94 protein-coding genes, 1 other RNA gene, 2 pseudogenes and 1 other annotated feature (1 of these 98 cut by a window edge) are annotated in these 96,256 nt (G+C 55.4%); of the genes and pseudogenes, 25 read left to right on the top strand and 72 right to left on the bottom strand.

Features of this window, described 5'->3' with window-relative positions:
- Positions 1 to 830: 830 nt before the first annotated feature.
- The 5 genes from nspC to speD all read right to left on the bottom strand — a co-directional run bounded on the left by nspC (position 831) and on the right by speD (position 7,495).
- Complete coding sequence (gene nspC / locus DWZ82_RS01800; RefSeq protein WP_118478312.1) at positions 831 to 1,961, bottom strand: carboxynorspermidine decarboxylase; 1,131 nt, start codon at positions 1,959 to 1,961, stop codon at positions 831 to 833.
- 1 nt (position 1,962) lies between these two features.
- Entirely contained in the window at positions 1,963 to 3,222 is a 1,260-nt protein-coding gene (locus DWZ82_RS01795) for a saccharopine dehydrogenase family protein (protein ID WP_118361766.1), read from the bottom strand.
- A gap of 950 nt (positions 3,223 to 4,172) precedes the next feature.
- The gene (gene speE / locus DWZ82_RS01790; RefSeq protein WP_118478310.1) at positions 4,173 to 5,030 is read right to left on the bottom strand and encodes a polyamine aminopropyltransferase; all 858 of its coding nucleotides are present in this window, start codon (positions 5,028 to 5,030) and stop codon (positions 4,173 to 4,175) included.
- Positions 5,031 to 5,046: 16 nt separating this feature from the next.
- Entirely contained in the window at positions 5,047 to 6,504 is a 1,458-nt protein-coding gene (locus tag DWZ82_RS01785; protein WP_117491390.1) for an aminotransferase class I/II-fold pyridoxal phosphate-dependent enzyme, read from the bottom strand.
- 226 nt (positions 6,505 to 6,730) lie between these two features.
- On the bottom strand, positions 6,731 to 7,495 hold the full coding sequence (speD, locus tag DWZ82_RS01780) for an adenosylmethionine decarboxylase (protein ID WP_110435194.1): 765 nt from the start codon (positions 7,493 to 7,495) through the stop codon (positions 6,731 to 6,733).
- Positions 7,496 to 8,126: 631 nt separating this feature from the next.
- Between speD and DWZ82_RS01775 the strand changes: the two genes are divergently transcribed.
- Complete coding sequence (locus tag DWZ82_RS01775; protein ID WP_118478308.1) at positions 8,127 to 8,810, top strand: peptidoglycan recognition protein family protein; 684 nt, start codon at positions 8,127 to 8,129, stop codon at positions 8,808 to 8,810.
- A 192-nt stretch (positions 8,811 to 9,002) separates the two neighbouring features.
- Positions 9,003 to 10,019: a 3-deoxy-7-phosphoheptulonate synthase gene (aroF, locus tag DWZ82_RS01770; RefSeq protein ID WP_118478306.1), complete on the top strand. Its 1,017-nt coding sequence runs from the start codon at positions 9,003 to 9,005 to the stop codon at positions 10,017 to 10,019.
- A 238-nt stretch (positions 10,020 to 10,257) separates the two neighbouring features.
- Here the strand turns inward: aroF and DWZ82_RS01765 are convergent, their stop codons facing one another.
- The gene (locus DWZ82_RS01765; RefSeq protein WP_118478304.1) at positions 10,258 to 11,085 is read right to left on the bottom strand and encodes a polysaccharide deacetylase family protein; all 828 of its coding nucleotides are present in this window, start codon (positions 11,083 to 11,085) and stop codon (positions 10,258 to 10,260) included.
- 145 nt (positions 11,086 to 11,230) lie between these two features.
- Here DWZ82_RS01765 and DWZ82_RS01760 point away from each other — a divergent pair, with 145 nt between their 5' ends.
- Entirely contained in the window at positions 11,231 to 13,060 is a 1,830-nt protein-coding gene (locus tag DWZ82_RS01760; protein ID WP_118478302.1) for a copper amine oxidase N-terminal domain-containing protein, read from the top strand.
- 54 nt (positions 13,061 to 13,114) lie between these two features.
- On the opposite strand, the gene pheT is transcribed toward DWZ82_RS01760, so the two are convergent.
- From pheT to DWZ82_RS01620, 28 genes are all read right to left on the bottom strand, one after another.
- Positions 13,115 to 15,523 carry a phenylalanine--tRNA ligase subunit beta gene (pheT, locus tag DWZ82_RS01755; protein WP_118478300.1) on the bottom strand — a complete coding sequence of 803 codons (2,409 nt, stop codon included), beginning with the start codon at positions 15,521 to 15,523 and terminating at the stop codon, positions 13,115 to 13,117.
- A gap of 187 nt (positions 15,524 to 15,710) precedes the next feature.
- Entirely contained in the window at positions 15,711 to 16,730 is a 1,020-nt protein-coding gene (gene pheS, locus DWZ82_RS01750; protein WP_118478298.1) for a phenylalanine--tRNA ligase subunit alpha, read from the bottom strand.
- A 102-nt stretch (positions 16,731 to 16,832) separates the two neighbouring features.
- Positions 16,833 to 17,066 (bottom strand) — a binding site (T-box leader).
- Positions 17,067 to 17,788: 722 nt separating this feature from the next.
- Positions 17,789 to 17,974: a type Z 30S ribosomal protein S14 gene (locus DWZ82_RS01745; RefSeq protein WP_110435201.1), complete on the bottom strand. Its 186-nt coding sequence runs from the start codon at positions 17,972 to 17,974 to the stop codon at positions 17,789 to 17,791.
- Between the two features lie 14 nt (positions 17,975 to 17,988).
- Positions 17,989 to 18,534 (bottom strand): 50S ribosomal protein L5, encoded by a 546-nt coding sequence (gene rplE / locus DWZ82_RS01740; RefSeq protein WP_117555184.1) that lies wholly within the window; start codon positions 18,532 to 18,534, stop codon positions 17,989 to 17,991.
- 19 nt (positions 18,535 to 18,553) lie between these two features.
- Positions 18,554 to 18,871 (bottom strand): 50S ribosomal protein L24, encoded by a 318-nt coding sequence (gene rplX / locus DWZ82_RS01735; protein ID WP_110435203.1) that lies wholly within the window; start codon positions 18,869 to 18,871, stop codon positions 18,554 to 18,556.
- A gap of 15 nt (positions 18,872 to 18,886) precedes the next feature.
- Positions 18,887 to 19,255 (bottom strand): 50S ribosomal protein L14, encoded by a 369-nt coding sequence (rplN, locus tag DWZ82_RS01730; protein ID WP_116704662.1) that lies wholly within the window; start codon positions 19,253 to 19,255, stop codon positions 18,887 to 18,889.
- A gap of 12 nt (positions 19,256 to 19,267) precedes the next feature.
- Positions 19,268 to 19,525, bottom strand: a complete 258-nt coding sequence (rpsQ, locus tag DWZ82_RS01725; RefSeq protein WP_054326963.1) for a 30S ribosomal protein S17 — start codon at positions 19,523 to 19,525, stop codon at positions 19,268 to 19,270.
- Between the two features lie 18 nt (positions 19,526 to 19,543).
- Entirely contained in the window at positions 19,544 to 19,744 is a 201-nt protein-coding gene (rpmC, locus tag DWZ82_RS01720; protein WP_110435205.1) for a 50S ribosomal protein L29, read from the bottom strand.
- Positions 19,744 to 20,169, bottom strand: coding sequence for a 50S ribosomal protein L16 (rplP, locus tag DWZ82_RS01715; protein WP_110435206.1), 426 nt, complete (start codon positions 20,167 to 20,169; stop codon positions 19,744 to 19,746). The genes rpmC and rplP overlap by 1 nt, the downstream gene beginning before the upstream one ends.
- Complete coding sequence (gene rpsC / locus DWZ82_RS01710) at positions 20,169 to 20,936, bottom strand: 30S ribosomal protein S3 (RefSeq protein ID WP_116704663.1); 768 nt, start codon at positions 20,934 to 20,936, stop codon at positions 20,169 to 20,171. Before rpsC ends, rplP begins: the two co-directional genes overlap by 1 nt.
- Before the next feature lie 13 nt (positions 20,937 to 20,949).
- A complete protein-coding gene (gene rplV / locus DWZ82_RS01705; RefSeq protein WP_118478296.1) occupies positions 20,950 to 21,285 on the bottom strand; it encodes a 50S ribosomal protein L22 in 336 nt (111 codons plus the stop codon).
- A gap of 17 nt (positions 21,286 to 21,302) precedes the next feature.
- Positions 21,303 to 21,584: a 30S ribosomal protein S19 gene (gene rpsS, locus DWZ82_RS01700; RefSeq protein WP_110435209.1), complete on the bottom strand. Its 282-nt coding sequence runs from the start codon at positions 21,582 to 21,584 to the stop codon at positions 21,303 to 21,305.
- A gap of 18 nt (positions 21,585 to 21,602) precedes the next feature.
- Positions 21,603 to 22,436, bottom strand: coding sequence for a 50S ribosomal protein L2 (rplB, locus tag DWZ82_RS01695; RefSeq protein WP_118478294.1), 834 nt, complete (start codon positions 22,434 to 22,436; stop codon positions 21,603 to 21,605).
- Between the two features lie 271 nt (positions 22,437 to 22,707).
- Positions 22,708 to 23,001 (bottom strand): 50S ribosomal protein L23, encoded by a 294-nt coding sequence (rplW, locus tag DWZ82_RS01690; protein ID WP_110435211.1) that lies wholly within the window; start codon positions 22,999 to 23,001, stop codon positions 22,708 to 22,710.
- Complete coding sequence (gene rplD / locus DWZ82_RS01685; RefSeq protein ID WP_117491403.1) at positions 23,001 to 23,624, bottom strand: 50S ribosomal protein L4; 624 nt, start codon at positions 23,622 to 23,624, stop codon at positions 23,001 to 23,003. Before rplD ends, rplW begins: the two co-directional genes overlap by 1 nt.
- Positions 23,625 to 23,642: 18 nt before the next feature.
- Positions 23,643 to 24,338: a 50S ribosomal protein L3 gene (gene rplC, locus DWZ82_RS01680; protein WP_117491440.1), complete on the bottom strand. Its 696-nt coding sequence runs from the start codon at positions 24,336 to 24,338 to the stop codon at positions 23,643 to 23,645.
- A gap of 126 nt (positions 24,339 to 24,464) precedes the next feature.
- Entirely contained in the window at positions 24,465 to 24,776 is a 312-nt protein-coding gene (rpsJ, locus tag DWZ82_RS01675) for a 30S ribosomal protein S10 (RefSeq protein ID WP_054326972.1), read from the bottom strand.
- A 502-nt stretch (positions 24,777 to 25,278) separates the two neighbouring features.
- Positions 25,279 to 26,232 (bottom strand): anti-sigma factor family protein, encoded by a 954-nt coding sequence (locus tag DWZ82_RS01670; RefSeq protein ID WP_118478292.1) that lies wholly within the window; start codon positions 26,230 to 26,232, stop codon positions 25,279 to 25,281.
- Positions 26,225 to 26,839 (bottom strand): RNA polymerase sigma factor, encoded by a 615-nt coding sequence (locus tag DWZ82_RS01665; protein WP_110435214.1) that lies wholly within the window; start codon positions 26,837 to 26,839, stop codon positions 26,225 to 26,227. The genes DWZ82_RS01670 and DWZ82_RS01665 overlap by 8 nt, the downstream gene beginning before the upstream one ends.
- A gap of 33 nt (positions 26,840 to 26,872) precedes the next feature.
- On the bottom strand, positions 26,873 to 27,856 hold the full coding sequence (gene dusB, locus DWZ82_RS01660) for a tRNA dihydrouridine synthase DusB (protein ID WP_118478290.1): 984 nt from the start codon (positions 27,854 to 27,856) through the stop codon (positions 26,873 to 26,875).
- Between the two features lie 149 nt (positions 27,857 to 28,005).
- Complete coding sequence (locus DWZ82_RS01655) at positions 28,006 to 28,515, bottom strand: DedA family protein (RefSeq protein WP_158574603.1); 510 nt, start codon at positions 28,513 to 28,515, stop codon at positions 28,006 to 28,008.
- 117 nt (positions 28,516 to 28,632) lie between these two features.
- The gene (locus DWZ82_RS01650; RefSeq protein ID WP_117751449.1) at positions 28,633 to 28,893 is read right to left on the bottom strand and encodes a hypothetical protein; all 261 of its coding nucleotides are present in this window, start codon (positions 28,891 to 28,893) and stop codon (positions 28,633 to 28,635) included.
- 57 nt (positions 28,894 to 28,950) lie between these two features.
- Positions 28,951 to 31,305 (bottom strand): SpoIIE family protein phosphatase, encoded by a 2,355-nt coding sequence (locus DWZ82_RS01645; RefSeq protein ID WP_118478288.1) that lies wholly within the window; start codon positions 31,303 to 31,305, stop codon positions 28,951 to 28,953.
- Positions 31,306 to 31,579: 274 nt separating this feature from the next.
- A complete protein-coding gene (locus DWZ82_RS01640; RefSeq protein ID WP_243022873.1) occupies positions 31,580 to 33,463 on the bottom strand; it encodes an ABC transporter ATP-binding protein in 1,884 nt (627 codons plus the stop codon).
- Between the two features lie 41 nt (positions 33,464 to 33,504).
- A complete protein-coding gene (locus DWZ82_RS01635) occupies positions 33,505 to 35,235 on the bottom strand; it encodes an ABC transporter ATP-binding protein (protein WP_118478284.1) in 1,731 nt (576 codons plus the stop codon).
- Positions 35,235 to 35,741, bottom strand: a complete 507-nt coding sequence (locus DWZ82_RS01630) for a MarR family winged helix-turn-helix transcriptional regulator (protein WP_118478282.1) — start codon at positions 35,739 to 35,741, stop codon at positions 35,235 to 35,237. Before DWZ82_RS01630 ends, DWZ82_RS01635 begins: the two co-directional genes overlap by 1 nt.
- Positions 35,742 to 36,391: 650 nt before the next feature.
- A complete protein-coding gene (locus DWZ82_RS01625) occupies positions 36,392 to 36,901 on the bottom strand; it encodes an HD domain-containing protein (protein ID WP_118478280.1) in 510 nt (169 codons plus the stop codon).
- Between the two features lie 211 nt (positions 36,902 to 37,112).
- Positions 37,113 to 37,427: an MGMT family protein gene (locus DWZ82_RS01620; RefSeq protein ID WP_118478278.1), complete on the bottom strand. Its 315-nt coding sequence runs from the start codon at positions 37,425 to 37,427 to the stop codon at positions 37,113 to 37,115.
- Positions 37,428 to 37,644: 217 nt separating this feature from the next.
- Between DWZ82_RS01620 and gdhA the strand changes: the two genes are divergently transcribed.
- Positions 37,645 to 38,988 carry an NADP-specific glutamate dehydrogenase gene (gdhA, locus tag DWZ82_RS01615; RefSeq protein ID WP_118359717.1) on the top strand — a complete coding sequence of 448 codons (1,344 nt, stop codon included), beginning with the start codon at positions 37,645 to 37,647 and terminating at the stop codon, positions 38,986 to 38,988.
- A 612-nt stretch (positions 38,989 to 39,600) separates the two neighbouring features.
- Here gdhA and DWZ82_RS01610 read toward each other — a convergent pair.
- The 6 genes from DWZ82_RS01610 to DWZ82_RS01585 all read right to left on the bottom strand — a co-directional run bounded on the left by DWZ82_RS01610 (position 39,601) and on the right by DWZ82_RS01585 (position 47,598).
- Positions 39,601 to 41,196: a peptide chain release factor 3 gene (locus DWZ82_RS01610; protein WP_117491423.1), complete on the bottom strand. Its 1,596-nt coding sequence runs from the start codon at positions 41,194 to 41,196 to the stop codon at positions 39,601 to 39,603.
- 723 nt (positions 41,197 to 41,919) lie between these two features.
- Positions 41,920 to 42,519 carry a recombination mediator RecR gene (gene recR, locus DWZ82_RS01605; RefSeq protein WP_110435225.1) on the bottom strand — a complete coding sequence of 200 codons (600 nt, stop codon included), beginning with the start codon at positions 42,517 to 42,519 and terminating at the stop codon, positions 41,920 to 41,922.
- The gene (locus DWZ82_RS01600; RefSeq protein WP_118359721.1) at positions 42,519 to 42,872 is read right to left on the bottom strand and encodes a YbaB/EbfC family nucleoid-associated protein; all 354 of its coding nucleotides are present in this window, start codon (positions 42,870 to 42,872) and stop codon (positions 42,519 to 42,521) included. Before DWZ82_RS01600 ends, recR begins: the two co-directional genes overlap by 1 nt.
- A 14-nt stretch (positions 42,873 to 42,886) precedes the next feature.
- Positions 42,887 to 44,512 carry a DNA polymerase III subunit gamma/tau gene (dnaX, locus tag DWZ82_RS01595; RefSeq protein WP_118478276.1) on the bottom strand — a complete coding sequence of 542 codons (1,626 nt, stop codon included), beginning with the start codon at positions 44,510 to 44,512 and terminating at the stop codon, positions 42,887 to 42,889.
- A 373-nt stretch (positions 44,513 to 44,885) separates the two neighbouring features.
- Positions 44,886 to 45,152: signal recognition particle sRNA large type (gene ffs / locus DWZ82_RS01590), an RNA gene on the bottom strand.
- 55 nt (positions 45,153 to 45,207) lie between these two features.
- Entirely contained in the window at positions 45,208 to 47,598 is a 2,391-nt protein-coding gene (locus DWZ82_RS01585) for a transglycosylase domain-containing protein (protein WP_118478274.1), read from the bottom strand.
- Positions 47,599 to 47,947: 349 nt separating this feature from the next.
- Here DWZ82_RS01585 and DWZ82_RS01580 point away from each other — a divergent pair, with 349 nt between their 5' ends.
- The 5 genes from DWZ82_RS01580 to DWZ82_RS01560 all read left to right on the top strand — a co-directional run bounded on the left by DWZ82_RS01580 (position 47,948) and on the right by DWZ82_RS01560 (position 52,158).
- Entirely contained in the window at positions 47,948 to 48,277 is a 330-nt protein-coding gene (locus DWZ82_RS01580) for a BofC C-terminal domain-containing protein (protein ID WP_118478272.1), read from the top strand.
- Between the two features lie 159 nt (positions 48,278 to 48,436).
- Positions 48,437 to 48,682, top strand: coding sequence for an IreB family regulatory phosphoprotein (locus DWZ82_RS01575; RefSeq protein ID WP_110435230.1), 246 nt, complete (start codon positions 48,437 to 48,439; stop codon positions 48,680 to 48,682).
- Between the two features lie 407 nt (positions 48,683 to 49,089).
- Positions 49,090 to 51,105 carry a YgiQ family radical SAM protein gene (locus DWZ82_RS01570; RefSeq protein WP_118478270.1) on the top strand — a complete coding sequence of 672 codons (2,016 nt, stop codon included), beginning with the start codon at positions 49,090 to 49,092 and terminating at the stop codon, positions 51,103 to 51,105.
- 68 nt (positions 51,106 to 51,173) lie between these two features.
- A complete protein-coding gene (locus tag DWZ82_RS01565) occupies positions 51,174 to 51,587 on the top strand; it encodes a hypothetical protein (RefSeq protein WP_147356897.1) in 414 nt (137 codons plus the stop codon).
- A gap of 139 nt (positions 51,588 to 51,726) precedes the next feature.
- Positions 51,727 to 52,158 (top strand): Lrp/AsnC family transcriptional regulator, encoded by a 432-nt coding sequence (locus tag DWZ82_RS01560; RefSeq protein WP_116704675.1) that lies wholly within the window; start codon positions 51,727 to 51,729, stop codon positions 52,156 to 52,158.
- Positions 52,159 to 52,473: 315 nt separating this feature from the next.
- On the opposite strand, the gene rsmA is transcribed toward DWZ82_RS01560, so the two are convergent.
- From rsmA to DWZ82_RS01445, 23 genes are all read right to left on the bottom strand, one after another.
- Positions 52,474 to 53,337: a 16S rRNA (adenine(1518)-N(6)/adenine(1519)-N(6))-dimethyltransferase RsmA gene (rsmA, locus tag DWZ82_RS01555; protein WP_118478266.1), complete on the bottom strand. Its 864-nt coding sequence runs from the start codon at positions 53,335 to 53,337 to the stop codon at positions 52,474 to 52,476.
- Between the two features lie 247 nt (positions 53,338 to 53,584).
- Entirely contained in the window at positions 53,585 to 54,112 is a 528-nt protein-coding gene (gene hpf, locus DWZ82_RS01550; RefSeq protein ID WP_110435235.1) for a ribosome hibernation-promoting factor, HPF/YfiA family, read from the bottom strand.
- Positions 54,113 to 54,307: 195 nt separating this feature from the next.
- Positions 54,308 to 55,150, bottom strand: coding sequence for a fumarate hydratase (locus tag DWZ82_RS01545; protein WP_110435236.1), 843 nt, complete (start codon positions 55,148 to 55,150; stop codon positions 54,308 to 54,310).
- Positions 55,147 to 56,319, bottom strand: coding sequence for an amidohydrolase (locus DWZ82_RS01540; protein ID WP_118478264.1), 1,173 nt, complete (start codon positions 56,317 to 56,319; stop codon positions 55,147 to 55,149). The genes DWZ82_RS01545 and DWZ82_RS01540 overlap by 4 nt, the downstream gene beginning before the upstream one ends.
- A gap of 358 nt (positions 56,320 to 56,677) precedes the next feature.
- Positions 56,678 to 57,142 carry a S1 RNA-binding domain-containing protein gene (locus DWZ82_RS01535; RefSeq protein WP_110435239.1) on the bottom strand — a complete coding sequence of 155 codons (465 nt, stop codon included), beginning with the start codon at positions 57,140 to 57,142 and terminating at the stop codon, positions 56,678 to 56,680.
- A gap of 33 nt (positions 57,143 to 57,175) precedes the next feature.
- Positions 57,176 to 57,457, bottom strand: coding sequence for an FtsB family cell division protein (locus tag DWZ82_RS01530; protein WP_110435240.1), 282 nt, complete (start codon positions 57,455 to 57,457; stop codon positions 57,176 to 57,178).
- Positions 57,458 to 57,503: 46 nt separating this feature from the next.
- Positions 57,504 to 57,962 (bottom strand): spore cortex biosynthesis protein YabQ, encoded by a 459-nt coding sequence (gene yabQ, locus DWZ82_RS01525; RefSeq protein WP_118478262.1) that lies wholly within the window; start codon positions 57,960 to 57,962, stop codon positions 57,504 to 57,506.
- Between the two features lie 6 nt (positions 57,963 to 57,968).
- Complete coding sequence (gene yabP / locus DWZ82_RS01520) at positions 57,969 to 58,253, bottom strand: sporulation protein YabP (protein ID WP_110435242.1); 285 nt, start codon at positions 58,251 to 58,253, stop codon at positions 57,969 to 57,971.
- A 74-nt stretch (positions 58,254 to 58,327) separates the two neighbouring features.
- Complete coding sequence (locus tag DWZ82_RS01515) at positions 58,328 to 58,573, bottom strand: RNA-binding S4 domain-containing protein (RefSeq protein WP_118285471.1); 246 nt, start codon at positions 58,571 to 58,573, stop codon at positions 58,328 to 58,330.
- The gene (locus DWZ82_RS01510) at positions 58,570 to 58,851 is read right to left on the bottom strand and encodes an HU family DNA-binding protein (RefSeq protein WP_110435244.1); all 282 of its coding nucleotides are present in this window, start codon (positions 58,849 to 58,851) and stop codon (positions 58,570 to 58,572) included. Before DWZ82_RS01510 ends, DWZ82_RS01515 begins: the two co-directional genes overlap by 4 nt.
- An 11-nt stretch (positions 58,852 to 58,862) precedes the next feature.
- A complete protein-coding gene (mazG, locus tag DWZ82_RS01505) occupies positions 58,863 to 59,660 on the bottom strand; it encodes a nucleoside triphosphate pyrophosphohydrolase (protein ID WP_118478260.1) in 798 nt (265 codons plus the stop codon).
- Between the two features lie 15 nt (positions 59,661 to 59,675).
- Positions 59,676 to 61,301: a putative polysaccharide biosynthesis protein gene (locus DWZ82_RS01500; RefSeq protein WP_158575050.1), complete on the bottom strand. Its 1,626-nt coding sequence runs from the start codon at positions 61,299 to 61,301 to the stop codon at positions 59,676 to 59,678.
- 84 nt (positions 61,302 to 61,385) lie between these two features.
- Positions 61,386 to 61,778, bottom strand: a complete 393-nt coding sequence (locus tag DWZ82_RS01495; protein ID WP_118478256.1) for a hypothetical protein — start codon at positions 61,776 to 61,778, stop codon at positions 61,386 to 61,388.
- Between the two features lie 170 nt (positions 61,779 to 61,948).
- Complete coding sequence (locus DWZ82_RS01490; RefSeq protein ID WP_118478254.1) at positions 61,949 to 62,872, bottom strand: uridine kinase family protein; 924 nt, start codon at positions 62,870 to 62,872, stop codon at positions 61,949 to 61,951.
- Positions 62,873 to 62,918: 46 nt separating this feature from the next.
- Positions 62,919 to 64,388, bottom strand: a complete 1,470-nt coding sequence (gene hemZ, locus DWZ82_RS01485; RefSeq protein WP_118478252.1) for a coproporphyrinogen dehydrogenase HemZ — start codon at positions 64,386 to 64,388, stop codon at positions 62,919 to 62,921.
- A complete protein-coding gene (locus tag DWZ82_RS01480; RefSeq protein WP_118478250.1) occupies positions 64,385 to 65,017 on the bottom strand; it encodes an MBL fold metallo-hydrolase in 633 nt (210 codons plus the stop codon). Before DWZ82_RS01480 ends, hemZ begins: the two co-directional genes overlap by 4 nt.
- A 104-nt stretch (positions 65,018 to 65,121) precedes the next feature.
- Complete coding sequence (dtd, locus tag DWZ82_RS01475) at positions 65,122 to 65,574, bottom strand: D-aminoacyl-tRNA deacylase (protein ID WP_118478248.1); 453 nt, start codon at positions 65,572 to 65,574, stop codon at positions 65,122 to 65,124.
- Between the two features lie 456 nt (positions 65,575 to 66,030).
- The gene (locus tag DWZ82_RS01470; protein WP_110435252.1) at positions 66,031 to 68,217 is read right to left on the bottom strand and encodes a RelA/SpoT family protein; all 2,187 of its coding nucleotides are present in this window, start codon (positions 68,215 to 68,217) and stop codon (positions 66,031 to 66,033) included.
- A 20-nt stretch (positions 68,218 to 68,237) separates the two neighbouring features.
- Positions 68,238 to 70,313 (bottom strand): single-stranded-DNA-specific exonuclease RecJ, encoded by a 2,076-nt coding sequence (recJ, locus tag DWZ82_RS01465; RefSeq protein ID WP_118478246.1) that lies wholly within the window; start codon positions 70,311 to 70,313, stop codon positions 68,238 to 68,240.
- A gap of 180 nt (positions 70,314 to 70,493) precedes the next feature.
- A complete protein-coding gene (gene uvrA / locus DWZ82_RS01460) occupies positions 70,494 to 73,340 on the bottom strand; it encodes an excinuclease ABC subunit UvrA (protein WP_118478244.1) in 2,847 nt (948 codons plus the stop codon).
- A gap of 110 nt (positions 73,341 to 73,450) precedes the next feature.
- Positions 73,451 to 75,370 carry an excinuclease ABC subunit UvrB gene (gene uvrB / locus DWZ82_RS01455; RefSeq protein ID WP_243022872.1) on the bottom strand — a complete coding sequence of 640 codons (1,920 nt, stop codon included), beginning with the start codon at positions 75,368 to 75,370 and terminating at the stop codon, positions 73,451 to 73,453.
- A 57-nt stretch (positions 75,371 to 75,427) separates the two neighbouring features.
- Entirely contained in the window at positions 75,428 to 76,132 is a 705-nt protein-coding gene (locus DWZ82_RS01450) for a JAB domain-containing protein (RefSeq protein WP_118478240.1), read from the bottom strand.
- Positions 76,133 to 76,168: 36 nt separating this feature from the next.
- Positions 76,169 to 76,768, bottom strand: a complete 600-nt coding sequence (locus tag DWZ82_RS01445; protein WP_118478238.1) for a GNAT family N-acetyltransferase — start codon at positions 76,766 to 76,768, stop codon at positions 76,169 to 76,171.
- A 260-nt stretch (positions 76,769 to 77,028) separates the two neighbouring features.
- Here DWZ82_RS01445 and DWZ82_RS01440 point away from each other — a divergent pair, with 260 nt between their 5' ends.
- The 5 genes from DWZ82_RS01440 (at position 77,029) to DWZ82_RS01420 (ending at position 80,748) form a co-directional block, all read left to right on the top strand.
- Positions 77,029 to 77,583 (top strand): DUF4364 family protein, encoded by a 555-nt coding sequence (locus DWZ82_RS01440; RefSeq protein WP_158575049.1) that lies wholly within the window; start codon positions 77,029 to 77,031, stop codon positions 77,581 to 77,583.
- A gap of 5 nt (positions 77,584 to 77,588) precedes the next feature.
- On the top strand, positions 77,589 to 77,957 hold the full coding sequence (locus tag DWZ82_RS01435; RefSeq protein ID WP_147357269.1) for a CidA/LrgA family protein: 369 nt from the start codon (positions 77,589 to 77,591) through the stop codon (positions 77,955 to 77,957).
- A complete protein-coding gene (locus tag DWZ82_RS01430) occupies positions 77,950 to 78,642 on the top strand; it encodes an LrgB family protein (RefSeq protein ID WP_118478234.1) in 693 nt (230 codons plus the stop codon). Before DWZ82_RS01435 ends, DWZ82_RS01430 begins: the two co-directional genes overlap by 8 nt.
- Before the next feature lie 130 nt (positions 78,643 to 78,772).
- A complete protein-coding gene (locus DWZ82_RS01425) occupies positions 78,773 to 80,050 on the top strand; it encodes a glycosyl hydrolase family 18 protein (protein ID WP_118478232.1) in 1,278 nt (425 codons plus the stop codon).
- A gap of 152 nt (positions 80,051 to 80,202) precedes the next feature.
- Complete coding sequence (locus tag DWZ82_RS01420; protein WP_118478230.1) at positions 80,203 to 80,748, top strand: CAP domain-containing protein; 546 nt, start codon at positions 80,203 to 80,205, stop codon at positions 80,746 to 80,748.
- A gap of 64 nt (positions 80,749 to 80,812) precedes the next feature.
- Here DWZ82_RS01420 and DWZ82_RS01415 read toward each other — a convergent pair whose 3' ends face one another.
- The gene (locus tag DWZ82_RS01415) at positions 80,813 to 81,832 is read right to left on the bottom strand and encodes a DUF4179 domain-containing protein (protein ID WP_118478228.1); all 1,020 of its coding nucleotides are present in this window, start codon (positions 81,830 to 81,832) and stop codon (positions 80,813 to 80,815) included.
- Complete coding sequence (locus DWZ82_RS01410; RefSeq protein ID WP_243022860.1) at positions 81,829 to 82,311, bottom strand: RNA polymerase sigma factor; 483 nt, start codon at positions 82,309 to 82,311, stop codon at positions 81,829 to 81,831. The genes DWZ82_RS01415 and DWZ82_RS01410 overlap by 4 nt, the downstream gene beginning before the upstream one ends.
- A gap of 485 nt (positions 82,312 to 82,796) precedes the next feature.
- On the opposite strand from DWZ82_RS01410, the gene DWZ82_RS01405 reads away from it, so the two are divergent.
- Positions 82,797 to 83,207 carry an RrF2 family transcriptional regulator gene (locus DWZ82_RS01405; RefSeq protein WP_118285485.1) on the top strand — a complete coding sequence of 137 codons (411 nt, stop codon included), beginning with the start codon at positions 82,797 to 82,799 and terminating at the stop codon, positions 83,205 to 83,207.
- A 30-nt stretch (positions 83,208 to 83,237) separates the two neighbouring features.
- Positions 83,238 to 83,783 (top strand): NADH peroxidase, encoded by a 546-nt coding sequence (locus tag DWZ82_RS01400; RefSeq protein WP_110435265.1) that lies wholly within the window; start codon positions 83,238 to 83,240, stop codon positions 83,781 to 83,783.
- Positions 83,784 to 83,881: 98 nt separating this feature from the next.
- On the opposite strand, the gene DWZ82_RS01395 is transcribed toward DWZ82_RS01400, so the two are convergent.
- From DWZ82_RS01395 to DWZ82_RS15500, 5 genes and pseudogenes are all read right to left on the bottom strand, one after another.
- On the bottom strand, positions 83,882 to 84,025 hold the full coding sequence (locus DWZ82_RS01395) for a FeoB-associated Cys-rich membrane protein (protein WP_116704689.1): 144 nt from the start codon (positions 84,023 to 84,025) through the stop codon (positions 83,882 to 83,884).
- Between the two features lie 13 nt (positions 84,026 to 84,038).
- On the bottom strand, positions 84,039 to 86,423 hold the full coding sequence (gene feoB, locus DWZ82_RS01390) for a ferrous iron transport protein B (protein ID WP_118478226.1): 2,385 nt from the start codon (positions 86,421 to 86,423) through the stop codon (positions 84,039 to 84,041).
- Between the two features lie 248 nt (positions 86,424 to 86,671).
- A pseudogene (locus DWZ82_RS01385) lies at positions 86,672 to 86,806 on the bottom strand (IS256 family transposase); the annotation flags it as partial.
- Entirely contained in the window at positions 86,799 to 87,200 is a 402-nt protein-coding gene (locus DWZ82_RS01380) for a replication initiator protein A (RefSeq protein ID WP_147356896.1), read from the bottom strand. The pseudogene DWZ82_RS01385 and the gene DWZ82_RS01380, both read right to left, overlap by 8 nt.
- Before the next feature lie 38 nt (positions 87,201 to 87,238).
- Positions 87,239 to 87,604 (bottom strand): plasmid mobilization relaxosome protein MobC, encoded by a 366-nt coding sequence (locus DWZ82_RS15500; RefSeq protein ID WP_243022859.1) that lies wholly within the window; start codon positions 87,602 to 87,604, stop codon positions 87,239 to 87,241.
- A gap of 367 nt (positions 87,605 to 87,971) precedes the next feature.
- Between DWZ82_RS15500 and DWZ82_RS01370 the strand changes: the two genes are divergently transcribed.
- From DWZ82_RS01370 to DWZ82_RS01345, 6 genes are all read left to right on the top strand, one after another.
- On the top strand, positions 87,972 to 88,175 hold the full coding sequence (locus tag DWZ82_RS01370; RefSeq protein WP_118478222.1) for a DNA-binding protein: 204 nt from the start codon (positions 87,972 to 87,974) through the stop codon (positions 88,173 to 88,175).
- A 106-nt stretch (positions 88,176 to 88,281) separates the two neighbouring features.
- On the top strand, positions 88,282 to 88,728 hold the full coding sequence (locus tag DWZ82_RS01365; RefSeq protein WP_118478220.1) for a hypothetical protein: 447 nt from the start codon (positions 88,282 to 88,284) through the stop codon (positions 88,726 to 88,728).
- Between the two features lie 21 nt (positions 88,729 to 88,749).
- A complete protein-coding gene (locus tag DWZ82_RS01360; RefSeq protein ID WP_118359817.1) occupies positions 88,750 to 89,439 on the top strand; it encodes a response regulator transcription factor in 690 nt (229 codons plus the stop codon).
- The gene (locus DWZ82_RS01355; protein ID WP_243022858.1) at positions 89,436 to 90,686 is read left to right on the top strand and encodes a sensor histidine kinase; all 1,251 of its coding nucleotides are present in this window, start codon (positions 89,436 to 89,438) and stop codon (positions 90,684 to 90,686) included. Before DWZ82_RS01360 ends, DWZ82_RS01355 begins: the two co-directional genes overlap by 4 nt.
- A 112-nt stretch (positions 90,687 to 90,798) precedes the next feature.
- Positions 90,799 to 91,473, top strand: a complete 675-nt coding sequence (locus DWZ82_RS01350; RefSeq protein WP_110436039.1) for an ABC transporter ATP-binding protein — start codon at positions 90,799 to 90,801, stop codon at positions 91,471 to 91,473.
- On the top strand, positions 91,470 to 93,899 hold the full coding sequence (locus DWZ82_RS01345; RefSeq protein WP_118478216.1) for an ABC transporter permease: 2,430 nt from the start codon (positions 91,470 to 91,472) through the stop codon (positions 93,897 to 93,899). Before DWZ82_RS01350 ends, DWZ82_RS01345 begins: the two co-directional genes overlap by 4 nt.
- Before the next feature lie 73 nt (positions 93,900 to 93,972).
- Here DWZ82_RS01345 and DWZ82_RS15040 read toward each other — a convergent pair whose 3' ends face one another.
- Positions 93,973 to 94,125: a hypothetical protein gene (locus tag DWZ82_RS15040; protein WP_158574609.1), complete on the bottom strand. Its 153-nt coding sequence runs from the start codon at positions 94,123 to 94,125 to the stop codon at positions 93,973 to 93,975.
- A 229-nt stretch (positions 94,126 to 94,354) separates the two neighbouring features.
- Here DWZ82_RS15040 and DWZ82_RS01340 point away from each other — a divergent pair, with 229 nt between their 5' ends.
- Positions 94,355 to 94,624, top strand: a complete 270-nt coding sequence (locus DWZ82_RS01340) for a helix-turn-helix domain-containing protein (protein WP_243022856.1) — start codon at positions 94,355 to 94,357, stop codon at positions 94,622 to 94,624.
- 420 nt (positions 94,625 to 95,044) lie between these two features.
- Here the strand turns inward: DWZ82_RS01340 and DWZ82_RS01330 are convergent.
- Positions 95,045 to 95,482: pseudogene (locus DWZ82_RS01330) on the bottom strand (DUF4316 domain-containing protein); the annotation flags it as partial.
- A 93-nt stretch (positions 95,483 to 95,575) separates the two neighbouring features.
- Here DWZ82_RS01330 and DWZ82_RS01325 point away from each other — a divergent pair.
- Positions 95,576 to 95,977, top strand: coding sequence for a recombinase family protein (locus DWZ82_RS01325; RefSeq protein WP_330423317.1), 402 nt, complete (start codon positions 95,576 to 95,578; stop codon positions 95,975 to 95,977).
- 13 nt (positions 95,978 to 95,990) lie between these two features.
- Positions 95,991 to 96,256 carry the 5' portion of a hypothetical protein gene (locus DWZ82_RS01320; RefSeq protein ID WP_118478214.1) on the top strand. Its footprint extends 166 nt past the window's final position, so the window shows 266 of its 432 coding nt (coding positions 1-266); it begins with the start codon at positions 95,991 to 95,993; its stop codon lies off the right edge, out of view.

Genomic DNA, 96,256 nt, shown 5'->3' with positions numbered 1-96,256 from the left:
GCGGGGTACTCGAACTGCGCAAGCGTGTTCGTCCCTTTCCGGGCGGAGAGTTTTCCGCTGAACCTCAGCGGGGGATTCGCCGTCTGCGGACGGCGGGAACGTGCCGCGGCCCGCCGCGGGGGCAAAAAGGAAGGGACACCTACGGTTTCCCTTCCTCTTTGAACTCCTACCTTTCCCTTGCTTCCTAATCTGGCGCAGATTTCCTATATGTGACCGCTTCGAAAAGGGGAACGACAGAGGATTTTTTCTTCCGTGTCTTTCTCAACATATTCGCAGTGTCAGATACATTACTGCTACACATGTGATTTCATCTAAGCAGGCGCGACATAACAGTGTCGCGCAAGTCGTCAGCACGTTATAATGGACAGAGCCTGCGAAGATAAATTGTACCAAACGCTTAATTCGTAGGTGCCATGCGGTATAACGTGTTAAAGAGTTGCGCGGCACGGTTATGCCGCGCCTGCGTAGAGTAAACCGTATGTGTAGCAGTACGTTGTCTGTGAACTGCGAAAAGGCGGAGAAAGACACGCTTCGGTAACCCGACTGCCGTTCCCCTATTTCGCAGCGGTCACATGTCGGCAATCTGCGCCAGACCCTCCAAGGGAAAGGGGTGATTCACAAGAGGGTGGAAACCGCAGGTGTCTACCCTCTTGTGCCCCCGCCGGGAAGGCGCACTCCCCGCTGAGGTTCAGCGAAAACCTCCCCGCCCGTCAGGGGCGAACACGCTCACGCAGTTCGCGCCCCCCGCTCAGCCGGTGCAGAGAAACAGGCGGCCGCCCGCACACGTTCCGTTCGCTTCTCAAGCGACACTTCCCCGTTTCGGCAGGAACTTACGAAAGTCTCCGCTTGAACTCCTCATACCCGAACATCCGCACGACCTCATCCGTGCCGTCGGCGCGTCTTACCGCGATGAGCGGCAGCGGCATGCCGTTAAACGTATTGGTCTTGACCATGGTGTAGAGCGCCATGTCCTCGAACACGACCTGCTCACCGGCGCCGAGCGCCACATCGAACGAATACTCACCGATGACGTCGCCTGCGAGGCAGGAGCGGCCGGTCAGCAGATAGGTGAACGCCTTCTTCCCCGGCTCGCCGCCGCGGTACACCGGCGGACGGTACGGCACCTCGAGCACGTCCGGCATGTGGCACGCCGCCGAGGTATCCAGAATCGCAATGTCCTTATGGTTGTGCATCACCTCAAGCACGGTGGCGACCAGATAGCCCGCATTCAGCACAACGGCCTCGCCCGGCTCCAGATAAACCTGCACCTTGTACTTTTTCTGCAGATAATCAATGCAGTGCACCAACGTTTCCACATCGTAATCCGCGCGGGTGATATGGTGGCCGCCGCCGAGGTTGATCCATTTCAGGCCATCCATATACTGACCGAAATTCTGCTCAAATGCAGCGACAGTCCGCACCAGATCGTCCGAATTCTGCTCGCAGAGCGTGTGGAAATGGAAGCCCTCAATGCCGTCGAGCAGCTCCGGCTGAAAATTCTCTATCGTAATGCCGAGGCGCGAATCCGGACCGCACGGGTCGTACATCGCGTGGTCGCTCGGCTGCGTGGAGCACTCCGGATTGAGCCGCAGGCCGCAGCTCTTCCCTGCCGCGCGGGCAAGGCTGCCGTAGGCCTTCCACTGCGTGAACGAGTTGAACACAATGTGGTCGGCGTACTCCAGAAGCTCGCGGAACTCGCCCTCCGCGTAGGCCGGCGCGTAGACATGGGTCTCGCCGCCGAATTCCTCATGACCGAGCCGTGCCTCGTACAGACCGGAGGCCGTTGTGCCCGCCAGATACTCCCGAATCAGCGGGTACACGGAAAACATCGAGAACGCCTTCTGCGCCAGCAGGATCTTCGCGCCGGTGCGTCTGGCAACGTCCCGCAGGACGGCCAGATTCTGCACCAGACGGTTTTCATCGAGCAGGTAGCAGGGCGTAGGAAGCTCAGTAAATTTCATATCAGTCCACCAGTACCGGCTTGTCGTTGATCTGCCACGGCAGACCCCACTTGTTCAGCGCCTCCATGTACGGATCGGGATCAAACTCCTCGACCGTGTACACGCCCGGCTTGTTCCACTTGCCGGTCAGCAGCATCGCCGCGCCGATCATCGCCGGAACGCCGGTGGTGTAGCTGATGGCCTGCGAGCCGACCTCGCGGTAGCACTCCTCGTGGTCGCAGACGTTGTAAATGTAGGCGGTCTTTTCCTTGCCGTCCTTCTTGCCGGTGAAAATGCAGCCGATGTTGGTCTTGCCCTTGGTGCGCGGACCGAGCGTTGCCGGATCGGGCAGCAGCGCCTTGAGGAACTGGATCGGCACGATCTGGTGGCCCTCAAACTCGATCGGGGTGGTGGACAGCATGCCAACGTTCTCAAGGCAGTTCATGTGGGTCAGGTAGGACTGACCGAAGGTCATGAAGAAGCGGATGCGCTGCACGCCCGGAATATTCTTGGCGAGGGACTCGATCTCCTCGTGGTGGAGCAGGTACATGTCCTTGTGGCCGACCTGATCGAAGTCGTACTCGCGCTTGATGCTCATCGCCGGGATTTCAACCCAGTGACCGTTCTCCCAGTACGAGCCGGGCGCGGATACCTCACGCAGATTGATCTCCGGGTTGAAGTTGGTCGCGAACGGATAGCCGTGGTCGCCGCCGTTGCAGTCCAGGATGTCGATGGTGTCGATTTCATCGAACAGGTGCTTCTGTGCGTAAGCGCAGTACGCCTGCGTTACGCCCGGGTCAAAGCCGGAGCCGAGCAGAGCGGTCAGACCGGCCTCCTCAAACTTCTTCTTGTACGCCCACTGCCAGGAGTAGTCAAAGTACGCGGTAAAGCCCTCGTCCTTGCAGCGCTTCTCGTAAATGGCGCGCCACTCCGGATCGTCGGTGTCCTCCGGCTCGTAGTTTGCCGTATCCATGTAGTTTACGCCGCACTTGAGGCACGCATCCATGATGGTCAGGTCCTGATACGGCAGCGCAATGTTCATCACGATGTCCGGCTTGTACTCGTCGATGAGCGCGCACAGCTCGTCCACGTTGTCCGCGTCCACCTTTGCGGTGCGGATCTTGGTTGCGGTCGTACCGTCCAGCTTCTCCTTAATCGCATCGCACTTGCTCTTGGTGCGGGATGCGATCATGATTTCCTCAAAAACGTCGCTGTTCTGGCAGCACTTGTGGATAACTACGCCGGCAACACCGCCGCAGCCGATGATCAATGCTCTTCCCATTGTTAATTCCTCCTCATTTTTAACTGTATATATAATTGAGATTTATTGAATGGTCTTTATTTGTTAAACTGCCGCTTGAGAAGCGAACGGAACTGCGCGGGCGGCAGCCTTTTTCTCTGCACCGGCTGACCGGGGTACTCGAACTGCCGTAGGCGGGTTCGCCCCTAACGGGCAGCAGTTTTTTCGCTGAACCTCAGCGGGGAGTGCGCCTACCCGGCGGGGGCACAAGAGGGTAGACACCTGCGGTTTCCACCCTCTTGTGAATCACCCCTTTCCCTTGGGGATATTCCGGTGCAGATTTCCTATATGTGACCGCTCCGAAAAGGAGTACGACAGAGGATTTTTTCTTCCGTGTCTTTCGCAACCTGTTCGCAGTGTCAGATACCGTACTGCTACACAGGTCGGCTACTTCCAGCAGGCGCGGCATACCCGTGCCGCGCAACTCGTAAGTCTGGAGTTTGCGGACAGCACCTACGGATTAGGTGTTCGGTGCAATTTAGCCTCGCAGGTGCCGTGCGTTACAACGTGCCAAGGATTTGCGCGGCACTGTTATGCCGCGCTCTGCGTTGAGTAACCCGCATGTGTAGCAGTACGCTGTCTGTGAACTGCGAAAAGGTGGAGAAAGACACGCTGAGGTAACCCGACTGTCGCGTCCTTTTCCTGCTTACGCAGTCTACCGTCTGCACCCAAGCTATCCCAACAAGGGAAAGGGGTGATTCACAAGAGGGTGGAAACCGTAGGTGTCTACCCTCTTGTGCGCCCGCGCGGCGTCAGCGCACTCCCCGCTGAGGTTCAGCGAAAACCTCCCCGCCCGTTAGGGGCGAACACGCTAACGCAGTTCGCGTCCCCCGCTCAGCCGGTGCAGAGAAAAAGGCTGCCGCCCGGAAGGGGCGAACCCGCTTGCAAAGCGGCTACCCAATCCAAACCGGAGCGGTTTTCTAACGATTCCGTTATTCTTCCACCTTTTCCAGCAGCTTCTGCACATAATTCGGCAGATAGAACGCGCCCTTGTGCAGATTGGTATTGTAATATTTGGTTTCCAGTCCCAGACTGTTCCACCAGTCCGGATTCAGATCGCGCACCGGATGCACGCCGCGCGACGAAAAGCCGAACAGCCAGTGTCCGGACGGGTAGGTCGGGATATGCGCCTGAAACAGACGGCTCAGCTCAAACGAGTGCACGATATTGCGGTGCGCTCTCTGGCACGCCAGTGCATCGCCCTTGTAGAACGGGCTTTCGTGCTGATTGACGAGCACGCCGTGCTCCTTGAGCGCCTTGTAGCAGTTGCCGTAAAATTCCATCGTAAACAGGCCCTCGCCCGGTCCAAACGGGTCGGTCGAGTCGATGATGATAAGGTCGTACTCGTCCTCGATGCGGCGGATATATTTCAGGCCGTCCTGATAGAGAATGTGCACGCGCGGGTCGTCCAGTGAGCACGCCACACCGGGCAGGTACTCCTTGCAGACCGCAACAACGCGCTCGTCGATCTCCACAAGGTCGATATGCTCGATGTGCTGATAGCGGCACAGCTCGCGGACACAGCCGCCGTCACCGCCGCCGATGACGAGCACCTTTTTAATCTTCTCACCGAGCACGGCCAGCGGCACATGCACCATCATTTCGTGATAGATGAACTCGTCCCGCTCGGTCAGCATCATGTAGCCGTCAAGCGTGAGAAACCGACCGAATTCCTCGCATTCAAACACGTCGATGCGCTGAAAATCGCTCTGTTCGGTGTAAAGCTGACGGTCTACCTGTATCTGCAGCCCAACCGTCGGCGTGTGCATTTCAGTAAAGGTAAGTTGCATGGGTGAAACGCTCCTTTTATTCCGGGCTGACAACGCCGCGGATGACCTGCAGGTTGTTCACCTCGGGGTCCTCGGTGCCGAGCAGCATGCAGTTCTTTTCCTTGGCGTAGCGAATATAATCAAGAATATCGCGGGTGATACGCTCACCGGGCGCGAGGATCGGGATGCCGGGCGGATAGCACATGACAAACTCCGCGCAGATGCGTCCGACCGACTCCTCGAGCGGCATGGCCTTCTTGTCCGCGTAGAACGCCTCCTGCGGGCCGGCGACCACCTGCGGAGAGATATACTCCTGCCGCATGAGCGTCGCCTTGTCGCGCTTGTAGCGGCGGCGAATGTCCGCCAGAGCGGCTACCAGACGTTCCAGGTCGCGCTCACGGTCGCCCACCGAAACATAGGCGAGCAGGTTGCCGAGATCACCGAACTCGGTCTGAATATCGTAAAAATCGCGCAGAATGTCGTACACCTCGATGCCCGCCAGACCAACGTCCAGTGTGTTCACCGCCAGCTTGGTCGTGTCGAAATCGTACACGGTGTCGCCGTTGATGAGCTCGCTGCCGTAGGCGTAGTAGTCCCCGATGGCGTTAATCTCCTCACGCGCATAGGTCGTCAGGTCAACGACTTTTCGGAAAATCTCTTTTCCGTGCAGCGCAAGGTTTTTGCGCGAAATATCCAGACTGACCATCAGCAGGTACGAACCGGAGGTCGTCTGGGTCAGGTTTATAATCTGGCGAACGTGCTCCGCGTTCATGGACGGACCGCACAGCAGAAAGCTGGACTGCGTGAGCGAGCCGCCCGACTTGTGCATGGAAACGGATGCTAAATCCGCGCCCGCCGCCATCGCGGAGACCGGCATATTTTCACCGAAGTAGAAATGCGTGCCGTGCGCCTCATCAGCGAGCACCTTCATGCCTGCCGCGTGCGCGAGCCTTACGATTTCCCGAATGTTCGAGCAGATGCCGTAATAGGTCGGGTTGTTGACGAGCACCGCCTTTGCGGACGGGTGCTTTTCAATGGCGGCCTTCACATCCGCGACCGACATGCCGAGCGAAATGCCAAGCCGGTCGTTCATCTGCGGGTTGACGTAAACCGGAATCGCGCCGGTCAGCACCAATGCGTTGATGACGCTGCGGTGTACGTTGCGCGGCAGGATGATCTCGTCTCCGCGCTTGACAACGGACAGGATCATCGCCTGTACGCTGCTCGTCGTGCCGCCCACCATCAGGAAGGCGTGCGCCGCACCGAACGCATCCGCCGCCAGCTCCTCGGCCTCGCGGATAACGCTGGTCGGGTGGCACAGATTGTCGAGCGGCTTCATCGAATTGACGTCCACCGTCATGCACTGCTGACCGAGGAATTTCGTTAATTCCGGCGAGCCGCGTCCGCGCTTGTGTCCGGGCACATCGAACGGCACAATACGCATGTCTTTGAAGTTTTCGAGCGCCTCCATGATCGGCGCGCGGGATTGATCCATAAAAATGCCTTCTTTCGGCAGAGAATGATATGCTGCGCTTTCGCGCGAAGCGCGCATGAAATACAATCTGCGCAGCAGATTGATAAAAACCGGGAGCATGTATCACGGTTTTTATACAAGGAATAAACTTTGTGTGCCGCGCAGCGACGCGCAAAGTTTATTGTGAGACAAAACCGAACATCGTTCGGTTTGTCTTTCTCGATTGAAAATGTATTTTCAATCGAAATCAGTAGATGTTCTTCCCCGAGAAAATCTCAATCATCTCTCGTCTGAGGTCGGAGTGAATCTTGAGTCTTGTTTTCGGCGGCAGCTCATAGATGTCGGTATTGAACAGGTAGTTCTGCAGATCGACCTCCTTGAGCAGCATTCTCGTGTGGAACAGATTGGACTGGTACACGTTAATGTCGTATGCGTCGTACCGCTCGAGCGTTTTCGGGTCGATAAAGTCCTGAATGGACGTCATATGGTGATCCATGAACAGCTTTTTACCCTCGATATCGCGGGTAAAGCCGCGCACGCGGTAGTCCATGGTGATGATATCCGAATCGAACGAGCCGATGAGGTAATCGAGCGTAGACAGCGGCGTGATCTCACCGCAGGTGGCTACGTCAATATCCACGCGGAAGGTGGCAAGGCAGGTATCCGGATGGTACTCCGGATAGGTATGCACGGTAACGTGGCTCTTATCGAGGTGCGCAACGATGGTATCCGGCTCGAGGGCCGGCTTCATGTGCTCCTCCGCGATGAGAAAGGTTACGGAGGCGCCCTGCGGGTCATAATCCTGCTTGGAAATGTGCAGCACATGCGCACCGATCATCTCGGTCACCCGCTCGAGAATGCCGGTCAGTCGTTCGGAGTTGTACTGCTGGTCGATATATTTGATGTAGTCACGCTGTTCGCGCTCGGTCTTTGCATAGCAGACATCATAAATGTTGAAGGACAGCGCCTTGGTCAGGTTGTTGAACCCGTAAAGTTTAAGCTTGTTCTGCATTTCATATCCTCACAATACCAAAAAATCCCCAGGCGAAAGGGGTACACACGGTACGCTTTCACTTGGGGATGATCATTCTCTTTTTGCAGATGCTTCTGCACATTCCGTAGGTTTTATGGAAGAGGAAAGAGTCTATATAGCAAGAATCGTTACTTTTAGGCAATACCGCATAATGAAGCAAGAGCGATTTGCGAGTAAATTTTGTGCCGCAAAGCGCCGCAGTCTTCATTGTAGGTGTTGCCTTTGTACTCTTATTGATCGTTTCACAAGTGTGATGCGCCCGCGGCACACGGCTTTTAGTCAGCCAACTTATAAAATTCAATAAGGCAACAAAGTTGCCAGTTTCGGCATTTGACCCGGCTGTCCGTATGGCCTTGGCACCGTTTTCGCGCAGAAACCGGGCGGTCAAAGAAATTCTGCTGAAAGGCTTCGCCTCTCCGAATAACTTTTATTATAAGGGAATCCGCGTGCAAATGCAAGTTCATCTTGCAAATTTTACGAATTTGATACCGAATCCGCATATACGGTGCCGCCATCACAAAAAGTTTACAGTCTTTGTTTTGAAAAATCGCGTAAAACGTAGTACAATGGAACAGTAAGACGATATCATTCTGAAAAGATAAGGTGAATCATGGCACGCAAAAAGAGAAGCAAGGGACTTCGGGTCAGCCTGATGCTGACAGTCGGACTGATGATCGTGTCGTTTGCGGCGGGCATGCTGACACAGAGGATCGTGTTCCGCGAGCCGCAGGCCGACGCCGGTCTGACCTACATTGAGGATATTCCGGTGATGACCGACTTTCTTCCCGAGGGCACACGCGCCCGTCCGGGACAGAAGCGCGAGATCAAGTATCTTGTCATCCACGAGACCGACAACACCGGCACCGGCGCAAATGCGGCCGCGCACAACTCGTTCATCCACCAGAACGCCAACGCCGAGGAGGGCATTGTTTCGTGGCACTACACGGTGGACGATCACGAGATCTACCACCATCTGCCGGATGATGAAACTGCCTATCACGCAGGCGACGGCATGGAGAAGAACGGCGGCAACATGAACGGCATCGGCATTGAAATGTGCGTCAACTCGGACGGCAACTACGAACAGACGCTCATCAACACCGAAAAGCTGTGCGCGCGGCTGCTGATCGAGTACGACCTGAACCCGTCCAAGGCACTGAAAAAGCATCAGGACTTTTCGGGCAAAATCTGCCCGTCCACCCTCATCAACAGCGGCCGCTGGGATGAATTCTTCAGCGCAGTAACCGCCAAATACAAGGAGCTGAAGGCCGATGAGGCGGCAAACGCATCGTAAGCATCCGGTTAGCAGAATGCAACCATGTGCAAAAAGCGTGGAAAATCAAAGGGCGATTTGTCGTAAATCGCTCTTTCTTTTTGCCCTCTGATATGGTATACTTCAAATCGTACGCTGTAAAAAAGCTGAAAAAATTTAAGCGTACCGTAAATCTTGCTTAAAATTTATCACATTGTGAAGGAGTGAACTGAAATGATCGTTGTACTCAAACAAAACAGCGACAAAGGACATGTCGAAAAACTGATGCAGCATTTCACGGATATGGGGCTGCGGATCAACTATTCCGAGGGCGCAGACACCACCATCCTGGGCCTGATGGGCGACACGACCCGGCTCGATGAAAGGGACATTATGGCGTATGACGTGGTCGAGCGTGTACAGCGCGTGACCGAGCCGTTTAAGGCCGTCAACCGCAAATTCCATCCCGAGGACACGATCATCGAGGTTGCGGGCCGCAAGATCGGCACCGGCTACTTCAATGTTATGGCAGGTCCGTGCTCGGTCGAAAACGAAGCACAGATCGTCGAGTGTGCCGAGCGCGTCAAGGCTGCCGGTGCATCCTTCCTGCGCGGCGGCGCATTCAAGCCGCGTACCTCCCCGTACTCGTTCCAGGGTCTGGAGGCCGAGGGTCTCAAGCTGCTGCTCGAGGCAAAGCGTCAGACCGGTCTGCCGATCGTCACCGAGATCATGAGCGAAAAGCACCTCGACCTGTTCGCGGATGTGGATATCATCCAGCTTGGTGCCCGCAACATGCAGAACTTCATGCTGCTCAAGGAGCTGGGCCGCTGCAACAAGCCGATCCTCCTCAAGCGCGGTCTGTCCGCCACCATGGAGGAGTTCCTCATGGCTGCCGAGTACATTTTCGCAGGCGGCAATACCAATGTTATCCTGTGCGAGCGCGGCATCCGTACTTTTGAAAAGCTGATCCGCAATAATCTGGATATCTCCGCTGTCCCGCTGGTTAAAATGTTCAGCCACCTGCCCATCATCATCGACCCGTCCCACGCAGCAGGCCGCCGTGATATGGTGCAGCCGCTGTCCCGCGCAGCCATCGCTGCCGGTGCTGACGGCCTGATCATCGAGGCGCATAACGATCCTGCACACGCCCTCTGCGACGGTGCGCAGTCGCTCGACCTCAACCAGTTCGATACCGTCATGAAGGACATCAAGCGCCGCGCCGAGTTTGAAGGCCGCGTGATGATGCCGTAAAAGCAAACAATGCACAAAACCCTCTCTGAAAATCCAGAGAGGGTTTTATTTTACCATATCGTTTTCCCGTACCTCGGCGCACCGTTTGTAAACCATCTGCAGCTGCGTAACCGTAGGGGCGAACAGTGTTCGCCCGTGAACCGTGTGATTTGGTGTTGCGTGGGAGCACACTGTGCTCCCCTACGGGATAACGCGTACCAATCGTTACCTGCGGTGCGCCGAGCCGTACCCCTGCGGTTTAGCCGGATGCAAGGTCTGTCAGTGCGCCAAAGGTATAACCCGCACTCTCCCACTTGGTCAGCAATTCATCGAGAATCCTCGCATTGGTCTCACTGGTGGAATGCAGCAGCACGATGGCCCCGTTATGTATCCGCGGAAGCAGCTTGGAGAATGCCTGCTCATCGGTTGGCTGGTTATCCGTATACCAGTCCACATACGCGAGCGACCAGAAAACCGTGGTATACCCCAGCTCCTGCGCCTGCCGGAGATTCTCCTCGCTGAACTTGCCCTGCGGCGGACGATAAAATTTCTGCATCGGCTGACCGGTCAGCGCGGTGTATTTCTCCTCAAGACCGTTCAGCTCCGCCGTAAACGCGCTCTTATCCGCAATGCCGGACATATCCGGATGGTGCAGCGTGTGATTGCCCACAATATGCCCTTCTGCGGCCATGCGCTTTACGAGATCCGGTGCGGTATCAATAAAGTTTCCCACCACGAAAAAGCAGGCAGGCGCGTTATGCTTTTTGAGCGCATCCAGAATAGCAGGCGTGCAGCCGTTCTCGTAGCCCGCGTCGAACGTCAGGTAGATGGTCTTTTTGCTCGTATCACCGACGTAAAACGCGTTGTACTGCCGCAGTTCCTCGGCGGAGACATTGCCGACCGGCGGCTGTCCCTCGGTCTGGAACGATAATCCCCAGTCGCTGACAGACGCGGGAACCGCCTGTTCGGCGGCTGTTGGCTCAGTATTTTCGCGCGGAAACAGAATGAAAACCGCAGTCAGAACCGCAAAAGCGCTAAGTCCCATACCGATTCGGCGCAGACCCGTGCGTGTGATCGTGATAAACATAGCAGTGCCCTCCCTTGCTCTACCCTATGCGGCTGCATGGGCAATATGCCGATTTTTCTCTGCCAATTTGCGTCAGGTTACAGGTAGACAACCCCTACCGATTTCCTGTACAATGGTAGTAACACCAACATGAGGGGGTTACGACATGAAAAAGATGAAACGATTTGCCTCTGCGGCACTGGCGGCACTGCTGCTGGCAGGCTCTGCGCCGAGCGCGCTTGCGCTGGACACCACACCGCCGATGTACAAGCAGTTCGGGTACGACAGTGCGGAGGATTTTACCCGCAGCTATCTCGGCAATTTCGTTCATTTTGATTACGATACTGCCAGCGATATGTTCCGCCGGTATGTACAGCAGCTGCACGCCGATCCATCGCTCGGATTTTCCTATTTCGGTCTGGAAGATATGGACACGCTGTACCGCTATATCGACTACGGCCAGTGGAAAGATATGGACGACTACTGCCGTCAGGCTGCAAGAGAAATGATACAGACCGCCGATTACCGGTCCGAGCAGCTTGCGGTGCAGCTGAACGGTCAGGCCGTCAAATTCCCGGACGCCCAGCCGGAGAAGGCCAACAACCGTACCATGGTTCCCTTCCGCGCGATTGCCGAGGCGCTCGGCGCTGAAGTAGACTACAACGCAGGCGCAATCACCGCTAAGAAGAACGGACAGACGCTTGCTTTCTCGCTCGGCGGCAAGCAGCTAACCATAACCGATGACAGCACCGGCAAGGTTATCAAGACCACCGCTGTTGATTCCGCACCGTACAAGAAGAAGGGCCGCACTTATGTTCCGGTACGCTTTTTCGCGGAAGGCTTCGGACTGACCGTGCAGTGGGAGAACAGTGTGCAGACCGCTGTTTTGTATGACCGCGATGCACTGATTGCAGACATTGACAGTCACTTTACTGTGCTCAACCAGTGGCTCAAAGCACAGCCGTCCTACGGTCAGAATGCAAAGGCACTGAGCAGCACCATCAATGTTTCGACTGACTACACTCTGTATGATTCCATCGCAGGAGACAAGTCCTATCGCGCAAGTGCAAAAATCAACGCACTGACCGATGAAAATGCCGCAGAAGTCCATCTATCCGCTGATTTGAGCGATCTTCCCAGTGAATATTATCCGAATTATTCCTCTATCCCCTCTGTTACGGATGATTCGTTTGAGTGGTCCATCTTCCGCACACTGCGCAGTTCTGACAAGAGCACGCTCAAAAATCTGCAAGTTGATTTGTGCGGCAGTGACTCCGGTGCCGGCTGCTTTTACATGCGCAGTCCTGCCCTGTCGGAGATGTACCGCGGCACGGAAAAGGACCGTCCTGAAGAACGCACCGCCATGAAAAACGGTGCATGGGTCAATGTTGCAACGATGGACACCGTATTCGGCGCAACCGATTTTGTCGAACGCTGGTCCGAACTGGCACAGGGCAAGGTGAATACAGTCGGTGAATCCATCGTCATCAACAGCGAAAAAAACACCTATGGGTACGAATGGTCTAAACTCTTTGCCGATGCCTACGAGGAATGCCGCAACTGGGAAGCACTTGCAGGCGACAGTCTGTTCACGCGCAGCGGTTCGCGTTATACCGCCAATATTGATCTGCAGGATATGCTCGGCAGCGATCCTGATACTTCAACCAGCACAATAAAGTATACGCTGGATACGTCGAACGGTTCGATCTCCGGTTCTACATCGAGCAGCTATACCAACTGGTATACGCAGTCTATTACGACAATTGAATTCTCCGGCAAGCTGCGCAGTCTCAGCTTTACGCGCACCGAACAGGTCAAAAACAAGAGCAAGCTGGTGCGCAGAAGCACACTTACCGCGTCTCCGACAGATACCGCACCGGCCGCTACTCCGCCCAAGGGCAGCAAAATCATTTTGTGGGATACGGAAAGCACCTATTATGATGAGGACGGTAACGAAATCACCGATATGTCTGATTTTCTTTCGACATTCCTATAAACATAAAAAGAGCAGATGCCAAGCATCTGCTCTTTTTTGTACTTTTTCAGAAACTTAGCCGCGCAGCTGCGCGCCGAACTCGGTCTCGAGCGCCGAGATAGCGGCACGCATTGCCTTATCGCACTCCTCATCGGTGAGGGTGCGGTCGGGTGCGCGCAGGGACAGCGAATAAGCAACAGACTTCTTGCCCTCCGGGATGCCCTTGCCCTTGTAAACGTCAAACAGCTTGACGCTCTCGAGCAGCTTGCCTGCCGCCTTCTCAACAGCGGCCTGCATGGAAGCCGCCGGAACGGCATCATCAACCAGAACCGCGATATCGCGGGTGGATGCCGGGAACTTGGGCAGCGGATGATACAGCTTCTCCGGGTCGATGGCGGCCAGCAGCGCGTCCATCTGCAGCTCGGCAGCGAGTACCTCGCCGGACAGACCGTAGCGTGCGGCAACGGTCGGATGAATGGTGCCGAATACGCCGATCTCCTTGCCGTCAATGAGCACCTTGGCACAGCGGCCCGGGTGGTAGGACAGGTTGGCCTTCTCGGGAGCAAAGGACGCGCCCTTGATGTTCAGCTCACGCAGCAGCGCCTCGATTACGCCCTTGAACTGGAAGAAGGACAGGCGGCCGTAGCTGCCGAGGGTCAGGATCTTCTCCTCGTGCGGCAGTACGTCCGGGTCAGCCTTGCCGTCCTTGACGGTCGGGGTGTAGATGGTGCCCAGCTCGTACAGCGAAGCGGTCGGGTTGCGATGCGCGTGGTTGTGCGCCAGATTATCCAGCATGGACGGCAGCACGGTGGTACGCATTACGCTGAAATCCTCGCCAAGCGGATTGAGGATGGTGGTGGAGATACGGCGCGGGTCGTTCTCGTCCCAGCCGATCATGTCGTAGAACTTCGGGGAGATGAACGAGTGGCTCATGGACTCGTCAAAGCCTGCCTCGCGGCAAACCAGAGCGGCAGCGCGCTCCGCCTGCTGAGACGGCGTGAACTCACCCTGTACCATCTCGCCTGCATACAGCGTGGTCGGAATCTTGTCGTAGCCGTACATGCGGGCAACCTCCTCGGCTACGTCGCACATACGGTTGATGTCGGTGCGGAAGAACGGCACAACGACCTCGTTGTTCTCAATCTTGAAGTCCAGCTTCTCGAGCAGCTTTACCTGCTCCTCAGCGGACAGCTCCAGACCGAGCAGGGCGTTCATCTTGTCCGGCTCGAACGGCAGACGCTTGTGGTTCGGGTCGGAGTTGTCAACGTCGATAATGCCGTCGATGACCTCGCCTGCGCCCAGCTGCTCCACCAGCTCGCACGCACGGTTGACCGCATCGAGGGTCATGCGCGGGTCAAGACCCTTTTCAAAGCGGCCGGAGGCCTCGGTACGCATGCCGAGCGCCTTTGCGGTGATACGAACGGTAGCGCCGTGGAAGTTTGCGGACTCGAAAACGACGGTCTTGGTGTCGTCCATAATCTCGGAGTTTGCGCCGCCCATAACGCCTGCAACAGCAACCGGCTTGTCGTTGTCACAGATGGCAAGCATCTTGTCGCTCAGGTCGTGATCTACGCCGTCCAGAGTCTGGATGGACTCACCGTTTCGGGCACGGCGGACAACAATGCGGCCGTCGGACAGGCACTTGTAGTCGAACGCATGCATCGGCTGGCCGTACTCGAGCATAACATAGTTGGTGATATCAACGATGTTGTTGATCGGACGAACGCCGCAGGCATGCAGGCGCTCGCGCATCCACGCCGGAGAGGGCTCGATCTTGATGTTCTTAACAATGCGGGCGGTGTAGCGCGGGCACAGGTCGGTATCCTTAACCTCAACCGACATATACTCGTTGATGTTACCGCCAACGCCCTTTACCTCCGGGGTCTTAACGCTGAACGGACGGTCGAAGGTAGCCGCAGTCTCGCGGGCCAGACCGATCACGCTCAGGCAGTCCGGACGGTTGGATGTGATCTCAAAATCGGAAACCCAGTCGTCCAGACCGAGTACCTTTTTGATGTCTTCGCCGACCGGCGTGCTGGCGGGCAGGAACAGGATGCCGTTCTCGCACGCATACGGTACGCAGCCGTGGGACAGACCCAGCTCCTGGAACGAGCACATCATGCCGTTGGACGGCACGCCGCGCAGCTTGCCCTTGGTGATCTTCACGCCGCCCGGCAGGGTGGACTTGTGCAGGCAGACCGGGCAGATCTCGCCAACGGACGCAGGCGTTACATTGGGTGCGCCGGTGACGATCTGCACCGGCTCCTCCTTGCCGACATCGAGCTGGCAGATCTTCAGATGGTCGGAATCCGGGTGATCGACAACCTCGAGGATCTTGCCGGTCACAACGTTGTCGATCTCCGCGCCGAGGTAGTAAACCTCCTCGACCTTGGAGCCGGACATAGTCAGCTTGGCATCATACTCCTTCGGGGTGATGCCGTTCATATCGGTATAATCCGAAAGCCAGGATAATGGCAGTTTCATTGATAGGAACACTCCTTTTGGTGTTATTGTTGTCCGTAGGGCGCGACGACTCGGCGCGCCGTATTTGCCGCCTGCATATACTTACGAGCGGCGCGCCGGGGTCGTCGCGCCCTACGATAATACGTATCGCTTGTAACATGCGGGAGAGTGCGGCGGGATGAGGTCATCCCGCCCTACGGGTGCAGGTTTAGAACTGGTGCAGGAATCGAACGTCGTTCTCATAGAACAGACGGATATCGTCGATCTTGAAGCGGCCCATAACCATACGCTCCAGACCGATGCCGAAGGCGTAGCCGGAGTATTCATTCGGGTCGATGCCGCTCATCTCAAGCACCTTGGGGTGAACCATGCCGCAGCCGAGGATCTCGATCCAGCCCTCGCCCTTGCAGAGCGGGCAGCCTTCACCGTGGCAGCGGTAGCACTGGATATCCATCTCCGCAGACGGCTCGGTGAACGGGAAGTGATGCGGACGGAAACGAACAACCGTGTCCTCGCCGTACAGCTTCTTTGCGAACAGCTCGAGAATGCCCTTCAGGTCGCTCATGCGGATGCCCTTATCGACAACCAGACCCTCGATCTGATGGAACAGCGGAGAGTGGGTTGCGTCAACGGCGTCCGAACGGTAAACACGGCCCGGCGCAATAATGCGGATCGGCGGCTTGCGCTTTTCCATCGTGCGGACCTGCATCGGAGAGGTCTGCGTGCGGAGCACAACGTTATCCGAAATATAGAAGGTATCCTGCGTGTCGCGTGCCGGATGATCCTTCGGAATGTTCAGAGCCTCAAAGTTGTAGTGGTCGAGCTCGACCTCCGGGCCTTCCGCGATGGAGAAGCCCAGACCGAGGAAAATCTCCTTGAACTCATCGAGCACGATGTTCAGCGGATGCTTTTTGCCGATGACAACGTCCTCACCCGGCAGGGTAACGTCGATGGTCTCAGCCTCCAGCTTCTTCTCGAGCGCAGCCTGCTCGATCAGCTTCTTCTGCTTTTCAATGATGGTTTCGATCTCCGCACGAACGTCGTTGATCAGCTGACCAACAACCGGACGCTCCTCTGCAGCAACGTCCTTCATGCCCTTGAGCAGCGCGGTCAACTCACCCTTTTTGCCGAGGAACTTAACGCGGGCCTCGTCCAGCGCGCGCGAATCCTTCGCGGCAGCGAGCTGCTCCTTCGCGGTCTGCAAAATGCCTTGCAGCTTTTCTTTCATACCAATTCTCCTTCTTTGGCTTGTATATAAGGGATGGTCTCTTATACCAATTAGTAGTTAGTAATTCCTAATGAAACAAAAAACGCCTTTCATCCCTCTAAAATTAGGGACGAAAGGCGTAAAACTTCCGTGGTACCACCCTGATTCCCGAAAAAATCGGGCACTCATTGAACGCCGGTAACGGAGCGTTACTTCGCCGGCGCCTACTGCATCTATTCAGCACCGGTGCTCACAGGGGAACTTCGCGCCATACCTCGATAAACGGCTTGCAGCCATGGGACCGTTCTCTCTGAGAAAGAGGAACACAGCGTTACTTTTCCTGCTCATCGCATTGAAATATTTATAACAGAATAATTAAAACACATTTTGCGGGAAAATGCAAGAGGAAAACCGGATTTTTTCGTTAAAATGAAGATTTAACGTGATGTTTTCCTTTGTTTGGCGGTGCGCCGAGGTCGGCGCACCCTACGAGATAGATTGTACCAATTATTAAACCCGCAGGTGCCGTCCGTTACAACGTGCCAAAGAGCTGCGCGACACTGCTATCCCCCTGGGGACCCTCTCTTGCCCTACGGGCAATTCACCTTGTGTCGCGCCTGCGTAGAGTAAACCGCCTGAGTAGCAGTAAACTGTCTGGCACTGCGAATAGGCAGAGAAATGGGAGCACACTGTGCTCCCCTACGGTAGGAAAAATCCTCTGCCGTTCCCCTGTTTCGAAGCGGTCGCATGTCGGCAATCTGCGCCAGACCCTCCAAGGGAAAGGGGAGATTCACAAGAGGGTGGAAACCGCAGGTGTCTACCCTCTTGTGCGCCCGCGCGGCGTCAGCGCACTCCCCGCTGAGGTGCAGCGAAAAACTCCCCGCCCGGAAAGGGCGAACACGCCTGCGGCAGTTCGCGTACCCCGCTCAGCCGGTGCTGAAAAAGGCTGCCGCCCGTTAGGGGCGAGGCCGCTTACGCAGTTCGCGTGCCCCGATCAGTCGGTGCAGAAATGGTCTCTGCCCACCGTTAGAGCATAAAAAAAGGAACCCTTACGGGTTCCTTTTTGAAATCGCTCTTCCTTACCAGGATGCCTTGCGGACACCCGGGATCTGGCCCTTGTAAGCCAGCTCGCGGAAGCAGATACGGCAGATACCGAAATCACGCAGGTAAGCGTGCGGACGGCCGCAAATCTTGCAGCGGTTGTAAGCTCGGCTGGAGAACTTCGGCTTAGCCTGCTGCTTGAGAACCATCGACTTCTTAGCCATTTAACTTCTCCTCCTTACTTCTCAAACGGAGCGCCCATCAGAGTAAGCAGCTCCTTTGCTTCTTCATCGGTATTTGCAGTGGTGCAGATAACGATGTTCATGCCGCGGATCTTGTCGATCTGATCATAGGAAATTTCCGGGAAGATCAGCTGCTCGTTCAGACCCAGAGCGTAGTTACCACGGCCGTCAAATGCGTTGCCGTTGATGCCGCGGAAGTCGCGTACACGCGGCAGAGCTACGTTGAACAGACGATCCAGGAACTCCCACATGCGGTCACGGCGCAGGGTTACCTTAACGCCTACCGGCATGCCGTCACGCAGCTTGAAGTTTGCGATGGACTTCTTAGCGTGGGTGATGATCGGCTTCTGGCCGGAGATCAGGGTGATATCACGGACAATAGCCTCGATAACCTTGGAGTTACCGTTTGCTTCCTTACCGCAGCCGACGTTGATTACGATCTTGTCGAGCTTCGGGATCTGCATTGCGCTCTCGTACTGAAACTTCTTCATCAGAGCAGGCGCAACTTCCGCAGTATACTTTGCTTTCATATTCGGAACCATTTATTGCAACCTCCTCTTCTTAAAGCGTTTCGCCGCAGTGCTTGCACACCGTCAGCTTAGTGCCGTTCTCGGTGAACTTGTGCGCTACACGAGTCGGCTTGTCGCACTTCGGGCATACGCGCATTACCTTGCAGGCACGCAGCGCACCCTCGCGCTCGATGATGCCGCCGGTTTCACCCTGACGGCGGGGCTTGGTGTGGCACTTGATCATGTTCACACCTTCGATTACTACCATACCCTTCTTCGGGTTTACGGACAGGATCTTGCCGCGCTTGCCCTTTTCCTTGCCGGAAAGAACGACTGCGGTGTCGCCCGTCTTAACGTGCAAATTGTTCATTTGTTGGCGACCTCCTTACAGTACTTCCGGAGCAAGCGACAGGATCTTCATGTAATCCTTGTCACGCAGCTCACGAGCGACAGGCCCAAAGATACGGGTGCCGCGGGGGTTTTTGTCATCACGAATGATAACGCCAGCGTTCTCGTCAAAGCGGATATAGCTGCCGTCAGCGCGGCGCAGGCCCTTAACGGTGCGGACGATAACTGCCTTAACGACATCGCCCTTCTTTACGCCGCCGCCCGGGGTGCACTTGCGCACCGAGCAAACAACTACGTCACCGATGTTGCCGTACTTGCGTGCGGAGCCGCCGAGAACACGGATTACCTTCAGTTCCTTTGCGCCGCTGTTGTCAGCTGCACGCAGAAAGCTTTCCTGCTGAACCATGTGCTCTCCTCCTTACTTTGCCTTCTCGATGATCTCGACCAGGCGCCAGCGCTTGTCCTTGGACAGCGGACGGGTCTCCATCACCTTAACCTTATCACCGATGCCACACTCGTTGTTCTCGTCGTGTGCCTTCAGCTTATAGGTGTGCGGAATAACCTTCTTGTACAGAGGATGTGCTACACGATCCTCAATTGCTACGACAATGGTCTTATCCATCTTATCGGAAACGACCTTGCCTACTCGCGTTTTGCGTAATGCTCTTTCGCTCATAATATTCGTTTCCCTCCCTTATGCCTTCTCCGCGATCTGCTTCTCGCGGATAACGGTATTGATACGAGCAATGTCGTGCTTGACTTCATTGATCTTGTTGGTGTTGTCGAGCTGATTGGTAGCGAGCTGCAGACGGAGGTTGAAGAGGTCCTTCTTCAGCTCACCGAGCTTTGCAGACAGCTCCTCAGCCGTCAGTTCTCTGATCTCAGATGCCTTCATCATGCTTCACCGCCATTCTTCTCACGGGCAACGAACTTGGTCTTGCAGGGCAGCTTGTGGCTTGCCAGACGCAGTGCCTCACGAGCAACTTCCTCGGAAACGCCTGCGATCTCAAACAGTACACGGCCCGGCTTAACTACTGCAACCCAGTACTCGGGTGCGCCCTTACCGGAACCCATTCGAGCACCAGCCGGATGCTTGGTAACCGGCTTGTCGGGGAAAATCTTGATCCATACCTGACCGCCACGCTTGGTGTAACGGGTCATAGCGATACGGGCTGCCTCGATCTGATTCGAGGTGATCCAGCACGGCTCGGTAGCCTGGATACCGAACTCACCGTTCGATACGAAGTTACCGCGGGTAGCCTTGCCGGTCATACGGCCGCGATGAACGCGACGATACTTAACTCTCTTAGGGAGCAGCATTAACGGTTGCCTCCTTCCTGACGGGGAGCACGACGCTCACCACGGTTGAAGTCACGACGGCCGCGACGGTCACCGCGACGATCGCGGCGCTCGAATGCCGGCTTCGGAGCTTCAATGGAGCGACCCAGACGCGGACCGCCGTGGAGAACCTCACCCTTGTAGATCCATACCTTAACACCGATGCGGCCGTAGGTGGTCGCAGCTTCAGCAAAACCATAGTCGATGTCCGCACGCAGGGTCTGCAGCGGAATGGTGCCCTCGTGGTAATGCTCGGTGCGTGCGATTTCCGCGCCGCCCAGACGGCCGCCGCAGGAAACCTTGATGCCCTTGGCGCCCATGCGCATTGCACGGCCCATGGACTGCTTCATTGCACGGCGGAAACCGATGCGCTTCTCGAGCTGAGCTGCAATGTTCTCAGCAACCAGGGTAGCGTTGGTGTCCGGGTTCTTGATCTCGATGATGGAGCAGCGAACCTTCTTGCCGTACTTCTTGGTCAGCTCTTCTTCGAGCTTCTTGATGTCCTCGCCGCCGCGGCCGACAACCATGCCGGGACGTGCGCACTGGATCATGATCTTGATTTCGTCGTTCTTGCGCTCGATCTCGATCGCCGGAACGCCTGCGTCGTACAGACGCTTCTTCAGATCCTTACGGATCTCGTAGTCTTCCACGAGGAGGTCGCCGAACACATTGTCCTTAGCGAACCAACGGGAATCCCAATTCTTGATAACGCCGACACGGAGACCGTTCGGATTTACTTTCTGGCCCATTGATTACCCTCCCTTATTCTTTCTCGCCAAGAACCAGCGTGATGTGCGAGGTTCTCTTGAGGATTCTGAATGCACGGCCCTGTGCACGCGGCATAACGCGCTTCATGATCGGACCGGGACCGACGTGAACTTCCTTAACGTAAAGCTTGTCGGTGTTCATGCCGTGATTGTTCTCGGCATTGGCAACTGCGCTCTTGAGGAGCTTCTCCATCGGCTCGCATGCTGCCTTGGGGGTATTCATGATGATGGCCATAGCTTCGCCCGCATCCTTGCCGCGGATCAGATCGCAGATCAGCTTGATCTTTCGCGGGGTCATGCGTACGTTGCGTACAATAGCTCTTGCTTCCATGTTACTTTAACTCCTCCTTACTTGCCGTTATTGGAGGTCTTGCTGCCCGCGTGACCCTTGTAGGTACGGGTGGGAGCAAACTCGCCCAGCTTGTGACCAACCATGTCCTCGGTAACGTATACCGGAACGTGCTTGCGGCCGTCGTGTACTGCGATAGTATGACCGACGAACTCAGGGAAGATCGTGGAAGCGCGGGACCAGGTCTTGAGGACCTTCTTCTCGCCCTTTTCGTTCATTTCAACGACTCTTTTGATAAGCTCAGGAGCCACAAAAGGGCCTTTCTTAACACTTCTGCCCATATTAAGATAACTCCTTTCTTACTTGCCGTTGCGACGACGAGCGATCTGCTTGTCGGTGCGGTGGTTCTTCTTGCGGGTCTTGTAACCCATAGCCGGCTTGCCCCACGGGGTAACCGGAGACGGACGACCGATCGGGCTCTTGCCTTCGCCGCCGCCGTGCGGGTGATCACACGGGTTCATTACAGAACCACGAACGGTCGGGCGGATACCCAGATGACGGGTACGGCCAGCCTTACCCAGCTGTACGTTAGAATGATCAGAGTTACCAACAACGCCGATGGTAGCCTTGCAGTCCAGACGGACGTAACGCAGCTCACCGGAGGGCAGACGAACCATTGCCTTGCCGCCTTCCTTAGCCATCAGCTGAGCGCCGACGCCTGCGGAACGAACCAGCTGTGCGCCCTTGCCCGGGTACAGCTCGATGTTGTGGATCATGGTACCAACCGGAATGTTCTCAACCGGCAGGCAGTTGCCGGGCTTGATGTCGGCATCCTTGGAAGAAACGACCTTGTCGCCGATCTTCAGGCCCTCGGGAGCGAGGATATATGCCTTCTCGCCGTCCTCGTACTGAATGAGAGCGATGTTAGCGGAACGGTTCGGATCATACTCCAGGGTCTTAACCTCGGCGTAAACGTCGAGCTTCTGACGCTTGAAGTCAATGATACGGTACTTCTTCTTGTTGCCGCCGCCGATGTGGCGAACGGTGATGCGGCCGTAGCTGTTGCGGCCAGCGGTCTTCTTGACCTTTTCGAGAAGGCTCTTCTCGGGCTTCACCTTAGACAGACCCTTGTAGGAAAGCACAGTCATATTTCTGCGCGAGGGCGTCGTCGGGTTGAAAGTCTTGATAGCCATTTGGAATTTCAACTCCTTGATACGTTATTATCGGGGTGGCTTCCCCATACAATTACTTCGTTTGAAAACACGTTTTCAAACGAGAGAGGTTCCACCGCGCACAGCGCGGATGAAACCAAGGCTGCGAAAAGTTCCGACCAGCGAAACTTTTCTTCGCTCTTGTATAAAAACCGTGATACATGCTCCCGGTTTTTATGAATCTGCAAGCAGATTCTATTGAAAACCCGCTTCGCGGGAACACTCAGGCTCGCCTTAGCAGCCGAAGTGGTTTTTACATCATGTTCTCGAAGATCTCGATCTTCTTGGAGTCAGCGGTCAGGGTTACGATCGCCTTCTTGATGTCGGAACGCTTGCCAACGTGAACGCCCATGCGCTTCCACTTGCCCGGCAGCTTGATGGTGTTAACCTTGGCAACCTTAACGCCGAAGATCTCCTCTACAGCCTTCTTGATCTCTACCTTGCCGGCATCGATCGCTACTTCGAAGGTGTACTTGTTGTCCTGTGCGCCCATCATAGAACGCTCAGTGATGATCGGCTTCTTGATAATGTCGTATGCGTACTTCATTATGCGTATACCTCCTGCAGCTTCTCAACTGCTGCCTTGTCGATGATGAACTTGTCAGCATTGAGGATGTCGTATACATTGAGGGTAGACGCGATCGTGGTGCGTACGCCCGGGATGTTTGCCGCAGACTTAACTACGTTTACGCGAACTTCCGGAGTAACTACCAGGCTCTTGCCGGTTGCCTCAACTGCGTTCAGGAAACCAACGAAGGACTTGGTCTTGATCTCGCCCATATCCAGGCCATCGATTACGATGATCTCGCCTGCTGCTGCCTTTGCAGACAGAGCGGACAGCATAGCCAGACGCTTGGTCTTCTTGGTCAGGCTGTAGTTGTAGGAACGGGGCTTCGGGCCGAGGGCAATACCACCATGGGTCCACTGCGGAGAGCGGATAGAACCCTGACGAGCACGGCCGGTGCCCTTCTGACGCCACGGCTTGATGCCGCCGCCACGAACCTCGGCGCGGGTCAGCGTGGACTGAGTGCCCTGACGCTGGTTAGCCAGATAATTCTTTACTGCAGCGTGTACAACGGTCATGTTCGGCTCGATACCGAAAACAGCCGCGTTCAGCTCCATCTCGCCGGTCTTCTTACCGGTCATATCAAAAACTGCTACTGTAGGCATGATTTGCTCCTCCTTCCCTTACTTTCTTGCGGAAGCCTTCTGCGGGTTCTTGCTGATGCCAGCCTCGCCCTTGGCAACCTTGTTGTTCTTAACGGTGTTCTTCAGCACTACGATGCCGCCCTTCGGGCCCGGAACTGCGCCGCAAACGGCGATCAGGTTAAGCTCAGCGTCAACCTTTACAACGTCCAGGTTCTGAACAGTAACCTGCTCAGCGCCCATGTGACCCGGCATCATCTTGCCCTTCATGATCTTGGACGGATCAGAGCAAGCGCCCATAGAACCCGCATGGCGGTGTACAGGGCCGGTACCGTGGGTTTCCTTCAGGCGGGATGCGTTGAAGCGCTTGATTACGCCAGCGTAGCCCTTGCCCTTGGAAGTGCCGGTAACGTCAACATAATCGCCGGTAACGAACATGTCAGCCTTAACAACATCGCCGAGCTGGAACGGAGTGCAGTCCTCAAAACGGAACTCCTTCAGGTACTTCTTCAGGGAGTCGCCAGCCTTCTTCAGGTGACCCTTCTGGGGCTTGTTCAGGCGAGCTTCCTTAACATCCTCAAAACCGAACTGTACAGCATTGTAGCCGTCCTTCTCTTCGGTCTTGAGCTGAGTTACAACGCAAGGACCTGCTTCGATTACGGTGCAGGGGATAACCTTGCCGTCAGCATTGAAGATCTGGGTCATACCGACCTTCTTGCCGATGATTGCTTTGTTCAGCATTTGTTTTTCCTCCTTAAAGGTTATTGGTTGACGGCATTTGACCGCCAACATGACCTCGCCGCGCGTGTCGCGGCAGGGCTTCAAACCGCCGGTGGGTTAATCCGGTCAGCTTGTTGACTTAAATTAGAGCTTAACCTCGAACTCGACGCCAGCCGGCAGGTCGAGAGTGGTCAGAGCCTCGATGGTAGCCTGATTCGGGTTGATGATGTCGATCAGGCGCTTGTGGGTGCGGCGCTCGAACTGCTCACGAGAATCCTTGTACTTGTGAACAGCACGCAGGATGGTAACGATCTGCTTCTCGGTCGGCAGCGGGATCGGGCCGGAAACCTTAGCGCCGTTGCGCTTAGCGGTCTCGATGATCTTCTCTGCGGACTGGTCGATCAGCTCGTGATCATACGCCTTCAGGCGAATGCGAATCTTCTGTGCGTTTGCCATTGTGGAATTTCCTCCTCGTATGTGTGCCATACATTAAATAATGTTTTGACTCGCTACGGAGAGAAACTGCAACTCCGCCGTGCGTATCACGCAACGGGCATGAAAATAACCGGGCGCACTGACTCCGCAGCGCAACAATCCGGTCACGATAAGAAACGTAAGTGGTTCAAACCATCGGCTTGACGGCGCACGCGCCGCGAGTCCCGAATTTACGCATGAACATTGCGTTTTTGCTGAATATCTGAATTCAGCTGATAGCAGTTATCTCAACCGCCCGATTGTCGGACCTACTCCACCGAAGTTACCTGCTCATAGCAGCAATCTCCGGTATCATCGCGTTTTAACTTGCTCTCGCAAGTTCTTATACATAGTACAATACTTTCGGAGAAAAGTCAAGTGTTTGCACAAAATTTTCAGCGATTTTTTGTTGAAATCGGAATTTTTCGCGTTATGCACAAAAACAGACCCGAAAACCCTCGTTTCAGGTCTGTTTTGCCCAATCTCAACCGGTAACAACCGCTAAGATCCACGAATCTGCATGGCTGTCGATCGTCAGATCGACCTTATCATAGGCAGTCACCGTGCAGCCCGCCCGTTCTACTATCTGCAGAGTCTTTTCGAGCGTTTCCATACTGTTGTCCAGCCGGAACCACGAAACGCCGTTCTCCTGCGCGAGCAGCTCACCATCAATATCCGGCAGGCTGCTGCCGCCGATGGCCACATAGCAGTACGCGGTGTGTGTGCCGTGCAGGCTTTGCGGGAGCGTAAGCACCGGACCGGTCTGCACCTGTACCGACTTCTCAATAATCGGCTCAGGCGCTGCAATCGACTGATCGTTTTCTGCATACTGCTCGGCATCAACGCCCGCATCGCTCTGCGCATTCGCCGCAGAGTCCTCGCCGGTGTCATTCTGTCCGCTGTATGCGCTGCCGTTCGCACTCTGCGAAGCCGTGCCGCTCTGCTGCACGCTTGCATTCGATGCTCCGCTGTCCGACGTATCGGTATTCCTCTGTACGGACTGCTCGATCTCATCCTGCATACCGCCGTTCATCGTGCAATCTCCTGCGTCCGCCGAAGCGGAATCCGCTGCCGTCGTGCTGCCGCTGCCTACCGTGCTGAACGCGGGCATCAGTCCGCCGCCGAGCACGACCAGCACGACAACCGCCGCAGCGGCCACCATCGTAAACGCCGGCAGACGGCGCATCGGCTTTTGCGGCGCGACCACCCGAACGGTTTCCTCCTGCCGCAGACGTTCCATAATGCTGTCATGCAGTCCGGCCGGCGGCTCGGTTTCGTCCACCGCCAGCATACTGTGCATCTGCTTCAGATCCTCTTTCAGCGCGGCGCACGATGGGCACTCTGCCAGATGCTCTTCCAGCTTTTGCTTTTCGGAATCGGTCAGAGTTCCGTCCACACTGTTTGAGCAAAGCTGTTCAAAATATTCCTCCTCATTCATGCTCCTCGCCTCCTTCCATATCTTTAGACGAAGGCAAATGAAAAAGGTTCCCTCGTTTGAGTAAAATTTTGCGTAAAGCGATGCGTGCGCGTGACAGCCGCGACTTTACCGTGCCTTCACTGACCTCGAGTATCTCGGCGATCTCGGTGTAGCTCATGCCGGAAACGTCCCGCAGCAGGACGATTCTGCGGTGCTCGTCGCTTACTTCATCGAGCGCGGCGGCAAGCTCGCGTCCCAGCTCGCTGTTCTCCAGGTGCTCTTCGGGAGATGGAGCCGTATCCGGAAGCGGCAGTTCGCGTTCCTCGTCATCCTCGCCCTGCACGAGCGGCTGCGTCGGCGGCTGGCTCTGCTTATGCCGCGCGTAATCGACGCACTGGTTCATCGTGATGCGGAACAGCCAGGTCGCAAAGCCGCTGTCCCCGCGGAAGTCCTTCATCGAGCGCCATGCCCGAAGGAAAACCTCCTGCGTGATATCTGCGGCATCCTCCGGCGAGCCGGACGAGCGCAGCGCGATGGCATACACGCGCTTTTCGTAGCGCGTCACCAACTCCTCAAAGGCGGAAAGCTCGCCGCGCCGCGCCTGCGCCACAATATGCTTGTCGTCCACTGCGTCTCCCCTCTCTTTCTCTTACCTTATTTATTATATGTTCTCCTTCGCCGAAACGAAGGCTTTCAGTTCGTCTGCAATTTCATACAGATCACTCAGCTTGGTGAGTGCGCAAATACGGTTCTTGAACGTCTTGACACCGCTTTCCCGCTTGAGATAGCAGTTAACGTGTCGGCGTGCCTCGAGCATGGCGATATGCTCGCCCTTCTGCTCGGCGGCAAGCTCGATCTGCCGCACAGCCGTGTCAATGCGCTCCGCGAACGGCGGCAGCGCCGGACAGATGCCGGTCTCGAGCAGTGCATTCGCCCGCTCGAACAGCCACGGATCACCGAGCGAACCACGCCCGATCATCACGCCGTCCGCGCCGGTGTGCGCGAGAATTCGGACCGCGTCCTCGGGTTCGGCCACATCTCCGTTGGCGAACACCGGAATGCAAACCACCTGCTTGACTTCACGAATCGCATCCCAGTCGGCGGTGCCGCTGTACTGCTGCGAGCGCGTGCGTCCGTGCAGCGTGATCGCTGCCGCGCCGGACTGCTCAGCCATTCTGGCAAATTCCACACAGTTGACGCTCTTTTCATCCCAGCCCTTGCGGAACTTGACCGTTACCGGCACATCGACCGCGTTTACGACCGCTGCGATCACCTTGGATGCCAGCTCCGGCTCCTTCATCAGCGCGGAGCCGTCACCGTTGTTCACGATCTTCGGTGCCGGACAGCCCATGTTGATGTCGATGATATCACAGCCGGATTTCTCCAGTGCGAGTTTTGCGCCTTCGGCCATCGTGTCCGGCTCGTGCCCGAAGATCTGAGCAGCCGCCGGATGCTCGTCCGCACCGAGTTCAAGCAGACGCGGCGTTTTCTTATCCTGATAGCACAGCGCCTTTGCGGAGACCATTTCGGTCACGGTCAGCGCCGCGCCGTGCTCCCGGCAGATATGGCGGAATGCAAGATCGGTCACGCCTGCCATCGGTGCAAGCGCCAGTTTTCCGTTGATTGTTACGTTGCCGATCTGCATATCGTTCCTCCGTCTTATACATTATATAACGGTGTATATTTTACCATAACGCGACTGCAAATGCAACTTACAGAATGGATGCACCCATTTTCGACCGAAAAACGCAAAAACAGGGTAAATCCGAGGATTTACCCTGTCGATATATTCGGTTACATTACCATGCTGAGGATCTTCTCGCTGAAGAAATAGCCGAACGAGATCAGTGCGGTATTCCACACGGCAATGCCTGCCGCAGACCAGCCGACGAACCACTTGACCGGCATCCGGAGCAGTCCGGCCGGAATGGAAACAATGGTGCGGATACACGGGATCACGCGGATAATCGCCAGTCCGCGCCCATGCTGTGCGTCGATAAATTCGTGGCATTTACGCACGAGCGACTTAAATTTCTTGCTCCTGCCGAACAGCTTCTCCATCACCGGTTCGCCGCCCCAGTAGCACACGGCGTAGATGACCAGACTGCCGAGCACACCGGCGATCACGCTCAGAAAAACCGTCAGCGGCAGCGACAGCTCGCTCCGGGCAATCAGCACACCGACGCACGGCATGATAACGCCTGCCGGAAATCCGGGCAGGTTCATATATTCGCAGAAAACCACGGCACAGACCAAGATCAGTCCGTACTGGTTGAACAGCTGAAAAAAGGTTTCGGCCGTCATAATAGCCGCCTCCGTTTGATCTATAGTAGGCGAAAACCGAAATTTCCGTCTGTATACTATAGTATACCAACCAAAACCGGAGGGTACAAGAGAACGGCCGCTCATTTTATAATCTGTTTACAAAACGAGCGCCGTCAGCGCCCAAATGGTGCCGATGAGCAGTGCACCAGCCCAAAATCCGGCAAGCAAAGAAAGACCGTCCGCCTTTCTTCTCGACCGCCGTCTGCGCGGCAGATAGCTGTTTGCGATGCGGCAGGCCTCGCGCACCATGTCGCCGCGCGGCGCATTGTAGTCCCGCACAAGGAAAATAGCCTGCTCGAACAATGCCGGCTGCTCCGGCTTGACGACAATGACGCGGCGGCTGACGCCTCGTACCATACAGATTCCTCCTCTCTTTGTTCCATCATTCCCCTCTTTCGTAATTTTATACCAGTCTCATTCCAGCTTTTCGATTTTCATGACCATTACCGTTCGGTCGTCATCATGTCCTCGGCCTTTCGCCTCGTTCACAAGCTGTGCCGCGATCTCCTTCGGGCTGTCGCCTGCATGCGCGATGAGCAGCTGCCGCACCCATTTATCGTCCGTGCCGTCGGTCACGCCGTCCGAGAGCAGAACCACGATATCGCCGTCGTTCATCTGCAGCGGCACGGCATCGCCAAGTTCGTCCTCCTCCGCCAGACCGATGGGCAGCGCCGTGCCCGGCAGAATGGTCCACCGGCCGTTCAGCCGCATGTAGGTCGGTGCGGCGCCGCACTTGAGGTTTTCCGCGCGTCCGCTGAACAGGTCGAGCGTGAATGCGTCCAGTGTGGTGAAGCGCATGCCGTCTGACCGCAGGCGCAGCGCCGGAGAGACCGCGTGCAGCGCGTCTCCGACCGAAATGCCTGCACGCAGGAACCGCTCGAGCGAGGTGATGAGCATGCGGCTGTCCCGCGACGCGGCGGCACCCGAGCCCATGCCGTCCGACAGGAGCAGACATGCCGTTCCGGTGTCGGTGAGAAAGTAGCACGCGTTGTCGCCCGAGACCGACGCGCCCTCCTTCTGCTGACGGCCAATGCCGACCACCGCACGGTACGGCGCCCGTTCATGCATCTCAACATGGATGCCCTGGCTGCCCTTTTTCTTCTCCGGTGCGGTCAGCGTCACGCCCAGCAGCGCCGACAGACCGGCTGAAAAGCCGTCCCCCTGCTTCATGATGTCGTCAATGCCCTCGCCGTACAGTTCAACGGTCAGCCTGCCCTGCGAATCCCGCACCGCGCACACGCGGTCGATCCATCCGAACGCTGCTGCGTACCGGCGCACCTGCCGCTCCATCAGCGGCTGCGCCGTTTCATCCTGCGTGACCTCCGCGCCAAGCTGCCGAAGAATATCCGTAATACCTGCGTATTGCCTGGCAAGCAGACTCTGGTTTTCCTCCTGCTGCCGCCGAAGGCTTTCGCGCTCGCGCAGCGCAAACAGCGCACTGTTGATGGCGCGCATCAGCTCGGGCAGACGCGCACACCGTGCCGCAAAATGATAGGGAAAATCGCTCATTTCCGCTCGCCCGCGCTGCAGCATCGGCTGGGTCACATCATTGAGCGCCGCCAGCGTGCTCACATAGTCCCGCTGCCAGCACTGCGTACACAGCATGCAGTTTTTGCAGACATGATCGCTCGCGTAGTCGAATACCGCCCGAATATTCCGGTCTCCGGCGGCTTTGCCCTCGCTGACGCCATGCAGCATAGCAAGGTACAGCTCGTAGAACGCCTGCGCCGCCTCGGTCGCACAGGTGCCCGCAAGTCTGCGCACTCGCTGACTGGCGGCTTCGCCCATCAGGGTATCCGGCAGCAGGCTGCGCCGGATGGCCTCCCACACGAAGGGCGGCAGCGCCGCGAACATGAGGACCGCGCAGAACAGCTCTGCGATCAGCGGAATGAACAGCGGATGCTCCACGCCGAGCATAGCCGCGCACAGTCCGCCGCCGAGCGCACAGACCGAAAACCAGCCGCGGCCGCTGTCGTGAAACAGTCCGGCAACGAGCGCACACAGACCGTAGCAGCAGGTGAACAAGGCTCCGTAGCCGATGTTGAGATCCATTGCTGCGCCGAACGCGACACCGGCTGCCGCGCCCGCCGCCGGTCCGCCGAGATACGCCGCCGCCAGCACGAGCAGCAGCGCCCCCGCTCTCGCGGGAGCGAACACACCGAACAGATTGATACCCGAAAGCGATAAAAGCACGGTCGCAGTCAGCACCAAAAGCGTTACCGGTCTGCGCCAGTCATTTTCGTCGCGCGGCGGTGCGAAGGCCGCGCCGTACATCCAGCACACGCCGAACGTGATGCCCTGCACGAGCAGGAATGTCAGCACCGCCGGTGCGGTCAGCTCTGCACCGAGCGGCAGGAACACGAATGTACACGCCGCGCTTGCAAACGTCGCCACACAGGGCGCAAACCACCGCTCGGACATCACCCGCAGACCGGCGCACACGCTCATCACGCACAGCACCAGCAGCGCTGCCGCGGCGTAAATGCCGCCGTGGAATCCGTCGCCGCGCAGCATAACGCCGCACACCAGACCGCCGAGCGCGGAAAGTCCCGCTCCTCGAGCCATCAAGGCCGCCGCCATCGCCAGTCCGAACGGCATGTACCCGCCGAGGATGGTTCCCTGTGCCAGCACCGCACACAGCACGAATCGCTGTGCGCCTGTGATGAGCGTCCGCAGATGCTCCTGTTTCCATAATCCAGCAGCCCATGCTGCCGCATGCCCGATCCGCACCGGTATCGACGCGGACCGCCTTGCCCTTTGTTTATCCATTTCGTTACGCCTCCCTTGCTGTTTTCCCAGTATATCCCAACGCAGGCGTGCCGCTTGGCGGGAAATAACAGCGGAAATTGCGTTTTGAAAAAAATTAAGCGCATATTCCAACTTTCGAGCGCGTAAAACGACGGCAAAGTGCGGCAAGCGGCTCTTTTGCCGCAGAAGCCCGACCGATAGACCGCCGCCGGCGGTTTTTCTGTTTCTGCGCACAAAAAAGAACCCGAAATCTTCGTTTCGGGTTCTGATTCTGCAGGTTTCGAGCAGAAAGCACTTATTCTAATTCAAACGCGCCGGTATAGAGCTGATAATACTTGCCGTGCTCCGCAATCAGCTGCTCATGATTGCCGCGCTCGATGATATGGCCGAGCTGCAGCACCATAATAACGTCTGCGTTTTGAATCGTGGACAGGCGGTGCGCGATAACGAACACCGTACGTCCGTACATGAGGCTGTCCATTCCGGCCTGCACGATGGACTCCGTGCGGGTATCAATCGAGCTGGTCGCCTCATCGAGGATCATAACCGGCGGATCGGCAACAGCCGCACGCGCGATGGAAAGCAGCTGACACTGGCCCTGCGACAGACTGCCGCCGTCACCGTCGATGACAGTATCATAGCCGTCCGGCAGTCGGCGGATGAAGTCGTCCGCATTGGCAAGCTGCGCCGCTGCCTCGACCTCCTCGTCGGTCGCATCCAGGCGGCCGTAGCGGATATTATCGCGAATGGTGCCGGTAAACAGGTTGGTATCCTGCAGCACGATGCCGAGCGAGCGGCGGAGATCGGCCTTTTTGATCTTATTGATGTTGATGCCGTCGTAGCGGATCTTGCCGTCCGCAAGGTCGTAGAAACGGTTGATCAGGTTGGTAATGGTCGTCTTGCCCGCACCGGTTGCGCCGACGAACGCGACCTTCTGACCGGGTTCGGCGTACAGTGTGATGTCGTGCAGGACGATCTTATCCGGATTATAGCCGAAATCCACATCAAAGAAGCGGACATCGCCGCGGACCTGTGTATAGGTGGTGGTGCCGTCCTCGTGCGGATGCTTCCACGCCCAGATGTTGGTCTTTTCCGGGGTTTCAACGAGTTCGCCGTTCTTGTCGTACTTGGCGTTGACGAGAGTAACGTAGCCGTTGTCTACCTCAGGCTCCTCGTCCATCAGCTCAAAGATACGCTCAGCACCGGCGAGCGCCATAACAATGGAGTTGAACTGCTGCGAGATCTGCGTTACCGGCTGGGTGAACGACTTGGTCAGCTGCAGGAAGGACGCTATAACGCCGATGGTGATGCTGTTTCCGACCACGCCGGACAGCGCCAGCGCGCCGCCGACGACCGCGACCAGAACGTATAGCAGGTTGCCGATGTTCATCATGATCGGCATGAGGATGTTTGCGAAGGTATTCGCGCTTGCAGCGTTCTCGCGCAGCTCATCGTTGAGCGCATCGAACTGCTCCTTGCACTTTTCCTCGTGGCAGAACACCTTGATGACCTTCTGACCGTTGATCATTTCCTCGATATAGCCGTTGACCCTGCCGAGCGACTTCTGCTGCTCGAGGAAGTACTTCGCGGACTGACCGCCCAGTTTCTTTACCACCTTGAGCATGACGCACACGCCGAGCAGTACGAACAGCGTCAGCCATACATTCGTCACCAGCATGCCGATGAACACCGAGATAATGGTCATCGCTGAGGAAAACATCTGCGGCACGGACTGGCTGAGCATCTGCTGCAGCGTATCGGTATCGTTGGTGAAATGGCTCATCAGATCGCCGTGGGTATGCGTATCGAAGTAGCGAATCGGCAGCTTCTGCATGTGCGCGAACATCTCGTCACGCACCTTTTTGAGCACACCCTGCGAAATGCTGACCATCAGCCAGTTGTAGACAAACGTAGTCGCAATGCCGATGAGATAGATCACCGCCATGCTTATCAGCGCATGCAGCAGGCCGGTAAACACCGGAGCTGCCTGCAGCAGCAGCGGAGAAATATAGTCGTCGATCAGGCTTTTGAGGAACATGGAGCCGGCCACGTTTGCCACAGCCGACAGCAGAATGCAGATGAGTACAACCACAAACTGTACGCCGTAGCCCTTCTGAATATATTTCATAAGACGTCCGAGCGTCTTTTTCGGATTTTTGCTGCGCTTTCCGCCCCTCATGCCTCTGCGGCCGCCGGGTCCGCGCATCTGAGGTCCTGCCATTATTCCTCACCGCCCTTTCTGTTCTGCTGGTTGTAGATTTCCTGATAGATCGTGTTGGCTGCGAGCAGCTCATCGTGCGTGCCGACAGCCTGCACGGTGCCGCCGTCGAGAATGACGATCTGATCCGCATCCTGCACAGAGGAAACGCGCTGTGCAATGATAATCTTGGTCGTGTCCGGGATCTCCTCCGCGAATGCCTTGCGAATGAGCGCATCCGTCTTGGTATCGACCGCACTGGTCGAGTCATCAAGAATGAGGATCTTCGGCTTTTTCAGCAGCGCACGCGCAATGCACAGGCGCTGCTTCTGACCGCCGGAAACATTCGAGCCGCCCTGCTCAATGTGGGTGTCGTACTTATCCGGCATCTGCTGGATGAATTCATCCGCCTGTGCCAGACGGCATACGCGCTCGAGCTCCTCATCCGAGGCGTTTTCGTCACCCCAGCGAAGGTTTTCCTTGATCGTGCCGGAAAACAGCACGTTCTTCTGGAGCACCATGGCAACCTGATCGCGCAGCGCCTCGATATCGTAATCGCGGACATCCACGCCGCCGACCTTGACCGTGCCGTGCGTGGTATCGTACAGGCGCGGAATCAGTTGCACGAGCGTAGACTTCGCGGAACCGGTGCCGCCGAGAATGCCGACGGTCTGACCGGCCTTGATATGCAGGCTGACGTTTTTGAGCGCCAGCTTGCGCGCATCGCCCTTGTAGCTGAAGGAAACGTCGTCAAACTCGATCGCGCCGTCCTTGACCTCGTGAATCGGGTTTGCGGGATTGTGCAAGTCGGGCTGCTCATCGAGGATTTCGGCAACACGCTCTGCGCTCGCCTTGGCCATGGTGATCATAACGAAAACCATCGCTACCATCATCAGACTCATCAGGATCTGCATCGCGTAGGAGAACATGCTGGTCAGCTCGCCGGTGGTCATCGAGCCGCCGACGATCAGACGCGCGCCGAACCACGAAATCAGCAGCATGCACGCGTACATGCAGAACTGCATCAGCGGCATAACGCCTGCCATGGTCTTCTGCGCCTTGGAGAACGTGCGGTACAGCATACCGGAAACGCCCTCAAACTTTTCGGTCTCGTGATCCTCACGAACATAGGTCTTAACAACGCGGATGCCGCGCACATTTTCCTGTACGACCGTGTTCATGCGGTCGTAGATTTTGAATGCGCGCTCAAAGACCGGGCCGACGACCTTCATCAGAATGCCCATACCGATTGCCAGAATCGGCAGCACCGCGAGGAATACGAGCGCCATCCTACTGTTGATCTTCATCGCCATGAACAGCGCAAAGACCAGCATGACCGGGCAGCGCACTGCAATGCGGGTGCACATCTGGAAGGCGTTCTGCACGTTGGTAACGTCGGTCGTCAGACGGGTGACGATAGAACCGGTGGAGAACTTATCAATGTTGGAAAACGAGAAATTCTGCACATTGTAGTACATATCGTGACGCAGATTGCGGGCAAAGCCGGTGGAGGCTCTCGCCGCAAAGGTGCCGGCCGCCGCGCCGAACACCAGTGCGAGCATGGCGCACAGCACAAGGATGATGCCGTATTTCCAAATGGCGGCCATATCCTGCCCGTCAATGCCCTTGTCGATCAGCCGCGCCATAACCAGCGGAATGATGACCTCCATCACGACCTCGAGCACAACGAAAAACGGCGTGAGCAGCGCGTCCTTTTTGAACTCACGCACACTTTTCAGCAGTCGTTTTATCATTATTTCTGTCCCTCCCTACACATATTGCATTGGTACTGCTCCAGATTGGAGCGGATTTTTTCACAGACCGCAAACCAGCCCTTCAGCTCGTCCTCGGTGATGCCCTGCCGCAGAAGCTGTTCCATCTGCTTCATGCGCTCAGTAATGTATTCATCCATTGCACGAGCCTGCTCGGTCAGCACCAGCCGTTTCAGGCGGCCGTCATGCTCCACCGGCTCACGGCGGATAATACCGTGCTGCTCCATCAGCTGCAGTATGCCCGTTGCGGTCGAGCGGCGCATCTGGAACGCGTTTTCCAGATCCTTCTGGAATATATCGCCCTGCTTTTCATGCATAATAATGTGATGGACAATCATCGCCTGCATACCGGTCACATTCGCTGCATTCACAGTCTTTTCGGTCATACACGCCATCTGCCGCCGAAGCAGATTATGCAGCATACCGATTTCTGCACCGATGCGGTCGTTCGAGTGACCGCAGCATGCATTATGGTCACAACAATCCATTGTTAGCCTCCTTACTGTTAGCTTGCTAACATATTATACACTGTCATTCGGCAATGTCAACGGGTTTCACGAAATGTTCACATTTCGGGGGGCGCTTGCAAAGCGAACGGAACTTGCCTGCCCGGCGGGCGCACCGTACCCACGGCGAGGGGCAAGAGGGTAGACACCAATGGTTTCTACCCTCTTAACTCCCACTTCCTTTTGTTTCTTAACCTGACGCATACCAGAGACCGGCGACTGCTTCGAAAAATATGAGAACGGCAGTCGGGTTACTCTTGCGTTTATTTCGTGAAATATTCGCAGTTCTCGAATAACGTACTGCTACACATGCGGGCTACTCTCCGCAGGCGCGACATACCTGTGTCGCGCAACTCATTGGCTTGGCGACTACCGATGGCACCTTCGAGTTTCATCTGATATGCACGTTATACCGTAGGGTGCGGCAAGGTGAATTGCCCGAAGGGCAAGAAAAGGTGCCCTGGGTACGACCTCGACGCACCGTATCTAACGATTTGCACCAATAAAAATAAAAAAATGGAGAAATGAAACCCGTCCGGTTCATTCTCCATTCCGACTCGCTAAGAGCCGCCCTATGGGCGGTTGCTCGCTGGACGCCCACTGCGGTGGGTGTCTCCATCTTCAATTCTCCATTATTTCGCCTGATATGTCGGTTTCAAAAACATTTCTTCAAGATACTGCTTGCCGGTTTGGGTTCGGAACACGCGGTCTTTCGCGGTTTTACACTGCTCTGCCGTCATGCCGTCCTCGTAGGCGTTGACGAGGAAATCCGCTTCGAGCAGAATCCGAAAATCTTTTTCCTCTCCGGCGGTATAGGTATGGTGATGCGCGATGAGCCATTGCACGCGCTCGCTTTCCTGCTCATCCGCGCCGCACTGCCGCAGCATGGGAGCCGCGACCGCCGGACCTTCCATCTCCTGCCAGTGTCCGCCGCTCGAGCCGTGCTTCCGTTCGGCTTCGTGGATGCCGATATCGTGCAGGACGGCTGCAGCTTCGAGTACATTCTGCTTCTGCCCATCCAGACCTTCCCTGCGCCCAAGCAGGCGGCTGTATGCGTATACCTTTATAAAGTGCTGAATCCGTTTTGCGTCGCCTGCGTCATACGCGATAGCGAGCGCGGTCAGCTTTTCGATGTCGATCATGCGTGTCACTCCTTTGGCGCAAGCATAGCACCGCACGACCGGATTTGTCAAGTCAGGGTAATACCACATAATTGAACAAGAGCGATTTACGAGTAAATTTTGCGGTCTGACTAGGCGTGATTTTGCGGTAATACTTTGTGTATTACCGTGAAAGCACAACGACGTCAGAGCACAAAATTTCCGTAAAGCGCCGCAGTTTAATTGTGCGGTGTTACCCTAATCCTGTCCAGCCGTATTTCGTCATATCCACGCGGCCATCCTCGGTGAACTCGATGCCGTCCGCTTCGAGCAGTGCGCGCTGGATATCCGCGCCGCCGAACGCAAACGCCGGTGACGTTCGTCCGTCTTTCGTCACCACGCGGTAGCATGGAATACCCTCCGGATCGGGATTGGCATGCAGTGCATAGCCGACGACGCGCGCCCATCTCGGGTTGCCCGCGAGCAGCGCGACCTGCCCATAGCTGGCCACCGTTCCGCGCGGAATTTTCTTCACCACTGCATATATACGGTCAAAGCTGTTTGCCATGGCTGTTGCCTCCTTCTTTTACTTTATTATATCAAGTCAGATTGCCGATATCCATAGGTTTTTCAGCCTAAAAAACTGTATAATTTTATCACGCTAAAGTATTGCATATACAAAAAAATTGCTATATAATAAAACCGTCACCAAATATAAGAGCATTCCACTCGGATTACTTACGAAAGTTAAGCGAGTGGTATAGAATGTAAGGAGGACAATAAAAATGGCACTTACCAATTCTTATCTGCAGGGCGTGTACGAAACCGTACAGAAGCGCAACCCGAATGAGCCGGAGTTCCAGCAGGCAGTTTACGAGGTTCTTGAGAGCCTTGAGCCGGTTGTTGAAGCTCGTCCGGAGCTTGAGAAGAACGGCATCATGGAGCGCATCGTAGAGCCGGAGCGCATGTTCATGTTCCGTGTACCGTGGGTTGACGATCAGGGCAAGGTTCAGGTTAACCGCGGCTTCCGTGTACAGTTCAACTCCGCAATCGGCCCCTACAAGGGCGGTCTGCGTCTGCATCCCTCTGTTAACGCATCCGTTATCAAGTTCCTCGGCTTTGAGCAGTGCTTCAAGAACAGCCTGACCACTCTGCCGATGGGCGGCGGCAAGGGCGGCTCCGACTTCGACCCGAAGGGCAAGTCCGATGCGGAGATCATGCGTTTCTGCCAGTCCTTCATGACCGAGCTGTGCAAGCACATCGGTCAGTTCACCGACGTACCGGCAGGCGATATCGGTGTTGGCGGCCGTGAGATCGGCTTTATGTTCGGCCAGTACAAGCGTCTGCGCAACGAGTACACCGGCGTGCTGACCGGCAAGGGTCTGTCCTACGGCGGTTCTCTGGCACGCACGCAGGCAACCGGCTACGGCCTGTGCTACTACATGAAGGAAATGCTCGCATACAAGGGCACTTCGTTCGAGGGCAAGACCGTTGCAATCTCCGGTTCCGGCAACGTAGCGATCTATGCCTGCGAGAAGGCTACCCAGCTGGGCGCTAAGGTTGTTACCATGTCCGACTCCAACGGCTTCATCTACGATCCGAACGGCATCAACCTGGATGTTGTTAAGGACATCAAGGAAGTTAAGCGCGGCCGCATCAAGGAGTATGCTGAGCGCGTTGCAGGCAGCACCTACACCGAGGGTCAGCGTCCGTGGGGCGTAAAGTGCGACATCGCTCTGCCGTGCGCAACCCAGAACGAGCTGAACGAGGAGAACGCCAAGGCTCTGATCGCCAACGGCTGCAAGTTCGTAGCTGAGGGCGCTAACATGCCGTCCACCCCGGAGGCTGTTGCAGCATTCCAGGCAGCCGGCGTATTCTTCGGCCCGGCAAAGGCTGCTAACGCAGGCGGCGTAGCTACCTCCGGTCTGGAGATGAGCCAGAACTCCCTGCGTCTGTCCTGGACCTTCGAGGAAGTTGACCAGCGTCTGCACGACATCATGGTTAACATCTTCCACACCTGCATCACTGCAGCTGAGAAGTACGGCCACAAGGACAACCTTGTTATGGGCGCTAACATCGGCGGCTTCGAGAAGATCGCTGACGCTATGCTCGCTCAGGGCGTTTGCTGATTTTCGATTGAAAGGGCTACGCCCTTTCAATCGAGGGACGCCCTTGACAGGCGCTGCCTGTAAGGGCTACCGCAATAAAAGAGCACCGGAATTTCGATTCCGGTGCTCTTTTATTGTTTGCTAAAAATGACCCGGCAAAGCTGGGCCATTTTTGTCGCGCTGAAAGCGCTCCATTTGATGCGCTCTGCGGCGTGATAGGTTATCTGGGTGCTGAAATCCCCGTCGGGGATTTTATGGGTTGGCGTGAACGCTGTCGCCCGCGAAGGACTCACCGCCGACAGGCGGCTGTCCTGTGGGTGCGGTTTGCGGGGCATACTGCGTATTTTATGCCGCGAACTGCGTTCGCGGGTACGGGACCCGGCGGCACAGCCGCCTGTGTCCCGTATTTCGCGCGTCAGCGCGCTTCAAATAGAATTTGCTATACAAATTCATAGCCCGTAGGCCTCTATCCTTAAAAAGATTTAATGAGAGCAAACCGGGAGCATGTATCTCGGTTTTTATACTTCTGGAGGGAGAAAGTTTCGACCATCAGGAGGAACTTTCGGACGACTTTGGAACGGCCCACGGTCCGTTCCCCCTTGTCGGCGAAACTGTAGTTTCGCGACAGGCATTTTACGCGTTTTCCGAGAAATCCGCGAGACGCAGGTTCTCGTTATGGTCGGTCGCGTAGGTGATATTCCACGGCGAGGTGAACAGCAGCAGGCTATTGCCCTTGAGGTCCTCGACGATCTTGGTATCGCTCGTGAGCTGGAGCTTCTTGATGTCGAAGTCCTCCTCGTCATTCTCAACCCAGCGAACGTGCTCATACGGCAGGTTTTCGCGGATGATCTCAACGTTATACTCGTTCTTCAGACGGTACTCGAGCACCTCAAACTGCAGCACGCCGACAACGCCGACGATAACCGATTCCATACCGGCATTCGGCTCGCGGAAGATCTGGATGGCGCCCTCCTGTGCGATCTGCTCGACACCCTTGACAAACTGCTTGCGCTTGAGCGTGTCCTTCTGACGGACAACGGCAAACAGCTCGGGTGCGAACGTCGGGATGCCGGAGAACACGCACTTATGCTTGGGATCGCACACGGTATCACCGATGGAGAACACGCCCGGGTCGAAAATACCGATAATATCGCCCGCATACGCCTCATCGACGATGGAGCGGTCCTGTGCCATCAGCTGCTGCGGTGCGGCAAGCACCATCTTCTTGCCGGACTGAACGTGCAGCACGTCCTGACCGCGCTCAAACTTGCCGGAGCAAATACGCATGAACGCAACACGGTCGCGGTGCGCCTTGTTCATGTTCGCCTGAATCTTGAACACAAACGCGGAGAAATGCGGGTCGAACGGGTCGATCACGCCGATGTCAGCGGTACGCGCGGTCGGCGGAGGCGTCATCTGCAGGAACTTCTTCAGGAACGGCTCAACACCGAAGTTAGTCAGCGCGGAACCGAAAAATACCGGCGACAGCTTGCCCTCGTGCACAGCCTTGAGATCAAACTCATCGCCTGCACCGGAGAGCAGCTCCACATCGTCGATCAGCGTCTGGTACTGATCCTCAGGCAGCAGTCCCTCGAGGATCGGATCGTCGATCGACAGGCGCTGCGCCTTGACCTCGTGGCGGAAATCCGCACCCTCAAACGCGATAACCTCATCGTCCATGCGGTCGTACACGCCCTTGAAGCGCTTGCCCGAGCCGATTGGCCAGTTTACCGCATAGGTGCCGATGCCCAGCTCGTTCTCGATGTCCTCGAGCAGCTCGTACGGGTCGCGTGCCTCACGGTCCATCTTGTTGATGAACGTGAAGATGGGCACGCCGCGCATCGCGCAAACCTTGAACAGCTTGCGGGTCTGTGCCTCGACGCCCTTGGAGGCATCAATGACCATCACCGCAGAGTCAGCCGCCATCAGCGTGCGGTAGGTGTCCTCCGAGAAGTCCTGATGGCCCGGGGTATCCAGAATATTGATGCACTTGCCCTCATAGCGGAACTGCAGCACCGAGGACGTTACCGAAATACCACGCTGCTTCTCGATCTCCATCCAGTCGGAAACCGCATGACGGCTGTTTTTCTTGCCCTTGACCATGCCGGCCTCCTGAATGGCTCCGCCGTAGAGCAAAAACTTCTCCGTAATGGTGGTTTTACCGGCGTCAGGGTGCGAAATGATTGCAAATGTGCGCCGATTTTCAATTTCTTTTTTCAGGTCTGCCACAGACTTTTTCCTCCCGATCTATCAAAAATCTAATATTGTTGTAGAATGTACACAGAATGTTCACAATTCACCAGTACTATAAATGACGTGGAAAGCGTAAGATCCCCCCACATGTTCTTGCTTTCTACTCTCTATCCTACCTTTTATTGCGGGAGCAGCCGGACGAAAGTTCGGCTGTTCCTGTTTTTTTACCTTTTTTAAAGGTAGAACGAAAGCTGCGGCACCCGCCGCATCGGGGCAAGAGGGTAGACACCTACGGTTTCTACCCTCTTAACTCCCGTTTCCCTTAACTTGTTAGTCCAGCGCAGCTTTCCTATCTGTGACCGCTCCGAAAAAGGGGAACGACAGTCGGTCTACCACAGCGTGTCTTTCTCCGCCTATTCACAGTTCACAGACAACTTACTGCTACACATATCGGAAAGTCTACGCAGAGGGCGGCACAGCTATGCCGCCCAAAGGTTAAACTTAACCATTGCGTGCGGCACGCGCTGTCAGACGCAGAAGAGACCCTCGTCAACGTGTAAGGGTCGACTGCCGTTCCCCTTTTCGAAGCAGTCGCCGGTCTCTGATTTGCGTCAGGCTATCTTAGGAAAAGGGTGAAAATCAGAGGGTGGAAACCTTGGTGTCTACCCTCTTGTGCGCTTGCCGCGAAGGCAAGAACCGCCGCATACTGCGGCACCAATTTCCGTCAAACGCAAACCTTACAAGGATGCAAAGGAGCCATCACAGCTCCTTTCGACCCTCCAGTGCACGGGTCAGCGTCACCTCATCGACGAACTCCAAATGCCCGCCAACCGGAATACCATACGCCAGCCGCGTAATCTTGATGCCGAACGGCTGCAGCAGCCGCGAAATGTACATCGCCGTGGCTTCGCCCTCGGTGTCCGGATTGGTGGCGAGGATAACCTCCTCGGTCTCCTCCTCCGCCACGCGCTTGACCAGCTCGCGGATACGGATGTCGTCCGGTCCGACGTGCCCCATCGGAGACAGCGTGCCGTGCAGCACATGATACAGACCCTTGTACTCCTTCGTGCGCTCGAACGCGATTACATCGCGCGGCTCTGCCACCACGCAGATCACCTTCTGGTTGCGCGTCTTGTCCGAGCAGATCGGACAGATCTCACTGTCCGTCAGATTCTGACAGCGCTTGCAGGTGAACGTCTTGGCTTTTGCTTCACGGATGGCATCCGCAAACCGCTCGGCATCCTCTTTCGGCAGGTCGAGCACATGAAACGCCAGCCGCTGTGCGGTCTTCTGGCCAATGCCCGGGAGCTTTGCAAACTCCTCGATCAGCCGTTCGACCGGCGGTGCAAAAAGCTCCATTACAGCAGACCGCCCAGACCGCCGCCAATGCCGCCCGTAATCGCGGACATCTGGCTCTGCGACTTGTCGGAAGCCGCCTTGAGCGCCTCGTTGACCGCTGCAACGACCAGATCCTGCAGCATGTCGATGTCGTCCGGATCAACAACGTCCGGCTTAATCTCAATGCTCTTAAGCGTGGAAGTGCCGGTTACAGTCGCGGTAACCATGCCGCCGCCTGCCGTGCCGGTGGATTCCATCAGCGCGATCTCCTCCTGCGCCTTGAGCATGCTCTCCTGCATCTTCTGTGCCTGCTTCATCATCGCCTGCATGTTCATGCCGCCGCCGAAGCCGCCGAAACCCTTACCCTTTGCCATAATAAATGTCCTCCTTAAAGCTGTTTCACTTGAATATCCATTGATTTAGCGCGGTCGATCAGTTCATCGACTGCGATATTTTTTTTCACACCAAGCTCCTCGCCCGCTTCGCGCACCTTGACCTTGATGGGTGCGCCGTTCAGCTTGGCCGCCTGCTCCCGGATGACCGAAATGGTCGGCTCCTTTGCCGCGAGAAGAGCCGTCATTTTGTCCTCGCAGAGAATGACGAGCGCGTTGTCCTCGAGCACGCCTTTCGCGCTCAGCTTGATACAGGTGTGCGCGCCGATGTTGATTTTGTTGGTCAGCGCCTTGAGCAGCGGCTGCCAGTGCTGCCACAGCGTCCGTTCCGGCTTGGGCGGTGCCGATGCCGACTCCTCCTCGCTTACCCAGTCAGGCGCATCCTCGTCACCCGGAAGCGGCGGTGCATCATCGTCACTCGGCGGAGGCGGCACATCGCCTGCCTGCTGCGCGGCTGCTGCGGGCACCATCTGCACCGGAACGCCGTTCTTCAGCTTTTCCTCGAGCGCTTCTACACGCCCGCCGAGCGTGTCGTAATTGTCAGCGCCCAGGCTACACAGCCGCACCGCGCACAGCTCCGCCTCCACGCGGCGGTTGGCTGCCGTGCGCATATGGTCGAGCGAATCGCTGATAATGCGGCTCCACGCGATGAGCGTGGACGACGCCAGACCGTCGCACAGCGCCTGCAGCGTCTTTACGCTGTACGCCGGAGAAATAAGCGCGGAAACGTCGGTCTTGCTGGTCTTGACCAGCAGCGCGTCGCGGATCAGGCCGAGCATCTGGTCGTACACCGAGGCCAGATCACGGCCTGCGTTGTAATATTCGTCCAGCAGGCCGACTGCCGCCGCCAGATCACCGGTTTTCAGGTGCTCGGCCAGGCGAATGCCATCGTCCTGACCCATGACGCCGAGCGCCGCCGTGACCGTTTTCTCGTCCACCGCACCGGCTGCTGCCGCACGGTCGAGCATGGAAAGCGCGTCTCGCATGGCGCCGTCTGCCAGCCGGGCGATCAGGCGTGCTGCACCTTCGGTCAGCGCAATGCCCTCACCTGCCGCAACATCCAGCAGCCGGCGGGCAATATCCTCCGCACCGATCCGGCGGAAATCGAACCGCTGACAGCGCGACAGAATGGTCGCAGGTACCTTGTGCAGCTCGGTGGTAGCGAGGATGAACAGAACGTGCTCCGGCGGCTCCTCGAGTGTTTTGAGCAGCGCATTGAACGCACCGATGGACAGCATGTGTACCTCGTCGATGATGAACACGCGCTTGCGGACCTGTGCAGGCGTGTAGCGCGTCTCATCGCGCAGGTCGCGGATGTTGTCCACGCCGTTGTTGGACGCCGCATCAATCTCGGTCACGTCCAGCACCGAGCCGTCCAGAATGCCGCGGCACGCCGCACACTCGTTGCACGGATCGCCGTTCACCGGATGCTCGCAGTTGACTGCGCGCGCGAGGATCTTCGCACAGGTGGTCTTGCCGGTGCCGCGCGTGCCTGTAAACAGATATGCATGGCTCAAACGTCCGGACTGCAGCTGCGCGCGCAGCGTGTCCGTAATATGCTGCTGCCCGATCACATCCGCAAACGTCTGCGGCCGCCATTTGCGGTATAAAGCCTGATACATTACGAAAATCCTCCCCTCAATAAAATAAAGAGGCGGGCGTAAGCCCGCCTCAAAGCGTCCTCTCGCGGACTTTGTCCGCCATTCAATACCGGTTTGCTTGCAAACCGTACCCGCATGACAGGATTTTGTTTCAAAAATCCGAGCCATCGACCTCCGCCGCTTCACGGCGGCATTCAATCGAATCTTACGGCCGTGCCGTAAGATTCATAAAAACCCGCGACATGTGCGTGGGTTTTTATACAAGACGGAGCAAAAGTTTCGACCATCGGAAGGAACTTTTGTCCCGCCGGGATTTGTCCGAGCCGCAGGCTCGGCATATCCCCTTCGATCGAAAGCGTGGTTTCGATCGAGAATCGTTCAGCGCCCCACAAGACCGCACACAGGTAATTCGAATACACACACCCGGCTGCCTTTCCGCATTTCGGGCTCAGAATCGGCAGATCTGCGGCACACGATGGTTTCTGCTTAATGCTGCTCGGTTCCCCGCCTGACATGGTTCACAGTCCTCCGTTGCGCAGTACCGGTCCCTCATCGCCCTGTGAGTGGCTGCCTCGCCGCATGCGTGCTCCTTGTTACCCGCATAGTCCCCGCTGAAGCGGATTGCGGGTTCAAGGCACCGCTAACGCCCCGACTTGTGCGGCCTTGTGCGGCGCTGAACGATTTTCAGTTTTCAGTTTGTGCCGAACAATTCGGCTTTATGCTTCCGGATCCTCCGAGCTGTCGCCGCTGTCTCCGCTGTCGCCGCCGGAATCGCCGCTGTCGCCCGAATCGTCTCCGCTGTCACCGCCGTCGCCGCTGTCGTCACCGGAATCGCCGCTGTCGCCGCTGTCATACGATCCGCCGTCACCGGAATCCTCATTGCCGGTGTTGGTATCCGAAGAGCTGCTGTCCGAATTGCTGTCATCTTCTTCATCGTCGTAGTAATAATTATCTACGCCCATGCTCTCGAAATCATACTTGTTTTCGATATTCTGATGACTGCAGGTCTCGGTCGGAACCTTGCCCTTCCAGAATCGGCCGGTTGCAGCACGTCCCGCAGCGCGGCACGCGCCGGATGCCAGCAGACCGGTATCCATACAGTAGGTGACTTCCTCGAAATCCTGCGGATGCGAGTCAAATACCAGACCGGAATCACCTGCATGCACCTTCTGCATAACAGCCAGCCAGATATTCGCCGCATTGCGACCGTACAGGCCGTCCAGACGGTAGTTATGCTCGTAGCCTACCCATACCGCACCGGAATACTTCGGCGTGATGCCGCAGAACCAGATATCGGTATTGGAGGTGGTCGTACCGGTCTTGCCGCCGGTTTCTACACCGTCAAGCTGAATGCCGTAGGCGGTACCGTGTGCGGTAACGTTCTGCAGACAGTCGAGCATATAATAATCCGTGCGGACATTGGTAAAGCCCTTATCCGTGTTGGGTGTATTCTCCATTACGGTGTTGCCTTCGCTGTCCGTCACCTTGGTGTAGGTGCGGGTACCGCCGCAAACGCCATCATTGATGAAGGTCGAGAAACCGCCCGCCATCTCACGAACGGTAACACCGTCCGTCAGTGCGCCAAGCGCCAGCGGTGCAAGATCGATATCCGACTGCACGGTACCGTCCTCGTTGGTGCGGCTGTCTACCAGCTTAAAGCCAAGCTGCTGGGTCAAAAAGTTAAACGATACCTGCGGTGTCAGCGTTTTGAGAAGCTGTGCAGAGACCGTATTGAGCGAACGGGTCATGCCCTCCTTAATGGTCAGCTGACGGCCGGTCGGATATTTGCCGTCGTTCATCGGCCACGGATTGCCCTCTTCATCCTCCATGAGCGCACGATCATAAATCGTGCTGTCCGGCGTGACGATGCCGTTATCCATCGCCGGTCCGTAAGCCGAGAGCGGCTTGAGCGAAGAACCCGGCTGACGGCGTGCGTCAGACGCATAGGAGAAACCGCGGCTGCTGGTCTTTTCACCGCGGCCGCCGGCAATACCAACGATATTGCCCTGCTTGTCCGTGATGACCATGGCGCTCTGCGGAATTTCACCGTACTTTTCGGTGTTCGGGAAATTATCTGCGTTAGCCCAGACCTCATCAAGTGCATTCTGCACCTTGGTGTCGATGGTCGCATAGATGTTCAGGCCGCCGGAGTAAACCATGTTCTCCGCAACCAGACGGGAATATCCCTTTTCGGTCATCAGGTCGTTGATCACGTCCTTGATAACTTCATCGGTGAAGTAGCTGTAGGTGGACTTGATCTCCTGCTGATACTCCTCGTAGGGGCGGTAGTTAAGCTCCTCTGCTACGGCAGCCTCGTACTCCTCCTGCGAGATCATCTTCTGATCGAGCATCTGTGCAAGGATGGTCTCCTGACGCTTCTTTACCTTTTCGGGATGGTTATAAACGTCGTAAATCGACGGGTTGTTGGTAAGACCTGCCAGCACGGCGGATTCTGCCAGATCCAGCTGCGATACATCCTTGTCAAAGTACTGCATCGCCGCAGTCTGCACACCGTAGCTGTTGTAGCCCAGATAGATCGTGTTCAGGTACATGACCAGAATACGGTCCTTGTCGTCAATCTCTTTCTCGAGTGCAAACGCGCGGAAAATCTCGTTTACCTTGCGCTTTACCGAGTAATCGTTATCAGCCGTGATGTTTTTGATCAGCTGCTGCGTTATCGTGGAGCCGCCGTACTGCGTGCCGCCGAGCAGCCAGCCCTTGACCGCACCGATCGTGCGCACCCAGTCTACACCGTGGTGCTTGTAAAAGCGCTCGTCCTCGATTGCAACGACTGCGTTCTTGAGGGTATCCGGAATCTTGTCGCTGTCCACCCATTCACGGTTTTCCTTGCCCTTGATGGTTTCGTACAGCTTGTATTCATCGGAATCCGATTCCTTAGCATAAATGAATGAATTCAGATTCAGACCCAGTCCCTTGCTGATCTCCACCGCAGTTTCCTTCGCGGACGGATTGATATAGATGTGCACATACATCGCAAACGCAATGCCGCAGAAGCAGCCGCACAGCACGCCGATCAATACCAGTGTAATCAGTATGCGGGAGAACAGATGTCCGATTCCCGTTCCTTTTTGATTGCCAGTTGCCAATTTGTTTTCCTCCTTGCCCCACGATATGCACCGCAGGGTCCTGTCGGGTAAGACGAAGAACACGTCCTATTTGTTCCCGCACACGGTCTTGTTTTTTTGAAACACCGTGTATTGTTGGCAATACCGTAAAATTCATCGGTATTACCGTCTTATAAGGCTAAATGAATTGTACAATAGCTGCCTGTGCCGATTTTCTTCCGGCAGCTTACTGCCGAGGTAATAGGCACTCTGATAGCATTATACCACAGGACTTTGCAAATTCCAAACATTTTTTACGCTGCTTTTAGAATAGACCGTATTTTTGTGGGAATACTCAAAGCAAGTCCCACTGAGTGAAGGAGTTTTGACTATGATGCAGGGTTTTTATCTGCTTGCTATGCAGCAGGCGCGGCGGCGCACACAGCTCGCCGCGCTGGCATGTCTTGCAGCAATGATCAGTCTGGTTCTGGCCGGACGTGCGCTTCTGGCTTCGCCGGCCGTTCCGGCGAGCGCATCGATTACCTATACGGTGCAGAGCGCAAACGACCGGCTTGTCATCCGGCAGAGCGACGGCTCGGTCCTGCGCACAGGCATCGACACGCGCACGCTGCCATCCGCCGAGCAGCAAGCGCTTGCGGACGGCATTACACTCGATAATGCAGAGGAGCTGGCGCGGCTGCTGGAAAATTACAGCTCGTAAAACACCGTCTCCTTTTCCATCGCCATACAGTGTATGCCACAGGCGGAAAAAGTTTTCATGCGAGTTTTGCGCGGATAAGGCTTTACTTTTTCCGCTTTTTGTATTATGCTTTAAGTAACGATAAACACCGACAGGTAGGATCGGAAAGGAGAACCAAATATGCTTGACGGAACGAGAAAATTCAGTCTGGTAGACGAGTCCAACAAGGAGATGAAGCGCACGCTTACCACTGTGTATGACGCGCTCAAGGAGAAAGGCTACAACCCGATCAACCAGATCGTCGGCTATCTTCTCTCTGAGGACCCGACTTACATAACCAACCACAACAATGCCCGCAGCCTGATCTGCAAGATCGACCGCGACGAACTCATGCAGGAGCTGGTTCAGTTCTATCTGGATAACTGAGTTTTTGCAGAATAACCGTATACCTTATTTGCGAAAAAAAATAACCGTTACCTTTGGCGAGGACGGTTATTTTTTATTTTGCAAAACATTTCCGTTCTCTGCGGCTTGACTTTTACCGCAGATTTGCTATACTTATAGATAGAAAAGGGCAATCCGGCAGAAGACGGTTGACCTGGGTTCAATTATTTTGTTGAAAAAATAACCGTTACCTTTGGCCGAGGACGGTTATTTTTTTATGGTTTTAACGATTTCAAGCAGAATGATCAATGTAATAATCTGCAGAATCTGATCCACAATACCACCTCCCTTCAGGGAGTATGGTCAACCGTCTTCAACATCTTTTGCCGGATTACCCGTATTTTTATTGTAACCTATAATTTTCACCTTGTAAAGCCAAAGAGGTATATATGAACGGTTTTCTCCCTATTTCCAAACAAGATATGACCGACCGCGGATGGTATTACTGCGATTTTCTGATCGTCACCGGCGATGCGTACGTCGATCATCCGTCGTTCGGCACGGCGATCATTTCACGCGTGCTGGAGGATGCAGGCTACAAGGTCGCTATCCTCAGCCAGCCGGATTTCCACGATGAGCACGATTTTCTCGAAATGGGCCGTCCGCGCTATGCGGTGCTCATCAACGGCGGCAACATCGACTCGATGGTCGCGCACTACACCTCGGCGAAAAAGCGCCGTTCGGACGATGCGTACACGCCGGGCGGTGTGGGCGGCAAGCGGCCGGACCGTGCGGTAACCGTCTATTCCATGCTTGCGCGGCGCGCCTTCCCGGAAACGCCGGTCTATCTCGGCGGCATTGAAGCCAGTCTGCGCCGATTTGCACACTATGATTACTGGGCTGACCGTGTTATGCCGTCCATTCTGGAATCCACCGGCGCGGATGGCGTGATGTTCGGCATGAGCGAGCACTCGGTCGTTGAGCTGGCAAACAACCTCAAGCACGGCAAAAAGGGCGCAGACGCGTGCAAGGGAGTCCGCGGCACGGCCTATATGGTGCATGATACGGACGATCTGGAGTATGATGCGGTCGAATGTCCCTCGTACGAGGATGTCTGCGCCAGCAAGCCGGACTACGCCCGTTCGGTCAAAATCCAGTACGACGAACAGGATGCCGTGCGCGGCAAGGCGATTCTCCAGCGGCACGGCAAGCGCATCCTTGTGCAGAATCCGCCCGCAAAGCCGCTGACCACAGAGGAGATGGACCATGTTTACGCGCTGCCGTACATGCGTAACTATCATCCGTCGTATGAGGCGCTCGGCGGCGTACCTGCCATTCAGGAGGTACAGTTCTCCATCATCCACAACCGCGGCTGTTTCGGCGCGTGCAACTTCTGCGCGCTCGCGTTCCATCAGGGACGCTACATTCAGGTGCGCAGCCACGAGAGCGTGATCGAGGAAGCAAAAAAGATTACCCAAATGCCCGGATTCAAGGGATACATCCACGATGTCGGCGGCCCGACCGCGAATTTCCGCTTTCCGGCCTGCAAAAAGCAGGAGAAATACGGCTGCTGCAAGGACAAGCGCTGTCTGTTCCCAACCACCTGCCAGAACATCGAAGCAGACCACACGGATTACCTCGAACTGCTGCGTGAGCTGCGCCGCATCGAGGGTGTCAAGAAGGTGTTCGTCCGCTCCGGTCTGCGCTACGACTACATGATGGCCGAGAAGAACGATGCGTTCTTCCGCGAACTGGTCGAGCACCACATCTCCGGTCAGCTGAAGGTCGCGCCGGAGCACATGAGCGACAACGCCCTGTACTACATGGGCAAGCCGTCCTTCAAGGTGTACGAGCAGTTCCGCGAGCGGTATGCCCGCATCAACGAAAAGCTGGGCCGCAAGCAGTATCTTGTGCCCTATCTGATGAGCTCGCATCCGGGTGCAACGCTTGATGACGCCATCATGCTCGCGCAGTACCTCAACCGCGTCGGCTACATGCCCGAGCAGGTGCAGGATTTTTATCCCACGCCGGGTACGCTGTCCACCGCGATGTACTACACCGAGATTGATCCGCGCACCATGAAGCCGGTCTTTGTGGCGAAAACACCCGAGGACAAGGCGATGCAGCGCGCGCTGCTGCAGTGGCGCCGACCGGACAAGCGCCCGATCGTCATTGCCGCGCTCAAAAAGGCGCACCGTGAGGATCTCATCGGCTTTGGCAGGGAATGTCTCATTCGTCCGGGCAGAGGCAACGACCAGCGCATGCCGGGCAGCAAGCAGCACAGCGTCAGCCGCCACGGCGTGTCCAACGGCGGCAGACAGCAGAATAACGACCGCCGTCATTCTGCGCCTAATAACGGCAAGCACAGTGCACCGAACAGCAAACGACCGACTTCACGTCCGGCACAGAGCAAGCCGAATCAGGGTAAAAAATCCGGCTGGGCAAAACCGAAAAAGAAAAAATAATTTTATACGGAACTTTTTACGCCGTCTTTCGTCTATACTATCAGAGTTACGAAAGGCGGTGTTTTTTTATGACAAAACGTACTTTAGCAATGCTTCTTGCACTTCTGGCGCTGCTGCTGACCGGCTGCGGCAATGCCGAGCCGAAAACCACGGAAGCCGAAATCGGCAGCCAAAGCACGGATGACGCAGCTGCCCTGCCGGATACCACCGAGCAGAAACCGGTCGCAGATGCACCCATGATGGTGATGGTGGATAACACGCTGTATCAGTCTACCGGTGAGGTCAGCACGATCGATGGCCGCTGCGGCAACATGGACGGCGAGATCACCTCGCAGACGGCGAACGGCACGGACGCGCCCACCGAGAACGGCCAGTCCAACTTCGGCACGGGCTACGGCTATCAGCGCATAGACGACCATATCGAGGTGCTGATTGATAACCAGTGGATCGTGTTCAAGCCTATCACCGACTCGGATGTATAAAAACTTTTGTTCGAAGCCTTATTTTATTTGACAACAACCCGGTCGTGCTTTATAATAAACAGTGAACAAAGGAGTTCGTCCCGCGAAGGCGGGTCGGACTCCTGTTTTTATTTTTAGGATAAGGAGGGCTATTTGCCCCATGGACGAAATTGATCTGAAGCTCTTGCGGCTGCTGCAGAAGAATGCACGCACCCCCATCAAGGCCCTTGCAGGTGAGGTTCGCCTTTCCTCCCCTGCGGTTTCCGCGCGTATTGAGCGGCTGGAAAAGCAGGGCGTTATTCGTGCGTATACGCTCGATCTGGACCCGCTGCAGCTTGGCCATCACATTCTCGCGTACATTCATCTGGATATGCAGCCCACCCAGAAAGAGGAATTTTATCCGTTCATTGCCGCGTGCTCAAATGTGCTCGAGTGCAACTGCGTGACCGGAAACTACTCCATGCTGATCAAGGTGTCGTTCGCCTCGACGCAGGAGCTGGACGGCTTTATCGGACGTCTGCAGAAATTCGGCAAAACAGAAACACAGATTGTGTTTTCCTCGCCGGTGCCGCCGAGAGCCATTGTGGTATAAGAAAAAGCCTGCGTGTGCAGGCTTATTTCTTTTATCCACAGGGTGGGGATAGGTTTGGGTATTTCATTAGGTATAGCCGGTAAACGACAGGGTGACCTCAGAAGGTGAATTGCCCGCAGGGCAAGAGAGACCACCCTGGGGTGCCCCGCCGTTTCTCTCCGGTTTGCACCAATTAATACCAACGGCACACGTTCCGTAGGAACGCACTAATGTGTGCGCACTAATCTCACCGATCGCCAACCACGGAAAAGGGCGGACACACTGGTCCGCCCCTACGATAGCCTGTACAGGTTGATTAAACCCACAAATCAAAATTTACTGCAGTTTTTCCGCCGCGAGATCTGCCAGTTTCGCATACTCTGCAAGGCTCAGCCGCTCACCGCGAACGCGGGCATCCAGACCGGCTGCTTCTACGAGTGCGGTGATCTCCTCCTTGCTCATCGACGAGCCGAGCACCGGACCGAGCGCGTTCACGAGCGTCTTACGGCGCATATTGAACGCTGCGCGCACAAGGGCGAAAAACAGCTTCTCGTCCTTAGTCTCAACCGCCGGCTTGTCGAGCGGCACGAGCTTGAGCACCGCCGAATCCACCTTGGGCTTGGGCACAAAGCAGTCCGCCGGAACATCAAACAGGATTTCCGCCTTGGCGTGGTACTGCACATAAATCGAGAACGCCGAGTACGCCGCCGTGCCCGGCTCTGCGCAGATGCGCTGCGCGACCTCCTTCTGTACCATGACCGTCACCTGCTCGAACGCGCCGCTCTCGAGCAGCGCCGTAATCGCCGGTGTGGTGATGTAATACGGCAGATTGGCGCACGCGATCGCCTTTCCGTCACCGAATTTCTCCTTGCAGAGCGCGGCAAGGTCGGTTTCGAGCACATCGCCGTGCACGACCTCGAAGTTATCGTAATCCGCGAGCGTCTCTGCCAGAACCGGCATGAGCGCACGGTCCAGCTCGACCGCTACGACCTTATCCGCACGCCGGCACAGCTCTGCCGACAGGCAGCCCATGCCCGGGCCGACCTCAACCGCGTTTCCGCACTCGGCAGCACCGCTCATCTCCGCGATGCGGCGCGGCACGCTTTCGTCTGTCAGGAAGTTCTGACCGAGCGACTTGGAAAAATGGAAACCATGACGGCCCAGAACCGCTCGAATTGTCTCAATATCACATAAATTCATTTATTTCCTCCCTGTGGCTCAAAAAAGCCGGCGGCATAGGCCGCCGGCTTTTTTATGTATTTTGCACGCAGTGCATTTTTAATCGGATTTTATTTATAAAATCCATAAAAACCGGGAGCATGTATCACGGTTTTTATACAAGTGAGGAAATCAGTGTGCCGCATAGCGACGCGCTGATTTTCTCTTTGGATATGTCCGAACATTGTTCGGCATATTCTACTCGTTGAAAAGCGTGCTTTTCAACGAATTACTCCTCGCCCTCGATCAGACCGTAACCGCCTGCCGCACGCTTGTAAACAACGGCATGGATATTGTCGTTGTCGGCGTTGCGGAAGAAGTAGAACTGGTGGTCAAGCAGGTTCATCTGCAGGATAGCCTCGTCCACGCTCATCGGCTTTACGTCGAAGCGCTTGCGGCGTACTACATCGAAGTCCTCCTCGGTCAGTGCGGCCTTCTGCTCTGCCATCTTGTCGAATGCACCCTCACGCAGGCGCTTCTCCAGACGGGTCTTATGCTTGCGGATCTGGCGCTCGATACTGCTGATGGCACCGTCTACGGAAGCATACATATCAGTCGTCGTTTCCTCGGCGCGGACAACCAGACCAACCTGACGCACCGTGATCTCGACCGTCTGCTTGCCGCGCAGCTCGCTGAATGTAATCGTGGTATCCGAATCCTGCTGGAAGTAGCGATCCAGCTTCTCTACCTTACGCAGTGCGTACTGACGCAGCTCGTCCTCGATCTTGATTTTTCTTTCGACGATAGTGAACTTCATAAAATCATCTCCTAACAGGCGTAAACCGCCTTTGATGGCTTTATCCGCGGCCGCCGTGGTGTGACGGAAACGGTATTGGGTTTTTGCTATCTTCAGTATAGCACAACCTATGCAACTTGTCCAACAATTTTTCAGAAGTTCACAATTTGTTCAGCACATTCCCCAAGATGTTTTACAATCTCTTGTCAAGGTTGCTTACAGCTCGCCCTCTGCGTGACGGGTAACATGGCAGGAAATATTAACCACGCACGGCAGACCGGCGATATGCGTGCCGAACGGCTCAATGGCGCAGGCAAGAGCGGTAACCGTGCCGCCGAGTCCCTGCGGGCCGACACCGGATGCGTTGACCTTATCGAGAATCTGCTGCTCCATCTCGGCGTACAGCGGATCGGCGTTGTGCTGATCGACCGGACGCAGCAGCGCACGCTTGGCGAGATATGCCGCCTTATCGCTCGTGCCGCCCAGACCGACGCCGATAACGATCGGCGGGCACGGGTTGGAACCCGCATGGATGCACGCATCCGCGATAAAATCCACAATCTGCGCCTTGGTAGCGGCAGGCGTGAACATCTTCATCTGGGTCATATTCTCCGAGCCGAAGCCCTTCGGTGCAACCGTGATCTTCACCTTGTCACCCGGAACGACCGAGGTGTACAGGATACACGGCGTGTTGTCGTTGGTGTTTTCGCGGCGCAGCGGATCACCGACCACCGACAGGCGCAGATAGCCGTCAATGTAGCCGCGGCGAACACCCTCGGTGACTGCATCCTCGAACGAGCCGCCGGTCAGATGCACGTCCTGACCGATCTCCGCGAACACGATCGCCATGCCCGTATCCTGACAGACCGGCACGTTGTTCTCGCGTGCAAGGTCGCAGTTGGCGATCATTTCACCGAAGATGGTCTTGCCGAGCGGAGACTCCTCCGCGTTCTGACCATCCACGAACGCCTGCCGCAGATCTGCGGGCAGATAGTAGTTGGCATCAATGCACAGCTGACGCACCAGCTTGGTTACTTCCGAAACCTCAATCGTCCTCATTTTGTCCTCCTATATTCCGGTGCGCCGTTTACAAAAACAGCCTGCACCTGAGTTGCGATATCCAACGGGTCCCCGCTCCACAGCACACAGTCTGCATCCAGACCGGTTTTCAGGCTGCCGATTCTGTCCTGCATGCCCGCAATTTTCGCGGGTACCGAAGTGACAGCGCGTAGCGCATCCGTTTTATCCATACCCGCGCGCACCGCCAGCATAAGCGCCATCGGCAGCAGCCGCAGCGGAATTTCCGGGTGATCGACCGTAATGGCGGTTTCGATTCCGGCCTTGCACAGCAGTCCGGGCGCGGCATCCGACAGGTTGCGGATCTCCGGCTTGGAACGGTCGGTCATGTACGGACCGCTGACCACCGGAACGTGCTCCTCGGCCAGCAGGTCGGCCACAAGATGCGCCTCCGTGCCGTGAATGATAACCGCCCGCAGACCGAACTCCTTCGCAATACGCAGCGCGGTGAAAATGTCATCCGCACGGTGCGCGTGAAAATGTGCCTCAGCCTTGCCCCAGAGAAGCGGCTGCAGCGCTTCCATCTTGATGTCGAAATCCGGCTCGTCCTGGTCCGGGTCATTCTCCGCACGCGCCTTGCGCGAGAAATACTCCTTCGCCTTGTACAGCTCCTCGCGGATGATGCCCGCGGTTGCCATGCGCGTGACCGGCGTTTCGTCCTTGTCGTGATAGACCGACTTCGGGTTCTCACCCAGCGCGAACTTGATCGCAAGCGGCGCCTTAAGAATCATGTCGTCCACACGGCGGCCTGCCGTCTTGAGCAACGCAATCTGTCCGCCGATGGGGTTTGCGCTGCCCGGGCTGACTGCGGCAGCCGTCACACCGGCCTCAAGTGCCTCGCGGAAGCTGCGGTCAAACGGATTGACGCCGTCCAGTGCACGCAGATGCGGCGTCGCCGGATCGGTATCCTCGTTGCCGTCCGCGCCCTCAAAGCCGAGGCCGTCCTCGTACAGACCGATGTGCGAATGAATGTCAATCAGGCCGGGTGTCAGCACGCCGCCCTCGCCGTCAATGACGCTTTCGCAGTCCGGCGCTTCGCCCTCGCCCATCGAGGCAATTCTGCCGTTTTCAAGCAGAATCCAGCCAAAAAAGCGGGAATCACGCTCATCCATCGTCCAAATATTGATATTTTTGATCAGTGTTTGATTCATGGAAAACCTCTTCCAAAAACTGTTGACAAGTGTGGTAATTTATGGTATATTTATCATGGCGGTTGGGAAAGCCGCCATGCACCGTTCATATCTTTATCCCCACAATCCTACTTTTGGCGCTCTTTCGCAAGGAAGAGCGCGTTTTTTTGCATAAAAGCAGGATTTCATTGCTTTTTCAGCACAAGCTATGCCGGGCAGGCAAACTCCCGCTGAATCTCAGCGAAAAACGCACCGCCCGTCAGGGGCGAACACGCTTACGCAGTTCATGCGCACCGGACAGCCAGTGCCGAAAAGCCCTGCCGACGCTTCGTGCACCGGCATATAAAAGCAAAACCGAGGTTTCCCTCGGTTTTCTTCTTTATCTGCGGCGGCGCGAACCGTTCTTTCGATCGGTTGCGTGGCGCACATCGGCCTGACGGCTTTCGCTGTCCGACATAAACGCCTTCAGCTTATCCTCAAAGCTCATCGTGGACGGGTCCTTCGGTGCCTGCTGCACACGTCCGCGCGGTGCGGACGAACGCTGGAAACGCGGCTGACGCGGCGCAAAGCCGCCCTCACGGCGCTCCTGTCTCGGCTGACGCGGCTCCTGCGGCTGCGCCTTCTTGATCGACAGATTGATACGGCCTGCCTGATCAATATTGATGATCTTTACCTTGACCTGCTGGCCCTCCTGCAGGAAATCCTTGATGTCATTTACGAAAGTCGAAGCGACCTCCGAAATATGCACCATACCCGACTTGCCTTCGGGCAGCGCAACGAATGCACCAAACTTGGTGATGCCGGTTACCTTGCCCTCTACGATTGCTCCCACTGCCAAATCCATATAAGCTGTTTTGCCTCCGTTATTATTTCCCTTTTACCGGCTGGACGTATCTACAAAAATACGCTCGCCCGGTTCCGCATAGCCCAGTTCTGTCCGCGCCATCTCTCCGATATCCTCCTCGGAAATGCCGCTTTGCATTTCCTGCCGGAGCGTCTCGTTCGCCTTCTGATATTCCTCCACCCGCAACGTCAGAGACGCGAGTTCATCCCGCTTGCTCTTGATCTGCGTGCGCAGGTTTACCACATTGACGACCGCGTAAAGCAGAAACACCACTACCGCTGCCCTGATAAGGATCATCCGCGTGCGCCTTGTCATCTGCTCACCTCATATCGTTTGCTTGCGCGTCAGACTGATACAGGTTTTATTTTATACCTTTTCTGCGAAAAAGAAAAGAGTCTTTTTCAAATTTTTTCGTCAAAAACCGAATTTTTACCGGACTGCACCGCTGTTTTACCACCGTTTGACAGTGCATCCGCAGGCTGTATACGGCGCGTCTCAGCTTTGCAAGCACCTGCAGAAGCCTCATAATCGCCTCCAGCACGGTTTCACTCAGCGCCGCAAAGTACAATCCCATGCCGCCTGCCGCCGTTAAAAGCACAAAGCCGCGCGGCTGACCGGCGGCCGCGATCAGCCCGAACTCGAATAAGGCCGCCAGCACGATCGCCCAGAACAACGTATCGAGCAGCGCCGCCCCTGCCCATCCGCACCGGAAATGCAGACGCAGTGCCCGCAGCATGTCATACACCGCCCCGATCCCGACACCGAGCAGCAGGCTTTGCAGCACGAGAGTGACCTGCTGGCTGTTCGTAAACACCGGCATGGCCGCTCACCCGCCGAAGATCCGCCGAAACAGGCTGTCGCGCGGCTGCACGCTGTCGTCGTACTCGAGCAGACCGATCTCCCCCTGAATGATCAGTTCTCCGGCCTCCAGCTGCAGCCGCTCTACATGCAGTCCCTGACCGCGCACGACCAGCATGCCGCGCACGGTTTCGAGCAGCACCTGTTCCTCATCAAAGCTGTGCACGTCGGTCACACCGGAAATCGTCAGCTTCTCTCTCCCCTCCAGAATGACACTGTGCGGCATTTCACGGCTTCGTTCCTCCTGTGCCATATAACTCCCCTCCTGACTGCAAAAAAGTATCCCGCTCTGCAATATATGCGAGAGCGGGATACTTTATCACCTGTTCAGAGCGGCAGTTCTTTATACAGCGCGGACGCATCTGCCTTGAGCGTATGCTCCGCGATATTCAGCACTTCCACCTTCATCGTGCGCTGACCGAATGCGATCTCGATCACGTCGCCGATCTTCACCTGATACGAAGCCTTGGCCGGCTTGCCGTTGACCGTGATGCGCGCTGCATCGCATGCATCATTCGCCACCGTGCGGCGCTTGATCAGGCGGGATACCTTCAAATACTTGTCTAATCTCACTTGTTTCCGTCTACCTTATCCTTCAAAACTTTGCCCGGCTTGAACACCGGCATGGTCGCCGCTGCAATATTGATCTCCTCGCCGGTACGCGGATTGTGTCCCGTGCGTGCTGCGCGCTCCTTGGTCTCAAACGTGCCGAAGCCGCTGATCTGCAGCTTGTCACCGGCTGCCATGATATCCGCAATGGCGGTAAACACGGTGTCGATCGTCTTTTCGGTGTCCTTCTTGGAAAATCCGGTCTTTTCTGCGACCAGCGTCACCAGTTCGCTTTTCTTCATGGTTTTGCTCCTTATGCGTGTTCCTCGTGCTTTGCGCTGTCCCACAGTGCGTCCAGTTCGGAAAGGGACAGGTCAGCCAGCTTTTTGCCTGTGGCAGTCGCCTGACGCTCCATCTCCGCAAAGCGGCTGACAAACTTGTTGCAGGTCTTTTCGGCGGCAGCCTCCGGATCGATCTTCAGGTGACGTGCCACGTTGACGGACGCGAACAGCAGGTCGCCAATCTCCTCCTCCGGATCGCCGTCGCCGTCGATGGCACGGCGAACCTCGTCAAACTCCTCCTGCACCTTGTCAAGTGCATCCTTCACGTTATCCCAGTCAAAGCCGACCTTTGCCGCCTTCTTCTGCAGCTTTTCTGCACGGATCAGGCTCGGCAGGCTCTTTGCTACGCTTTCGAGCGCCTGCGTATCGGTCTCCTGATGCTTCTCCTTGCGCTTGAGGTCATCCCAGTTCCTGAGGACCTCCTCGGACGAGGCGACCTCGACATTGCCGAAGATATGCGGGTGACGGAAGATCAGCTTTTTACAGATGCCGTCCGCCACATCGTCGATGTCGAATGTGCCCTTTTCCTTCTCCATCTGGGTGTGGAATACTACCTGCAGCAGAACATCGCCAAGCTCTTCCTTCATATGCTCGGTGTCCTCGTCGTCAATGGCTTCACAGACCTCGTAGGTCTCCTCGATGAAGTTGCGGCGGATAGAATGATGATCCTGCTCACGGTCCCACATGCAGCCGTCCGGCGCGCGCAGGATTTCCATAATGCGAAGCAGATCATCGAACTTGTAACAATCCTTTATTTCAAAATCAACCATTTTTGCACTTCCTGATTATTTTAGATGTAAAATATCTGCGATTTTCTCGCCCTTGGGCAGCAGCAGAACATCATCCCGCTCGACTGCACCGAGCGCGAGCAGCAGAACGGCATACACGGCAACCGCTACACCGATGCACGCGAGCGTGATCAGCTTGTCAAGCATGGTTCCGAGCGCCGCGTTCAACGCACCGTTCAGCACGCGCTGCACAATGAAAATCGCCGCACCCATGCCGATGGTGGCCGCCAGCGGACGACAGACCGTTTTTCCGATCGGCGGCAGCGAACCCGTCAAACGCCTGATATGGAACAGGTTGATGACCGCGATCAGCCAGTAGCAGAGCGCTGTACTGATGGGCGCACCCATGATATTCAGCGCCGGATTGCCAATGAGAAAATAGTCACCGAGCATTTTGACAACCGCGCCCGCAAACATCGAGACAAGCGGCAGGTCAATGCGGCCGAACGCCTGCAGCGTCGAGTTGGTGACAGCCACAAGTGCCGCCGCCGGTACGGCAAAGCCGAGCAGACCCATGAGCACACCGCCAAGCTCCGTTCCCTGCGAGTACAGCATGCGCAGGATCGGTCCGGCGAGCATGATGAAGCCCGCGCCGGCCGGCAGGGTGATGATAACCGTCATGCGCAGCGTGGTACCCAGTGTTTTGGAAACCTTGGCATGGTTGCCCGCTGCGCGTGCGCTTGCGATGGTCGGCAGCACGCTGACCGCCAGTGCGGTGATGAGCGTCTGCGGCAGGTTGAAGAAGTTGATGGCCTGACCGGTGTAAATGCCGTAGGTAGACATTGCTTCTCTTGCCGTCATGCCGACCGCCGGACTTTGCAGACGCGTGGAAATCAGCGCCACGTCGATCAGGTCGGTCAGACTCATAACCGCTGAGCTGATCGTGATCGGAATGGACAGACTGAGCAGCGTTTTTGCCAGTTGGCCCGCCGGACGCGCGCTGTCGTCCAGCGCGTGCACCGCCGAGCTGCTGCGATGCGTGATCGCACCTTGAATGAGCATGTAAACAGCGGCAGCCACCTCGCCGATGGTAACGCCGAGGACGGTCATTGCCGCGACTGCCTGATCGGAAAAGTTATGCTGAACCGCGTAATACGCCAGTCCAAGACCGATAAACAGCTTGCCGAGTGACTCGATCACCTGCGAAACCGCCGTCGGCACCATGTTCGAGCGGCCCTGATAATAGCCGCGGAACACCGCCAGAACAGCAACCATCAGCACGCTCGGTGCGATGGCCATAACCGCCAGCCGGGAATCCGCGCTCTTGATCCAGGATGCAAACGTGCCCGCGCCGAGGAACAGCACGACCGAGCAGACCGCACCGAGCGGAATGAAAATGCTTCCCGCCACACGGACGGTACGCCGCACCTCATGCTCTCTGCCGCGGGCTGTGGCCTCCGCGACCATTTTCGCCAGCGCCGCCGGAACACCGACGGTCGAGATCATCAGCATCGCCGTGTACACGCGGTACGCCGCGCTGAACATGCCGAACGCCGGCGAATCCTTGCCGCCGATCATGTTGAGCAACGGTATCTGGAAGAATGCGCCAATCACCTTGACCAGCAGACTGGCCAGCATCAAAATGAACGCACCCTGAATGAAATTCTGTTTTTTACGCTGCAAATGCCGTACGCCCCTTCCTTTGATCAGAATGGGCATAGCTGCCCTTGCCCGATATTACAATATGATACATCAAACCGTATTATGTTACAGCTCTGCACCGCAGGACGAGCAATATGCGTCATCCCTGCCGCACGGTTTGCCGCAGTGCGGGCACGCCGTTACCGAGCGCATTTCCGCCAGCTTGTCGCGCAGCGCGGCCAGCTTTTCCTGCTTGGCATCGACCTGCGCCATCTTTTCGTCCATTTCCTCGTTGGTGACCTCTGCACCGCGGTGCAGATCGTACACCAGCTTGCCGATTTCCTTGTACAGTGCTTCGCACTCGGTGTTCAGATCGAAAATCTGCAGGTTGATGCGGGTCGCCAGTGCAAGGTCGTTCGCCTTTTTACCGGCTACGCCTGCCGCATGACGGGAGACCTTGCCGGTCTTATCCGCCATGTCCTTTACCTTATCGAGAAACGCCTGCATTTTCATATCCATAGCTTGTCGCTCCTTCCGACGGAATGTCTCCGTTTCCGGTCTCATGGTAATATCGTGTAATGGAACAAGGGCGATTTGCGGGAAAATTTCCGCAAAACGCCGCAGTTTCAATTATGTGGTATTGCCATTATACTTCATACCCTGCCAAAAAGCAAGAATCCGGACACTTTTCAGCCGATAAACTCATGCAGAACCGAATCCTCCGGCATATACGGCTTGTAGTCGATCGGCGAAACCTTATCCAGAATCGCGCTGAGCGGTGCAAGGTCGGCCTGCTCGAGCATTTTTTCCTCGCCCTGCAGCTTTTCGCTCAGGTACTGCATGAGGATGTTGGTCTCATACGGCAGATAGGTGTCCACCGTAAGATCAGCCTGCCCGCGGTACGGCGAAATATACAGTCTCTCGCCTCTCCGCACCGAGTTCCACTGCTTTAAAGTGTACTCCACCGGCGAACTGCGGAACAGGCTGTCACGCATGGCGCGGCGCAGAAAGCGCAGCATGTGCGGCTCAACGCGGACGTTGCGGTCGGTCAGCAGCACACTCGCCACCGAAAGATAGACGCTTGTCGCATGCTTCTCCAGATCGCCCATGATGACCGGATTAAACGCGTGAATGCCCTCGATCATCACAATTTCGTCCTTGTGCAGCTGCACCGCACGCTCGTTGCGATGCGAGGTGCGCGTTTCAAAATCAAAGCGCGGCACCATGATCTCCTCGCCCGCCACCAGACGGGTCAGGTGGTCGCGGAGCAGATCCAGATCCATGCACTCCGGACTTTCGAGGTCATTGACGCCGTTTTCCTTGTCAAACGGAATGTCGTAGGTGCCCGAGGTACGGTAATAGTCGTCCATCGAGATCATGTGCGCGTGAATGCCCGCCAGCTCGAGAATGCGGCCCAGACGGTCGTTCGTGGTGGTCTTGCCCGATGAGGACGGGCCGTTGAGCAGCACGATGGGCTTGCGCTTGCAGTTCGCGGCGATCTGGTCAGCCACCAGATGCAGCTGACGATGATAGTGCTCCTCGCAGTCGTTCACAAAGGCTTCCGCGTCGCATTCGGCACGGTGATTGATGTATTTCAGTGTGTATTCTGCCATAGCCAGTCCCTTCTTACGGAATTACTCACTCATTTCCCTATCCTGATCATTTCTTGGGGAACAGCAGCTTTTTCTTGCCGTTGGCCAGTCTGTCCGCCGCCTGAATGTACTCAAGCGGATATTTCGGATTGTTCGCGCGCTCGATCCAGCCGGTCTCGCGCACGACACGCTTGGAAACACCGCCCGCACCGAGCGACAGAATGGTCTGCAGCTCCTCCATCATGCTCACGTTGTAGAAGCATTCGGTGTCCGGCTTGCACCAGCCGACGTTCTCAAAGCCGCCTGCCATAAATTTCTGCCGATAGAGGTAGTATGGACCGTAGCCTGCGTTCTGCAGCGCGTGCGATGCTCCATCCAGCATTTGAGAAACGGTCTCGCGCTGTGCGGCGGCAGCCGCCTTATCGGTCAGATCCGCGCCGCGCTTGATGGCAAGCGTGTGCACCGTGATATTCTCCGGCGAAAGATGCAGCAAAGTATCCACAGTCTGTGCAAAAGTCTCGGCGGTGTCTCCGGTCAGACCCGCAATGAGGTCCATGTTGATCTCGTCAAAACCGGCCTGCCGTGCCTGCTCGAACGCGCGGAGCACGTCTGCCGAGCCGTGTTTTCTGCCGATTGCGGCCAGAACAGCGTCATTCATGCTCTGTGGGTTGATGCTCACGCGGCCAACGCCCGCGCTTTTGAGCACGCGCAGCTTTTCCGGTGTGATGGTATCCGGACGTCCCGCTTCTACAGTATATTCGCGCAAATGCGAAAAATCAAAGTGATTTTCGAGCGCCGACAGCAGCCGTGCCAGCTGATGCTCGTCCAGCGTAGTCGGTGTGCCGCCGCCGATGTAGACGCTCTGCACCTGCTTGCCCGCTGCGCGGACAAGCGCGGCTGTCTCCTCGATCTCGCGGCAGAGCGTGTCCAGATACGGCTCGATGAGTTTACCGGACTGCGCCGTGGTTGCCGATACGAACGAGCAGTAATAGCACCGCGACGGGCAGAACGGAATACCGACGTACAGCGAAATATCGTTTTCCCCGATGGTCTTGTCCATCTCCATCGCGGTTGCGGCCGCGCGGATGGTCAGCGCCGTGCGCTCGGGTGAAACGTGAAAGTGCTCGCGCAGCTCGACCGCCGCTTCGCCGCGCGTCATGCCGCGCTCGATCATGCCGCGCGCCAGCTTGGCCGGACGCACGCCGGTCAGGCTTCCCCAGACCGGAGCCTGCGGCAGGAACGGCACGACCGCGTCGTACACGGTCGTTTTCACCAGTTCGGTGATGGTGCGCTTGTAGTCCAGCGTTGCCAGTCCGGTAACGGACGCGCGCTTTTCCGCCTCATGCACTGCGCCGTCCATGCAGACGATCGCACGCGCGGCGGCTTCGCCGTTCTCCTCGGTCAGGATGCTGCGGCAGTACGGCTCGGTGCGCTGCTCGACCGTCTCAACACGCGTTAATGTCTCGGTCGGCAGCAGATGAAACAGCATTTCCTCTACCGCGTGTTTCAGTTCGTGATTTTCCAGTGTATAGATCATTTTCCCATCGCCTGCAGCATATATGGATTGTATGCGCGTTCCTCGTTCAGCGTAGAAATGCCCTCATGGCCGGGGAATACCTTGTAATCGCCGTCAAGGTCATGCAGACGCTTCAAAGAGCGCAGCATGGCAGAGAAATCGCCGCCCTCAAGGTCGCAGCGCCCGCACTCGTGACGGAACAGCGTATCGCCGGTGAACAGGCAGTCGCCGATCCTGATGACGGACGAGCCGGGCGTGTGACCGGGCGTTGCCATATAGGTTGCCGTCATGCCGCCAAACGTCACCTCGGTGCCCTCATTCGCCAGAATATCCGGCGTATCCTGCACATAATTGCGTGCCAGTCCGCGGAACTGACCCATGTTGTCACGGCTCAGCAGCCAGGTGTCCTTCTCCGGCACAACGTACTGCGCGCCGGTCGCCTCGAGCACCTCGTGCGCCGCCAGAATGTGGTCAAAATGCGCGTGCGTCAGCAGCACATACCTGACATTCAGCTGTTCCTCGTTTACCGCGTGCAAAATCGACTTGGCATTGTCGCCCGGATCGATCACCGCGGCTTCGCGGGTTGCTTCGTCATATACAATGTAACAATTCGTGCGGACCATGCCCACACAAAGCTGCAACAATTTCATAGTAATATCCTTTCAGGAAATCAGTGGTTAGGAATTGCGGTGGGCAGCTTCGCTGCCATTTTAATCATCGCGTTGTGCGCGATACCTCAATTACTCATCACCAATTATTTCCGCATATCTTTGGTGTCCATCCATAAGGTGACCGGTCCGTCATTGAGCAGGTCGACCTTCATATCCGCGCCGAACTCGCCGGTCTCGACCGGCAGGCCGCTCTCGCGGCAGCGCGCGATGAATGCTTCATACAGCGGGATGGCGGTCTCCGGACGGGCAGCGCTCGTGAAGCTCGGGCGGTTGCCCTTGCGGCAGTCGCCGTAGAGCGTGAACTGCGACACGATGAGCAGACCGCCGCCGACATCCGCGAGTGAGCGGTTCATTTTGTCGTTTTCGTCCGTGAATACACGCATTTTAACTGTTTTATCGGCCAGATAAACCGCATCGTCCACGGTATCACCGTCTGTGATGCCGAGCAGGACAAGGAAACCCTGTCCGATCTGCCCGTGAAGTCTGCCGTCGATCGTCACCGACGCGTGGGAGACGCGCTGAACCAGTGCCCGCATTATTTTTCCTCTTTTCGTAGTAAGTTTTGAATTTAATCTGTTGATTTTTTTGATTTGGAATGGGTGCCAAACCTTGGCTGGGGTTCCAAAAGGGTAGACACCAATGGTTTCTACCCTCTTGGGACTCCCGTTTCCTTTTTGGGATACCCTGAGTGCAGATGGTAGACTTCGCAAGCAGGAAAGGAACGGCAGAGGATTTTTTCTTCCGCATGGTATCCACTTATTCGCATTTCGGATACCGTACTGCTACATCCAATTGGGGTCTACGCTGGGTGCGGCATAGCAGTGCCGCGCAACTCCTTTGATGATACCAGTTAGATACATCGTGGGGCTCGATGACCCATCGAGCCTTTGTAAACCTTCTACACCAGCCAATGCCTCCCCTTTTAGGGGAGCCTGAAACGCGCAGGCACAAGCGCTTTCCGCGTCTCATTTTCCATTCTCAATCATCAATTATCAATTCGTATCAACCGTTCGGGTGACATCCACGACGCCCTTGATGGAACGCAGGCGGCTGATCATATTATCCAGCTGATGGACGCTCGTGACGTCAACCATGGCGTTGATAACGCCGTAGCCGTCGTTGAGGTCGCGTGCGGAAATCTCATGAACGTTGATCTTACTCGAGGCAAACGCCAGCGTAACGTCACTCAGCACGCCGATACGGTTGCGCGTGGAAATCTGCAGACCGGTGGAGAACTTATTGACATGACCGGCATTGGCCGCCATATCCTCATCCCACCAGGCACGGACCCAGCGGTCGGGTTCTTCCTCGATATGGACATTCACGCAGTCGCGGCGATGGATGGAAACACCATAGCCGCGGGTGACAAAGCCGACGATCTCATCGCCCGGAATCGGCGTACAGCAGCGGGCAAACTTGACCAGACAGTTATCAATGCCTTCGACAACAACGCCGTCGCTGGATTTATTCTGGCGGCGCTGCTGCTGCTCGTTCTGCGGATGCGCGGCACGCTCGGCCTGCTCGCGCTGACGGCGCAGCTTGCCGACATCGTCCTTGACCTTATTGATGACCTTGGTCAGCATAATGCCGCCGTAGCCGATGGCCGCGTACAGCTCATCGACCGTGTTGAACGAGAACTTGTTGAGCGTGTTCTTCTGCACCTCTTCGTTCTCATAGAAGCCGTTATACAACAGGTTGGCACGCAGCTCGCGGTCGAGATCCTCCTTGCCGTTGACGATATTTTCCTCGCGGCATTCCTTCTTGAACCACTGCTTGATCTTGTTGCGCGCCTCGGTGGTCTTGACGATCTTCACCCAGTCACGGCTCGGACCGTGCGCCTCCTTGGAGGTTAGGATCTCGACAATATCGCCGTTTTTCAGCTGGCTGTCGATCGGTGCGATACGGCCGTTCAGCTTGCAGCCGGTCATGCGGTTGCCGACTGCCGAGTGAATCGCATACGCAAGGTCGATCGGCGTTGCACCTGCCGGCATGTTGACCACATCGCCCTTGGGTGTAAAGACGAATACCTCGTCCGCGAACAGGTCAACCTTGATGTTTTTGATAAAGTCCTCGGCCTCGGTGTCCTGCTGGGCTTCAAGCAGTTGGCGAATCCACGCAAACGCTTCCTCGTTGCCCTTCTTATCCAGACCCTGCTTGTACTTCCAGTGCGCCGCAACACCGTATTCCGCCATTTTATGCATCTCTACGGTACGAATCTGCACCTCAAACGGGATGCCCGCTCGGCCGATGACCGTCGTATGCAGCGACTGATAGCCATTCGGCTTCGGCGTGGAGATATAGTCCTTGAAGCGGCCCGGAATCGGCTTGTACAGGTCGTGGACGTAGCCGAGCACGTTGTAGCAATCCGCCACGGTATCGACAATGACGCGCACGGCGCAGATATCATAGATCTCGTTGATGGTCTTGTGCTGGGCATACATTTTGCGGTAGATCGAGTAAATATGCTTGACGCGGGCCGAAATTGCGTTGTGGATGTTCGCTTCCTTCAGCTTGGTGCTGATGCGGTCCTGAATGCCCTGCAGGAATTCCTCGTGCTGCTCGCTCTGAGCCTTTAAGCCTTCCACAATCTCGTTGTAGCCGATGGGGTCGAGAACCTTCAGCGACAGATCCTCAAGCTCCCACTTGATACGGCTCATGCCGAGGCGGTGCGCGATCGGCGCGTAAATCTCCATGGTTTCCAGTGCCTTGTCGCGCTGCTTGCGCTCGGGCAGGAACTGGAAGGTGCGGGCATTGTGCAGTCGGTCGGCCAGCTTGATGAGGATAACGCGGATATCCTTCGCCATGGCGAGGAACATCTTGCGCAGGTCCTCGAACTGCTCCTGCTCCTTGGAGTAGCGTAGCATGCCCAGTCGGGTTACGCCGTCCACCAGCTCCGCGACCGGCGTGCCGAATTTATTTTCGATCTCCTTGTAGCCGAACTCGGTGTCCTCAATGCAGTCATGCAGCAGCGCTGCACAGATGGAATCCGTATCCAGCCCCATCTCCACAACGATCTCGGCGACAGCGACCGGATGAATGATATACGGCTCACCGTTGCGGCGCTTTTGTCCCTCATGCGCCTTGGCCGCACATTCGTATGCCGCGCGAATCTTCTTGATATTCGCCTGCGGGTTTTGTTTTTGTACGCGTTCGATCAAAAAATCCAGTTTCGTTTGCATAGATCCTTCCCCCATTCGTGTCACCCCGCCATGCTTTGCAATGTGGCAAGGACAACCGATCCGGAAATATCGGCCTTGCCCTCGTAGGGTTTGAGCAAAATATTGAGCATGCCTTCCTTGAAATGATAGCTGATGAGTCCGGACTCCTGAAAAACGTCCAGACAGACGAACAGCTTGCCGATGTTAATGTCGCGTCGGCTTTCCCACGCAACCCGGCGGGAAAGTGCCCCGTCCGGTACGGAAAGCCGTCCGTCCTCCGCGCGGCAGGTCACATGCCGCCAGACAGCAACCAGATCCTTGCGGTCGGGCAGGAGCAGACGCGCTTCCCTTGCGGTGAGCGGGCCGTCCTGCATAAGTGTATTATACAGATTGAGAATCTTCTGATCCGCCAGATGCTCGCAGTCACTCAGCTGCACATCGCAGATGGTCAGCTGCACCGAGCGGCGGCCTCGAAATTCGTTGATCTCCAGATGAAAGGCGGCATCCACGGTGTTGCCCTCGACAAAGCCGAGACCGCCCGCACCGATGCCGAACCAGATTGCAGAAAAACGCTTGCCGTCCTTGATGAGCGACAGACGAACGTGCCGGTCGCTGGACAGCGGCGTAATCTCCTCAACGGTCATGTTCTTCATGCAGAACACAGGCTCCGCATTTTTCATGCCGTACGGCTCGAGTACGCTCAGGGATTCGATGTTCTCCTGCGTCAGCCACTCCGGCTGCACCATGCAGTCGATGTGCAGCTGCGGAACGAGCTCCGCCATGGTGACATGCGTTTCCGCGTACTTGCGCAGGCGCATGCGGAGTTCTTCGATCCTGTCCGCCTGCACGGTCAGTCCTGCGGCAAGCGCATGACCGCCGTAGCGCTCGAACAGATCCTCACACGAGGTGAGCGCCTCAAACAGATTGAAGCTGCCGATCGAGCGGCCGGAGCCCTTGCCTACGCCGTCCTCGTCCACCGAGATGAGCACGACCGGACAGCCGTAGCGGTCGCACAGGCGTGAGCACACAATGCCGATAACGCCCTGATGCCAGCCTTCTCCGGCCAGCACGATAATTTTATCCTCAAGCGGGTTGTATTCGCGGCGCAGGCGTGTGAGCGTCTGCTCGAGTATCTTGTTCTCCTCGCTCTGGCGCAGCTTGTTCTGCTCGCAAAGCTCGGCGGCAAGCGCCTGTGCGCGTATCGGATCTTTCGTCAGGAACAACTCTGCTGCCAGTTCGGCCTTGCCCATGCGGCCCGCCGCGTTGATGCGCGGCGCGAGCACATAGCTGATGGTCGAGGAGGTCAGGCGTCGGTTCTTCATCCCCGCCTCACGCAGCAGCATTTCCAGACCGATATTCGCCGTCACGGACAGCTTTTTCAGTCCTTCCGCCACGATAATGCGGTTTTCACCGACAATCGGCATGACATCGGCTACCGTGCCGAGCGCTACGAGGTCGGCATACCGGTCGAGCACGGAAAGCGTGTCGCCCTCAAGCGCGCAGATCAGCTTGAATGCCACACCGACACCCGCAAGACTGGAAAACGGATAGGTATCGTCCGTCCGCTTGCAGTCCACGACCGCCTGCGCATCCGGCAGGTTTTCGTGGCACTCGTGGTGGTCGGTAATGACGACCTGCATGCCAAGTTCGCGTGCGACGGCAATCTCCTCGTTGGCTGTAATGCCCGAGTCCACCGTGATGAGCAGGCGCGTGCCCTGCTCGTACAGCTGCTCCATCGCCGGACGAGTCAGACCGTAGCCGTCCGTCAGACGATTGGGAATGTAATATTCACATTTTGCGCCCTTGCTGCGCAGATAATCCACCAGTGTGCACGTTGCCGTGATGCCGTCCACGTCGTAATCACCGTAGACCACCATTTTCTCTCCGCGATTTATTACATCGCGGATGACCTCGACTGCCTTATCCATATCGGTCAAACCGAACGGATCATGCAGTCCTCGCGCATCGCAGCTCAGGTAATCCGCCGCAGCCTGCGGTGTGTCGATGCCGCGCGCCGACAGCACCGCCGCCGTCAGCGGTGTATAGCCGGTCTCCCGCGACAGCACCCGCACCCGCTCGGTGTCCGGCGAGGCGATCACCCATCGCTTTGCTCTCATATTGAACGATCCCTTCCTGAGTCACGGCAGCAGCACGCCTTCCGGCGCCTGCGTATAGTAACTCCGATTTTATATTATCACTATTATACCAAAACACACCCAAAATCACAACATCTTTATCAAATACAGAAAAAACAGGTGTCTCGCTAAGAAACACCTGTTTTATTACACATTTCGACTTTATTTATCGCGTTTTCCGCCGTTTTTGCGGGCGAGAATCGGGCCGAGATACTGTCCGGTATACGAACCCTCGCACTGTGCAACCTCCTCCGGCGTACCGCAAACGACCAGACGGCCGCCGCCGTCCCCGCCCTCGGGACCGAGGTCGAGGATATAGTCCGCAGTCTTGATGACATCCAGATTGTGCTCGATGACAACAACCGTGTTGCCTGCGTCCACCAGCTTCTGCAGAACATCCACAAGCCTGTGGACATCTGCGACATGCAGACCGGTGGTCGGCTCATCGAGGATATAGATGGTCTTGCCGGTCGAGCGCTTGGACAGCTCGGTCGCCAGCTTGGCGCGCTGCGCCTCACCGCCGGACAGCGTCGTGGAGGACTGACCCAGCTTAACATAGCCGAGACCGACCTCGCGCATAGTCTCCAATCGGCGTGCGATCTTGGGCACGTTGGCGAAGAACTCACACGCTTCATCCACCGTCATATCCAGCACTTCATAGATATTTTTGCCCTTGTAGCGCACCTCGAGCGTCTCCTTGTTGTAGCGGCGGCCCTTGCACACATCGCACGGCACATAAACATCCGGCAGGAAGTGCATCTCGATTTTGAGCAGGCCGTCACCCGAGCAGGCCTCACAGCGGCCGCCCTTGACATTGAAGGAGAAACGGCTTGCGCTGTAGCCGCGCGCCTTTGCGTCCGCCGTTTTGGCAAACAGGTCGCGGATATCGTTGAACACACCCGTATAGGTCGCCGGATTGGAACGCGGCGTGCGTCCGATGGGCGACTGGTCAATGTCGATGACCTTATCCAGATTCTCGATGCCGATGAACTCGTCATGCGCGCCTGCACGGGTCTTTGCACCATTGAGCTCAGCGGCCAGCTTCTTATACAGGATCTCATTGACGAACGAGGACTTGCCCGAACCCGAAACACCGGTCACACAGGTCAGCGTGCCGAGCGGAATGGTAAAGTCCGTATGCTTGAGGTTGTTCACCGCACAGCCCTTGACCGTGATGCTCTTGCCGCTGCCCTTGCGCCGGATTTCGGGCACCGGAATGAATTTTCTGCCCGAAAGATACTGTCCGGTGATGGATTTATCACTTTTCAGCAGCTCGTCTATCGTGCCCTCAAAAACGACCTCACCGCCGTTGCGTCCCGCCCCCGGACCGATGTCCACGATGTGGTCAGCCGCAAACATGGTGTCCTCGTCGTGCTCGACCACGATGAGCGTGTTGCCGAGGTCGCGCAGCCGCTTGAGGGTCGCAAGCAGCTTGTCGTTGTCGCGCTGATGCAGACCGATGGACGGCTCGTCGAGGATATACAGCACGCCCATCAGCGATGAGCCAATCTGCGTTGCCAGCCGGATACGCTGGCTCTCGCCGCCGGACAGTGTGCCGGACGAGCGCGAAAGCGTCAGATATTCCAGTCCGACCGACTGCAGGAAGCCAAGGCGATCCATGATCTCCTTGATTACTCTATCACCGATTTTGTGCTGCATTTCGGTCAGCTTGAGCGTGTGTAGGAACTCCATCGCCTTAACGACCGACTTTTCCGCAAACTCCGCGATATTCAGTCCGCCGAGCGTGACCGCCAGCACCTCCGGGCGCAGACGGCGGCCGTGGCACGCCGGACACGGACTTTCGCTCATCACTTCTTCAATCTCGCCGCGCGACCACTCGCTGTTGGTCTCGCGGTAGCGGCGTTCGAGGTTCGGGATGATGCCCTCGAACGGCTGGCGCATCACGCCGCCCGAAATGCGGCTGACCGACAGCTCGAGCGGCTCATCTCCGGTGCCGTACAGCAGCTCGTCGAGCGCCTGCTCGGAGAACTCCTCGATAGGCGTTTCGAGCGTAAAGCCGTGTTTTTTGCCGAGTGCAGTGTAGTACATGCCCGCGATCGTACCCGTGTCGGCGTTCCCCCACCCGGACGCGCGAATGGCGCCCTGCTTGATGGAAAGGCGGCGGTTCGGAATGACGCGGTCGGGATCGACACGCTTCTGAATGCCCAGACCCGTGCATACCGGACACGCGCCGTATGGGTTGTTGAACGAGAACATGCGCGGCGTAAGCTCCTCGATAGAAATGCCGCAGTCGTCGCAGGCGTAGTTCTGCGAGAACGTGATGGGTTCGCCGCCAATGACATCCGCAATCACCAGACCTCCCGACAGCGCAGACGCGGTCTCCACCGAATCAGTAATGCGTCCGCGGGCGTCCGGACGGATGACAACGCGGTCAACAACGATCTCAATGTTGTGCTTCTTGGTTTTCGCCAGCTTGAATTCTTCCGAAAGATCATGGATTTCGCCGTCTACGCGCACGCGGACATAGCCCTGCTTGCGGGCATCCTCAAACACCTTAACGTGCTCGCCCTTCTTGCCGCGGATGACCGGCGCAAGCAGCTGCACGCGCGTCTTTTCTTCAAGCGCCATCAGCCGGTCAATGATCTGGTCGATGGTCTGCTGGTGAATCTCCTTGCCGCATTTCGGACAGTGCGGCGTACCGATGCGCGCCCACAGCAGGCGCATGTAGTCGTAGATCTCGGTGACCGTGCCGACCGTCGAACGCGGGTTCTGCGAGGTGGTCTTCTGGTCGATGGAGATGGCGGGCGACAGACCGTCAATATAGTCCACATCCGGCTTGTCCATCTGGCCGAGGAACTGCCGCGCGTAGCTGGACAGCGATTCAACGTAACGGCGCTGACCCTCAGCGTAGATCGTGTCAAACGCCAGGGACGATTTGCCCGAGCCGGACAGGCCGGTGAGCACCACCAGCTTGTCGCGCGGAATCTTGATGTCGATGTTTTTCAGGTTGTGCTCTCGGGCACCTTTTACATGGATATATTCCTGCATTGTATTTTTTCCTTATCACAAAATAATGGAGAATTGAAAATTGTGGTGATGTGCTTTGCACGTTTATTGATTGCCGCGCAGCGGCGTACCTCATTATCCATTCTCAATTTTCAATTTTCCAACGCCTTTATCTGATCACGGAGCTGTGCTGCGATCTCAAACTCGAGCATCTTCGCGGCTTCCTTCATCTGGCGGGTCAGGCGAGCGATTTCCTGCTGTTTTTCGCCCTTGCTTCGCAGCTTTTTCTTGCTGTTCGAGGGCACATTCGAGGTGATTTCAATAACATCCTGCACCTTTTTATGCACAGATCTGGGGATAATTCCGTGTGCCTTATTGAACGCATCCTGCAGCGCACGGCGTCGCTCGGTCTCGTCCATGGCGCGTTTCATTGAGGGCGTAATGCTGTCTGCGTACAGCACGACCATGCCGTGCTCATTTCGCGCAGCGCGGCCGATGGTCTGGATGAGCGAGGTCTCCGAGCGGAGAAAGCCCTCCTTGTCCGCATCGAGGATGGCAACCAGCGATACCTCGGGAATATCGAGTCCCTCACGCAGCAGGTTGATGCCGACAAGCACATCGTACACGCCGAGACGCAGATCACGCACCAGCTCCTGCCGCTCGATGGTCTTAACATCGTGGTGCATGTAGCGCACCTTGATGCCCGCGGTTTCGAGGTAATCAGTCAAATCCTCGGCCATTTTCTTGGTGAGCGTGGTGACCAGAACCCGTTCTCCCTTGGCTGTGCGGGCGTTGATTTCGCCAATGAGATCGTCGATCTGACCATCAACCGGACGGACAACAACCTCCGGATCAAGCAGACCGGTCGGACGGATGACCTGCTCGACTACCTGACCCGAGCGCGACAGCTCATACTCGGCAGGTGTTGCGGAAACATACACAATCTGGTTCAGACGGTCGTTAAACTCGTCAAAATTGAGCGGGCGGTTGTCATACGCGCTCGGCAGGCGGAAGCCGTTTTCGACCAGACTTTCCTTGCGGGCGCGGTCGCCGTGATACATGGCGCGCACCTGCGGGAGCGTGACGTGGCTCTCGTCCACGATGAGCAGGAAATCCTTCGGAAAATAGTCGATGAGCGTATACGGCGCACTTCCCGGCGCACGCCGCGACAGCACGCGCGAATAGTTCTCAACGCCCGAGCAGAAGCCGATCTCCTGCAGCATTTCAATGTCGTAGCGGGTGCGCTGCGCGATACGCTGTGCCTCGATCAGCTTGCCGTTTTCCTCGAAGTATTTTACGCGCTTGTCGAGTTCATCCTCCAAATCCTTGATGGCTTCCTCCAGTTTTTCCTTGGGCGTGACGTAATGGCTCGCCGGGAAAACAGCAATATGACCCAGTTCACCGAGCGAAACGCCGGTCAGCGGGTTAATACGGCTGATGCGATCCACCTCATCACCGAAAAACTCGATACGAACAACATCCTCATCCGAGTATACCGGCCAGATTTCCACCGTGTCGCCGCGCACGCGGAAGCGGTTGCGCTCGAACGCAATGTCGTTGCGCTCATACTGAATGTCTATCAGTCGGCGGATGAGCTCCTCGCGGCTCATCTCCATGCCCGGACGGATGGAAATCACCATGCTTTTGTAGTCGATCGGATCGCCGAGTGAGTAAATGCACGACACGGACGACACAATGATCACATCGCGTCTCTCGCTCAATGCCGAGGTCGCCGAGTGGCGCAGACGATCGATTTCGTCATTGATGGCGGAATCCTTCTCAATATAGGTGTCGGTCGAGGCGATATACGCCTCCGGCTGGTAATAATCGTAGTAGGATACGAAATATTCTACCGCATTCTCTGGAAAAAATTCGCGCAGCTCGGTGCAGAGCTGTGCGGCCAGCGTTTTATTGTGCGCGAGCACCAGCGTCGGGCGCTGGGTCTGCTCGATGATGTTCGCCATGGTGAACGTCTTGCCCGAGCCGGTAACGCCCATCAGCGTCTGCTCGGTCAGACCGTTGTTGATGCCCTCCACCAGTTTGGCCACCGCCTCCGGCTGATCGCCTGCCATTTGGTAGGGGCTGTGTATTTTAAATTCCGGCACAGAGCGTACCTCCTTTTTTGCCACTCAGTATCTTTTTCGCAAACTTCCGCTTCTTAATCGACCGATAGATGTGAAATTGCTGCGTGCCACAACACAGTGATCGACCAGCTCCAAACCCAGTTCGGAGAGCGTGCGCTGCAGGCGGTCGGTCATATCAAAATCCTCCTGAGAGGGTGTCGGCGTGCCGTTCGGATGATTATGCGCCAGCGCAACGCCTGCCGCACCGGCCATCAAGGCACCGCGGGCAATCTTGTAGCTGTCCACCTGCACCCGCGCATGTCCGCCGCGTGCGATCTCCTCGCACTTGAGCACACGTCCCGCGCCATCCACATAGGCGGCCAGCAGCACTTCCTCCCGCTCGGCGCACAGCTGCGGCACGAAATACGCGCCGATGCGGTCATAGGTGTTCAGTTTATCGGTAAACTGCTCCATTTTCGCCACATCCGCCTGATAACGGTGAAACAGGGCAAAGCACAGGTGCAGCAGCTCCGCCGAGCGCGGACCGACGCCTTCGACCGTCTGCAGCTCGTCCTCGGTTGCCTCGAGCACCGCATGCAGTGAACCAAACCGCTGCATCAGCCGGTGTGCTGTCGGGTTGGTATCGCCCTGCCGCACCGCAAAATACAGCAGCATCTCCAGCACCTCGTGGTCACTGAAGATCTCCAGTCCGAACCGGCGGAATTTGTCCAGCATGCGCTGTCGGTGACCCATATGGTGATTTTCCGGCATGGTGTACCACCTTTCTTTTTAATTAGTAGTTAGTAATTAAAGGTGTATCTTCTCCACCGCCTGATTGAGCGCTCTGGTTACCAGCGGACTGTCCTTAATCTCCGGGAACGGAACGGTCGGCTGCGGTGCGCCGTCATGCGGACGCAGGCTCTTGCCCATCCAGAGGACATCGCGCCACTGACCAAATTTATACATGCTTTCCTGATATGCGCCCGAGATGATAAAGCCCATGGCTTTATGGAACTTCATCGACCGCTCATTCGGTGAAGTGATGCCGACGTAGATATTATAGTATCCCTGCATCGCCAGCAGTTCAAACAGCGCGGCGTAAATCGCACCGGCGATACCGTGGCGGTGCTGCTCCTGTGCAACGTAGATGGACGTTTCGACCGACCACTGATAGGCAGCGCGGGTACGGTGCGGCGCAGCATAGCCATAGCCGACGACCTCGCCATCAATGCGGCAGACCAGCCACGGCAGCTTTTGGGTATAGGTGCGCCACCGGCGGGTAAACTCCTCTATCGAAGGAGCATCGTACTCGCTCGACACAGTGGTTTGAATAACATACGGCGCATACAGCGCAAGCATCTCGGCAATATCTTCTTCCTCTGCAGAACGCAGAACAACTTCCGGCATGATTTTTTCCTCGTTTCGACATAATCTCGATATAAGTATACCGCATTCATTTTTTATGTTCAATAGGAGATTGCCAAAAAATCGCACATTTGTTCGCCTTGCATCTGCTGATTTTTTTACAGTATAATTCTTGCCGTTCTATATAATATTCTTTGTCATTTCAGCCGATTGCATTTTACCCTGCCGAGTAGTATACTATGAAAAGCACTGACGAAAAAGGCGTTTCGCCCTGCCGGGGAAGAGAAGGAGGCATCGCGCATATGGTTCGCTACGGTTTTATCCATACCAAAGAGGATATCAAGTTTCTGGTCCTGTTCGCCATGGATCTGCTGCCATTTCCGGTCAGCTTCAGCACCATTGTGGACTTAACGACCTGGTGTGACGAAGGCTTTGGCTACTTTGAGCTGAGCGAGGCTTTCTACGAGATGGTTCCGACCGGACACATCGAGGAGATATCCGACGAAGGAGAAACCCTGTACGCCATCACCGAAAAAGGACGCGAGGCTACCCGCATTTTCGAGAAGCAGCTTCCCTATCCGGTCCGCGAAGCCGCACAGCGCTCTGCGCTGCGTGTCGTCCGCCAGATCCGGCGCGACGCCGGCATCCACACCGCCGTCACCGAGCACGGCCCGAACGACCTGACCGTCCGCATGGAAATGGAGCAGGTGTTCGCAGTGGAAATGAACGTCGTCAGTCACGGACAGGCTGCCATGCTCGAGCGTACCTTTAAGGAAAACGCCGAGGCCGTCTATCAAACATTGCTCACCGCAATGACCAAAAACTACGCAAACGAGAAAGAAGCGCAAAAACCTTGAAACACATGAAGCAACTCGGTGTGCTGCTTGCCTGCTGTGTCGGCGGCTCACTGCTCTCCCTTTTACTCCGCGGTCTGCTGCCCGGCAACGTGCTCGGTCTGACCCTGCTGCTCGCCCTGCTCATCTTCGGCGCGGTACGCCTGCACCATGTAGAGAGCGTAGCGGATTTTCTGCTGCAGAACATGGCATTTTTCTTTCTGCCCGCCATGCTGGGCGTGCTGGAAATCTGGAACGACATCAAAAGCGAAGCACTCGCCATCCTTGCCGTCTGCCTGCTGACCACGCTGTGTACTGCCGCTGCTACCGCGCTGACCGTACATATCGTGTTCCGTCTGCAGCACCGTGAAACCGAGGAGGCGTTCGACCATGACTGATCTTCTCTCCTCTTCGCAGTTCTGGCTGCTGATTTCCATCGGTTTTTATGCACTCGGCGTAGAGATTCAAAAGAAAACCGGTTCTGCGGTCTGCAATCCGCTGCTGATTGCCTCGATTCTGGTCGGTGCGCTGCTGATCGCAACCGGCACCCCCTACCAGACCTATGAGGAATCCGGCAAGCTGATCTCGTTCTTCCTGACGCCGGCAACGGTAGCGCTTGCGATCCCGATTTACCGCAAGCTGGATGTACTGCTGAAAAACCTGCTGCCCATTCTGCTCGGCGCGTTCGTCGGCTCGATGGTGTCCATCGGCAGCGTGCTGCTCTTCAGCCATCTGTTCGGTCTGAGCGAAAGCACGACGCTTTCTCTCGTGCCGAAATCGGTAACAACTCCGATTGCAGTCGCGGTAGCCGAAATGCTCGGCGGCGTAACCTCCATCACCGCGATTGCGGTTGTCGTCACCGGCATCATCGGTGCGATCATCCTGCCGACCTTCCTCAAGTGCATCGGCGTGCGCAATCCGGTGCAGATGGGTCTGTCCATCGGCACGGCAGCTCACGCAGTCGGTACCTCGCGTGCCATTGAACTGGGTGAGACCGAAGGCGCAATTTCCGGTCTGGCGATTGGCGTTGCCGGTCTGCTGACGGCACTTATCGTTTCCATCGGCTCTGCTATTTTGCTGTAAGCAGTAATTGAAAATTGAGAATGGAGAATGTCGCTATCCTTGCGCGATACCCTAATTCTCCATTATCCATTCTCCATTCACAAAACCACCTTTCCCCTGCATAAAATGCAGGAAGAAAGGTGGTTTTTCTATGGTGATCCATGTTGTTCGGCCGGGTGATTCGCTGTACCGCATTGCGCAGCTGCACGGTATTCCCCTGCCGTTCCTCATCCAGCAGAACGAGCTGCACGAGCCGTACCGCTTAACGCCCGGGCAGACCATTGTCGTTCCGCAGCCGGAAAAAACGTACATCGTCCGCCGCGGCGACACGCTCGGCAGCATTGCCGCGCAGAACGGCACAACCGTGATGCAGCTGTGGCAGAACAATCCGCAGCTTGGCGGCACCGACCGCATTCAGCCGGGGCAGATGCTTGTACTCAGCTATGGAAACAAGCTGGGACGCTTTGCGGTGAACGGCTACGCCTATCCGAGCATCGACCTGCGCGTTCTGCGCCGGACACTGCCCTATCTGACGTACTTATCCGTATTTTCTGTCGGTTTTGACAACGCCGGACGCATTTTACCGTTCTCCGCCGAGCTGCTCGTGCGCATGGCGCGGCAGTATCAGGTAAAGCCTTTGCTCGTTCTGACAACACTCGGCGAGGACGGGCAGTTCTCCGGCGAACGTGCCCACCGGCTGCTGAACACCCCGACGGCTCGCGCGGCGCTGATCGAAAATCTGGCACAGGTACTGGCCATGCAGGGCTTCGCCGGTGTGGACATCGACTTTGAGTATGTGCCGCCGGAGGACGCGGACGCATATGCCGCGTTTGTCCGCTCGGTCCGCGAGCGGCTCTCGCCTGCCGGATACACGGTCTTCGCGGCACTCGCGCCTAAAACCTCCGCCGCGCAGCAAGGTCTTCTGTATGAGGCGCACGACTATGCCGCGCTCGGCTCTGCGGCGGACCGTGCCCTGCTGATGACCTATGAATGGGGTTACACGCTGTCCGCTCCGATGGCGGTCGCGCCGATTAACAAGGTAGAGCAGGTCGTGCGGTTTGCCGTGTCGCAGGTGCCGCCGAATAAGCTGTTCATGGGCATCCCGAACTACGGCTACGACTGGGCGCTTCCCTATGTGCAGGGACAGTCGCGCGCCCGTAGTCTGGGCAACGTGCAGGCCGTCGAGCAGGCGATTCAGGTCGGCGCGCCGATTCATTATGATGACACGGCACAGTCTCCGCACTACAACTACTGGCGCGACCGTGCCGAGCACGAGGTCTGGTTTGAGGACGCGCGTTCTGTCCGTGCCAAGCTGGCGCTTGCCGGAGAATATCAGCTGGCAGGCGTCAGCATCTGGAATATCATGCGGTATTTTCCGCAGCTGTGGCTCGTGCTGAACAGCCTGTACGACATCGAAAAGCTTGGATAAAATTCACCAAACCGACCGAATTCCCCCTGTTTCGGTCGGTTTTTTCCGTGCTTCGGCAGTTTCTCCTTGGATTTCCATTGCAAAACGGTTACAAAACCCGCTATCATACGGTGCATGGGAATTTCCCGCAAAATTCAAGGAGGTATCTACCTATGAAGTTCAAGAGACTCGTGCCGCTGGCACTTGCGCTTGTCATCGCATCCACCACTGCTGCAGAAGCTGCACATCTGCAGCAGAACCGCTTTTCGTTCGTCGTGCGTCCGAATTACACGCAGACGGTCAGCCGTCCTTCTGCGAGCAAGCCCTCACAAAGCACCGCCGCGAACAGCAGCTACGCCGCGCAGGTGGTCTCACTGGTGAACGCCGAGCGTGCCAGACAGGGACTGCCCGCGCTGACCATCAGCACCACGGTGCAGCAGGCGGCGCAGACCCGCGCCGGAGAACTGCAAACCAACTTTTCGCACACTCGCCCGAACGGCGCATCCTGCTTTACCGCGCTGACCGAGGCCGGCGTTTCCTACGCGCGTGCCGGCGAAAACATCGCCTATGGTCAGAGCACGCCGGAGGCTGTTGTGCAGTCGTGGATGAACTCGTCCGGCCACCGCGCGAACATTCTCAGCAGCAGCTTCACCACAATCGGCGTCGGCTGTACCGTTGTGAACGGAACCGCATACTGGGCACAGCTTTTCACCGCATAATGGACTTTTTCAACAAACAAAACAGACCGCATTTGCGGTCTGTTTTGCTCTATCCTGCCGTTTATCACGAGAGCGGATATACCTCGCCGTTGATGGTGACCGACTGCACATTATCCAGGTCAAATGCACGCGCAAGCACCGCAATCTCGGTGTCGATGCGGTCAGTATCCTCGGCGGAATTGAAACCGTAGGTATACAGAGTACGGTCAATATCCGCATTTTCGTCCAGAATAACGTACTCCGAGCCGTCCCTCAGCTGCACGCTTAGCTTATCGACCTCGTCCACCGTGCAGTGCATATCCGCATTGCGGATGCGGATACCGATCTGCGACAGGGTTACATCACCGTCTGCGCTCGTCAGGTACGGCATCTGCTGAAATTCCGGCAGATCGACCGCCAGAACCGTCTTTGCGGTACCCGCTCCGTCCGCACGCACGGTCGTTTTACCCGGCTCGAGCGCCTCCAGACGGAGCGGCTCTCCCTGCCTGTAATCGCTCGAAATCGCAAATGCGCCCTCGAAATAGTAGTCGTTGTCGGTCGAACGTGCGGTATCGAGGTAAAATTCACTGCCACAGAAGCCGCTGTCGCCGTACATAACCTCGAAAGCAAGCTGTCCCTCCTCGGCATAGCACGAAGACAGCGTGGACCATGTGATGTCTGGCTTGTTCTGATAGCTGTCGATCAGGTGCGCGAGCGTGAACGGCTTTACGCCGTCCTGCTTTTTGTTTGCAAGGTGCAGACTGATCACACCCGTACCCGCGCTTTCGTCAAACAGCACGGATTCTACGGACATACGGTAGCTGTCGTTCTCGTCGGTCAACTTGGCGCTGTCCGCTGTCTGTACATACCCTTCGAGATTCGCGTCTCCGCCATTCGGAAACAGCAGCGGAAACCAGCTCTGTGCATTCGCGGCAAATGCGGTTCCGCCGATGCACAGCGCGGCAGCCAGTCCGGCGCAGACGATTTTCTTTGCTGAGAAACGGCGTACCGGCTTGCTTTCTCGCTCGGGCAGGCTGTCCAGCGCTCTGCGGACACTGCGGTCAAATTCTTCGGTCATTTTCGGGAAATCATTATGGTTCATCATGCGAAGCACGCTCCTTTCAAGTCCTTGCGCAAATGCTCTCTTGCCGCTCGGAGACGGGTCTTGACCGTGTTTTCCGGTATGCCGAGCATTCCGGCAATCTCACGGGTCTTAAAGCCCTCTAAGTAGTACAGCTCCACCGGCAGGCGCAGCTTTTCCTCCAGTGCGGTGATGGCGGCATACAGGTCGCTGTGATCATCAGCCGCAGGCGCCGGTATCGCCTCTGCAGCAGCCGCATCATACGGCGCAAGCCGCTGCTGACGGCGCAATATCGTGCTGCACTCGTTGATGAGTATGCGGACCAGCCACGTTTTGAAATACCGCGTGCTGCGCAGCGAATCCAGCTGCTCCCACGCCCGCAGGATTGCCTGCTGCGCCGCGTCTGCACAGTCATGCTCGCTGCAGAGCATGGTTTTCGCTACGCGGTACAGCGTAGGCTCGGCTGCCAGCACCGCGGAGGTAAATTGCTCTCTATCCATCATAAGCGAATTCTCCTTTCCGAAAGCGTCCGGACAGCGCAGACAGGTTTCGTCAAAAGCGCTTCCTGTCTGCGGCTTTCATCTATTAGACGGTTCAGTGCAGCAAATGGTTTTGTGAAAGGGAAAATTTTTCGTACTTGCATTTTGCATTACCTATTATACAGTACAAGCGCACAGAATGAAATCGGTGCAAAGATTCAAAGCGCATTTCCCCATCGTATCGCACAATACAAATGAATAAATGACGAATGCTGAATCTCCACGCTCATTTTCCATCCTCAACTCTCCATTCCTGAACCGATAGACAAAAGTCTCCCGTCATGGTATACTGTCCTTATCTGGTATAGTTAATTCGATTCAAAATCAAGTTACTTATTGATAACTATTATCAAATAAAAAATATTATTTATTTTTAAGAAAACCTATTGACATTTTGGCACAACACGGTTATACTAAAGTTGTTCCAAGGAGAGAAAGGAAGGAACGATTTGAGAATCACACATGAAGCGGATTATGCAATTCGTGTGACCTATTGTCTGGCACTTGCAGGCGAAAAGCAGTGCGCGAAGGATATTTCCGAGGCAACCGGCGTAACACTCCGGTTTGCACTTAAAATTCTCCGCAAGCTGACGCAGTCCGGTATTACAAAATCCTATAAGGGCGTTGCCGGCGGCTATGAGCTGAACCACTCCCCATCGGAGATCAGTCTCGGCGCGATCATCGAATGCATTGATGGTCCGATCGCTATCAATCACTGCCTTGCAAATGAGTTCCAGTGCACACACATGGGTACCCAGAATGAATGTGATTTTCATCGCGTGTTCTCGGAGATCAACCGATCTCTGCGCGATCAGCTTTGTTCAATAACAATGGATCGTTTCCTGCCCCCTCAAAAATAAATTTGTTCAACGATACAGGAGGAAAAAATCATGAAAAAGTTTGTTTGTTCCGTATGTGGTTATGTATATGAAGGCGAAGCAGCTCCGGCAGAGTGCCCGATCTGCCACGCACCGGCAGAGAAGTTTAAGGAGCAGGCCGGTGAAAAGACCTGGGCAGCTGAGCACGTTGTAGGCGTTGCACAGGGTGCTCCGGAGGACATCATGGCTGACCTGCGTGCTAACTTTGAGGGCGAGTGCTCCGAGGTTGGTATGTATCTGGCAATGGCTCGCGTTGCACACCGCGAGGGCTATCCGGAAATCGGCCTGTACTGGGAGAAGGCTGCATTCGAGGAAGCAGAGCACGCTGCTAAGTTCGCAGAGCTGCTTGGCGAGGTTGTAACCGACTCCACCGAGAAGAACCTGCAGATGCGTGTAGACGCTGAGAACGGCGCAACCGCCGGCAAGTTTGATCTGGCAAAGCGCGCTAAGGCTCTGAACCTCGATGCTATCCATGACACCGTACATGAGATGGCACGCGACGAGGCTCGTCACGGCAAGGCTTTCGAGGGCCTGCTGAAGCGTTACTTCAACAAGTAATTGAGACTATTCAGAGGACAGGCAGAAATGCCTGTCCTCTTTTTTCAGAAACCGATAAACAGCAGCCTGTCCGCTCTTGGAACGGACAGGCTGCTGTTTTATTTGTGTTTTTCACTTTTGCATTGCACGGGACAGCCGGAGCAGTGTCCGGAACAGCCGGACGGATGCTTTTTCATCGAACGGAGCGCGGCAAACAGCGCGATGCCGATCAATGCCAGAATCAAAATAGTGGGGAGATTCATATACCGTGCCTCCTTATGCCAGACCAAATGCAAGACCGACACAGCGGACGGCAAAGGCAATGAGCCATGCAATCACGCATTGTGTCAGCGCAGTCGTGATGGCAGCCCGCGTGCTGCCCATCTCGCGCTTTACGGTGGCAATTGCCGCAACACAGGGGGTGTAGAGCAGCACGAATACCAGAAATACGACCGCGGTAAACGGCGTAAACAGGGTGCCGATGCTGGATACCTCACCGCCAAGCAGCAGGGTCAGCGTGGATACAACGCTTTCCTTTGCGGTAAAGCCGGTAATCAGGGCGGTGGACACACGCCAGTCCGCAAAGCCGAGCGGTGCGAACAGCGGTGCAAAAATGCTGCCCAGCGCAGCCAGCAGGCTGCTTTCCGGCATAGACACTACATTAAAGCGTGCATCGAAGGTCTGCAGGAACCAGATTACGATAGAAGCGGCAAAGATGATGGTAAATGCCTTCTGGATAAATCCCTTTGCCTTTTCCCAGATAAGGTGCACAACACTTTTGGCACTGGGCAGACGGTAATTCGGCAGCTCCATAACGAACGGAACCGGTTCGCCCTTGAAGCGGGAGACCTTCAAAATGACCGCATACAGGATGCCGCAGAGAATGCCGAACAGATACAGGCCAATCATGACAAGCGCACGATACCGTCTGGGGAAAAAGGCGCTGATCATCATGGTGTAGATGGGCAGCTTGGCAGAGCAGCTCATAAACGGGGTAAGTAAAATCGTCATGCGGCGGTCACGCTCACTGGACAGTGTGCGGGTAGCCATGATGGCCGGAACCGAGCAGCCGAAGCCGACCAGCATCGGCACAAAGCTGCGGCCGGACAGTCCCAGCTTGCGGAGCGGCCGATCCATGATAAAGGCCACACGCGCCATATAGCCGGTGTCCTCCAGAATCGAGAGGAAGAAGAACAGCGTTACAATGGTCGGCAGGAAGCTGAGTACGCTGCCAACGCCGTTTGCGATACCGTCTACAACGAGCGAGTGAACAACGGGGTTGATCTGCAGGGCGGATAACCCGGCATCCAGCCACGAAATGCAGGCATCGACCAGAACGGTCATGCCGTCGGACAGCCATGCGCCGATCCAGCTGAAGGTCATGATGAAGATCAAACCCATGATACCGGCAAAGCAAGGGATAGCGGTGTATTTGCCGGTCAAAAAGCGGTCGATCGCCATACTGCGTTTATGCTCTTTGCTCTCGTGCGGGCGGACGACTGTTGTGCTGCACAGGTTTTCCAGAAAGCTGAACCGCATGTTTGCCAGCGCCGCTTCGCGGTCCAAACCGGAATCCTTCTCCATGACGGATACGATCTGGTCAAAAGCGGAGCGATTGTCATCGGACAGCGCGAGCGCCTTTTCGATGAGCGGGTCCTTTTCGATCAGCTTGGTGGCGGCAAATCGCACCGGCAGACCAGCTCGTTTGGCATTCGGCTCGATCATCAGAGCGGTTGCATGGATGCACCGGTGAACAGCGGCTACCGGATCGTTCTTATCACTGCTGTCCTGACAGAAGTCGATGCCTCCGGGTGTTTCCTGATAGCGGGCGATGTGGATCGCGTGGTCGATCAGCTCATCAATGCCTTCGTTCTTTGCGGCTGAGATCGGCACTACCGGAATGCCGAGCGCCTGCTCAAGCTCATTTACATGGACAGTGCCGCCGTTCGCACGAACCTCGTCCATCATATTCAGCGCCAGCACCATCGGAATGCCCAGCTCCATCATCTGCATGGTCAGGTAGAGGTTTCGCTCAATGTTGGTCGCGTCTACAATATTGATGATGCCGTCCGGCTTGTTGTCCAGCAGAAAGCTGCGGGTTACGATCTCCTCGCTGGAATACGGCGACAGCGAATAGATGCCGGGCAGGTCGGTAACGGTTGCCTCCGGATGGCTGCGGATCGTGCCGTCCTTGCGATCCACCGTAACACCGGGAAAATTGCCGACATGCTGGTTGGCACCGGTCAGCTGATTGAACAGCGTCGTTTTGCCGCAGTTCTGATTGCCGGCAAGCGCAAATGTCAGTTTTTTATCGGCAGCCGCGGCTTTGGCGTGCTCATAAATGTGGTAGTCCTTGGATTTCCTGAGCTCACCCATGCCGGGGTGCGCCGCAGGACGGTGGCGTACCTGTCCGGCGGAAGGCTTTTTTGTTCGCTGATACGGCGTGCCGACTTCGATCTTCCGCGCTTCATCCAGGCGCAGGGTCAATTCATAGCCGCGCAGCTCAAACTGCACCGGATCCCCCATCGGAGCGACCTTCTGCAGCGTGACCTCGGTCTGCGGCGTCAGTCCCATATCGAGCAGGTGATGGCGCAAGGCTCCGCTTCCGCCTACTGCGGTGATTTTTGCACTTTCATGCGGTTTCAGTTTATCCAATGTCATATCTATATCTCCTCGCGACTTCGTGCCGTCGACAGTTTTGCTCTATACTCGTAGACTATTATTCTCCTATGAGTGGGAGTTGTCAATGTTTATTATACAGCAATCCTGCCGATTGTGCACACGCAACACACGGATGACATCGAGAATTACGAGGAACATAATGCCAACCAAGGTGGAAGTCAAGGGGCACCCTCGTCCATTGGAGCTTCGCCGGCGATATAGTGCCCCTTGCCCTTCGAGCCAGGTTGTTAATCAGGCATCCGATCCTCGAAGTAGATTGCCGGCTGGGCATGAATCATGCTCCAGTCCTGCCGGCGGCCGGTCCACTTTTTCGTGATGTCGATCATCGCCAGATACAGCATTTTGAAAAGGCTGTCATCGGTTCGGTCTTACTATGTTCTTTATACTCTGCATCAGTATTACTTGTGGGCAATTTCTGCCCCATGCAAGGGGAAGAATCCTGCACGTCCATTGGGCAGATATTGCCTCTGGACGGGAAGAAACCTGCACCCTGTCCGGGATTTGCAAAAAGATGCGGTTCGCCTGATTCCAGCCCTGACGGACGCGGGTGATCAGCCCGGCATTTTCCAGCTCCCGCAGGGCGGTTTTGACCGTCCGCTCACTCCGGTCAAGGTCATCCGCCATCTGCTTGATCGTATAGATCACATACACATTCCCATCCTCGGACACCCAGCCGCTTTTCTGGGAAAGCATAGTGCGGTTGAGGAGCAGCCCATATAGCAGTTTGGCGTTGATGGAATATTCGCCTGCCAACATGAAGCGCGGCAAGGGAATGAACGGCGGCAATGTGGTGTTCAGGTTGAAATAGATTTTTCATCACATCCTCTCTGGTCTGGTGTGATACGGCTGCTATGGCGGTTTTCTGTCAGGTCCGCGAGGGGAGTACGCAGCTGTGCCACCCTTTTTTGCCCTCTTTGACTGATAATGCGGACAAATAACGACAACCGCCCGGAAACTCTGCTTGCAATCGTGGACGCAGCGGCGGCTAACTTTTTCTGCTCGGTGTAATCGACCTTGATGATGTACCCGTCAATCAGCATTTTCCGGGCATACGCGCCGAAGTTGCGGGTGCCAAGCTGGTTCATCTTGTGGCGAACCATGCTCAATTCCTGCTCATTCAGACAGATTTCTTTGCGGATGGGTCGCGTGCGGTCTGGCATATTGAAACACTCCTTTCACAATACAACGGACATTTCTTCGTCGAAACGCAGGTATCGAAACGAAAGATTTTCAAAAAATATGCGCCCCTGCTTTTGCAAAAGCGGGAGCGCGTTGTATTTGCGGATATGAGATTTGAGAGAGTAGCAAGCACATCCGGTGTCCGTACACACCGGAAAATGAGCGTTTCAGCCTTGCAGCCGATACGCCCATTTTGATTTTTGGGGAAGCCCAAACCCTTGATTTTTAAGTTGTAGATACTTTCTGGGCTTTTCCGAAAAGCCCTTTCTTTTATTCGCTTTGACGATTATAATTATACTGTGATTTTATAAGCAGACACAGAACGGAACTGCAACAGGAGTGCTGCCCATGAAGTATTTATCTATCGCGCAAACCGCCGAACGCTGGGGTATCTCCACCCGCCGTATTCAGATTTTGCGCGGCGAGGGGCGCGTCCCCGGTGCGATCCGCATTGGCTCGGTCTGGGGGATTCCAGAGGACGCAAAGAAGCCAGCGGACGCGAGAATCAAGAACGGCAAGTATATCAAGAAGCCCGCCGAAAACGAAAAATGAGCCGTATCATGTCTCAACGGAAAACATTCTGCCGGACAAGCAAGGTGTTGCTTCCTTTGGCACGACTGATTCTTCAGAGCGAGTGACATATTTTCAAGTGGAGGACGTGCTTGTTAGCAACATCCGTCCATATTTCAGAAAGATGTGGTTCGCAACAACTTCGGGCGGGTGTAACGCCGATGTCCTGTGTTTTAGAGCCTTGGACAAGAAGTACGCATACCTTCTGAAATCCATCATGTTTCAAGATGGATTCTTCGATTATGTCATGTCAGGGGCAAAAGGAACAAAAATGCCTCGTGGTGACAAAACTCACATCATGCTGTACCCGATCCCGCGTTTTTCCGAGACACAGCTCCTGAAATTTATTGAATATAATAAAATTAGTTTTGGGGAGGGAGGGCGAATGCAGTCCCTTTTCCGCGTCAGCCGGAAGCAAAGGTATAGCACACTAGACTTTCCTGCGGAAAATCGTGTGCCAACAGGAATGCAGAGTTCGCCTGAATCAATAAAAGCATTTGCAGTATTTGATGTAACGTTTAACATATATAGCTAAGACGGAAGGGTGGTTTGAATTATGCCAAATATCCTTGTGGTTGAGGACGATGAAAACTTGAATCGTGGAATCACTTTTTCACTGAAAAAATCCGGATATGAGGTTTTTTCAGCAGAATCAGTGAAAAAAGCGAAAAGAATTGCAAGTGATAATAATGTGGATGTTGCCATTTGTGATGTGAATCTTCCGGATGGGAATGGATTGGAATTTGTAAGGTGGATGAGATGCAATTATAATACATACATTATTTGTCTTACCGCACTAGATCAGGAGATGGATCAGGTCATGGGATATGAAGCAGGGGCAGATGATTATATTACAAAGCCGTTTAGTCTTTCGGTACTTCTTTTGAAAATAGAAGCACATTTCCGCCGCAGACAGGAGAAAACGGAAGCCGGAAAGATGATTTCGGGAGATATCGTATTTATCGCAGGAGAAATGAAAGTCCTGATAAAGAGTCGTGAAATCAGTCTGACAAAAACGGAGTTGAAAATGCTGACTTTTTTTCTTCAGAATCCGAAACAGATTCTTTCAAAAACACAAATATTAGAAAATGTATTTGATCTGGAGGGGGATTTTGTGGATGAAAATACAATCGCTGTCAATATCAGAAGGCTCCGTGAGAAAATCGAAGACAATCCGGCTGCACCGGTCTATATAAAGAATATCAGAGGTCTTGGGTATATATGGAATCAGGAGGTAAGTCAGTGACGAAACGACATCGTAAAAAGTGGGTTGATGCCTTGTCACTGGTGCTGCCGGTTCTACTCTTTTTTGCGGTATTGAACTGCTTTACCACCTATTTATATTATCAGGATTATCAATGTAAAATGGATATCCTGACAGAAGTTGCGGCGGGCGCAGAGACCACCGGCATGGATGTTGCCGCAGGATGGCTGAAAGGAAACGACCATCAAGCCAATGAACAAGGTAAGCAATTATTAGAGCAATACGGGTACTGGGAAAACAAAGGGACTTCGTTTTATGTGCGCTTCCGGCAGAATATCATGATAACCGGCTGTACAAGTGCAGTGCTATGTCTGTCTTTGCTAACGTTCCTGTTTTACCGGAAGAAAGCTGAGGCGAAAGAAAGTCGGAAACGATTGGAGCAACTGGAGCAAATCCTGATTGCATTTCGGGAAAATCACTTTGAGGTAGTGCCGGACACAGAAGATCATGTCGGGCAGGAAAGACTGAAATTTCAGCTTGAAGCAATCGGACATCATATCCAGCTGCTGCAAGAGGAAGCCAGAGCGGAGAAGGAAAGCACAAAGGAAATGGTATCCGACATTTCCCATCAGCTGAAAACCCCGGTTGCAGCCTTGGATACCTGCTTTAGCATATTGCTGCGGAACAATCTGAGTGAGACGGAGCAACAGGAATTTCGCATCCGCTGCCGGAGTGCATTGGACGGATTGGAAACATTGTTGCAGTCTCTGCTGGAAATATCCAAACTGGAGACAGGTTTGATTCAGCTTGATCAGAAAACACTTCCCATTATGGATACGATCATCTCCGCAGTAAACCGAACGTATCCAAAGGCAGCGGAGAAAGGGATAGAACTTATTTTCGACTGCAACGAATCACTGGAGCATTGTGCACTCATGCAGGATAAACGTTGGCTTGGAGAAGCAATCATTAACGTTTTGGACAATGCCATCAAATACAGCCCAGAACATTCAAAAATCACGATCCGTCTACAAAAAAGAACCGGCTTTGTGAGAATTGAGATCGAGGATCAGGGAATCGGAATCCCGCAGAGTGAATACCATAAAATATTCCAGCGGTTTTACAGAGGGACTGCGCCGGAAGTCCACGAAAAGAGCGGAACTGGCATCGGTCTGTATCTGTCCAGACAGATTATTGAGCAGCATGGTGGGACAATCACGGTAGCCTCCGGCAAAGTCAGAAAAGGAAGTACCTTTTTGATTCAGCTGCCGGAGAATGGACTTTCGTAGAGATGATGAGCAGAAGTCTTTCAAATCTGTAAGACTTCTGCTCTCTTTTTGAAAGTGAAATGAAAGGTTCCTTTGATACAATGCTGGTAAATAAGAAAAGGAGGCCATTGGAGTGGGCGTGATATTAGAAACGAATCAGCTTTGCAAATTTTATGGGACGGGGGAAAATCAGGTCAAAGCCGTCAATCATGTGAATATCCAGATTGAGCAGGGAGAATTTGTCGCCATTGTCGGAAAATCCGGCTCCGGAAAAAGTACCCTGCTGCATATGCTGGGCGGGCTGGATACACCAACCAGCGGCAGCGTGATCTTGTCTGACAAGGACCTGTATTCCATGAAGGAGGATCAGCTTGCCGTTTTCCGGAGAAGAAAGATCGGATTTGTATTTCAGGCATTCAATCTGGTATCCTCCATTAATGTGTGGGAAAATATCGTTCTTCCGTTGGGGCTTGACGGAAAAAAAGTGGATAAAGCTTATGTCAATGATATTATCACCACACTGGGTCTTGAACACCGGATTCATAATCTTCCGAATACCCTCTCCGGAGGACAGCAGCAGCGCGTTGCGATTGCAAGAGCCTTGGTAAACAGACCGGAGATTTTGCTTGCGGACGAGCCAACCGGAAATCTTGATTCCAAGACAAGTGACGAGGTGATCGCGCTGCTGAAAATGAGCGCAAAAAAATATGGACAGACGATTGTAATGATTACCCATGATGATGAGATCGCGCAGGTTGCTGACCGTATTTTAGTCATCGAGGATGGACAGGTGGTGGATTTTAATTGAGGACGATCAGCAAAATTGCATTCAGCAACGACAAAAGAAATCGGACAAGAAGTGTCCTCATTATGACGGCGATTTGCCTGACTACCATGCTTCTGGTCATTATCAGTACAATTGGAAATGGACTGATCCGCTTACAGAAGGATCAGGCTGCAAGCTCATACGGAAGCAACTACGGCCTGTTTATCGCCGCAGATGGTACGCAATTAAAAGAAGTGGAACGCAGAGCTGAGATATCTGATATCGGCATCATGTGTACGGATGGCATCCTGAAAGGAAATGAAAATGGCGGCTTTGTCAGTGCGGATGAAACGGTCAGGAAAATGCTTCCCTATAATCAGGAATATGTGTTGAAGGAAGGTACCTATCCGGAAAAGGCGCAGGAAATTGCCGCAGGACGCGCTTTCTTTGATGCAGTGGGATACCATGATGTAAAGGTCGGAGACACCGTAACATTGGAGTACCGTTCCGGTATGCAGTCGGAATACGCACCGGTGGAATTTACTGTAAGCGGGATTTTATATGACCGGGATGAATATACCATCGAGGCTTCCTATGTTGTATTCGGTTCGCAGGATTTTTATAATGAGCGTGTTGCGGAGGGTGACAGGCAATATAATATCTATTTTACCTTGAGCGATTCTGCAAATGTATCTATGAATAATGTTGCGCCTGTTATAAAAGAAATCGCGGATTCCTGCGGCATTGACCAGAAAAACGTGATCATCAATGACCTCTACCTGCAGTGGGTATTGCAGCCGAGCTATGAAATGATTGTGGTTTGTGGAACCCTGATCCTCGGAATCGTGCTGTTTTCCGTTGTGGTCATTTATAATATCTTCCAGGTCGGGATCGCCCAGAAGGTTCAGGAGTACGGAAAAATCAAGGCGCTGGGTGCAACCAGAAAGCAGATGAAGCAGTTGATCTTTCGTGAGGGCATTCTTCTGGCGGTTCCTTCGATACCGCTGGGGCTGCTGTTTGGTTTCCTGATTGCAAAAGTCAGCTTCAACTGGCTGGTGGAGCAGGGAAATCTGGTATCGTCCGGAATCAAGAACCATCAGGTGCCTCTGTTTTCACTGACAATTATGCTCATCTGCATTTTTGTATCGTTTCTTACGGTCGTTTTGGCTCTGCGCAAACCCATGAAAATTGTTTCCCGGATTTCACCCATCGAAGCGACACGGTATCTTGGCGGCTCCAAAACGCAAAAACAGGGCAGACGAAAAGGCAGAAAAGATGTCACCGTTTTCTCCATGGCAATGGCAAATGTGACAGGCAATCCGAAAAGAACCATTGCTACGATTCTTACCATGGGGCTTTCCTGTGTATTGTTTGTAATTGTCTCTAATTATGTAGGAAATATTGATACGGAGCATGAAGCACGTCTTTCCGTTAATCATGGACAATTTGAACTGCAGCTGGATTATTCCCAGAATTATGATGAAGCCTATTCGGAGAATAATCTGGACACAATCCTACAGAACGACCCACTGAATGATTCTTTGATTAAAGAAATCAAATCCATCCCCGGTGTAACGGATGTACTGACGAGAGAAATCGTCTCTGCAGATTTGAACGGAACAAAATTTCCGGTTGCAATCGTAAATCAAGAGGATTTTGAAAGGATGCGCGGGGATGGCGATATCGGTTCCATGGACTATGCACAGGCTGTCAAAAACGGGGATGTTTTCTTTGGCTGGTCCATGTGGATGGAAGCTGACGGGTATTCTGCGGGTGCACCGATTACATTCAACTTTGATAACGGAAGCGGAACCTATACCTATCAGGGAAAAATCGCAGGCTCCTTTGTAAGCGCGGACACTTATCTTGTCATTCCGGAAGGTGTATACCGTTCCATGAATCCGAGGGGAACAGCCTATGGCTATCTGTGGGTGGACTGTGATAAAAAAGATGTTGCATCTGTGGAACAGAGTCTGAATACTTTGATTTCTAATACTTCGCATATAAAAATGGATACCTATCATGCACAGTTACAATCTGCAGAATACGCAAGCCGTATGATGAAGCTTGGCTGCTATCTGTTCATGGCAATTGTCGGTCTCATCGGGTTTATGAATCTGGCAAACACCATGATCATCAATATCACCACGAAGAAGCAGGAATACGGTGTGCTGCAAGCGGTAGGCATGACCAATAAGCAGTTGAATCTGTGCTTACAAATACAGGGCTTGATTTTTACGGTTGGCACCATCTGCGTCGCACTTGCTGCCGGTCTGCCCCTTGGCTATGCACTGTTTTCCTATGCGAAGCATAATGGGATTTTTGGAATGAACGTTTATCACGTTCCTCTTATCCCGATTCTTGTTATGATTCTTCTGGTTGGTATTCTACAAATTGTGCTTTCCTGTGTTTTAAGCAGTAATCTGAAAAAGGAAACGCTGGTAGAAAGAATAAGGTATCAGGGATAGTAGATTCTATAAAAAGCAAGCTGCCGCTCAAGATGGGCGGCAGCTTACCTTTATAGTGATTCAAACATAAAAGTCAAATTTTGCGAGGACCCGCCATCGTCTCAACCTTGTCCGTTCTTCCTACAAAGAACAGGTCAACGGCTATTTTTAGCCCTAACTGATCAAAGATCCCCACCCCAAACGGCTCCTCAAAAAATATTGTCAGCTTTCCATTTACTTTGTCCATAAGAATCCCTCCTAAAATTGATTGAACAAAGAATGGACAACCCGGAGGGGCAGGTTACTTACCCTATCTATATAGGACGACCGGGCTACCTACCGGCTTTTGGTAGGTAGCTCCATTCTATCACCCTCATCACGGACAGTCAACGCAATGTCGTTAGCAAAATCAACGACGGCGCACCGTGGATAATGACACCGCTGTTAGGTACACTAAATGCAAAGGTGGTGAGGCTATGCGAGAGAAGAAGGACATCAATATTGAAATCGGCGGCAATATTCAAGTGGCAAGAGAACAGGCGGGCTATACGCAGGACACGCTCTCAGAAATGCTTGGCATGACGCCGAATCACCTGAGTGCTATTGAGCGTGGTGCTTCCGGTATCTCTCTTGAAGCCTTGCAGCGCCTTTGCCGTTTTCTCGACGTCAGTGCGGACCGAATATCTTTGGGACTGACGAGCCAGAAGCGGAAGCCCTTGCGCTTGCCAGACGTATTTCGGATATAAAGCCGGAATACCGGCAACAGGTTCAAGAGCTGCTGTCCGCAATTTTGAATATGTCATAAAAAAAGAGCCTCTGCCGATACCCAAACCGGGCATCGACAGAGGCTCTTGGTTCGTTTTCCGGGCATTCAAACAAGTGCCGAAATCGACACTTATTTCCGCGCTAAAGATGAAACCACGCAGGGAATACAATCACTTAGGCTGGTCAATTTGCGCCGCTCTGAGGCTTGCAATCACAGGCTTTTTCGACCCCTAACTGTCTACACCTCGATGCCTTGCGGGAGAAGTGCGGACAGGCGATGAGATCCGCGCGGAAGCTCTGCTTGCAGCTATGGACGCAGCGGACGCAGAAGCGGTTATACTTCCGGCGTCCGCTGTCTCCTATGAAGAACGACCACTCCTGCCGCCATTTCTGACTTCTGCTCACAGCTCAATCTCTCCTTTGTTCTTTTTGGGAGAGCAGCATTCCTCCTGCTTTTCTGCCTTTGCAGACTTGAGCCTGTCCATGATGGAGGACTTCTCACCGGTTTCGGGGGCTTTGACCTCTGCGGTCTTGTCCTCCTTCGGACCGTTGTTGATGATCCCATCAATCATGCCGTAGTCATCCTCCATCGACATCTCCGCCGCCTTGAGGTAGTTTTCCTTCTCAAGAGCCACCATCCAACTTTCCTTGCTGATACCGAGCATTCCGCCCTTTGCCACATGATCGGTAATCTCCTTTGCATCCACGCACAAGCCCTCGGTGTTATCCGAATAGAGACGGTAAACCTCGCAGCCCTTCTCCAAAGCCTTCTCAGCCGCTTCCTGTCCAGCGGGAAGAACGCCAGCCCATGCGTAACCGTAGTCCTTCATGTCATTGAGCCGACCGAGGCAAGAATTGTTGCGTACATCTATGAAAGCTGCTTGGAGGGCGCACCCCCGGCAGAAATCGCCGCTGCGCTGACGGAATAGGGTATCAAATCTCCAATGGGGAACGATCTCTGGTCTGCCAGTACTGTCCGCAGCATCCTCCGAAATGATAAATACTGCGGTGATGCTTTGATGCAGAAAACCTATACCAAGGATTTTCGCACCCATAAATCCGTCAAAAATACGGATTTAAATATGTATTTCAAGGAAAATCACCACACAGCGATTATCAAAAAAGAGGATTGGATCAAGGTACAAAAGTTGCTGTCAGAGCGGCACAGCACAGCCAAACGAGCTACATTGCGCCGTCTGAGCAATCACTTCGTCGCATACCGCGTGAAAGATGGTCTTTTCAAGGGCTATCTGATTATGGATTCCCGGTGGTCTTTTATGGAGCGTCAGGAGTTTATGAAAAACGTGGATGAGGCGCAAAACACCATGAAATGAAAGGATTTTAACTATGAACTTTGATTTTTCCGCTTTGAACTTTGAAACCATCGACTCCAACATCAACGCCTACCCGGATATATTCCTGAATCAGAATGGCGTGACCATCACCAAGAAGGTGCTTGAGGACTTGGGCTATCCCGCCTTTGTTTTGTGTCTGCTGGATGCGAAAGCGAGGGTATTTGCGATCCGTTCCTGCAAGAGCAACGAACCGAAGGGCTTCAAGTTCTCCAAGCCGAGAGGCGAACAGAAAGGTGTTGTTACGATCTCCAACAAGAA

The sequence above is a fragment of the Butyricicoccus sp. AF35-5AC genome (genome assembly GCF_003477715.1).
GTDB lineage: Bacteria > Bacillota > Clostridia > Oscillospirales > Butyricicoccaceae > Agathobaculum > Agathobaculum butyriciproducens.
This window is presented reverse-complemented; position numbering and strand designations above follow the sequence as displayed.

Excerpts from the sequence above, each read along its gene's own strand:
- DWZ82_RS15040 (WP_158574609.1), bottom strand. The coding sequence starts at position 94,125 with ATGGACAAAGTAAATGGAAAGCTGACAATATTTTTTGAGGAGCCGTTT.
- DWZ82_RS01765 (WP_118478304.1), bottom strand. The coding sequence starts at position 11,085 with ATGTTTATCACGATCACACGCACGGGTCTGCGCCGAATCGGTATGGGA.
- DWZ82_RS01600 (WP_118359721.1), bottom strand. The coding sequence starts at position 42,872 with ATGGCAAAGGGTAAGGGTTTCGGCGGCTTCGGCGGCGGCATGAACATG.
- rplV (WP_118478296.1), bottom strand. The coding sequence starts at position 21,285 with ATGGAAGCAAGAGCTATTGTACGCAACGTACGCATGACCCCGCGAAAG.
- DWZ82_RS01560 (WP_116704675.1), top strand. The coding sequence starts at position 51,727 with ATGGACGAAATTGATCTGAAGCTCTTGCGGCTGCTGCAGAAGAATGCA.
- aroF (WP_118478306.1), top strand. The coding sequence starts at position 9,003 with ATGATCGTTGTACTCAAACAAAACAGCGACAAAGGACATGTCGAAAAA.
- DWZ82_RS01420 (WP_118478230.1), top strand. The coding sequence starts at position 80,203 with ATGAAGTTCAAGAGACTCGTGCCGCTGGCACTTGCGCTTGTCATCGCA.
- speE (WP_118478310.1), bottom strand. The coding sequence starts at position 5,030 with ATGCAACTTACCTTTACTGAAATGCACACGCCGACGGTTGGGCTGCAG.
- DWZ82_RS01565 (WP_147356897.1), top strand. The coding sequence starts at position 51,174 with ATGACAAAACGTACTTTAGCAATGCTTCTTGCACTTCTGGCGCTGCTG.
- DWZ82_RS01775 (WP_118478308.1), top strand. The coding sequence starts at position 8,127 with ATGGCACGCAAAAAGAGAAGCAAGGGACTTCGGGTCAGCCTGATGCTG.
- DWZ82_RS01400 (WP_110435265.1), top strand. The coding sequence starts at position 83,238 with ATGAAAAAGTTTGTTTGTTCCGTATGTGGTTATGTATATGAAGGCGAA.
- uvrA (WP_118478244.1), bottom strand. The coding sequence starts at position 73,340 with ATGCAGGAATATATCCATGTAAAAGGTGCCCGAGAGCACAACCTGAAA.
- uvrB (WP_243022872.1), bottom strand. The coding sequence starts at position 75,370 with ATGGCAGGCGATCAGCCGGAGGCGGTGGCCAAACTGGTGGAGGGCATC.
- rpsJ (WP_054326972.1), bottom strand. The coding sequence starts at position 24,776 with ATGGCAAACGCACAGAAGATTCGCATTCGCCTGAAGGCGTATGATCAC.
- hemZ (WP_118478252.1), bottom strand. The coding sequence starts at position 64,388 with ATGATCTATACACTGGAAAATCACGAACTGAAACACGCGGTAGAGGAA.
- hpf (WP_110435235.1), bottom strand. The coding sequence starts at position 54,112 with ATGAAGTTCACTATCGTCGAAAGAAAAATCAAGATCGAGGACGAGCTG.
- DWZ82_RS01575 (WP_110435230.1), top strand. The coding sequence starts at position 48,437 with ATGCTTGACGGAACGAGAAAATTCAGTCTGGTAGACGAGTCCAACAAG.
- yabQ (WP_118478262.1), bottom strand. The coding sequence starts at position 57,962 with ATGCCGGTGTTTACGAACAGCCAGCAGGTCACTCTCGTGCTGCAAAGC.
- rplW (WP_110435211.1), bottom strand. The coding sequence starts at position 23,001 with ATGAAGTACGCATACGACATTATCAAGAAGCCGATCATCACTGAGCGT.
- DWZ82_RS01470 (WP_110435252.1), bottom strand. The coding sequence starts at position 68,217 with ATGCAAACGAAACTGGATTTTTTGATCGAACGCGTACAAAAACAAAAC.
- DWZ82_RS01510 (WP_110435244.1), bottom strand. The coding sequence starts at position 58,851 with ATGAAGAAAAGCGAACTGGTGACGCTGGTCGCAGAAAAGACCGGATTT.
- DWZ82_RS01530 (WP_110435240.1), bottom strand. The coding sequence starts at position 57,457 with ATGACAAGGCGCACGCGGATGATCCTTATCAGGGCAGCGGTAGTGGTG.
- mazG (WP_118478260.1), bottom strand. The coding sequence starts at position 59,660 with ATGGTTGATTTTGAAATAAAGGATTGTTACAAGTTCGATGATCTGCTT.
- DWZ82_RS01490 (WP_118478254.1), bottom strand. The coding sequence starts at position 62,872 with ATGGCAGAATACACACTGAAATACATCAATCACCGTGCCGAATGCGAC.
- recR (WP_110435225.1), bottom strand. The coding sequence starts at position 42,519 with ATGGAGCTTTTTGCACCGCCGGTCGAACGGCTGATCGAGGAGTTTGCA.
- DWZ82_RS01670 (WP_118478292.1), bottom strand. The coding sequence starts at position 26,232 with ATGAATGAGGAGGAATATTTTGAACAGCTTTGCTCAAACAGTGTGGAC.
- rpsQ (WP_054326963.1), bottom strand. The coding sequence starts at position 19,525 with ATGAGCGAAAGAGCATTACGCAAAACGCGAGTAGGCAAGGTCGTTTCC.
- DWZ82_RS01535 (WP_110435239.1), bottom strand. The coding sequence starts at position 57,142 with ATGGATTTGGCAGTGGGAGCAATCGTAGAGGGCAAGGTAACCGGCATC.
- DWZ82_RS01625 (WP_118478280.1), bottom strand. The coding sequence starts at position 36,901 with ATGATCGACATCGAAAAGCTGACCGCGCTCGCTATCGCGTATGACGCA.
- dnaX (WP_118478276.1), bottom strand. The coding sequence starts at position 44,512 with ATGTATCAGGCTTTATACCGCAAATGGCGGCCGCAGACGTTTGCGGAT.
- rpsS (WP_110435209.1), bottom strand. The coding sequence starts at position 21,584 with ATGGGCAGAAGTGTTAAGAAAGGCCCTTTTGTGGCTCCTGAGCTTATC.
- DWZ82_RS01640 (WP_243022873.1), bottom strand. The coding sequence starts at position 33,463 with ATGAGGGGCGGAAAGCGCAGCAAAAATCCGAAAAAGACGCTCGGACGT.
- rplB (WP_118478294.1), bottom strand. The coding sequence starts at position 22,436 with ATGGCTATCAAGACTTTCAACCCGACGACGCCCTCGCGCAGAAATATG.
- pheT (WP_118478300.1), bottom strand. The coding sequence starts at position 15,523 with ATGAAACTGCCATTATCCTGGCTTTCGGATTATACCGATATGAACGGC.
- DWZ82_RS01570 (WP_118478270.1), top strand. The coding sequence starts at position 49,090 with ATGAACGGTTTTCTCCCTATTTCCAAACAAGATATGACCGACCGCGGA.
- DWZ82_RS01655 (WP_158574603.1), bottom strand. The coding sequence starts at position 28,515 with ATGACGGCCGAAACCTTTTTTCAGCTGTTCAACCAGTACGGACTGATC.
- DWZ82_RS01620 (WP_118478278.1), bottom strand. The coding sequence starts at position 37,427 with ATGGCAAACAGCTTTGACCGTATATATGCAGTGGTGAAGAAAATTCCG.
- pheS (WP_118478298.1), bottom strand. The coding sequence starts at position 16,730 with ATGAAAGAAAAGCTGCAAGGCATTTTGCAGACCGCGAAGGAGCAGCTC.
- DWZ82_RS01445 (WP_118478238.1), bottom strand. The coding sequence starts at position 76,768 with ATGCCGGAAGTTGTTCTGCGTTCTGCAGAGGAAGAAGATATTGCCGAG.
- DWZ82_RS01380 (WP_147356896.1), bottom strand. The coding sequence starts at position 87,200 with ATGTTGGCAGGCGAATATTCCATCAACGCCAAACTGCTATATGGGCTG.
- gdhA (WP_118359717.1), top strand. The coding sequence starts at position 37,645 with ATGGCACTTACCAATTCTTATCTGCAGGGCGTGTACGAAACCGTACAG.
- DWZ82_RS01630 (WP_118478282.1), bottom strand. The coding sequence starts at position 35,741 with ATGGATTGTTGTGACCATAATGCATGCTGCGGTCACTCGAACGACCGC.
- rplE (WP_117555184.1), bottom strand. The coding sequence starts at position 18,534 with ATGGTTCCGAATATGAAAGCAAAGTATACTGCGGAAGTTGCGCCTGCT.
- DWZ82_RS01495 (WP_118478256.1), bottom strand. The coding sequence starts at position 61,778 with ATGGATATGAAAATGCAGGCGTTTCTCGATAAGGTAAAGGACATGGCG.
- rsmA (WP_118478266.1), bottom strand. The coding sequence starts at position 53,337 with ATGAATTTATGTGATATTGAGACAATTCGAGCGGTTCTGGGCCGTCAT.
- DWZ82_RS01425 (WP_118478232.1), top strand. The coding sequence starts at position 78,773 with ATGGTGATCCATGTTGTTCGGCCGGGTGATTCGCTGTACCGCATTGCG.
- DWZ82_RS01450 (WP_118478240.1), bottom strand. The coding sequence starts at position 76,132 with ATGCCGGAAAATCACCATATGGGTCACCGACAGCGCATGCTGGACAAA.
- DWZ82_RS01745 (WP_110435201.1), bottom strand. The coding sequence starts at position 17,974 with ATGGCTAAGAAGTCGATGGTTCTCAAGCAGCAGGCTAAGCCGAAGTTC.
- DWZ82_RS01645 (WP_118478288.1), bottom strand. The coding sequence starts at position 31,305 with ATGGATAAACAAAGGGCAAGGCGGTCCGCGTCGATACCGGTGCGGATC.
- rplD (WP_117491403.1), bottom strand. The coding sequence starts at position 23,624 with ATGCCTACAGTAGCAGTTTTTGATATGACCGGTAAGAAGACCGGCGAG.
- dusB (WP_118478290.1), bottom strand. The coding sequence starts at position 27,856 with ATGCAGATCGGCAACGTAACAATCAACGGAAAACTGGCGCTTGCACCG.
- rplN (WP_116704662.1), bottom strand. The coding sequence starts at position 19,255 with ATGGTTCAGCAGGAAAGCTTTCTGCGTGCAGCTGACAACAGCGGCGCA.
- DWZ82_RS01650 (WP_117751449.1), bottom strand. The coding sequence starts at position 28,893 with ATGGTACGAGGCGTCAGCCGCCGCGTCATTGTCGTCAAGCCGGAGCAG.
- DWZ82_RS01435 (WP_147357269.1), top strand. The coding sequence starts at position 77,589 with ATGAAGCAACTCGGTGTGCTGCTTGCCTGCTGTGTCGGCGGCTCACTG.
- DWZ82_RS01545 (WP_110435236.1), bottom strand. The coding sequence starts at position 55,150 with ATGAGGACGATTGAGGTTTCGGAAGTAACCAAGCTGGTGCGTCAGCTG.
- feoB (WP_118478226.1), bottom strand. The coding sequence starts at position 86,423 with ATGACATTGGATAAACTGAAACCGCATGAAAGTGCAAAAATCACCGCA.
- DWZ82_RS01440 (WP_158575049.1), top strand. The coding sequence starts at position 77,029 with ATGGTTCGCTACGGTTTTATCCATACCAAAGAGGATATCAAGTTTCTG.
- speD (WP_110435194.1), bottom strand. The coding sequence starts at position 7,495 with ATGCAGAACAAGCTTAAACTTTACGGGTTCAACAACCTGACCAAGGCG.
- recJ (WP_118478246.1), bottom strand. The coding sequence starts at position 70,313 with ATGAGAGCAAAGCGATGGGTGATCGCCTCGCCGGACACCGAGCGGGTG.
- DWZ82_RS01760 (WP_118478302.1), top strand. The coding sequence starts at position 11,231 with ATGAAAAAGATGAAACGATTTGCCTCTGCGGCACTGGCGGCACTGCTG.
- DWZ82_RS01395 (WP_116704689.1), bottom strand. The coding sequence starts at position 84,025 with ATGAATCTCCCCACTATTTTGATTCTGGCATTGATCGGCATCGCGCTG.
- DWZ82_RS01785 (WP_117491390.1), bottom strand. The coding sequence starts at position 6,504 with ATGGATCAATCCCGCGCGCCGATCATGGAGGCGCTCGAAAACTTCAAA.
- rplX (WP_110435203.1), bottom strand. The coding sequence starts at position 18,871 with ATGAACAATTTGCACGTTAAGACGGGCGACACCGCAGTCGTTCTTTCC.
- DWZ82_RS01795 (WP_118361766.1), bottom strand. The coding sequence starts at position 3,222 with ATGGGAAGAGCATTGATCATCGGCTGCGGCGGTGTTGCCGGCGTAGTT.
- DWZ82_RS01415 (WP_118478228.1), bottom strand. The coding sequence starts at position 81,832 with ATGATGAACCATAATGATTTCCCGAAAATGACCGAAGAATTTGACCGC.
- DWZ82_RS01540 (WP_118478264.1), bottom strand. The coding sequence starts at position 56,319 with ATGAATCAAACACTGATCAAAAATATCAATATTTGGACGATGGATGAG.
- DWZ82_RS01580 (WP_118478272.1), top strand. The coding sequence starts at position 47,948 with ATGATGCAGGGTTTTTATCTGCTTGCTATGCAGCAGGCGCGGCGGCGC.
- DWZ82_RS01340 (WP_243022856.1), top strand. The coding sequence starts at position 94,355 with ATGCGAGAGAAGAAGGACATCAATATTGAAATCGGCGGCAATATTCAA.
- rpsC (WP_116704663.1), bottom strand. The coding sequence starts at position 20,936 with ATGGGCCAGAAAGTAAATCCGAACGGTCTCCGTGTCGGCGTTATCAAG.
- DWZ82_RS01360 (WP_118359817.1), top strand. The coding sequence starts at position 88,750 with ATGCCAAATATCCTTGTGGTTGAGGACGATGAAAACTTGAATCGTGGA.
- DWZ82_RS15500 (WP_243022859.1), bottom strand. The coding sequence starts at position 87,604 with ATGCCAGACCGCACGCGACCCATCCGCAAAGAAATCTGTCTGAATGAG.
- DWZ82_RS01370 (WP_118478222.1), top strand. The coding sequence starts at position 87,972 with ATGAAGTATTTATCTATCGCGCAAACCGCCGAACGCTGGGGTATCTCC.
- dtd (WP_118478248.1), bottom strand. The coding sequence starts at position 65,574 with ATGCGGGCACTGGTTCAGCGCGTCTCCCACGCGTCGGTGACGATCGAC.
- rplP (WP_110435206.1), bottom strand. The coding sequence starts at position 20,169 with ATGCTGCTCCCTAAGAGAGTTAAGTATCGTCGCGTTCATCGCGGCCGT.
- rpmC (WP_110435205.1), bottom strand. The coding sequence starts at position 19,744 with ATGAAGGCATCTGAGATCAGAGAACTGACGGCTGAGGAGCTGTCTGCA.
- DWZ82_RS01480 (WP_118478250.1), bottom strand. The coding sequence starts at position 65,017 with ATGAAATTGTTGCAGCTTTGTGTGGGCATGGTCCGCACGAATTGTTAC.
- yabP (WP_110435242.1), bottom strand. The coding sequence starts at position 58,253 with ATGGCACAGGAGGAACGAAGCCGTGAAATGCCGCACAGTGTCATTCTG.
- DWZ82_RS01635 (WP_118478284.1), bottom strand. The coding sequence starts at position 35,235 with ATGATAAAACGACTGCTGAAAAGTGTGCGTGAGTTCAAAAAGGACGCG.
- DWZ82_RS01410 (WP_243022860.1), bottom strand. The coding sequence starts at position 82,311 with ATGATGGATAGAGAGCAATTTACCTCCGCGGTGCTGGCAGCCGAGCCT.
- DWZ82_RS01430 (WP_118478234.1), top strand. The coding sequence starts at position 77,950 with ATGACTGATCTTCTCTCCTCTTCGCAGTTCTGGCTGCTGATTTCCATC.
- nspC (WP_118478312.1), bottom strand. The coding sequence starts at position 1,961 with ATGAAATTTACTGAGCTTCCTACGCCCTGCTACCTGCTCGATGAAAAC.